The organism is uncultured Mediterranea sp. (assembly GCF_902493215.1).
GTDB lineage: Bacteria > Bacteroidota > Bacteroidia > Bacteroidales > Bacteroidaceae > Bacteroides.
Genome location: NZ_CABUOL010000001.1, coordinates 173,014 through 288,356, shown reverse-complemented (window position 1 = coordinate 288,356; position 115,343 = coordinate 173,014). Strand labels below are relative to the sequence as shown.

Below are 115,343 nucleotides of genomic sequence, written 5' to 3'. Positions count from 1 at the left end.
AGGGATGGGACAGAATAAGGTTTCTTGGCAAATTGTATTTTGTCATTTTTTGGATCAATCTGAGGCGTTCTCTCAGAAAGAAGCGTTCGTGACTCAGTGTCCGATAAATGGATTATTGTTTTAAAATGTGTTTGTATAGATTCATCAAATCTGATGCAATGTTTTCATCTGAGAATCGTTGTACATATTGAAGGCTTTCATTTTTCATTTGTTCAGCAATGGATTCAGAATACCATATTTCATTGATTTTCTTTGCCAATGCGCATTCATCATCCGGATCAACATAAGCAGACGACGGCCCTCCTGCTTCTTCCAGGCAGGAACCAGTGGCGGCAATGACAGGCAGGCCAGAATGGATGGCTTCAATAATCGGAATACCGAAACCCTCGAAACGTGATGGATATATAAAGAGTGAAGCCAATTGATAGAAACTTGGCAGTTCGTTGAAAGGTATCTGATGGAATATTTGTATTCGTTTCTCCAAATGATGTTGGTGGATGAATGTTTTCACTTCATCCGTATAGGCGGTATGTTTTCCAACGGCAACTAGTCGGATGTCATCGGGTAAATGGAGTAAAGCTTTGACGATGAGTAATAAGTTCTTTCGTTCTTCGATACTGCCTACGTTTAGGATAAATCTGTTGGGCAGGGAATATTTTTTTCTGACTGTTTCTTTCTCTTCTTTTGATACGGGCTTTTTGAATGAAGCGTCACATCCTTGATAAATGACGCTGATTTTACTTTCCTCAATGTTGAAATAATGTATGATATCTCTTTTGGTCGCTTCACTGATGGCTATAATGTGATTGCTGTTTTCACATGCCTTTCTGAATTTATAGGCATAAATTTTTCGGTCAATGTATGGATAAAATTTTGGATAGCGTAAGAATATGAGATCATGGATGGTCACAACGCTTTTGATTCCGCTTTTTGAAACGGATAAGGGCAATTCATTGCTGAGGCCATGAAAAATGGATAAACCATCAGCCCTGAATTCATGTGCCATGTTCCATGTGCGCCAAAGAGAGGGAAATTGTTTGTCAATTGATTGGGTTGGAAATTTGATGGATACATTAGGTCTCTGTAATAGCTTTTTGAGCTCATTGTTGGCTTTAGGCTTCGGAGCGTATAGCAGAAATTCATTTTTATTATCTTCAGATCTACTGAGGATATCTATTATAAAACGGCTATAGTTTCCTAAACCCGTATAGTTCTGTACTGCACGTTTCCCGTCAAAACCGATTTTCATTGTATATTAATTTGAGTCTGAAGCTTGTTATTGATTTAAGCATAAGTGTTTTATAGTTCAACATTCTGCTTGTTTTTAAATTACGCAAAGTTAGCATTTGTTTTATTAATACGGGAAATTGCCATAGACTTTTGCAATAAATTCTTATTTTTGCGAAATTAAACTTGTGACGATATGATGGATATTGCCTGTTGTATAGATTCCAATTATGCAAAATACTGTTATGTGATGCTGACGTCTTTGTTGGAGAACAATAAAGGCGAGCAGATATCTGTTCATGTATTGGGTAGCAAGTTGGATGTTGATTCTCGTTTTCTTCTTCAAACGCTTGTAGAGAAGCAGTACGAGCAACATATTTATTTTTATGAAATAGATTCTATGCTTCTTGATGTTTTCCCTGAAACGTTGTCCTATGTTTCTTTGGCAGCTTATTGCAAGTTATTTATTCCTGCCGTACTTCCATCTGCCATTACAAAGGTCTTGTATTTGGATTGTGACCTTATAGTCGTGGGTCTATTGGATGAATTGTGGAATAGAAATTTGGAAGGAAAGGCATTGGCGGCAGTAAAGGATGTGCATAAAGGCATTTTTGAGGATTGTGCCCGTTTGGGCATTGACAATGCCCGTTTTGATTATTTTAATAGTGGTGTTATGTTGCTCCATCTTGATTTTCTAAGACAATCGGATTTTGTCAACCGTGCATTGGATTTTGTAAAGAAGCATCCTTCTCTTCCTTATCATGATCAGGATGTTCTGAATGCTTTGTTGTATCAGGATGTTTTGTGGCTGCCTTATCGTTACAATTTGCATGATTGCCTTTTTCATCGGAAACGCTATTTGTCTAAGGAAGAAGAGAGTATATTATCGGATGAAATCTTGAAATATCGAGTCGTGGTCCATTTCTCTTCCCGTCGGAAGCCTTGGGGAACGCGAAGCCTTCATCCTTGGCGTAATTTGTATTTTACCTATCTTGACAAGACACCGTGGAGGGGGGAGCGTCCCACTTTGACTTGTAAAGAGTGGTGTTGGCGATTAAATAGAAGATTGTCTGGATACATGCATTGGGTAAACGGATATAGAATGTTTAAAAGTATAAAGATATGATTCCGAAAATAATTCATCTGTGTTGGTTCAGTAACGCCCCCTTTCCGGTCGAAATAAAGATTTGTTTGGACAGTTGGAAACGGGTATTACCCGATTATGAGGTGCGCCGCTGGACGTACGAAGATGCCAAAGCTATTGGTTGTCGTTTTATTGACGAAGCTTTGGAGGCACGCAAATGGGCTTTTGCTGCCGATGTGGTCCGTTTTTATGCCATCTACAAGGAAGGTGGTGTATATATGGATAGTGATATTTTGATGAAGAAACGCTTTGACCGGTTTATTCCTGAGCATGGTTTTGCCACCTTTCATGAACATATTGGTTCTAAAATGCAGTTGCAGGCAGCTTTCCTAATAGGTGAAAAGGGAAATGCCTATTGCAAATCAGTTTTCGACTATTATAACCAGCACTCTTTTCTGAAGTCGGACGGCACGTACGACCAAACGATTTCTCCGGTTGTGATGTTGGATATGGCTTATGCCAGAGGATATAAGCCTGAGGATACAGAGCAGCATTTGGATGACGATGTGGTGATTTATCCAGGATATTATGTTACCCCTTGTAAGAAGAATGTGGAAGTTCATCCCGATGCCATAGCTTTGCATACGATTTATGGTAGCTGGAGAAAGCGTAAATTCGGGCGGAAACTGGAGCTTTTTGTGAAACACCAGTTGCTTTGCATCAGATATTTCCTTTTTAAGCGTTAAGCTCCTTGTCCCATAGCTGAAGTGCTGCCAATACCGTGTCATCCATATCAGCATAGGTATATTGAGCCAGTCGGCCACCGAAAAGCACGTCGGATTGTTGCATGGCCAATTCTCTGTATCGTTGATAAAGGGCATTGTTCCGCTCGTCGTTTACCGGGTAATAGGGCTCTTTACCTATACTGAATGAGTCGGGATATTCATACGTGATGCAAGTGAACGGTTGAGTGTCGAACTCGAAATGCTTGTGCTCGATGAGGCGTGTGTAGGGAACCTCTCTTTCACAATAATTCACCACGGCATTACCTTGAAAATTGTCTGTGTCGTCCAGACGTTTGTGCTCGAATCGCAGGCTTCTGTATTCCAGATGCCCGTATTGGTAGTCGAAATACTCGTCAATGCACCCTGTATAGAGTGTTTTACGTGCTATACCGGCCAACTCGCTTTTATGTTCAAAGAAATTGCAGTTCGTTCGGACTTCCGTATGTCCCAGCAGTTTTTCAGTCAGTCGGTTGTAGCCTCCTATAGGAATGCCCTGATAAGGGTCGTTAAAGTAATTGTTGTCATAGGTAAAGCGGAAAGGGATACGCTTGATGATGAAAGCGGGCAGTTCGGTGGCGGCCCGTCCCCATTGCTTTTCGGTATAACCTTTGATAAAACGCTGATAGATGTCCTTGCCACATAATTTCAGGGCCTGTTCTTCCAAGTTGCGGGGCTCTTGGATATGGGCATATTCTCCTCGTTGTTGTTCAATCTTGGCTTGGGCTTCGGCAGGTGTGCGTACTCCCCAAAGCTGATGAAAGGTATTCATGTTGAAAGGCAAGTTGTACAGCTGACCTTCGAAGCAGGCGAGGGGTGAGTTGGTATAGCGGTTGAACTCCGTCAGGCGGTTGACGTATTCCCAGATCTTCCGTTTGTCAGTATGGAAAATGTGGGCACCATAAAGGTGTACATGGATGCCATCCACGTCTTTACAATGAATATTGCCTCCAGTGTGTGGGCGTTTGTCTATCACCAGACAACGTTTGCCTGCTTTTTGTGCTTCATGGGCAAATACGGAGCCGAACAGGCCGGTACCTACAATGAGATAATCGTAATGAGGAGTCATATCGTTGGAGAATGAATTACGGATTATTGGTTCTTAAGTTGTTGGATAGCAGTTGTCAAGGCCTCTCTGACGAAGTCACCGTTGGCCAGCTTCATGCCGATGCGGCAGGCGTTTTCCTTGAGTGTTCTGTATGTCTCTGGAGTAAGTGCTTGCAGGATGCCCTCAATATCTTCCAGCGAATTCACACAGAAGCCCGCCTGTTGTCGTTCGATGAATGGGGCCAGGGCAGCTTGTTTCCAGATAATGACCGGCATGCCGCAGCGCAGGTAGAACGATGTTTTGTGCGGATTGTTATAGCGAAGATATTCGCCGAAGTTGCCTGTACACGAATGGATGGAAGCACCGTCCCACACCAGTCCGAAGTGGCCTTGCGGATGGGCTATCAATTGGTCGGACGGAACGAATCCCTGATAGTGCAACCGTTCGCTGTTGGCTGCTTTGGTAGGTTCAAATCCGTTGCCAAAGAGTTTGAAGGCGTAAGAGTTGATGTATCTTCCCACGTCATACAGAAATTGGTTTTTACGAATGGCCAATGCACCGGCATAGACGATGTGGTAGGGCGGGAACGGCTCTTCGGCCTTCGGTACCGGATGAGGCGACAGATAGTCGAAGATACCGAGTTCGCCCACTTGGGCACGGCAACCGTTCTGGAGCAGAAAACTTTTCATGGAGGCATTGTGGGCAATGATATAATCGGCATGATTCAACCGGCGCATTTCTTTTTCTACGGTCAGCTTCTTGCGTCGGAAACTGCCCAAGTCGTGTATGATAACCACTACCTTGGCTTTTCTCCAATGTGCAGTCCTGCATACGAATGTGAAATATTTTTTCAGAGGATATTGCAGAACAAGAATGTCGCCTTTGTGCAGGCCGAACGGAGCTTTCAGTACTCCCAACAGGGTGAACAGAAAAGCCGGTATGGGATGGGTATAGTGGCTTTGTTTCAGCCCCACATTCTTGAATCCCATGGCGGCCATAATCTGTTCGATGTCGGTTTTGGCCTTGTTGCCGGCGCCGTTCAGGTCCTTGTAGTTACGTGACAGGTAGCAGTTCATGCGTTGTTCTCCTTTTGAGGTTGATGGATGATTGAATCTATTTTTTGGATGATGTTTTCTGCCTGGATGGTCGTCAGGCAGGCATAGTCGCCGCGGCGGCAGGGCTTGTTGCCGAAGACGGAGCAGGGGCGGCAGGGCAGGTTGGTCTGGACGGCGTTGTCAATGCTCTGGTGCCAGCCCATGAAGCCGGCATGAGGATGCGTGGCTCCCCATACAGAGACGACGGGGGTAGCGGTGAGCGAAGCCAGGTGCATGTTGGCCGAATCCATGGAGACCATCACTTGCAGGTGACTCATCAGTGCCAGTTCCTGATTCAGTTTCAGTTTACCTGCCAGCGAGGTGACGTTCGGGTAAGTGGTTGCCCATTGCTCCAGCTGGGGCGTTTCGGCCTTGCCGCCTCCGAAAAGGAAAACCCGGCAGTCAGTGCGTTCTGCCAGACGGGCAATGAGTGTCTCGGTGGTAGCGGCAGGCAATATCTTGCCCCGATGGGCAGCAAAGGGGGCGATACCTATCCACGACTTGTCGTCGGGCAGGTCGGTAATATCTTGGAAAAGAGCTGGATCGCCCTGCCCGTCGCCATAGATGGAGCGGAAGGTGGTGTGGACGGGCAATCCCAGTTGGCTGAATACGGCTTCGTAGCGGGCGAACGAGGTAGGGAGCGGTCGGCGGGCTGATGCTCCGTCCCGAACCAGGGCATGCTTCTCGCTCCGGCCTTTGTCGATGTGGGCCGTGCGGGCTCCCGACAGAGTGAAGAGGGTACGGATTACCTTGCCGCGGAGCACGTCGTGCAGATCGGCCACCGTGTCGTAGCCTTCGTGGCGGAGTTCGCGGAAGAGGCGTACCAATCCTCCCAAGCCCTTGTAGTTGTTCAGGTCGACACCCCGGAAACGGACGTTGGCGGGCATCCCTCCGAACAGGGGCTGTACGAAGGGGCGGCTCAACACCGTGATGTCCACTTGAGGATATTGGCGGGCAAGGCTGTCGATGACGGGCACCGTCATGGCCACGTCGCCGAAGGCCGAAAAGCGTATCACCAACAGCTTCATCACTTCTTGCCGTAGAGTACGGGGTTCAAGTCCGGGTCGTTGTACATCTTCATCTGCTTGTACACCTTCATGTACTTGCGCCCGGCCTCGATATCGGCCAGGAGCTGGTCGATGGCCGAGGAGAGGTCTTTCTGCTGCTCCAGCAGGACGGCCAGCTTGTCGGCGCACTGCTTGTGGTGCTCGGGTGTGGTGTCGGTGCGCTCCACTTCCTGGCGCATGTGGTAAATCTTCAGCGCGAGGATGGACAGGCGGTCGATGGCCCAGGCAGGACTCTCGGTGTTGATGGTGGCGTCGGGCAACACGCTGACTTCTTTATATTTGTCCAGAAAATAGCTGTCTATCAGTTCCACAAGGTCCGTGCGGTCCTGGTTGGACTTGTCGATGCGGCGCTTCAGCGTGAGGGCTTCGGCGGGGTCGATGTTCGGGTCGCGGATGATGTCCTCGAAGTGCCATTGCACGGTGTCTATCCAGTTCTTCAGATACAGGTAGTATTCGATGCTCTTCAACGGATAGGGGTTTCGGATGAGAGTATCCACGTTGTCGGTCTTGTGATAGTCGTCGATGGACTGCACGAAGATGGGGTTACAAAGTTCGGTAAAGCTCATAAAAAGTATTCTGTTTATAAATGAATGTTTCAGTCACTTCATACAAAGCTAGACAATCTTTTTGATACTTCCAAATAACTTCTTCTTAAAAAAATTGTGGATGTTTCTTTATCCCAAACTTTCAATTTTATCTTTTAATTTTTGAAGTATGAAGCTCCAGTCATAATGTGCCTTGACATAATCTGCGCCTTTTTCTCCCATTTTTGTGCGTAACTGTTCTGAAGAATCCAGTTTTTTTAGCTGTTTGACGAAACTTCGAGAACCATAGTATGGGACAGCTGCTTTTCCGCTTTTTCGACAATGTTCATAGAGTACATTACAAAATCCGTTGACTAGCATTGCTTTTTTCAGGCTCATGGCTTCAAGCAAAATTAGTGACAAACTTTCAAAGCGAGAAGGGTTTACAATAATCTTTGCATGTTGCATGATGGTAGTTTTTTCATTCTCAGTGACAAAACCTGTATATATGATATCGTCTTGGTTGATTTGCTCTGTGAACAAGCCTCCCACCAATACCAATTTTAGTCTGGAGTTGGGACATTCTTTCTTGAATAAGGAGAAATACTTGAATAAATTGTCTGTCTTACATGAGTCGACTCTGCCTACATAGAGCAGATATTCGTCTGGAATATTGTATTTTTCTTGTGTAATTTCCCAATCAGCAGGTTGTGCCATTTGAATACCGACACTGATAATACCATGTGGTGACATTTTAGGTCCGAATATTTTCTGTGCCAATCGTTCTTCTGCTTGCGTGTTGAAACCGATGTAGGCGGCGCGTGTAAACACTTCTGTGAGAATAGAGCGGAAGGAAATGCTGTGATTGTGCATGGTTGGAATCACAATTGTTTTCTTTGGAGCATAAAGAGTGGTATAATACATGTGTGGGTAGTCCAACGAAATGGGTATAAATACCTTGTACTCATTGGCATGTTCTCGAATGAAGTCAAATTCTGCAGATGAGTAGAATACATTACTGTTCATGAAGCCCAACTCGTATTTTTTGCGGTATGTCCACACTGGGAATATCGTAGCGAGAGGAGCCAATAACCGAAGTTTGTAAAGAGTTCGCCTTAGTTTGCGAGAACGTTTGGCTTTTTTATAAAACGAGTGTTCTTTTTCTTTATCAATAGGGTTGGTCCTGAATCTGCGTATCAAGACACCGTTCAGCATTTCTTCTCCTTCCGGATATTCGTCTCCTCCGGTCACATAATTCTTTACGCAGGTCGTGAGAACTTCTACCTGATAATCTTTCGTAAGGCGCTCGGCCAGCATTCTACAATGGAACTCTGCACCTCCATTTATTTCAGCTCCATATCTGACAACTACGAATGCTATTTTTTCCATACAATACAATTTAAAGATTTGAATAGGAATTAAGACAATATCGCTGTATACGGGGAGCGATTTTTCCCAATAAACTTTGTTTTTCCCATAGGGTAGCCTTAATATATAATTGGCAACGCCAAAATAAAGAGCGTTTGGCCTTGATAACCTCTGATTCGTTTAATAAACAGTATAATTGTTTATGTGGCAAACAATCTTTCAAGTCTGTAATTTCTTGAAGTATAAGTTCCAGCCTGTCTTTCAAACTGAACGGACATGATTCATTCATTTTTTGATAGTATTGTTGCAACCACTCAAAAAAATGTATACTGGCCTGAGTTCTTCTGACTCTGAGTTCTGTTTGTTTGCTGGCTGATAAGTTAGTCCCGCTGTCACGCCAAAAGACTCGGCCATTGGAGAAGGTACAGATCCCTTTATGATGGGCACATGCCACTACGGTGGCGTTATCCGAACGATAAGCTAAGTCGAAGTTAATGAACCCGCCTGCTTTTTTGAAATGTTCGGTTCGGAAAATGAATTCCGGCATGCGTGCATCAATTTGATAAGTATATAATTTTCGAAGAAAATCTTCAGATGATATCCATGAAGGAAATGGAGTACAGTGTTTGATGATTTTGTCTTCCGCATTTATCAGGTCGATATTAAAATGGTACACATCGCAATCTGTCCCTTTGTCTAATGTTTGATAAAAGGACGAAACACACAATGGGTTCATCAGATCATCATCGGAAAACATGCAAAAATAAGGCTCATTATTCATCATCTCTATACAACGTTCCCAATGATGTATTAAATTGGTATGCCCGAGATTGTTGTCGAAACGATGGTATACGATGTCCAATTGGTTGGAATATTGGTCGATAATGTCTTTTAGCGGATAAGGACTGTTGTCATCTCCAATATACAGAGTGAAACGTTGGTCAGTTTGCCGGCTGAGGGAGTTCAGGGTCTTGTCTAGATATTCTCCCTTATACGCGGGGATGATGATTGCCAGTGAGTTGTTCATATAGTCAAAGTTTGGGATAATTTCTGCAAAATTAGCATATTGTCGTGACTTTGCAAAATAATAGAATGCTCTTGATGCATTCAGTGGATAAGTATTTTTAAAAAATATGTATTATTTCGCAGTGTGGGCTATTTTCTCTATCTTTGCCTGCCGTAATATTTTAATCGCTGCAAGATGAAGGAATTCCTGCAATTAATGAGACGTTTTGTGTCTCCTTACAAGAAATATATCGGTTGGGCCATTGTTTTGAATGTCTTGTCTGCTATATTTAATGTGTTTTCGTTTACCTTGATTATTCCTATTTTGAATATATTGTTTAAAACGGGAGATGAGACGCAAGTGTTTCATTATATGGACTGGGGCAGTGCCGGTTTGAAAGATGTGGCAATAAACAATTTCTATTATTATGTGACCCAGTTGATAGACTATTACGGGCCTTCGATGACGTTACTTTTTCTGGGCCTTTTCCTGGCTTTTATGACCATGCTGAAAACAGCTTGTTATTTTGGATCGTCGGCCGTGATGATACCATTGAGGACGGGGGTCGTACGCGATATCCGGGTAATGGTTTATTCTAAGGTGATGTATTTGCCTCTCGGCTTCTTTTCTGAGGAGCGTAAGGGGGATATCATTGCACGTATGAGTGGGGATGTCGGTGAAATAGAGAATTCTGTAACCAGTTCTTTGGACATGTTGTTGAAGAATCCTATTTTGATTATACTTTATTTTTCGACACTGATTGTTACCAGTTGGCAGTTGACTTTATTCACGATATTGGTGTTGCCGGGAATGGCCTGGCTGATGGGGAAGGTTGGCAAGAAACTGAAGAGACAATCCTTGGAAGCGCAGTCCAAGTGGAGTGATACGATGGCTCAGTTGGAGGAAACGTTGGGCGGCTTGCGTATCATTAAGGCGTTCATTGCAGAAGATAAGATGGTGCGGCGTTTTAAGGAATGTAGCGATGAGTTGCGTGATGCTTCCAGTAAGGTGGCTATTCGTCAGTCGTTGGCTCATCCGATGAGTGAGTTCCTCGGTACGTTGCTTATCGTATTGGTACTTTGGTTCGGCGGATTGCTTATTTTGGGAGACAATTCTTCGATAGAGGCATCTGTCTTCATCTTTTATATGGTGATATTGTATAGCATCATTAATCCTTTGAAGGAGTTTGCCAAAGCGGGTTATAATATCCCGAAGGGTTTGGCATCAATGGAGCGCGTAGATAAAATTCTGAAAGCCGAGAACCCCATTAAGGAACCTGCCCAGCCCAAACCGCTGAAGGGACTGGAGCATCAGATAGAGTTCCGCGACATCAGCTTCAGCTACGACGGACGGCGCGAGGTGTTGAAGCACGTCAACCTGACCGTGCCCTGCGGACGGACCATCGCGCTGGTGGGGCAGTCGGGCTCGGGCAAGTCGACGCTGGTCGACCTCCTGCCGCGCTACCACGACGTACAGCAGGGCGAGATACTCATCGACGGCACCAACGTGAAGGACGTGCGCATCCGCGACCTGCGCTCGCTCATCGGCAACGTCAACCAGGAGGCTATCCTCTTCAACGACACCTTCTTCAACAACATCGCCTTCGGCGTGGAGGGGGCCACGATGGAGCAGGTCATCGCTGCGGCCAAGATTGCCAATGCCCACGACTTCATCATGGAGACGCCCGACGGCTACAACACCAACATCGGCGACCGCGGCGGCAAGCTCTCCGGCGGCCAGCGTCAGCGCATCAGCATCGCCCGCGCCATCCTGAAGAACCCGCCCATCCTCATCCTCGACGAGGCTACCTCGGCCCTCGACACGGAGAGCGAACGACTGGTGCAGGAGGCCCTGGAGCGCCTGATGAAGACGCGCACCACCATCGCCATTGCCCACCGCCTCTCCACCATCCGCAACGCCGACGAAATCTGCGTCCTCTACGAAGGCGAGATTGTGGAGCGTGGCCGCCACGAGGAGCTGCTCGCCCTGAACGGATACTACAAGCGGCTGAACGACATGCAGTCGCTGAGCTGACAAAACCATCTTTTTTGCCTATGATAACCGATTTCGACTACAATGAACTGCCCGCCTCCTACACCCTCTGTCTGCACGAGGGCTGTCCGCGGGCTGCACAGTGCCTGCGTTGTGCGCTGGGGCTTGGTGTGCCGGCCGAGCGTACGTTCATCCACATCCTGTCGCCTGCCGCCGCCCGTCGTCTGGCAGGAGACCAGTGTCCCCACTTCCGTCCCATCGTGAAGTATTCCTATGCGCGGGGCATCGAAAGCTTGCTGCGCCAGCTGCGTTCTTTCCCCTACGACGATGCCGTCTGGATAAAGGATAAAGTGTATAACTTTTTCGGTCGTTGGAAATACTATGAAATCAAGCATGGCGACCGCCTGGTGACGCCCGAAGAGCAGGCGGAGATTCGGAAATACTTCCTCAAGCGCGGCATTACCGCCGAACCTTCCTTCGACGAGCGGATTGAACAGTTTAGTTTTGTATAACGCTGATAATCAGTGTTGATTTTTTCAGGTGGCACTTCTGAAAAACCTGAAAAGTTTTCAGGTGACATTCAGTCGTTACCTGAAAGCCTTTCAGGTAGGGACTGAAGGGTCTTCAGGTAGGGACTGAAAGGTCTTCAGGTACGGACCTGAAAAAGCTTCAGGTCGCACCTGAAAAGATGGAAGGGTAGGAGGGGAGGGGCGGAAGAAGATTTTACTTGCTTAATTTGAGGAGTGTTTGTTGTGATTTATTAAATTGAAAAATCTGAAGAAGATAGAATATGTGGAAGAACACTAAAAGAATGCATTCTGTTTACATTGAGTGCCAATAAGACTTTCCCGTCAGATACCTCTGCCTATTTCCGCCCGAAGTCGGCCGGCACCTCGCCCCACTTCTCCGTCTCCCACTTCAGGATGGGCGTGGTGTAGGTATTCTCGCGCAGCCACTTCTCGGCCCGTTCGATGAGTTGGAACAGGGCCTCGGTGCGCGGTTCGCGGGGGAGCTTGGTCTTGCACCGCTTTTGCTTTACCCAGCTGATGGCGTTGCGGCTGTCGCTGTAGATGGGCATGTCGAATCCCTTCTGCTTCAGCAGGGCGAGGCCGTGGACGATGGCCAGAAATTCGCCGATGTTGTTCGTGCCATAGACGGGGCCGTAGTGGAACACCTGCTGGCGCGAGGCCACGTGCACGCCGCGGTACTCCATCTGCCCCGGGTTGCCGCTGCAAGCCGCATCCACGGCCAGGCTGTTCTCCACCACCTCGGGCGGCAGCGGACCGTCTGTCCGGGAGGGTTTCTGTATCTGCTCGGTGGAGGTTTTGGGGCTGATGTAGTCGTGGGGCGACGAGGCGAAGGCCCGCTCGGCCTCCTCCCGTGTGTCGAACGACTTGAACCGCGCGCCCTCATAGCCTTTGGTCTGCAGCTGGCAGTCCGTCCAGCTGTCATAGATGCCGGGAGCGACGCCGGCCCATACGACGTAGTATTTCTGTTTCTTTTTCATGCGGCAAAGGTACAAATATTTCCCGTTTCCGGCTCTGCACGTTGCAGAATTGCTTACCTTTGCCCGCAAATCACAGGCTGTTATTATGATACGCATCTTTTTGACCGGCTACATGGGTGCCGGAAAGACTACCCTTGGCAAGGCCTTCGCCCGGGAACTGGGGCTGACCTTCATCGACCTCGACTGGTACATCGAGGAGCGTTTCCACCGCACCGTCTCCGAGCTTTTCCGCGAGCGGGGCGAGAACGGCTTCCGCCAGCTGGAGCGCAACATGCTGCACGAGGCGGGCGAGTTCGAGGACGTCGTCATCTCCACCGGAGGCGGCACGCCGTGCTTCTTCGACAACATGGACTACATGAACCGCCAGGGGCAGACGGTGTTTCTCGATGTGCCCGTCGACGTGCTCTTCCGCCGCCTGCGTGTGGCCACCCAGCAACGGCCCATCCTGCGGGGCAAGACGGACGACGAGCTGCGTGTCTTCATCGGCAGTGCGCTGGAGGGCCGCATGCCCCACTATAGCCAGGCCCGTTACCGTTTCGACGGCAGCCGGCTGGAAGACCGTCATCAGATAGCGGAGTCGGTCGGTAGTCTGCGTCGCCTGTTGGAACTGTAAAATCTTTGTCATTCATGTGTATTTTCGGCCGTAAAGGCTGGTTTTACGGGATTTATATGTATTTTTGTCCACCAAATAGTTAAACCTAATTTAAACTGCTAAGTAACAGACAATGAGAAAATGGCGTATTGAAGATTCGGAAGAGCTGTACAACATCACGGGTTGGGGCACTTCCTACTTTGGTATCAACGAGAAAGGGCATGTAGTGGTAACCCCCCGCAAGGACGGTGTGGAAGTTGATCTGAAGGAACTGGTCGACGAGCTCCAGCTGCGCGACGTGACGGCTCCCATGCTGGTGCGCTTTCCCGACATACTGGACAACCGCATCGAGAAGGTGTCCTGCTGCTTCCAGAAGGCAGCCGAAGAGTATGGTTACAAGGGTGAGAACTTCATCATTTATCCCATCAAGGTGAACCAGATGCGTCCCGTCGTGGAAGAGATGATCAACCACGGGAAGAAGTTCAACCTCGGCCTGGAGGCAGGTTCGAAACCCGAACTGCATGCCGTCATTGCCGTCAATACCGACCCCGAGTCGCTCGTGGTGTGCAATGGCTACAAGGACGAGAGCTTCATCGAGCTGGCCCTGCTGGCCCAGAAGATGGGCAAGCGCATCTTCCTCGTCGTCGAGAAGCTGAACGAGCTGAACCTCATCGCCAAGATGGCCAAGCAGCTCAAGGTGCGCCCCAACATCGGTATCCGCATCAAGCTGGCCTCCAGCGGTAGCGGCAAGTGGGAAGAGAGCGGCGGCGACGCCAGCAAGTTCGGCCTGACGTCCAGCGAACTTCTTGAGGCTCTCGACTTCCTCGAGAAGAAGGACATGAAGGACTGCCTGAAGCTGATTCACTTCCACATCGGCAGCCAGATTACCAAGATACGCCGCATCAAGAACGCCCTGCGCGAGGCATCGCAGTTCTATGTGCAGCTCCATAAGATGGGCTTCAACATAGAGTTCGTTGATACGGGCGGCGGCATGGGCGTGGACTATGACGGTACCCGCTCCAGCAACAGCGAAAGCTCTGTGAACTACTCCATACAGGAATACGTGAACGACGTCGTGTCGACCTTCGTCGATGCGGCCGACAAGCACGGCTTCCAGCATCCCAACATCATCACTGAGACGGGCCGCAGCCTGACCGCCCATCACTCCGTCCTCATCTTTGAGGTGCTGGAGACGGCTTCCCTGCCGCAGATGGACGACGACTGGGAGCCGGGTGAGGATGCCCACGAGCTGGTGAAGGAGCTCTACGACATCTGGGACAACCTGAGCCAGCGCAGCATGCTCGAGCCCTGGCACGATGCCCAGCAGATACGCGAGGAGGCGCTCGACCTCTTCAGCCACGGCATCGTGGACTTGAACACCCGTGCTCAGATTGAGAAGCTCTATTGGAGCATCTGTCGCGAAATCAACTCCATCGCCAGCGGGCTGAAGCACTGCCCCGAGGAGTTCCGAAAGCTGAACAAGCTGCTGGCCGACAAGTACTTCTGCAACTTCTCGCTCTTCCAGTCGCTGCCCGACTCGTGGGCCATCGACCAGATGTTCCCCATCATGCCCATCCAGCGCCTGGACGAGAAACCCGACCGCGAGGCTACGCTTCAGGACATGACGTGCGATTCCGATGGCAAGATTGCCAACTTCGTCACTTCCCGTCCCGATGCTACCACCTTGCCTCTGCACTCCCTGCGCGACAAGGAACACTACTATGTGGCTGTTTTCCTTGTAGGTGCCTATCAGGAAATCTTGGGCGACATGCACAACCTCTTCGGTGATACGAATGCCGTGCACGTTTCTGTCAACTCCAAGGGTTACTCCATCGATCAGCTCATCGACGGTGAGACGGTGGCCGAGGTGCTCGACTATGTGCAATACAACCCCAAGAAGCTGGTACGCAAGCTCGAGACATGGGTGACCCAGTCCGTCAAGGAAGGCCGCATTTCGCTCGAGGAAGGCAAGGAGTTCCTGGCCAACTACCGTTCGGGTCTGTACGGATATACTTATTTGGAATAAAGTAATTTTCACCACAGAGGACACAGAGTGGCACAGAGGGAGAAGAAAACTCTGTGAAACTCTGTGGCCTCTGTGGTGAACTCATATATAAAGGAATATGAAAGAAAAACTCACACTCATCAAAGTAGGCGGCAAGATTGTAGAGGAGGAAGCGACCCTCCATCAATTGTTGGACGACTTTGCCGCCATTGAAGGCCGAAAGGTGCTGGTGCATGGTGGAGGCCGCTCGGCCACGAAGTTGGCCGAACGCCTGGGCATCGAGAGCCGCATGGTGAACGGCCGCCGCATCACCGATGCCGAGACGCTGAAGGTCGTGACGATGGTCTATGGCGGATTGGTGAACAAGAACATTGTGGCCGGTCTACAGGCCCGTGGCGTCAATGCACTGGGACTGACGGGAGCCGATATGGATGTCATCCGCTCCGTGAAACGCCCTGTGAAGGACATCGACTACGGTTTTGTGGGCGACGTGAAGCAAGTCAATGCCACGCTGCTGGGTGACCTGATTGCCAAAGGGGTGGTGCCCGTTATGGCTCCCCTGACTCACGACGGAGAAGGTCACATGCTCAACACCAATGCCGATACCATTGCGGGCGAAACGGCCAAGGCTTTGGCAACCCTGTTTGATGTTACACTGGTCTATTGCTTCGAAAAGAAAGGAGTGCTGCGCGACGAAAACGACGACGACAGCGTCATCCCCACTATCAATCCGGCCGAATTCAAGCAGCTGGTGGCCGAGGGCGTGATACAGGGTGGCATGATTCCCAAGCTGGAGAACTCTTTCGAGGCTTTGGAAGCTGGTGTATCCGAGGTCGTAATTACCTTGGCATCAGCCATAAACGGACAGGGAGGCACCCGTATCCGAAAATAATTTGAAAAAAAGTGGCTGTCTGCTGTAACTTTTATCCCGCTGAACCGTCAATTCATTAGAAGATGCAGAAAATCGACTTTCGTAACGACATTCTTCCGCTGAAGGACAAACTCTTTCGGCTTGCCCTGCGGATTACGTTCGACAGGGCAGAGGCAGAAGATATCGTGCAGGAGACGATGATACGCGTCTGGAACAAGCGCGACGAGTGGGACGGGCTGGAGTCAGTAGAAGCCTATTGCCTGACGGTAGCCCGTAATTTGGCCATCGACCGCAGTGAGAAGAAAGACTCGCAGACGGTAGAGCTGACCCCCGAGGCCGAACAGACGCCCGATGCATCGAGCCCTTACGACCGGCTGGTGAACAAGGAACGGTTGAAACTGGTGCACCGACTGGTCAGTGAACTTCCCGAAAAGCAGCGCCTGATTATGCAGCTGCGCGACGTGAAGGGCAAAAGTTACAAGGAAATAGCCGTTGCTCTGCACCTGACGGAAGAGCAGGTCAAGGTAAACCTGTTCAGGGCAAGGCAGAAAGTGAAACAGAAATTTATAGATATAGACAGTTATGGACTCTAACTATATAGAACAATTATTGGAACGTTACTGGCAGTGCGAGACTTCTCAGGAAGAAGAAGCACAGCTCCGTTCGTTCTTCAATAGTGAAGACGTGCCTGCGCACCTGCTCCGCTACAAGGATTTGTTCGTATATCAGGAGTTTCTGCAACAGGACGGTTTGGGCGAGGACTTCGACCAGAAGGTGTTGGCGCAGGTGGAAGTGCCTGTGGTCAAGGCTCGTCGTATGACGCTGATGTCGCGCTTCATGCCGTTGGTCAAGGCGGCTGCTGTGATTGCTCTGATGTTTTCATTGGGCAATGTCATGCAGCATTCTGTTTTCGACAATGGCGGTGCTGTCGTTTCGCCCGATACCATAGGAAAGCAGATGTCTGCACCGTCTGTAGCGCTTTCGGACAATCCTTCCGAAAGTCATGAGAAGCAGTTGATGGACAGCCTGACTCGTGGAAACAAGAAGACGGAGGCCGAAAAGAAATGAATTTTCATTGTTTTTAAATATACATTTTCATTTGCTTTAAAAAATAGTTAGTGTGCTTTATTAAAACGACTTGAGGCTGTGAAGTTTCAATTCTCTCAAAATCTTATAAAAACTAACTAAAATAAATGGGATGCCGCGTGATGCAGCGTCCCTTTATTTTTTTAGTAAGGCAAAGCCATAAAAAAAGAAGGCCCGATGAACGGACCTTCCCTTGTTAGAGAGTTTTGTCTGCCCACAGGCAGAAGTCAGAGAGAATTTGTCGGTTTAGTTGGTTGTTTTTATAACTTGTACAGTTTCTTTTTTTCTGGATAGTCCAGTTCCGGATCGCCTTTGTAGCCGATACTGCCACTACCGCTGACACGCGCTTTCAGATACTCTACAGCATGGCACTTGATGTCGCCCGATCCTGCTACACTGGCTGTTACACGCTGTACACTGAAGTTGTCGGCATAGAGGTCGCCCGATCCTGCCACACTATAATTGGCCTTGTCTGCACTGCCGCTGATTTTTACGGTACCCGATCCTGCTACGCTGGCATTGGCTGATGTAACCTGGACGTTTTCAATCTTCAGGTCACCCGATCCTGCTACGGAGATGTTCAGGTCGGTTGCTTTGAGCTGTTTGCACTCGATGTCGCCCGACCCCGCTACATTGGCTGTGAATCCTTGTGTGCATTGTATGTTGCTGGCTGTGATGTCACCCGAGCCTGCCACGTTCATCTTCAGCTGGTCGGTTTTCAGGCCGTTGGTGAAGTCGAAGTCGCCCGATCCGGCTACGCTGACTGCATTCAGGTCTTCCGATGTCACGCGGATTTCCAGCTTGTTGTAGGCTACCTTCACATTCTTTTTGAATCCCAGGTTCAGCTTTCCGTCTTTGACGTAGATGTCGAGCAGGTCGACAATGTTGTCCGATGTATAGATTTCCACTTTCGGCTTGCCCGCTTGTTGTGTGTAGGTGACGTCGAGGCTGCCGCCGACGGCTATCTGGTCGAAGTCGTTGACCTTGATCTGTTTGGTTACGTAGTTTTTGCTTGCTTTGACTTCCTTGCCGCCCAGCCAGCTGCAGCCTGTGTTGAAGTGGTGGGAATACGATTGTGCGCACGCGCTTAAAACGGTTGCCAGCAGGAAGATAGAGGTAAGTGTTGTAAACTTTTTCATATTCGTTGGTATTTTAAATGTTATTCTCTTGCTTTATCTATTAGACGAAAGCCGGGTGCCGAACGTTGCAACGGCTGGCGTCTTTTTTTGTTTTTATTTTCTGCTTGTGTAGATGCAAGAAGCGTACCAGAAATGTAAACGTCTGATTATGAGTAAAGATTGGAAAAGTGAATTGTTCATAATCGGACAGTGTGTTCGTTTTTGTGCACAAAAGTTTTGTAGTTTTGTGCGGAAGTTCGTTCATTTGCAGACGAAATCCAGCAGAAACAAGGATAATGGAAAGCAAACAACGATGCATGACGGGCCAGTCGGTTACCGATGCCGAACTGGGAACTGTCGCGGTGCGGGTCAATCCTCGTGCCCGCCGTCTGATATTTCGGGCGGTGGAGGGAGGTTTTGTAGCAACCGTCCCTTTGGGAGCGACGTGGGGAGATGTGGCGAAAGGATTGGAAACCTTGCGTCCCCGCCTGCGTGAAGCACAGGCACGTCGAAGCGAAAAGCTGATAGACTTGAACTATCGGATTGAGGCGGAGCACTTCAAACTGACGCTGGTAGAGAGGGATACCCGGCGGTTTCAGGCACGTTCGGAGCTGGGGGCGATGCAGATTCTCTGCCCAAGGGATACCGATTTTTCCAATCCCCAGCTTCAAGTCTGGCTGAAGAAGGTGATAGGCGAGGCCTTGCGGAAGAATGCCAAGCTGGTGTTGCCTCCCCGTCTGCATGCCTTGTCGAAGCGGCATGGCTTGCCTTTCCACGAGGTTAAGATAAACTCCAGCTCCGGCCGTTGGGGTAGTTGCTCCACGCGTAAGGACATCAACCTGTCCTATTACTTGCTGCTCCTGCCGCAACACCTCATCGACTATGTGCTGTTGCATGAACTGACACATACGCGTGTCATGAACCACAGTGCGGAATTCTGGGAGATGCTCGACCGCCTGACCGACGGCCGATGTGAGGCCTTGAGGCGGGAACTGAAGGAATTCTCCGCCTCTTTATAAGGTAAGGGGATTATTCTTGAGGCAGCTGCTTCACCCCGTCGCCTTCTTTCTCGAAACGATAAGTACCGCCTTTCTCGCTCAGTTCGAAGAGTGAAATTCGTTCGGTGGCATTGTCTACAATCATCAGGGCACTTTCTTCGTCGAAGCGTTTCACCTCGAGGTCGAAGGGCGTGCGGTCGATGGTCTTGTTCAGCAACAGGCTGTCGTTGATGTAGATGGATACGGAGTCGCCCTCAAAACCCTTGACCAGCGAGACGGTATAGTGTTCGGCATAGTGACGTTCTCCGTCCTTGCGCTGGAGGCGCATGCTCATGTAGGCGAAAAGGACAACCACGAAGATGACGGCAAAGGCCAGGATGCCGTTGCCTATCATGAATTGTTTGTTGGTGTTCAGGCGGTGGGTCATAGCAGTGTCTTTTCTTTTTTCTCGCGACAAATGTACCGATAATCTTCGAACTTTCGGCATGAAACAGCCATATTCTTGGATTGCGGCCGATTTTATTTGCATCGCCCGATAAATCTGTGTAAATTCGGCGGCTGAACCAAAGCAATGCTTTCCGCCAGAGAAAACACCGCTTTTCTCCTCGCAAAGCATTGCTTTCTGCCAAGGATTGCATAACGTACGAAATATCATGAAAAAGCATTGGATTCTGTCGCTGGCACTGGCGGCAAACGTATGGGTCGCTGAAGCCCAACAGGTGGCTCCGGCCATTCCCCGAGATGAAAAGATAGAGCGGCAGGTAGAAAGCCTGTTGCAGAAGATGACGCTCGACGAAAAGATCGGGCAGATGTGCGAACTCACCATCGATGTCCTGCAGGACCGTAGCGGCGGGCAGGGCGCGAAGGATTTCCGCCTGAGCGAGGCCAGGCTCGATTCGGTCTTCGGCAAGTACAAGGTGGGCTCCATCCTGAACGTGCCTCAGGGCAAGGCGCAACCTGTAGAGAAGTGGCAGGAAATCATCCGCCGCATTCAGGAGAAGTCGATGGAGGAGATCGGCATCCCCTGCATCTATGGCGTCGACCAGATACACGGCACCACCTATACACGGGGTGGCACCCTCTTTCCGCAAGGCATCAACATGGGTGCGGCCTTCAACCGCGAACTGACCCGCCGCGAGGCCGAAATCTCCGCCTACGAGACCAAGGCAGGCAGCATCCCCTGGACATACGCACCCGTCACCGACTTGGGGCGTGACGCACGCTGGCCCCGCATGTGGGAGAACTATGGCGAAGACTGCTACCTGAACGCCGAGATGGGACGCGAGTCGGTATTGGGTTTCCAAGGCGATGACCCCAACCACATCGGCCCCAACCACATTGCCGCCTGCATGAAGCACTACATGGGCTATGGCGTACCTGTGTCGGGCAAGGACCGTACGCCCTCGTCCATTACCGAACAGGACATGCGCGAGAAGCATTTTGCCCCCTATCTGGAAATGGTAAGGAACGGCGCCCTCTCCATCATGGTCAACTCGGCCATGAACAACGGCCTGCCCTTCCATGCCAACTACGAACTGCTGACCAAGTGGCTGAAGGAAGACCTCAACTGGGACGGCATGATTGTGACCGACTGGGCCGATATCAACAACCTTTATGCCCGCGACCACATAGCCAAAGACAAGAAAGAAGCCATCAAGCTGGCCATCAATGCCGGCATCGACATGTCGATGGATCCCTACAGCTGGGATTTCTGCATCCTGCTGAAGCAGCTGGTGCAGGAGGGCGAGGTGCCGATGAGCCGCATCGACGATGCCGTGCGCAGGGTGCTCCGCCTGAAGTACCGCCTCAATCTGTTCGAGAAACCCTATTATGACCTCAAGGACTACCCGCTCTTCGGCAGTGACGAACATGCCGCCGTGGCCCTGCATGCCGCCGAAGAGTCGCTGGTGCTGCTCAAGAACACAGACAACCTCCTGCCGCTGGCCAAGGGAAAGAAAATCCTGCTGACCGGTCCGAACGCCAACTCCATGCGCTGCCTTAACGGCGGTTGGTCGTACACTTGGCAGGGAAGCAATGCCGAGGACTGTTCAGAACCTTACAATACCATTCTCGAAGCTTTCATCAACAAGTTCGGTGCCGAAAATATCATTTACGAAGCCGGTGTGACCTATAACGAGAAGGGCAACTGGTGGGAAGAGAATACGCCCGAAATCGAGAAGGCCGTGACTGCCGCCGCCCAAGCCGACTATATCGTGGCCTGCATCGGCGAGAACTCCTATTGCGAGACGCCTGGCAATTTGAACGACCTCACCCTGTCTGCCAACCAACGCCGTCTGGTGCAGGCCCTGGCCGAGACGGGCAAGCCCCTTGTCCTGATACTGAACGAAGGCCGTCCGCGTATCATCGCCGACATTGAGCCACTCAGCAAAGCTGTTGTCAACATCATGCTGCCGGGTAACTATGGCGGCGATGCGCTGGCCAACCTGCTGGCAGGCGACGCCAACTTCAGCGGCAAGATGCCCTATACCTATCCCAAGTATCCTCATTCACTGGTGACCTACGACTACAAGCCGTGCGAACACATCGGCAAGCCGATGGAGGGCGCTTACAATTACGATGCGGCGGTCAACGTGCAATGGGCCTTCGGTTACGGACTCAGCTACACCACCTTTGCCTATAGCAACCTGCGGGTGGACAAGGAACACTTTACGGCCGACGACGTGCTCACCTTCACCGTCGATGTGAAGAATACAGGCCGTCGTGCGGGTAAGGAGAGCGTGCTGCTCTTCAGTAGCGACTTGGTAGCTTCGTTGACCCCCGACAACCGTCGCCTCCGCAATTTCGAGAAAGTCGAGCTCCAGCCGGGTGAAACCCACACCGTCACGCTGAAGCTGAAGGCTTCCGACCTGGCCTTTGTGGGCTATGATGGTCGTTGGGTACTCGAAGCGGGCGACTTCCGCATGCAGGCAGGTAATCAGGTGCTGGACATCACTTGCACAGAGACAAAGAAATGGGATACTCCGAATAAATGAACCGCCTTCAAAACGGCAGAAGAAAAATGAATCAGACACAGACAAACCGCATCGAAGTGGTCGACGCTCTGCGCGGCCTGGCCTTGTGTGCCATTGTGATTGTACATTGCTTTGAGCATTACAATCTGTATTACATTCCCGAGAGAGTTCCCCAGTGGCTGACGGCCTTGGACAAGGAAGTATGGAATACCACCTGGTTCTTGCTGGCGGGGAAGGCATTCTCTACCTTTTCCCTGCTTTTCGGCTTCAGTTTCTTCATCCAGCTCGACAATGCGGCCCGTCGGGGCATGCCTTTCAGGGGGCGGTTTGTCTGGCGCATGTTTCTGCTGCTGCTTTTCTCGCAGCTCCATTCCCTCTTCTACAACGGCGACATCCTGTTGCTCTATTCGGTAATGGGGCTTCTGCTGGTGGCTCTTTGCCGTCTGTCCAACCGTGTGGTACTGACGGTAGCCGTTATCATGATTCTTCAACCCTTGGAGTGGATTCGTCTGCTATGCGCTCTGTTGGATATCCCCTTCCTTGATTATGGAAACCATTGGCTGACCTATGCCAAGCTGGCCAAGCCTGTCATGGAGTCGGGTAATGTGTGGGAAGTCATCGCGTCGAACATCACTTACGGCCAGTTGTATGGTAATTTATGGCAGATAGAGAACGGCCGCATTTTCCAGATAGGCGGCTTGTTCCTCTTCGGCATGGTGGCCGGTCGGGAACAACTCTTCAGGAATACTCCGGCTTCCATACGCCGCTGGAAGTGGCTGGTGTTATGGGCTGCCGTGCTGTTTGTGCCTTTCCATATTGCGAGGAGTGCCTATCCGGCCTGGGTGGAGGGTTGCCCACGGCTGGCCATGCCGCTCGACATTGCCCTTCCTTCCATCAGTAACTTCCTGCTGATGGTGGTACTTGTCGGCCTATTCACCTTGGTTTGGTACGACCGTGGAGAAGGGTTCAAGTTTCAGCGTCTGTTCATTCCCTATGGCAGGATGAGCCTGACGAACTATATCCTTCAATCCATTATCGGTGTATCCCTGTTCTATGGTTTCGGTTTGGGATTGTATCGCTATACGGGTGCTACGGTCTGCCTGCTGATTGCTTTAGGTATCTTTACGCTTCAGCTCCTTTTCAGCCGCTGGTGGCTCGGACGTCACAGGCAGGGACCGTTGGAATGGGTATGGAAGAAGCTGACTTGGCTGGGGGCCCGCAGGGGTTGATAAAGACGGATGCCAAGCTCTCAGGGCGTTAAGTTATTTCTTCTTCCGCTTTTCTCTTTCCGTTCCCTGTGCCAGGGATGCCTTTTCACATTGCCGGAGAAATTTGTTCACATGCCATGTGAAAAGGTGTCTCTGGCACGGGGAATGGGGAAACCTGTTTTGTTTTGGAGAAAAGAATTGGGAGAAACTTCTTTTTGCCGATATGGAAAATTTGAAGGGGAAATATGATTGTACAATCGAAAAAGCTTGTATTTTTGTGAACTGATTCGGTGTTATACAAAAAATAAGTCATCTAATAATGAAACGCATCAACCTTTTGATAACCCTTATTGGGATTCTTTTCTTTCATACGGATTTGTATTCGTCTCCGGACTTTTATTTTTCCAATTTGAATCTGAAAGATGGCTTGTCACAGATTTCAGTTTTGGATATTCTCCAGGACTCCAAAGGCTATATGTGGTTTGCTACGCGCAATGGATTGAACCGTTATGACGGGAAAAATTTTGTAGTTTATAAAAATGACCCGAAGGACTCGTTGAGCTTGAGCAACAATCATATTTATTGTCTGGCAGAAGATTATAATCAGAATCTGTGGATTGGAACTTTTCACGGTTTGAATGTGTTGGATATGAAGACAAACAGAATGACACGCGTGGCCAACAGTCCGTATTGGGAACTTGAGGATATTGCAATCAATTGTCTGTTGGTCGATTCGCATGACCGTTTGTGGATAGGGACTGGACAAGGACTTTATATCTATGAGATACCAACAGGTAATTATCGTTCTTTTCAGCACATCGAAGAATTAAAGAATAAAGGTATTACTTCTATTTGCGAAACACACGACGGACAATTTTGGATAGGTACCTCTGGTGATGGGATATGGATCTGTAATCCGCAGTTACATGTGCAAAGGCATTTGACAGAGTCTTCACCCGATATTCGTTTGTCAGGAAACTCGGTCTCTGTAATTTATGAAGATGTGAAGGGTAATGTTTGGGTAGGCAGTAAGTATACAGGACTCTGCCGGATTAATTTACAACAAAATACAACTCACTTCTTTACGCAGTACAATAGTCCGCTGAACAGTAACAGTATCCGGCGGATTATAGAATATCAAGGACAGTTATTGATTGGAACTTTCGACGGATTGTACGTGTTGGATCTGAATACGGATGAGATTGTCCGACATTCGGATGTGTCGTTGAGACGTGGGTATTTAACGCATTTTTCCGTTTATGCCTTGTATGTGGACAAAAGTCAGACATTGTGGGTGGGAACCTACTCGGGTGGAGTAAACTGCTCCAGTGTTCTTAATGACAGATTTGTATTCCATGATCCCGCTTCTATCTTGAATACTTATTTAAGTGTATATGGCATTATGGCATGTGGAGCTGACGATGATGTGTATATTGCAACGGAGGGAGGAGGAATTCTTGTGTATGATTATAAGGATGGTTCGAAATATACTTATTATCCGATTGAAGGAAAAGCAGTTCAGAAATATAATCAGAATATGGTGAAATGCCCTTATTTGGAAGGGGATACTTTATGGTGTGGAACAGCTAAAGGAGCTATTTATCGGTTTGATCTAAAAAAGAAGCTTTATACGTTGGTTTATCGTCTGCCGGAAGAGACAGCAGCCATCTATTCAATATTGAGAGATAGGGCTGGGCGTATGTGGGTTGCCAATGCATCAGAAAAAGGATTGCTCTGTCGATGGCCGGATGGTAGGACACAGAAGGATTTCCAGACGGCTGATGGTCGGATTTTGCCGGCTTTCAGTGCTCGTTGTCTGTTTGAGTTGGCGCCGGATGTAATGCTGTTTGGTACCCGAAGTCATGGCTTGTTCAGGTATGACTTGTTGTCAAAGAAATATGAACATTATTATGCTGGTGGAAAGGGAAGTGCACATTTGTTGGACAATTATGTGACTTCTATCTTGAAAGATCAGCGTGGAAGAATCTGGATTGGCACATTTGGAGGCGGTATAGCCCTGTATGAGGATGGTAAAGGTATCATCAAATCGTATACAAAGGATCAGGGGGTGATTGATAACGAGGTTGCAGCTGTAGTTGAAGACAGAAAAGGTAATTTGTGGTTGTCTACTACCAGCGGAATTTCGTGTTTTAATCCTGAGGAGGAATCTTTTGTAAATTATCACTTGAATAATGGTATTGGAATAGAAGAATTTACACCTCATAGTGGTATTTTGTTGCCCAACGGTGAGATTGCCTTCGGAGGCAATAATGGTTTCATAACGTTCAATCCGGCAGAAATACAGCAAAATTCTTATGTACCTTCGTTGGTATTGAACAGTCTGACTATCAATAACCGGCTTATCAAGCCGCAGGATGAAACGGGTATTTTGAATGTTGTGTTGGATGATGTTGATAAAGTAAGTTTGGAGTATAACCAGAATAATTTGTCCATCGCTTACAGTGCCTTGAACTATGTGTTTTCGGACCAGAATCAGTATGCCACTTTTTTACATGGGTACGATAAGGAATGGCATTATATAGGTAATCGAACGGAAGCCTATTATACGAATCTCTCGCCTGGTACGTATGTGTTTGAGGTAAAGGCTGCCAATAACGACGGTGTGTGGCAGGAAAAAACCAGAAAGCTTGTGATTGAAATTCATCCGCCTCTGTGGAGAACCTGGTATGCCTATTCGTTTTATGTTGTTCTTGTGTTGACGGTTCTGGTCCTTATCATGTATTATGTCAGCAAGAAACAGAAGCTTGAGAGAGAACTGTACTATCAGCAACAATTGCAAAAGCAGCAGGATGAATTCCATGAAAACAAGATTCGTATGTTTACCAATTTCTCGCATGAATTGCGAACTCCGTTGACATTGGTCATTTCGCCATTGCAGGAACTGGTAGCAATGTCGGGATTGACGAGCGTTGTCCGTAACAAGTTGGATTTGGTTTATAGTAATGCCCAGCGTCTGTTGTTGTTGGTCAATCAGCTGTTGGATTTGAGAAAGAGTCAGGAAGGAAAGCTGGATTTGCACATATCCAAAAGCAATCTGATACCTTTCTTGGAAGAGATTCATTTGGCCTTCTCTCATTTGGCCATGAGGAAGTCCATTCATTTTGAGTTTGAGAAAGATGAGAGTTCTTTTTATGCCTGGTTCGATAAATCACTGGTTGAGAAGGTCGTTTTCAATCTTCTTTCCAATGCGATAAAGTTTACTCCCGATAATGGGCGCATCGTCTTGTCTTTGAAGAAATGTGGGTATCAAGAGATTCCGACAGAATTGCGGACAACATTACCGGCGGAAATACCGCAAGAGATGGAGTTTGCCCTCATTAGTGTTTCAGATAGTGGTTGTGGCATACCTGAGGAGGAATTGAAACACATATTCACTCCTTTCTATCAGGTAGAGGAGCAAGTGCCGGCAGAAGTAGGGACAGGCTTGGGGCTTAGTCTGGTACACACGATAGTCAAGTTACATCATGGTTGTATAACGGTCGATTCCAGCCCTTCAAAAGGTAGTGCGTTCACTGTATATATCCCTATTCTTTCTTCAGCCTATTCCGAGCAGGATATCGAAAGGGGCAGTTCGGTGGCGGATGAGGTGATTGTTTCTGGAGGAACGCATGAAAAGGTACCTGTCGGACGGAAATGGACGGTACTGCTGGTAGAAGACAATGCCGATGTACGTCAGTATGTGAAGGAATATCTGGAAGATTATTATTACATTGTGGAAGCAGATAATGGAGCAGATGCTTTGGAGTTGGCTTTACAGAAATATCCAGACTTGGTGTTGAGCGACATTATGATGCCTAAAATGGACGGTCTGGAGTTGTGCAGACGCATTAAGGATGATATTCAGCTGGAGCATATTCCGGTAGTTCTGATGACAGCCAAGTCGATGGTAGAACATATCAAAGAAGGTTTCTCGGTAGGGGCTGATGACTACATTGTGAAGCCTTTCAACATTGAAATTCTGGTAAGCCGATTGCAAAACATTCTTTTATCGCGAGAAAAATTGAAAAAACTGTATGGCAAAAAGTTTGCTCCTGATGCCATGGGTATTGAGATTGTATCGGGCGATGACCGCTTTACCCAAAAACTGTTTGAAGTCATTGAAAAGAATATCTCCAATCCTGATTTGAATATTGATTTGTTAAGCTCCGAGTTGGGGTTGAGCAGGTCTAATCTGTATCGGAAACTGAAGGCTGTCACAGAATTGTCTCCGACAGAACTGATACGTAACAAAAGATTGGAAATCGCGGCCAAACTTTTGTTGGAGTCATCTTATACGATATCGGAGGTCGCAGTATATGCTGGGTTCAACAGTCATGCCTATTTTACCAGTTGTTTCAAGAACTTCTATGGCTATTCGCCTACGGAATGGGTACAGATGAAAAAAGATCAGGCTTGATCCAAATGGATCTGTCAGTTCTATATTGGGACGATATTGATAAGTTTCTGAATAGAATTGATAGAACATTTTGTGGGATTCCTCTATCTTTGTTTCGACAATTGATAAACAAACATAGATATTGATATTCTATCCATGAGAACATTGATCAAGACTTTTTGTGCGGCCGTATGCATGTCCGCAAGTGTAATGACTTATGCAGTAAATGGGGCAGGGCTGAATGTATCCCAAGTATCCGAAACTAAAACTGAAAACGTATGGAGCCGGCAGGCCGTTGAGCAACTGGGGAAAAAAGTTGCCGACTGGCAAATAAAGGAGTTCCCCAATACCCGACATGGAGCAAAAGACCAGCGAGGTTGGGTAGCTGGTGCATGGTATATGGGCTTGTGTGACTGGGCAGAGCTTTCAGGTGACTCCACGTATTACAACTGGATGAAAAAAACTTTCTCGGGACAACGTTGGCAATTGGGCAATCGCATGTATCATGCGGATGACTTTTGTGTAGCCCAAACTTACATAGATTTGTACGAAAAGTTTAAGGATAAGAACATGTTGGAGCCTACGTTGGCTCGTACAGAGTGGTTGGTGGGTCATCCTTCCAATGGAAGTGTAGATTTCAGAGTCCCTCATTTGCGTCAGGAACGTTGGACGTGGTGTGATGCCTTGTTTATGGCTCCTGCGGTATACACTCGTCTTTATCGCTTGACGGGCAATCGGAAATATATGCATTTTATGGATGCAGAGTTTAAAGCTACTTACAATCATCTGTACGACAAGGAGGAGAAGATGTTCTATCGGGACAGCCGTTACTTTGACCAGCGTGAAGCAAATGGTAAGAAAGTTTTCTGGGGACGGGGAAATGGTTGGGTCATTGCCGGCCTTGCCGAGATACTGAAAACTTTGCCGGAGGCTGACACTGAATTCCGTCCCTTTTATGAAGCATTGTTCGTGGAGTTTGCTACCCGTTTGGCCGGACTTCAGGGAAAAGACGGCTATTGGCATGCCAGTCTGCTCGATCCGGACAGCTATCCGTCGCCCGAAACCAGTTCGACAGGCTTCATCGTTTACGGCCTGGCGTATGGCATCAATCGTGGATATCTGCCGGCAAAAGATTTCTTGCCTGTTGTCAAAAAAGGGTGGCAGGCATTGACTGACGCAGTGGATCCGGATGGGAAATTATGTTGGGTACAACCTATCGGAGCCGACCCCAAGAAAGTGACACGCGAGATGACAGAACTTTACGGACCGGGTGCTTTCCTGATGGCTGCGTGCGAGATTTATAAATTGTGTGAGTAATTGATTTCAGATAGTTGGTAAGTAGTGCGATTTCAAAAAGCATTGCTTTGCCCTGCCTAAACCATTGTTTTCTCCAGCACAAAAGGCTGTTTTGTGTTCGGCGAAAGAATGGGTTGGGCAGGGCATTCCTTTTTTTAGAGGAGGCAGGTGGGTTGAATTTGATAGGATTGGGGATATTATTGATAATGACTTTTGGGGATGGTTCCTATTTTTGTATCTGACAAGTGAAACTTATAAATGATGTGACGTAAAATTTAGTACCAATGAAGAAGTTTATCTTATTACTAGTTGTGCTTTGTGCTTGCATGCTGGGATTGAAGGCTGAAACTAAGGTAATCCCCGTTATCCAAGTAACCTCCGTTTGGGACATGGAGCATCTGGCCAAAGTGAAGAAACAGATACGGAAACCTTTTTATGCAGCGTCCTATGAGGCATTGCTTCAGGAAGCGGACGGCTGGTTGAAGCAGGAGCCGCTTTCGGTCATGATGAAGAAGCAGGTGCCGGCCAGTGGCGACAAGCACGACTATATGAGCATCGCGCGATATTATTGGCCCGACCCGTCGAAACCCAACGGACTTCCCTATATAAATAAAGATGGAGAGGTAAACCCTGAAATCTTCGATTACGACCGCTATCCCCTGGGGCAGATGGTGGACAGGGTCATAGCGTTGACATTAGCCTGGTATTTCAGTGGTGAAGAACGGTATGCGGCTGAAGCTACGAAACAGGTACGCGTCTGGTTCTTGGACAAGGCTACTTGTATGAATCCGAATCTGGAGTATTCGCAAGTGGTGATGGGGAAAGACAATAACAAGGGACGCAGTTCGGGACTTATCGATACTTACTCTTTTATCGAAATGCTGGAGGCGGTGACTCTGTTGGAGAAATCACGCTCGTTTACAGAGGCAGACAGCAAGGCACTGAAAGCGTGGTTTGAGCAATTGACCGAATGGATGCTGACAAGCCCGCAAGGCAAGAAGGAAGCCGCCAGTGCAAATAATCATAGTGTGTCGTACGATACGCAGATTATTACTTTTGCTCTCTATTCGGGCAACCGAAAGTTGGCTGAAGAGACAATCAAGGCTTTCCCTGAAAAACGTCTGTTCCGCCAGGTGGAGCCAGATGGCAGCCAGCCGCAGGAATTGCGTAGGACACTTGCTTTCCACTACTCCAGAGAGAACTTGACCCATGTCATCAATATCATGCTGATGGCGAAACGGGCTGGCTTGCCTATCGACCGACTGGAGTCGGCAGACGGAAGAAGTTTCTACAAAGCGATAGATTTCCTCACTCCATATGTTGAAAAAGGTCAGGAGGCATGGCCCTATCAACAGATTAGCGGGTGGGATGGGGAAGTACAGAGTTTCTGCAAGGATCTGTATCGCATTGCTTCTTGCCTGAATCCTGCGAAGAAGGAGGAATATCTGCGTCTTTTCCGCTCCCATCATGTATATCATCTGAAGGATCGTTTCAATCTGTTGTTTTTGGATGAAGACCTGCTAGCTGGATGTTCTCCTAAAGTAATATTGAAATTGGATGATTTGTCGGTGAAGAACCATATATGCAGTTGTGCATCTGTGATGGATGTATTGAAACGACGTGGAATATCGGCTTCGTTTGGTATCATTATGCAACGTTGCGACGCCACTCTTCAATCGTCCTTACGCCCTTACATGCAAGCCAAGGATGCGGAAGGGAACCGCCTTTTCGAGTTCTGGCATCATGGATACGATCACAAACGCCCTGAATTCGGAGGGGCCTCCTATGAACATCAGAAGCGCCATTTTGAACTGGCCGACTCTTTGGGCAAGGCGATGTTGGGCGTTGAACTGACCACCTTTGGCGCTCCTTTTAATCAGGTGGACAGTCTGACGGCACGGGTTATTCAGGAGAATGGTAATTATCGGTATGTGTTCTTTGCTAACGAACGCCTGTTTCAGGGTTCAGATGTTTGTCTCTTGAACAATCGGATCAATATGGAAGATGGTACCGGTAAGGTGGATTACAAGTATTTCCTGAAGAACTATAAGGCTGGAGGAGCGGTAGAGAAACCCTACATCGTTCTGCAGGGACATCCCAACCAATGGGACGAGCAAAGGATAAAGGAGTTTGTGCAGATTATAGAATTCCTGCAAAAAGAAGGTTGCGAGTTTGTGTTGCCTTCTCAGATGGATGTAATGACTAAGTTATAAATAGTTAGATGATAGGACTATGAATAAATACATTGGATGTTGGTTGGTATTGTTTTGCCTGATTTCAGTAGAATCTTTTGCCAAGATTCCTGTTTCTAAAGACAAGAAAATCAGGTTGGTTGAGAATTGGCAATTCCTGAAAGGGGACGTAGGCAACGTTTGGGAGTTGGTGCGCCCTGCGCGGAAAGGGCAGCCCGAAAGTCAACCGATATGGACACCGGTCACTCTTCCGCATTGTTTCAATGCAGAAGACGGGGTTGACCCTGATGTGAACTATTATCAGGGGCCGGGTTGGTACAAGACGCTGCTCGAAGTGAACAACCCTTATGCCGGCGGACGTGTGTTGCTGGAGTTCGAAGGAGCGGGGCAGAAGACTGAAGTATATGTCTATATGGAGAAAGTTGCCTCTCATGTAGGAGGTTACGACAGTTGGAATGTGGATATAACAGAAGCCGTCAACCGTTTCTTGGCTACCAAGGATGCGGAGCGTTTTAAGGGAAAGGTACCGTTGAGTATCCGTTGTGACAATTCTCGCGACGCGGAGATGATTCCTTCCGACTTGTCTGACTTCAATCTTTATGGAGGCCTTTACCGCTATGTCAATTTGGTATATACGCCTGCAGTTTCGGTCGGCTCGTTGCAGATTACTCCCGAAGTGCCTGCCTCCAAACGGGGAGTGCTGAACATTACAGGCCGTTTCTATAATCCGACGGATGTGAAAACGGCTTCTGTCTCTGTCGAAATCGAGAATCCTCAAGGCGAGGTCGTGGCTTCGCGTCAGATGGATTCGGTGGTGCCGTTGGGAGATTTCTATGTGGAGGATATCGAGATTCAGAAACCCGTCTGGTGGCATGTGGACGCTCCGAAGCTGTATACCTGTCGGGTGTCTGTTACGGCCGATGGACAGACATGGGTATCAACAGAGCGTTTCGGCTTCCGTACGTATGAGTTTCAGGAGAAAGGTCCGTTCTTCTTGAACGGCGAGAGACTTTTGTTGAGGGGAACCCACCGCCACGAAGACCATGCCGGCGTGGGAGCAGCAATGACCGAAGAGCAGATGGTAGAGGAGATGAAGATGATGAAGCAGATGGGTGTCAACTTTATTCGCCTGGGCCATTACCAGCAATCGGAAATCATTCTGAATCTTTGTGACGAACTGGGCATTCTGGTGTGGGAAGAAATTCCCTGGTGCAGAGGTGGTTTGGGAGGTGAAGCATATCAGGCACAGGCCAAACGGATGCTTACTCATATGATAGAGCAACACTACAACCACCCTTCTGTCATCATCTGGGGGCTGGGCAACGAGAATGATTGGCCCAATGATTTCCCTGAATTCGACAAGGCCAAGATTCGCGCTTTCATGAGCGAATTGCATAGTTTGGCCCATCGTTTGGATGCCAGCCGCCTGACGGCTATCCGCCGTTGTGCTTTCTGTAGCGACATTGTGGATGTCTATTCACCTTCTATCTGGCGGGGATGGTATGGCGGTGTGTTCACTGATTACAAGGAAACCTCGCGGACGGAAATGGAGAAGGTGAAGCGTTTCCTGCATGTGGAGTGGGGTGGAGACAGCCATGCCGGTCGTCACAACGAGGTAATCGATGCTGGTTGGGATACGGACAGCTATTTGAAAGCTTGGACAAAGAAGAAGAACGAGTGGAGTGAATCCTACATCGTACGCCTGATAGACTGGCATCTGAAGGAGCAGGAGACGATGCCGTGGCTGACGGGTACGGCCTATTGGCCTTTCAAGGACTTTTCCACACCTGTCCGTCCTGAGAACCCTGTCCCTTACGTCAATCAGAAGGGAGTGGTGGAGCGCGATTTTACGAAGAAGGAAGCCTACTACGTCTTCCAGTCTTATTGGGCAAAAGAACCGATGATTCATATCTATGGACACACGTGGCCCATCCGTTGGGGAGAGCCTGGCCAAGAGCAGGAAGTGCTGGTTTACTCCAATTGCGGAGAAGTGGAATTGTTCTTGAATGGAGTGAGCCAGGGTATCAGAAAAAGAAATTCGCAGGATTTCCCTGCCGCCGGCCTCCATTGGCACGTGAAATTTCAGAAAGGGAAGAACGTGCTGAAAGCCGTTTCGCTCGGCAAGGTCGCGGTGGAAGATGAGATTTGCTTTGAATATCAGACCGAAAAATGGGAGAAACCCACCCGCCTCGAAGTGAGTTCCTCGATGGTAACCGACGGAGTTGCAGAGGTTGAGGCTTATCTGGTGGACAAGAACGGCGTGAAATGCCTGGATGCAGACGACTTTGTTTACTTTGGTTTGACTGGCGACGGAGAGCTGATCCAGAATCAGGGCACTTCCATCGGTTCGCGTAAGGTACAGGCCCAGAATGGTCGGGTACGAATCCGTGTACGTCTGAATGGGGGCGTTTCTTGTGTGTCGGTCAAGGTAGAGGGAATACCTACAGCCTTTTTGCAGGTGAAACCCTGAGTCCGTGAGGTGGTATGCCGTCGGCATTCGGCTGGCCGCATACCACTTTGCTTTTTCTTTCTCGGAAAGAAAGCATTGTTTTTATGGGAACAAAACATTGCTTTATCGGGTGTAAAACATTGCTTCCTTTCACTCCAAACATTGCCTCTTTTTATCCGAAGCATTGTCGTTGCATGTGGAAAAGTTCTTGTTTGTATGATAATCCATTGAATATCTGTAAGATTATGAAAAATATAGCATTTGTCTATGGCCTGATTCTGTGGTTGATGTGCTTCCCTCAGATGCAGGCCCAGCTGAAGATGCCCGCAGGGTGGCAGTCTTCTTACGTGAAGATAACTTCTGAAGGGAAACTGGTTTATATCCCCGATGAAAAGGGAAATACAATTCCCGATTTCAGCCGGGTGGGATACCATCATGGAGACCGCTCCATCCCCCGACTGACAACGGTTACCAAAGTGCTCTCGCCTGCGGCCGATGGGGATAACAGGCGGCAGATTCAGGAAGCCATAGACGACGTGTCGCGCATGGCTCCTGATGCCGAAGGGCATCGTGGAACCATCTTGCTGAAACGGGGCGTATACCCTGTCCAAGGTACCATTCATATCCGTCAGAGTGGCATTATTCTGATAGGTGAGGGCGATCAGGTGAACGAAACAAGGCTTGTAGCCGTCGGTAGGGAAAAACATACGCTGATTCAAGTGTCGGGTGAGGGCAGGCCGGTTGAGGTAGAGGGCAGCCGCGTGCGTATTACAGATACTTTCGTGCCTGTAGGTGCCACGTCGTTTGAAGTGGATCGGTCGGAGGATTTCCAGCCGGGCGACCGAATCATCCTTTTTCGACCGGGTACCACGCAATGGATTCATGATTTGCAGATGGACCGTATTAAAGAAAGGCCGGGTACCCGCCAGTGGGGAGCAAAAGAATACGATTTGTCATACGAACGCCAGGTTGTGAAGGTAGAAGGCAAGAGGATATGGATTGACAATCCAGTTGTCATGCAGATGGATGCCCGATATGGTGGCGGAGCCATTTATAAATATCGGTTTGATGGTCGGATTCAGGAAGTAGGTATTATGAATCTGTGTCTCGAGTCGGAATTCGAAGATTATGAAGATGTGAATCATGGTTGGGTGGGTGTTCTGTTTGATAAGGTTGAGAATTGTTGGGCCGGTAATCTGACCTGCCGCTATTTTGGTTATGCGGCGGTGAGTTGCGGTGCTTTTGCCAAGAATGTGACCGTGACTGATTGCCGTTGTTTCTCGCCCAAGTCGGTCATTACTGGCGGATGGCGCTATTCGTTCAACAACAACGGGCAACAGAATCTCTTTATGAATTGCCAGGCAACGGAAGGCCGTCACGACTTTGTGACAGGTGCGCGTGTCTGTGGACCGAATGTTTTTTACAACTGTACGGCTTCTCAGACCTATGCCGATATCGGTCCCCATCATCGTTGGGCTTCAGGTACATTGTATGACAATATTATCACAGACGGAGAAATCAATGTTCAGGATCGTGGCAACTGGGGTTCGGGGCATGGTTGGGCTGGTGTGACTCAAGTTTTGTGGAATTGTCGTGTAAAGGCTGCTACGGTGCAGTCTCCATGGGTATCGGGTGACAATTATTGCTTCGGCTTGAAAGGAGAAAAGACAGAAGGCCGTTTAAGCGGAAGACCAGACGGCGTCTGGGAAGGACAGGGCGAGACGAATGTTTTTCCCCGTTCATTGTACGTGGCGCAGCTGATGGCGCGGCAAGGGGTGAATTTGGGTAGTTTGAAGAAATAGAAATATTACTTTGCATTATAAAGAACACGTTTTTAGTATGTTATACTCTATAACATAGTGTGTCTTATCAAAAATTTCATGGAATGAAACGTTTTTTATAGAGTATGATATAGAATTTAAAACCATTTTTTTATAAAATCTCTTTATTTGCAAAGGTAGCGCTAAGTATTCTTAGTCTATTGTTTAGGTATAATTTTGTTTTGTAACCTTTTTAAAATTGACTTGTTGTTTAACTTTAATGTTTTATATCATGAAAGACAAAGAAAGTGGTTAATAACTGATGTAGTTGTGAAAAACAATACATTTTGTAAAGAGAAAATTTTCTTAAAATCTAGTTGTGGAAAAATTTAAAAAGAGTGTAATGGAAGAATGTAGAACAAAAATTTTAAAGATTCCTTGCCTGCTTTTATTGATGTTAATGTTTGGACTAGGATTGCAGGCACAAGGATTGCAAGTAAAAGGGGTTATTTTGGATTCCAATGGGGAGAGTGTGATTGGAGCTTCTATTGTATTGAAGGGGAACACAGCGGTGGGAACGATTTCCGATATAGATGGGAATTTTACATTGTCTGTTCCAAACGAGAATGCGACATTGGTAGTGTCTTTTATTGGAATGAAATCGCAGGAAATTAAAGTGAACTCAAAGAAATTGATTCGTGTGATATTGGAGGATGATTCCCAGCAATTGGATGAGGTTATTGTTGTAGGTTATGGTCAGCAGAAGAAGGCTAGTGTCGTAGGTGCTATTACTCAGACTACTGGACAGGTGCTGGAACGTGCAGCAGGTATTACGGATATAGGCGCTGCTTTAACAGGTAATCTGCCGGGTGTTATTACGACTTCAGATAATGGTATGCCCGGTGGTGAGGAGCCTAAAATTACGATTCGTGGTGCCAGTTCATGGAATAATAGTGATCCTTTAGTCTTGGTTGATGGTGTAGAACGTCCTATGAGTAGTGTAGATATGGCTTCTGTTGAAACCTTGTCTGTGTTAAAAGATGCTTCTGCAACAGCTGTTTATGGTGTAAAAGGTGCTAATGGTGTAATTTTGATAACGACAAAACGAGGCGCAGAAGGCAAAGCTAAAATTAATGTATCTGCCAATGCTGTAATGAAGACGCCGTCTCGTCTTCCAAACAAACTGGACTCTTATGATGCTTACATGGCACGTAACATGATTATTGAGCATGAATTGAATCTGAATCCCGATTCATGGAATGATATTCGTCCACAATCGTTTATAGATAATTTCCGGAATCAAACGACTGTAGAGCAAAGGGAACGTTATCCGAACGTGGATTGGAAGGATGTACTTTTTAAAGACTTTGCTATGTCCTACAACGCAAATGTTAATATCAGTGGTGGTACAAAGTTTGTAAAATACTTTGCATCAATGGATTATGTGCATGAAGGGGACTTGTATCGTGAGTTTAAAACAGGACGTGGCTATGATAATGGTTTTGGTTATGATCGCATTAATATGCGTACCAATCTGGACTTTAACATAACTAAAACAACGGTCTTTAAAGTAAGTTTGGCAGGGTCAAGTGGACAAACTGAACGTCCTTATTATTACAGTAGTGCGACTAGTGGATCAGCAAGTAAACAAGCTGGAGCTTGGGCTGGTGTATATACTACGCCGCCGGACGTTTTTCTTCCTGTTTATAGTGACGGATCTTTAGGTTACTATCCATCTGACATTAATATGTATAATTCTGTGGATTTGATAGCTACAGGTGGAGCAGCTCAGCATACAACAACTCGAATCACTACGGATTTTGTGTTGGAACAAAAATTGGATTTTATTACTAAAGGATTGAGCTTTAGAGGAATGATAGCTTGGGATAATACGTTCCAGGAAAATGATAGAGGAATTAGTGAGCCTCAATCTAATAATGGATCCAACCAACGGAGAAAATATATAGATCCAGATACAGGAAATGTCACTTATCAATTCCCATTTGAAACTAATAATCAATTTGATATGTATCCTATTTGGGACTGGGTTGTTGAGAGTGGTTCTGTAAATAATGGCGCAACTCGGCGTAGCCTGAATTATCAGTTACAATTGAATTGGGCGCGCGATTTCGGGAAACATAGTGTGACAGCTATGGGGCTGTTTAGTCGTCAGGAGGTAGCTCAGGGTAGTGAGATTCCTCATTTCCGTGAAGATTGGGCTTTCCGTACAACCTATGATTGGGCTGGGCGGTATTTTATTGAATACAATGGTGCTTATAATGGTTCAGAGAAATTCAGCAAGGACAATCGTTTTGCCTTTTTTAACTCTGGCGCTATTGGTTGGATGATTAGTGAAGAACCATTTATGGCTTTTTTAAGAGAGAAGAAGATCTTGGATATGATGAAAATAAGGGTATCTTACGGTGAAATTGGTGATGATAATATTAGTGGCAGATGGCTTTTTCAAGATCAGTGGGCATATAATAGCAGTTGGCAGGCTTATATGGATCCAACAAAGAGAGGTGGTAAGAGCCCTTATAGCTGGTATAGGGAATCGGTTATAGGAAATGACGATGTTCATTGGGAAAAAGTAAGAAAACTAAATTTAGGTATTGATTATGCATTGTTGGATGGTTTGTTCGCTGGTAGTATTGAAGTGTTCCGTGATAAGCGTTCGGATATCTTGATTAATGGTTCTAGTCGAGCTGTCCCTTCCTATTTTGGAGCAACGCCAGCCACAATTAATAAGGGTAAAGTAAATACCAAAGGTTATGAGTTGGAATTACGTTTTAACAAGAAATTGGAGAATGGAATGCGTTTGTGGGCTAATATGAGCATGACACATGCCGAAAATAAGGTAATTGTAAAAGATGATATGCCTCTTTTACCGAGTTATCGTCAAGCTGCAGGTTATCCTATGGGGCAAGGACGTTATTATTTGGATGATGGATTTATTGGTTCATATGATGAATTATATGGAAGTCCTAAGCATGATTCTAATAATGAAAGTCGTATTCCAGGTGATTATTACATTATAGATTTCAATGGTGATGGAGTGATAAATCAGGATGATCAGGCACCGTATGGACATCCTACTACTCCACAAAATACTTATAATGCGACTATTGGCTTTGAATGGAAAGGCTTCAGTTGTTTTGCTCAATTTTATGGTGTGAACAATGTAAGTCGAGCTGTACAATTGAATTGTTTCAATAATCGTTATAATGTAGTGTTTGATACAGGTACTTGGTGGGCTGAGGCTGGAAACTCTGCAGATTTTGTAACTCCCCGTTGGTTGACTAAGCCGGTAGCTGCTTACAATGGGACCCAGTATGTATATGATGCTTCTTTTATACGTTTGAAAAACGTGGAAGTTTCTTATACATTTAAAAATAATTGGACCCGTCAGATTGGTGTTTCCAATTTACGACTTTTCATTAGCGGTAATAATTTATGGATGTGGTCACGTATGCCTGATGATCGTGAAGGTAATTTCACGGGCGCAAGTACTAGTTCTGGAGCTTATCCTATCATGAAACGTGTAAATTTGGGCGTGAAATTTTCATTATAATTTAAAATGTAAGTATGGAAATAAAAAGATTATTTGCTAGATCATTATATGTGTTTTCGTTCGCCTGTTCTTCCATTGTTTTCAGTGGGTGTACGGCATATTTGGACAGGGAGGTAGATGCTATAGTCTCAAGTGATGACGCTTTTAAGAATTTCTTCAATTTCCAAGGATATATTGAAGAAATGTATAATGCTATACCTGATAAGCAGAAAGCAGGAGGAGGTACTGCAGATCATAATTTCGGTGAAGATGAGATTCAAAATGTCAGTTGGGGTGATAGTAAAATTACGAATCAATTTGATTTGGGTAATTTCCGGCAGTGGTTGAATGATAATCAAACTTGGCTTTATAACTCAAAATCGGATCCGACACGACTTGACGGACATAATAAGGTACGTTTGCAGGCCTTGTGGCAAAATGCTTGGTATTGTATACGTAAGGCAAACCTAGGGTTGGAGAATCTGGACAAGTTGGTGGATGCAACTCAAGAAGAACGGGATTTGATTGAAGGTCAATTATATTTCTTTCGTGCTTGGTGGCATGAAGAAATGATACAATGGGTAGGTGGTTTACCCTATGTCGATAGAACATTTGGTCCTTCTGAAGAATTGAAATTGCCTCGCTTGTCGTATCAAGAGTGTGCAGATCGATGCGCTGCTGATTTTCGTCGTGCAGCCGATTTGTTGCCAATAAATTGGGATGATACAGAGGTTGGGAAAAATACTTTGGGGAAAAATGACCTTCGTATAAATAAGATTATGGCTTTGGGTTATCTCGGTAGGGTTTATTTGTGGGCTGCTAGCCCTTTGATGGAACATGGAGCCCAACTGGGGGGAACAAAAACTTACGATTATAATAAGGATTATGCTAAAAAAGCAGCTGAAGCATTTGGAGAATTGTTGACTTTGGTAGAAAGTGGCCAAACTCAGTATGCACTTGCAGAATTTAAATATGATAATATTTATGATCATGAGAAATCTAAGTCTGCGGCAAATTGTTATACGGATGTATTTTATACTCTTAAGCAGAATTGGAAAATGCCAGGTACTACCGAAGCCATTTTTAGAGGATTGTTGAGTTCAAATAATACAAGTTTATGGGGATTTGTAACTCAATATGGTCCTAAAATGAATGGTTTAGGTGTCAGAGGTAATAACATAAAAATGCCTACTGCTAATTATGTGAATTATTATGGTATGGCTAATGGGCTTCCATTGGATGATCCTAATTCTGGTTTTGATAAAGAACATCCTTTCAAGGGACGCGATCCTCGTTTTTATCATGATTTTATGTTTGATGGTTTCAAATACTTAAATAAGAATTTGACGAAGGATAATCCGGATTATGATTTCACATATTGTACATTGAGTACAAATGGAAAGATGAGGGATGTTGTGTTAGGAAGTCGTACCGGCTATTTTATTCATAAATTAGTTCCTCATACAGCAAATAAACATGATTTGGCTTATACGGATGCTCAAGCATTCCAAACGCATGCTTCTTATATGCGTTTGGCTGATATTTATCTAATGTATGCAGAAGCAGGTGCTGCTATCAGTGGGGCTTCTTATAAAGCTAGTAATTTTAGTAAAACAGCTGAAGAGGTAATTAATGTTATTCGAGATCGTTGTGGAGCGGGACATGTTGCTGCATCTTACGTAAGCGATCCGCATAAATTCATGGATGAAGTTCGTCGTGAAAGAGCTGTAGAATTATCATTCGAAGGTTTTCGTTTTAACGATTTACAGCGATGGTTACTTTTGACAGAGTATCCTTATAATATTAAAACATCTCAAGAATTTGATCGTTTAGAGGATGATGATTTCTTTGAAAATAATGATCCTCGTAATGCTCGTGTGGCCAATTGGAGGGAAGAAGTAATTCTTAAACGTGTATATGGAGTAAAGCATTACTGGCTTCCTCTTCCTAATGATGATGTGTATTTGTATCCGGAATTCCCACAAAATCCTGGCTGGTAATGTATTAACTATAAAAGTGAACAGAAATGAAACATATACATAAAAAACTTCTTTCATTATCTTTGTTGTTGGTATCTGCATGGAATCCAATAGGAGCTCAAAGTGACAATGAGTTGATAGGAGATTCGTTGGTGATTCCTGATAATAAAGAAATGCAAATTGCTTATCGTAAAATAGCATCTAAAGATCGATTGGGAGGTGTATCGGTTGTTAATGTAGAAGATTTGATGGAGAAGAATTATTATACTGGTACATTGGACAATATGCAGGCATTTGTAGGTGGTTGGCATAATAGTCTTCTTTGGGGCTTAAATGACTATTTGGCTTTGGTTGATGGTGCACCACGTGATTTGAGTTCTGTGAAGCCTGATGAAATCGAAAGCATTACTTTTTTAAAGGGGGCTCAGGCCGTGGTACTTTATGGTAGCCGTGCTGCCGAAGGTGCTATTCTTGTAACAACCAAGCGTGGTAAGATTTCTTCATTGAAGATTGATGTACGTGCTAATACGGGTTGGAATGTAGCTAAAGCTTATCCAGAATATTTAGGTTCTGCTGAATATATGACGCTTTATAATGAGGCTCTTCAGAATGATGGATTGGAACCGAAGTATGGTGCTAATGAGATCTATTATTCGAGTACGGGAATAAATCCTTATCGTTATCCGAATGTTGATTTCTATTCGTCGGATTATATCCGAAAGGCTTATAACCGGTCGGATGTTACTGCAGAGCTTACGGCTGGAAGTGAACGTGCTCGTTTCTATGCGAACATTAGTTATTTTAATAATGGTAGTCAAATGAATTTTGGCCAAGGTAAATATAATCGGAATGATCGGTTTAGCGTGCGTGGCAATGTTGATGTGAATATCAATGAGTTTGTTTCGGCTTATGTTAATTCTAACGTTTCTTTTGCTAATTCAAAAGGTACTGTCGGAGGAAATTATTGGGAGTTGGCATCTACATTCCGCCCTAACCGTATATCTCCTTTGATTCCGCTTAGTATGATTGATCCTAATGCTACAGCCATATGGGATTTGTTAAAGACTTCCAATAATATTATTGATGGAAAATATTTCTTGGCAGGAACCCAGCAGGATTTGACAAATGTATTTGCCGATTATTATGCTGCTGGTAAGAGTAGTTCTACGAAACGTAATCTCCAATTTGATGCAGGTGTAAATATTGATTTAGGAAAAGTGCTAAATGGTTTATCATTTCATACACAATTCTCGATGGATTATGCCACTTCCTATAATACGAAGTATGATCGAAAATATGCAACCTTTATTCCCACTTGGGGAAACTACAATGGACAGGATATGATTATTGGTCTAGAAAAGAGTGCTACTAATGATGAAAATTCTGGGAAACAGAATATTAGTGGTAGCGTTTCTGACCGAACGGTATCTTTTAATGCACATTTTGATTATAATCGAGTGTTTAATAGAAGTCATCAACTGGATGCAATGTTATTAGTCAGCGGTTTTCAACAGACATTCTCTGGGGAATATCACCGAACTTGTAATGCAAATCTTGGCATACAAACTTCGTATAATTACCAACATAAATATTATGCAGAGTTCGGTGGCTCTTTGATTCATTCAGCCCGTTTGGCAGAGGGACATCGTAATGCTTTTTCTCCATCATTGACTATTGGATGGAATTTAGCTGAAGAAGATTTCTTGAAAGGTTCTGTTGTAGATGAGTTGATGATTAGTGCAAGTGGTAGCATTCTGAATACGGATATAGGAATTGACTATTACATGTATAAAGGTGGTTATAATTTAGCTGGATCTAGTTGGGGATGGTATGATGGTGGTAGCATGAAATTGAGTTATGCTTTACGAGGAAGTAATGAAGATCTGACATTTATTAAACGAAAGGAATTCTCTACAAATGTCCGGACTTCTTTGTGGAATCGCACATTGACAGCTGATGCTTCTTTCTTTATTAATTCTCTTGAAGGAAGTATTATACAGTCCTCCAATTTATTCCCAAGTTATTTTGATTATTCGGATGAGCAAAATATTCTTCCTTATATTAATTATAATAATGATCGTAGAATGGGATTTGACTTCTCGTTAAATTATAAGACTCGTTTGGGTGAGGTGGATTTCTCAGCAGGTATCAATGGTACTTATTATGTGACGAAAGCAACTCGTAGAGACGATAGTAATTATGAATATACTTATCAATATCGCCAAGGTAAAGAGCTAAGTACTATCTGGGGATATGAATGCTTAGGCTTCTTTAATACAGAGGATGAGATAGCTTCTGCTCCTTCTCAGACAACTTTAGGTGGAGGAGTCCCTAAACCTGGTGATTTGAGATATAAAGACCAGAATAATGATAATGTGATTGATTCAAAAGACCAAGTAGCTTTGGGACAATCTAATTCACCCTTCACAATGGGACTTAATCTGACTGCTAAGTATAAGAACTTTACATTATTTGTGTTGGGGACTGGATATATAGGAGGTCAATTTCTTAAAAATAATCAAGATTATTATTGGATATCTGGTGAAGATAAATATTCAAAAGTAGTACGTGGACGTTGGACACCCGAAACGGCAGCTACAGCCACATATCCACGTCTAACTACAGGAAATGGAAATAATAATTTTACGAGTTCAACGTTTTGGTTATGTAATAAGAGTCGTTTTGATATAGCCAAAATTCAGTTGACATATGATCTTCCTAAGAAAATGCTGCGTGGAAAGAAAATTAATGCTCTTTCTGCTTATGTGAGTGGAGCAAACTTATTGACTATTTCGAAGGAACGGGAACATTTTGAAACTAATATAGGTTCAGCGCCTCAAACTCGTTTTTATAATTTGGGTATAAAAGCAACTTTCTAAATCAAAAATTACAAGAAATATGAAAAGTAAACTGATAATATTGCTGTTTTGTATCCCTTTGCTAAGTTCGTGCGATGACATGTTTGAACCAGCTTTGGAAAATATATATGATGAAAACATGATGCATAGCCAGCCAACTTTTGCGCAGGGAATTTTGGGGCAAGCTTATGCTTTATTGCCATATACTACTGCTCCGCAGAGTGATTTAGCAACTGACGATGCTGTTTCAAACGATATTAATAATAGTTATCTTAAAATGGCAACAGGAAGTTGGGCTTCTAATAGCGACCCTTTATCCCGATGGAAAAAACATTATTATGCAATACAAAATATAAACTTGGTCTTAAAGCATATTGACCAAATTACTTGGGCAGAAGATGAATCTGCCAATAAAATGTTTTATATGCATTATAAAGGAGAGTGTTATGCCATGCGTGCATTGCATACTTTTTTCTTGCTTCAAACTCATGCCGGAAAAACTAGCAGCGGAGAACTATTAGGAGTACCTTTACATTTAGAAGCAGAAGATGCTAGCTCAGATTTTAATAAACCACGAGATAGCTATCAGAAATGCGTAGAACAGGTATTGGCTGATATGAATCAAGCAATGGAGTTACTGCCTCTAGACTTTGGAGATGTATCTTCTGTTAATGAAATTCCTGAGAAATATATTCAGGAAGGTGCTAATGTTGAAAGCTATAATCGTGCTTTTGGCCAACATATGAAGGGGAGAATTAGTAATCGTATAATTGAAGCTATTCGGACTCAACTTTTATTGATGGCCGCTAGTCCTGCATTTAGTGAGGGGTCTGGAATTACGTGGGAAAATGTAGCCGATAATGCAGCTATAGTACTCGATCGTATTGGAGGTGTTTCTGGTATGGATATGGATGGGTGGACTTGGTACACAAATGTAAATGAGATTGCTAACTTGTCTGCAGGTGATAATCCACAAGAAATTCTATGGCGCGGTCGTATCTCGGATAATAATACTCGTGAAGCAGATAATTATCCTCCTTCAATTTATGGAAAAGGAAGAGTAAATCCGACCCAAAACTTGGTAGATGCTTTCCCGATGGCAAATGGGTACCCTATAGATGATCCTCGTGGATTTTTTGACTCCACTCAGCCGTATGAAAATCGTGATCCTCGATTGAAAACCTATGTATTGGTGAATGGTGAAACACAAGGGGTGAAGAATAGTGTTATTATAACGGGTGTTTACGGAGATAATTTAGACCGTTTGAATGGAGAGAATGGAAAGTCTACTCGTACAGGGTACTATTTGCGTAAGCAGTTACGTTCAGATATTAATCTTACTCCCAATTCAACAAGTACGCAAAAGCACTATACTGCATTTATTCGTTATACGGAAATATTCTTAGCATATGCAGAGGCTGCCAATGAGGCTTGGGGACCTTTAGGTAAGGGAGCACATAATTATTCTGCTTATGATGTAATAAAGGCGATTCGTTCACGAGCTGGTATAGGTGTGATGAATGGTGATCCTTATTTGGAAGAAGCCAAAAATAATAAGGATAAAATGCGTGAATTGATTCGTAATGAACGTCGTTTGGAACTTTGTTTTGAAAATTTCCGTTTTTGGGATTTACGTCGTTGGAAGGTTGGACTTGAGGAACTTAATGAAACTGCAGAGGGGGTTGAAATTCAGAAGGTAGAAGGAGCAGGCTCGTTAGTTTATTTGCCTTTTGATGCAGAAGAACGTAGATATAAAGACTATATGTATTATGGTCCTATTCCATATAGTGAAACTCAGAAATATAATAGTTTGGAACAGAATGCAGGTTGGTAAATTAATCCATTAAATTTAGATTAGATATGAAAATGCTTAAGAATCTATTGATATTGTTGACAGGCGGAGTGTGCCTGACCTTATTTTCATGTAAAAATTGGGACATCGATTTTCCTGATTATGAAGGTGGAGTTTCTGTCTACTTCCCTTATCAATATCCTGTACGTACTATTGTACTAGGTGAGGATAATTATGACACAAGTTTGGATAATCAGCATAAATGTAAAATTTATGCTACGATGGGTGGAGCCTATGAAGGGCGTGATATTAAATTGGATATCGCTGTAGATAATACATTGTGTGATAATTTATTTTTCGAAGATGGTTCTAGTGTACTTCCGATGCCAGAGAATTATTACTCGTTAGCAGATAATAAAATCTATTTTAATGGTGAACATCAGGGAGGTGTAGAAGTTCAGTTGACTGATGCTTTTTTTGCAGATCCGGCTGCGCTAAAGAACACATACGTAATACCTGTTGTTATTAAGAATCAGACAGGTGCAGATCGTATATTGTCAGGTGTACCTCTCATTGAGGGTGATACTCCTGTACGTACTAATTCTTCATATTGGGACGTAAAGCCGATGGATTATGTTCTTTATTGTGTGAAATATATTAATCCCTATCATGCGTATTATTTACGTAGAGGCATTGATAAGATAACAGAAAATGGTAAGACAACAACAGTCGTTCGTCATCAGCCTAATGTGGAGAAGGATGAAATTTGTTCGACTACGACTCAAACTTTGAATTCAGTGATTTTCCCGGTTACAGTTAAGCACGTTGATGAAGCCGGAACTCCCACAGATTTAACTTGTAATCTATTGCTGACATTTAATGAAAAAGGAGAATGTGCCATAACATCTGCTAGTAGTCAATATACGGCTACAGGGTCTGGTAAATATTTAAAAGATTCTGAAAAACTTGCATGGGGGAATAAAGATCGAGATGGTCTCTATTTGGATTATCAGATTGATTTTAAAGTTAAGCAAGTTGCTACTAAAGATACTTTGGTTTGGCAGAGAAGGGGAGTTGTTCCAGAAGAATTTACACCGAAATATGTAGAATAACTAATTCAAAGATTGAAACATGAAGAGTTATAAAGCTTTATTATATGTGGTTTCTGTATTAGGTATATCTGCCTCTTGTGCAGAAAACAATTGGGCGGATTTTGAGGTGGAAAAACCAGAAGATATTATAAAATATGAATATCTAAATGAATATTCTACTTTAAGATCTTATGTAGATGATGCTTCTCTTGTTAGTGTAGGAGCTGCAGTAAATACTTCAGATATTATTAAAGAGGAAATACTTTATGGTTTGGTAGGTTCGAACTTTAATGAGTTATATCCTCTTAGCGGTATGTGGCATGGAGATTGTGTTCAGAATGATGGGAGTATGAATTTTCAGTCGATGAAGAATTTTTTTGAAAGTGCCCAAAAGGTAAATATGACTGTTTTTGGACATGCTATTTGTAGTTCTGAGAATCAAAATGTGACTTATTTGAATACTTTACTTGCTGATAAGCCATTGCCTGATGAGCAAACAATTCAGACTCGTTCTTCCGCTATGAAAAAAGAATATCTGGTGAAGACTGATTTTGAGAATGGATTGACCATAGAAGGAGGGAATTGGAGCGCTTGGGGAGATGCGATAAAGAATCATGGTAATTTCTGGAAAGTTGTTGACGGTGAAGGCTATAATGGGACTAAAGGATATAAGATTATAGTTGGCAGCGGTTATGCTGCTACGAAAGGTCAAACGGTTGTGCAATTCTCGCCAGAAATTCCTGCCGTAGAAAATACAACTTATTATTTGAACCTGAAAGTAAAGGCCAGCAGAAATTGTACAATATCGTCGGAATTTAGAGAAAATGGAAGTTCTAGTGCAATTGGAAAATTTACTCCAAATATTGATGTTTCTACAGAATGGAAAGAAGTTACAGTTTCTTGCCCAAGCGTATCAGGTAATATTTATCGTTTTTATTTGAATGTGGGTGAGGTTGATGGTACAATTTGGTTTGATGATATTTCTGTGTATTATGAGATAGCAGGTGGTATTCCTCAGACTCCTGAAGAAAAGAAGGATACTTTAATCTGGGCTATGGATCAATGGATTGGTGGCTTAATGGAAGTTTCAAAAGATATAGTGCCTAACTGGAATGTAATAGATAAACCCTTGGCCTCGGTTGATATGGATGGTGATGGTTACTATGATTTACAGTCGGTTAGTAATGGAAATGACTCTGATTTTTATTGGGGAGATTATTTAGGAGCGGATTATCCAAGGATAATTGTAGAATTGGCACGTCGGTATGGTCCTGAAAATTTAAATCTGTATATAAATGAAACGGATCTGATTGCAGATTCTGATAGATTGAAAAGTCTGATACATTGGATTAATCAATGGGAAAGTGATAATAAAACGATTATAGACGGTATTTCAACAACGATGCATTTGACATATATGATTGATGAAGCTGCTCAAAAGGTTCAGGAAGAACATATAAAAAACGCTTTTGCACAGTTGGCAGCAACTGGTAAGTTGATTCGTATATCAGCTCTTGATATGAATATCGTAGATGTGGCTGGTATAGAAGTTCCTGCATCGAATCGTACGTTGGAACAAGAGAAAAAGATGTCAGATTTTTACACCTTTGTGTTGTCTACTTATGCAGAACAAGTTCCTGCAAAGCAGTGGGGAGGAATTGTGAAAGAGAAGATTGTTGATGATGAGAGAGGATTATGGTCTAAAGATTATATGCGTAAACCTGTTTATGCAGGTTTTGCGGAAGGTTTACGCAGCTTTTCAAAGTCTAATTGATTTGTAACTAAAAAGAAGAATGTACCATATTGGCTACTTGCTGTAGGTACATTCTTCTTTTATTTTTAACATTTAAATGAGGTTACTGATATGCGGTGTGTTCGAATAAAATATTCTAGTTTTTTGCTGTGTCTTGTATTGCTCTTTATTCCTATTATATTTTCGTTTTGTTCGGATGATGTAGAGAATAATGTTTCATTACAGTTAGGGGAAACAACATTATTCTTTGGACCGGAGGGTGGAGAACAAAGTGTGAATGTAACTTCAGCTGGAGATTGGGAAGTCAAAGTGACTGCTGGGTCAGATTGGTGTACTTGTGTATCTGATCGTTCTATGCTTATCATAAAAGTTGCTGCTAATAATACCGGCGAGAAGCGTATTGCTACGGTTCTAGTTTCCAGTGGTAGTCAAAAGAGCGAACTGAGAATAGAACAGGAGAGTGTTGTTCCTGAATTGGAGCTACGGCCAAGTTCACTGCAGTTTACAGCGGAGGGGGGTATTCAGGAAATTAACATTGATTGTAATGTTGAGTGGAAAGCAGAGGTGGTAACATCTATGACAAACTGGGTAAAATTTGATGTGAAAGAAGGTACAGATGATGTTCTTGTTGTAACGGTAGATGCCAATTCTATAACTCGTCAACGGGTGGCAATGATTCGTATTACGGCAGCAGGACTTAAAGAAGATATAACTGTTATTCAGGATTTCATGACTTCTTCTATTGTTTATCCACAAGTCGAGACTAGTTTTGATTTGGTCTTACTGGAAGATGAATTCGGTACAACCTTACCTGACTTTAGCCATGTTGGGTATATGGGAAGTGAAGTCCCAATACCAGAGGGTGTACCTGTGAAAATAACCTTGACGTCTCCTGGAGAAAGCGAGGATGCTACAGCTCTGATACAAAAGGCTATTGATGAATTGTCGGCTATGCCATTAAATGGAGATTTCAGGGGAGCTATATTGTTGAAAAGTGGTATTTATCGTATCCAGCATGAGTTGTATATACAAAATAGTGGAATCGTATTACGTGGTGAGGGAAATGATGAAAATGGTACTAAATTAATCGCAGCAGGTGTGAAGGATGGAGACGAACATCATAGACTGATTAATATTAAAGGAAGTGGACAGCTTAATCCTTCTGCTCCTGCGGCATATAATATAAAAGATGATTATGTACCTGTTGGTCGTTTCTGGGTAACTGTTAACAATGTAATGGATTTCCATGAAGGAGATCATGTGACTATATTCCGTCCTGGGACAGATAACTGGATTCATGATTTACGGATGGATCAAATATATGCACCTGGGGACAATAGTGGATCTAATTGGACTGCCAAGGGATATAACTTGGATTATGAGCGTATTATTATACGAATAATAGGTGATACACTCCATTTTGATAACCCGATTCTAATGGCTATGGAAAAGAAATATGGTGGAGGCGCTGTTTATAAATCAGAAATACAAGGTCGCTTAAGTCATTGTGGAATAGAAAATATGCAGATAGTTAGTGAATTCGATGAAACTAAGAAGGATAAAACTGGATATTTTAATGATGAGGATCATAGTTGGACTGCAGTAGATATAACTAAGACGGAGCATAGTTGGATTCGTAATGTCACCTCTCGTTATTTTGCCTATGGACTGGCTGAAATTAGAGATAAATCTCTTTTTGTTACAATTGAAAATTGTAAGTGTTTGGATGGTGTCGCAAAACGTGAAGGTGGCAGACTTTATTCTTTCTTGATATCAGACGCTTCAGCATGTTTAGTTCGGAATTGTGAAACGTCTCATGGACGTCATGATTGTGTTACAGGTTCTAAAGGTGTTGGTCCCAACGTATTTGCTAATATAAAAATAAGAAATGCCCATGCTGATACAGGACCTCATCAGCGTTGGAATGTAGGAACGTTATATGATAATATAGATAGTGATGGAGATATACTAGTACAGGATCGTGGAAATTGGGGAACTGGCCATGGTTGGGCAGGAGCCAATCAGTATTTATGGAATTGTATAGCTAAAAGAATTTGTGTTCAAAGTCCATGGGTTTCAGCCAAAAATTATAGTATTGGAACTAAAGGCACTAAGAATACAGGGACACATAATAATACAGATAGGCCAGATGGTGTTTGGGTAGAACAAGGAAAAACAGTTTTGCCACAGTCTTTGTTTGAGGCGCAGCTGGAATTGCGTATTAGAAGCGGACGATTGTATCATTCAAAATAAGTATAATATAGCTGATAAAGATGCATAGATTCAAATTGTCTTTTATTATTCTGATCAGTCCATTCTCTTATATTATGGGTGGCGATTATCCTCATATTCTTGTACACGATGATGATAAGTCTGTTGTGCTTGATAAAATAGAGAAGGAACAATGGGCTCATTCGATTTTCGAGGAGGTCCAAAAACGTTTGGCTGTGTACGTAGAGCGGCATAAAACAGATCCGAACTGGATTCTGGACCGCTATCTTATGAATAGGGTACCAGGAAAACGTTATACTCATTTTGTATCTGATCGTGAGGGAACGAGGTTGGTGGAGTATAAAGGGGATGCACCTGTTCCTACGATTCGTGTGGCTTCGCATAAGCGTACTCCCATTACGCCGGAAGGAAAGCCTTATGTGGCTCCTAAGATCGAAGATGTTGTTCCTCAAGATACTTCCATGAACATGAACTTGTTGAATCCTTCTACAAAACAGTTTGAAATGGTGGATCCGCAACAGTATGTGTCTAAAATAAATGGGGAAATAAATGAATTGGCCTACGAGGCAGCAGTTCTTTATTGGCTTACTGGGGATGAGTCTTACGCTAGATTTGCAGCTGATATTTTGAATCAATGGGTGAATGCTGCTGTTTGGCAATATCCGATTGAGGGACCGGGAAGAGTCGGTTATCTGAATATTCAGACATTAGGTGATGAGAACTCCAAGCCTTTGATTCTGGCGTATGATTTCTTGCACCCTTATTTGTTGGAAAAGGAATACTCTTTGAAGAATTATGATACGGTATTCGAACGCATTGCTTGGACTTTGTCTTTCCGTGGATTTGCTACGAATAACTGGTTCGCGGCAGAAAGTTCTACATTGGTGGCTGCGGCTTTGTCTTTGTCTGATAAGTCCAAACGTGATTATTATCTGGGATTCTATCTGAAAAATGATACAGTTTCAAATGGATGTGGACAGTTATCTTTGCCTTCAGCTGCAAAAATCTGGTTTACCCCCGATGGCCATTGGAAAGAGCCTGGCGGGTATCATAATTATCCTGTATCCAAATTAATGGAGGCGGCAATGATGTTGGAAAATAATGGCTATGAGGTGTTTAAAGAATATCCAGTGTTGTTGCAGGCGGCTTATGTGATGTTGAAATATTCTTTCCCGGATATGACGGCTTCTGCTTTTGGAGATACAGGACGTCCGATGCAAAGTATGGGATGTCTTGAAATTGCGATTAAGATGGCACAAAAATATTCACTGCCAGTATTGCCAGATTTGATAGGTGCTGCCTGTTTGTTTGAGTCCCGCGTTGGGTATGATCGTTCTAAAGTAGGAATAACGGGATTGCTCTGTTATCTTCCTCAATTACCTCAAGGTGTTTCTTTATCGGATAGTTTATGGAGGCGTTCAGAAAAACTGGATTTTGCCTCTTGTTATCTGCAACGTAATGGAATGGATGTTAAAAACGGTCTGATGTTTGTTGTACAGGGTGCTTCTTATAATCATAATCACTCCAATGGTATGAGTATGGAGTTGTACGGCAAAGGTACGGTTATGGGGATTGATCCAGGTAACGGACCTACGTATGAGCATCCTTTACATGTAAATTATTATACGCAATGGGGAGCACACAATACGGTTGTTGCTGGGGGAACTTCGTATTCTCTTAAACCGTTTTTGGGATCTGGAGGTAAAAAGGATATTGGCGAAATAGAATTATTGTCTATGGAACCAGAAGTAGGTTGTAAAGCTTTGTCAGATCAGATTTCATATACATATACACAATATTTCGAAGGTTTTACTAAAACTAATCAGAACCGCTTGATGTCTATTTTTCGTGTAGATAACGAACATGGCTTTTATGTGGATATTTACCGTTCTGACCATTCTGTTTGCAATGATTATCTTTATCATAATATCGGAGAACAGGTTGAACTATCTGATTTTTCAGGGAATATGATTAAAATGTCTTCTGTGGACTCTTATCCTACTATTGGCAAGGATTATCCTGGCTTCCGCTATTTTACTTCTGTGCGTACGTCAGGGATGTTTGAGGAAGGTGTACATGCAGTATTCTCTGTAGAACATCTACCTGCTGGCTCGGGATATATGCATATGTGGATGCCTGCTACTTCTGGGGTAAGTTATTTTACGGCATTGGGATTGGAGGCGAAAACTGCTATGTCTTCTTATCGGACGAAGAAAGTTCCATTGGTTTCGATTCGGATGGAAGGGCCGGCAGAGAAAGAACCGTTTATGGTAGTGTATGAACCGACTTCTGTAAAAGAGGGAGGTATCATCCATTCGGTTGAACGTTTACCCATTTCATCTGTCTCGGCGGCTACAGCCCTTAAAGTGAAAGATAAAGAAGGAGGAGTCTATATCTTTGGCAATTCCAATAAAGGTAAAGCTGAAATAAAGGGTGGCCAGACTTTTATGGGAGATTTAGCTGTGTTTGCCGAGACCAAGGAGAAGAACATTCTTTATTTGGGAAATGGGGAGTGTGTGGAGAACAATGACTTTCTTGTAACATGTGAGAAGGGGATGAAAGGAGATGTTACACTAGAATATTCTGATGAAAGATTATTGATACGGTCTAATGTTCCAATTGTTGTTAAGATAAAAAACGAACGGATTAGAGGGAGGTTGAATCTGAAAAAGGAGATTGTATATAATCAGGCTGCTGATGAAATTTTTGAATAGAACTTCTTATATTCCTATGAAAGCTAAACTTTTTATTTGTTTTTTGCTGGTTGCATTTTGGAGCATAGGACATTTATGGGCAACTGATGATGTGGAAGTATTACGTCGCTTGTTTGTCAAGCAGGCTCTGTCTTCACGTGTAGATGCTGAAAGAGTCAAACAGGTCATGAATACCCTGACCTCTGACGGTATTTGGCCAGGAATTGATTATACAGATGTCTCCCGTACTGGTTTCCGCCATACCATCCATCTGGACAATCTGCTGCTGATGGCACGTGCCTACAGGCAGACGGATTCGCCTTTTCGGGGAGATAAGCGGTTGCGCGAGAAGTTCGATCTGGCCTTGAAGTACTGGCTGGCACACGATTTCCGTTGCGAGAACTGGTGGCACAACGAGATCGGTACGCCCAACTTCTTCATTTCCCTGCTGCTGGTGATGGATGAAAGCTTGACGGACGAGCAGAAGAAAGGTATGCTTCTTATAGCCCGGCGGGCCAACCTGAACGCTTGGGGAGCCAGACCCAGTGGCGACCGTATCAAGATTGCCGGCATGCAGGCCAAGACGGCTTTGTTCTGTCGGGACGAGGCAGAACTGAAAATGGTGCTGATAGTGATTGAAGGTGAAATCAAACTGGTGGCACCGACGGAAAGAGGGATACAGGCCGATTATAGCTTTCATCATCGTGTAGACCGTGTCAACAATACGTTGTCATACGGATTGGGCTACGTGGATGCTTTTGCAGAGTGGGCCTCCAGTGTATATGGCACCAGGTACGCCTTTTCGGAAAAGGCCGTCAGACTGGCGGTCGATTATTATCTGGATGGTATCTGCAAGCAGATGGTGTGTGGTCGGATAGAAGATCCGGGCATTCAAAACAGGGATATTACGCGAAAACATGGCAGACTGGTTTTCTCGTCTGTCACCCCCTCACGACTGATGAAAGTTACCACCTACAGACATGGAGAACTGGAAAATGTGGTTAAGGCCAGAGAAGGGAAGAAGTATACGCCCGCTTCGTTTGCCAAGTTCTTCTGGCAGAGTGAACACTTTGTATTCCAACGTCCTCATTTCTATACGTCGGTACGCATGTTTTCTTCCCGAAACAGAAACATGGAGGAACCTTATAACGGTGAAGGATTGAAGAACCATTTCAGAGGGGACGGTACTAACTACCTGTCCTTGGATGGGGAAGAATATGTAAATTTGGCCCCTGTCTACGACTGGTCATGCATTCCTGGTGCTACAACCGTCCGCCTGGCCGAGATGCCCTCCGAGAAGGAGATACAGAAAAAGGGGGAAATGGATTTTGTAGGCGGTGTGACGGATGGCTTGTACGGAGCTGTGGCTTTCGACTTCTCCAGTCCTCATAATCCGTTGTATGCCAGAAAAAGCTGGTTCTTCTTTGACGACATGTATGTTTGCTTGGGAGCGGGCATCAAATCGGAGGCCGAATTCCCGATTGTGACAACCGTGAACCAGTGCCGCCTGTCAGGCGAGGTGATGGTCGGAGCATCGGATGGGAGGAATGTATTGACTTCAGGCCGTTTTTCTTCTGATTGTCTTCGTTGGGTCTGGCATGATTGTGTGGGCTATGTTTTCCCCTTCGCACAGCATGTTGAAGTGCAGAATGGACAGGTACAAGGAGCTTGGGCCAACGTGAACCGACAAACCAGTTCGTCCAAGGCAATCGTCACGGACTCTGTTTTCAAATTACTGGTCAACCATGGAAAGTATCCGCGTGGAGAGGAATATGCTTACTATGTGGTTCCGAATGTCGATAGGGAAAGTCTTTCGCGTTATGTGAAAAACGCTCCTGTGCGGATTTTGTCGAACACCCGTCAAATGCAGGCGGTGGAGCGTCGGGACGGCAAACTCCTTTATGCCGTGTGCTATGAAGCCGGTCGGTTGGATTGTGGAAAAGGGAATTCGATTGAAATGAATACGCCCGGCCTGTATATGGTGCACTTTGATATGCGGGGAAAAATACGTTCGTTGGCGGTGTCCGACCCTACTCGCAAGCTGCCGTCCATGCGGTTGTCTGTAAAAGGACATTGCTTTCCTGTTGATAAAGCATTGCTTTCATCTTGCGAATACAATGCTTTGTCTGATGTAACCGAGATGGTAGTCCAGATGCCTCAAGCCGAATACGCAGGGAGGAGTGTTGTTATTGAATTCGAAGCAAAGAAGTAATAAATATAAAGAATCGGAAAGTCCGTTATGAACAAAAGATTTTTATTGTTGCTACTATCTGTCGTTTGTGCAGGGTGGGTGTCGGCTCAGGAATCCTACCGATATCTGAGCCTGGATATGAAACGGATGGAGGAAGTACGTGCTACGGAGGCCGGCCGGAGTGAAAGGGACGGTTGGATAAAACGGGCCGATGAACAGCTGAAGAAAGGACCTTATTCGGTTACCTATAAGAAAGCTCTTCCGCCCAGTGGCGATAAGCATGATTATATCAGTATGGGCCCTTATTGGTGGCCTAATCCGAAGACGGCCGACGGCTTGCCTTATGTCCGCAGGGATGGAGAACGCAATCCGGAAAGGAACAAGTATTCGGATGCCAGCCAATTGTCGAAAGTGATAGACGGCGTCTTTACTTTGGGAAATGCCTATTATTACACGAATGACGAACGGTATGCAAAGAAAGCATTTGGGTTGGTAGACACTTTTTTTGTGAATCCGGCTACCCGCATGAATCCCAATTTGAAATACGGGCAATTTATTCCGGGCATCTGTGAAGGGCGGGGCATCGGAATCATTGAGACACGATTTATGGGCCGTTTGCTCGAAGGGATTACTTTGATGCACGGAGCTGAAAGCTGGGACAAACATGTGTATGAGGGGCTGAAGCAATGGGTTGGGGAATACCTGAACTGGTTGCAGACCCATCCGTATGGGATCGATGAAAGCAAGGCACACAACAATCATGGAACTTATTATGATACCCAGTGCGTGGCTATGCATCTGTTCTTGGGGCAGGTGGACGAGGCAAAGCGTCTGATTGTGGAGTCAACGCAGAAACGTCTGCAGAAGCAGGTAGCTAAAGATGGAAGCCAACCGCACGAACTGGAAAGGACGAACTCTTGGGGGTATGCGACGATGAACCTGCAAGGCTTTATCCTTACGGCGAAGATGGGAGAAAAAATAGGCGTGGATTTATGGCATTATACGCACGACGGACAGATGTATCTGAAGTCGATGATCGACTGGTTTGTCCCTTTCCTGAAAAAAGAAAAGGTATGGACGTGGAAGCAAATAAGCAAGGCAAAAGTCGACGCGATGGAGGATGTCTTGCGGACGGCGGCGCTTGTGTATGGCGACCGGTCTTATTCTGAACTGGCCGATAATCTGCAGCCTATTCATGAACATATCCAGTAGATAAAGAAGGAGGACTGAGTAAAAAGAATGTGTGGTTCAATAGTATAAAAACAATATAATAGGTATGTGTTGTAAAAAGATAAGTATCATTGCTGCTTTACTGGTTGTTTGTTCTCTGTTGGGTTGTAATCATGCTTCTTGGGCGGACAGCGGAACAGGGGATTTGCTGAAAATCAAGGAAAATTTCAAGAAAGTCTACATCACAGGTTCGCCCTTGGCAGACGGACTTCAAAAGGGACTGGAGGCCAATCCGCCGGGTTTTGGCGTATCGGACAGAGTGGTGATGGAACTTCAGCAGCGGGTTCCTTTCAGTAAGGCTTTCATTGAAGAGCTGCTTGCCAAGCAAAATGAGGAGGGGGCCTGGACGGATATCAATTACGCCGACAAGACCCGTTCGGGTTGGGAGCCCCGTCTGCATCCTGAACGCATTTTGGGCCTGGTGAAAGCCTGTCAGGATGAAAACAGTGAGTATTATCAGGCGGAAAAGGTGATTCGGGCCGTACACGCTGCTTTGGGATTCTGGTTCAAGGAAAAGCTGAAATGCCCGAACTGGTACTACAATCAGATTGGTGTGCCGCGTACGCTGGGTGTAGCCTTCATTTTGTTTGAAGAACATCTGACGGCCGATGAAAGGAAGCAGGCCGTCGAACTGATGAAAGATTCGCGGTTTGGCATGACGGGGCAGAACAAGGTATGGCTGGCCGGCAATGTGATGATGCGGGCTTTGCTCGAGAATGACCAGGCTCTGGTTCAACAGGCGCGGGATACCATTGTGTCGGAAATCCGTACAGGGCAGAAGGAAGGCATCAAGGACGACTGGAGCTTCCATCAGCATGGCCCCCAGCAACAGTTCGGCAACTATGGCCTGGCCTATATCAGCAGCATGAGCCTTTTCTCCGGCCTGTTTGCTGGAACCTCGATGGCTTTTTCGGATGAACAGTTGGGCATCATCGGCTCGTTGCTCGACAAGGGCTATCAGTGGGTGATCTGGAAAGGCAATATGGACGTCAGCGCTTTAGGGCGTCAGCTGTTCCGGTCGGCACCCGAGCATAAGGCTTTGGGAGCAGCTTTTGCCGCCGTAGAGTTGGGAGGCGGGAAAAACCGTTTCTGCAATGAAGTGGCCGAGAGGATGACGCGTAACTGCTTCAGCCCGAAGAAGAATACGCTGGTGGGGCACAAGCACTTCTGGCAGTCCGACTATACCCTCATGAGGCAACCCTCCTGGATGGCTTCCCTGAAAATGGCTTCTACGCGCGTACTGGGCACAGAGAGCATGAATGGAGACAATAAGAAAGGATATTATCTGGCAGACGGCGCCCTGTTCGTCTATGGTAGCGGGCGGGAGTATCTGAATATCTTCCCCGTGTGGGATTGGAGAAAAGTGCCGGGTGTCACGACGTATGCGAGCGATGCTGCCGTACCTGTGTTGAAGAAGTCATACTATCCCGGCAACGGGTCGGACTTTGTCGGAGGCATTTCGGACGGAAAGCAGGGACTGAGTGTGATGGAGTTGAAGCGTGACGGGCTGACCGTCCGTAAGTATTGCCTGTTTACTCCCGAAGCGCTGGTCGTTTTGGGAAGTGGCATACAGTCGGACAGCCTGTTGCCGGTGACCACCTCGATAGAGCAGTGCTGGGCCGCGGATGAGGCCGAGGTATGGACCGATGGCGCATGGAAGAAATTGCCCACCCGTCAGACGTTTGCTGGGAAAGGCCTCCGCCTGCTCCATGGCCAAAAGGGATACATCATACCGGAGGGACAATGCGTGGCCGAGGTGGAAGAAAGGAGCGGCCGTTGGAACGACATCATGCAGATTTATAGGGAGCAGACAGAAGAAGGGAAAGTGTTCAGCCTTTATAGGAATCATGGCACTCGTCCGAGCGGAGCTTCCTATCAGTATTACATCCTGCCCCAGGCCGACCGGAAGGCGGTGGAGCGTTTCTCTACAGACGACTTCAAGGTAATGGTCAATACGGAGAAAATGCAGGTGGTGCACGTGGCCAAGGAAGACGCCTGGTGGATTGCAGCGTGGGAGAAAGGAACGTTCACTTTGGAAGCCTCCCTTCGGGTAGATGTCCTCACTCCGGGACTTTATTGCATCAAGCGGCAGGGCGATTCGTACCGGATACTCTGTGGCGACCCTACACAACAACGCGATTCATTGGTGCTGGAAATCAACGGCGTGAAGAAAACCATTCAGTTGCCCCAGGGAAAGGACAGGGGGACGACGGTCGCTTGTAAACTCTGAGCGTCTGTTCTCGATGGTTCGCATGAATGAGGATATATCAAAATAGCATCACTTCATTTTGACATATCCTCATTTATTTTTACATAAAAGGAGGAAGTCGCGAACTGTTCCGTCCGATGAAACGAACTTCTCCTGAGGATGCCATTTTTCAGGTAGGACCTGAAGACCTTTCAGTCCCTACCTGAAGACCTTTCAGGTTCTGCCTGAATAAAACCTGAAAACTTTTCAGGTAAAATGAAAACTACACCTGAAAAAAATGAGTACTGTTTATCAGTGATTTACGAGGCCTGCTCATCTCGGCAAGCCTTCTTTCAGGAAGGACGGATGTCGGAAGGGGTGGTTTGTTCTTGGACGTAGTGTTTTTGTCGATTTTTACTTGGTTTTCGATTTTTATTTATTATTACATTCTGCGGCCTGTATGAGATTGCTCTGCCATTGCAGGTAAGTCGGCCTGCCCTCTGTCTGTTATTTTTCTCGAAGAGACTGGAAGACGTTTCGGAGCAAGCCTTCGGTCTTGCATGAGACAGCTTTCGGAGGGCTTTCTGTAAAAAGCATCGGCTTCCATGGCCGATTTTTCCCATATTTTTCTCCGTAATATTTTGTACTCGAAGAGATTATTTATATCTTTGCCGTCGGAAACGGATGAAAGGTGGAGGGGCAGTCAAGCTCCTCTTTTTTATTCTTATACGGTTTAATCTGGTATGATAGAGAAAAAAACGATTTGTGAACTTGTAGAAGAGTGGCTGAAGGACAAAGACTATTTCCTGGTCGAAGTTACAGTAAGCCCTGATGACAAGATTGTGGTGGAGATAGACCACAAGGACGGTGTTTGGATTGAAGATTGTGTGGACCTGAGCCGCTTCATTGAGTCGCGCTTGAACCGCGATGCCGAAGACTTCGAGCTGGAAGTGGGTTCGGCCGGTATCGGGCAGCCCTTCAAGGTGCTGCAGCAGTACATCAACCACATTGGCGAAGAAGTGGAGGTGCTGACCAACGACGGACGCAAGCTGAGCGGCGTGCTGAAGGAAGCCGACGAACGGCATTTTATCGTTACCGTTCAGAAGAAGGTGAAGGAAGAGGGGATGAAACGCCCGAAGATGGTGGACGAGGACCTCGACTTTACGTACGAAGAAATAAAATATACTAAATACTTAATCAGCTTTAAATAAGATTATGGCCAAGAAAGAAGAAACAGTCAGCATGGTTGACACATTCTCGGAATTTAAGGAACTGAAGAATATAGACAGAACCACGATGGTGAGCGTGCTCGAGGAATCGTTCCGCAGTGTGATTGCGAAGATGTTCGGTACCGACGAAAACTATGACGTCATCGTGAACCCTGACAAAGGCGACTTTGAGATATGGCGTAACCGGGAGGTTGTGGCCGACGAGGACCTGACCAATCCCAACCTTCAGATACCTCTGAGCGAGGCTCAGAAAATCGACGCTTCGTATGAAGTGGGCGAAGAGGTGACCGATGAGGTGAACTTCGCCAAGTTCGGCCGGAGAGCCATTCTGAATCTGCGCCAGACGCTGGCTTCCAAAATATTGGAGCTGGAGAAGGACAGCCTTTACAATAAATACATCGACAAGGTAGGAACGGTGGTCAATGCCGAAGTCTATCAGATCTGGAAGAAGGAGATACTTCTGCTGGACGATGAGGGCAACGAGCTGCTGCTGCCCAAGACCGAGCAGATTCCCAGCGACTTCTACCGCAAGGGCGAGACGGCACGCGCCGTGGTGGCCCGTGTGGACAACAAGAACAACAATCCCAAGATTATCCTGAGCCGTACGTCGCCCGTGTTCCTGCAGCGTCTGTTCGAGATGGAGGTGCCCGAAATCAACGACGGTCTCATCACCATCCGCAAGATTGCCCGCATCCCCGGCGAGCGTGCTAAGATTGCTGTCGAAAGTTATGACGACCGCATCGATCCCGTAGGAGCTTGCGTGGGCGTGAAGGGAAGCCGTATTCATGGCATCGTGCGCGAGCTGCGCAACGAAAACATCGACGTCATCAACTATACGTCGAACATCCAGCTCTTCATCCAGCGTGCCTTGAGCCCGGCCAAGATCTCGTCCATCCGCCTGAACGAGGAGGAACACAAGGCCGAAGTCTTCCTGAAACCCGAAGAGGTGTCCCTGGCCATCGGTAAGGGAGGTTTGAACATCAAGCTGGCCAGTATGCTGACCGAATATACCATCGACGTCTTCCGCGAGATTGACGGAACGGTAGAGGACGAAGACATCTACCTTGACGAGTTCCGCGACGAGATTGAAGGATGGGTCATTGATGCCATCAAGGGTATCGGCATCGATACGGCAAAAGCCGTGTTGAACGCTCCGCGCGAAATGCTGATCGAAAAGGCCGACTTGGAAGAAGAAACGGTAGACGAGGTGCTGCGCATACTGAAACAGGAGTTTGAAAAAGAGTAAGGAAAGTGCTGATGGTTGGATGTGCCAATGTGTGCTGCTGAAGCCGGTTGAGGCACATTGAGGAGGAAACCAAGAATGTATGCAACTTGTAAGCACACTGGCACATTGGCACATTAAATCATTAAAAGTAATATATGACGATAAGGTTAAATAAAGTAACAAGAGATTTGAATGTAGGGATTACGACGGCTGTCGAATTCCTGCAGAAGAAGGGTTTTGTAGTAGAAGCAAACCCCAATACCAAGATTACCGACGAACAGTTCGAACTGTTGAAAAAAGAGTTCAGTACGGACAAGGATTTGAAAATCAAGTCTGAGAAGTTCCTGCAGGAACGCCAGACCAAGGAACGCAAAGCCTCGGTGGCTATCGAGGGTTATGAAACACAGGATGAAACCAAACCGAAAGTAGAAGAAATAAAGACGGTGGTTCCCGAAGACGTACGTCCGAAATTCAAGCAGGTGGGAAAAATCGATTTGGACAATCTCGGCAAGAAAACAGTGGTCGAGAAAGAACCGGAAAAAACCGTGGAACAGCCTGCTGTACAACCGGAGACTGTAGCGCCTGTGGAAGAAACGAAACCTCAGGCCGTACCGGAACCGGCCGTAGTGGCAGAGCCGGCTGTAGCAGAGGCTCCTGTGCATGCGGTGGAAGAACCTGTACGGGAAATGGCAGATGACGTTGCAGAAAACATCCCGGCAAAAGAGCCGGAGAAGGCGTCGGAGGAAGTGGCTGTTGTGGCTGAAGAACCGCAGCAGGAGGCAGATGAAAAGCCTGCCGAGGAAGCCAAGAAGGAACCCGAAGAGGAAATCTTCAAACTGCGTAAGCCGGAATTTGTCTCGAAAATCAATGTCATCGGGCAGATTGACCTGGCGGCGTTGAACCAGTCTACGCGTCCCAAAAAGAAATCGAAAGAGGAAAAGCGGAAGGAACGCGAGGAAAAGGAAAAACAGCGTCTGGACCAGAAACGGCAGATGAAAGAAGCCATCATGAAAGAGATACGTCGCGAAGACAGCAAGATGAAGGACGATCTGGATGGCGAAGGAGGCGGCAAGAAGAAACGCAACCGCATCAATAAAGAAAAGGTAGACATCAACAACGCTTCCAACTATCAGAAGGGTGGCGACCGTGCAAAAGGTAACAATGCTGGTGCCCAGCAGGGGAGCGGCAAGAAGAATAAGGACCGCTTCAAGAAACCTGTCATCAAGCAGGAGGTGAGCGAGGAAGACGTAGCCAAGCAGGTGAAGGAAACCTTGGCCCGCCTCACGTCGAAAGGCAAGAGCAAGGGAGCCAAATACCGCAAGGAGAAGCGTGAACAGGCTGCCGACCGTATGCACGAACTTGAAAGTCAGGAAATGGCTGAAAGCAAAATCCTGAAGCTGACAGAGTTCGTGACGGCCAATGAGCTGGCCAGCATGATGGATGTACCTGTTACGCAGGTCATCGGTACTTGTATGAGCATCGGTATCATGGTGTCTATCAACCAGCGCCTGGATGCGGAGACCATCAATTTGGTGGCCGAAGAGTTTGGTTTCAAGACAGAATATGTCAGTGCGGAAGTGGCTCAGGCCATTGTAGAGGAAGAAGATGCCGAAGAAGATCTGGAACCCCGTGCGCCGATTGTTACGGTGATGGGACACGTAGACCACGGTAAGACTTCGTTGCTCGACTACATCCGCAAGGCCAATGTAATTGCCGGTGAGGCGGGAGGTATTACCCAGCACATCGGTGCCTACCATGTGACGCTGGAAGACGGTCGTAAGATTACGTTCCTCGATACGCCGGGTCACGAAGCGTTTACCGCCATGCGTGCCCGTGGAGCCAAGGTGACGGATATCGCCATCATCATTGTGGCTGCCGACGATAACGTCATGCCGCAGACCAAAGAAGCCATCAACCATGCCATGGCAGCCGGTGTCCCCATCGTGTTTGCCATCAACAAGATAGACAAGCCTACAGCTAACCCCGACAAAATCAAGGAAGAATTGGCCAACATGAACTTCCTGGTAGAGGAATGGGGAGGAAAATACCAGTCGCAGGATATCTCGGCCAAGAAAGGTATCGGTGTACCCGAACTGATGGAAAAGGTATTGCTGGAGGCCGAAATGCTGGAACTGAAAGCCAACCCCAACCGCAAGGCAACGGGATCCATCATCGAGTCGTCTCTCGACAAAGGCCGTGGCTATGTGGCTACCGTCCTTGTGTCCAACGGTACGCTGAAAGTTGGTGATATCGTTTTGGCCGGTACCAATTATGGTAAGGTGAAGGCGATGTTCAACGAACGTAACCAGCGCATGACACAGGCTGGCCCCTCTGAACCGGCCCTTATCCTGGGTTTGAACGGTGCACCTGCCGCCGGTGACACATTCCATGTAATCGAAACCGAACAGGAGGCCCGCGAGATTGCCAACAAGCGTGAACAGTTGCAGCGCGAGCAGGGCTTGCGTACACAGAAGATGCTTACGCTCGACGAAGTGGGCCGCCGTCTGGCATTGGGCGACTTCCACGAACTGAATGTCATTGTGAAAGGCGACGTGGACGGTTCGGTAGAGGCTTTGAGCGACTCGCTGATCAAGTTGTCTACAGAACAGATTCAGGTCAATGTCATCCACAAGGGTGTAGGTCAGATTTCGGAGTCGGATGTATCGTTGGCTGCTGCATCGGACGCCATCATCGTCGGTTTCCAGGTTCGTCCTTCAGGATCGGCCGCCAAGCTGGCTGAGCAGGAGGGAGTGGACATCCGCAAGTATTCCGTTATCTATGACGCCATCGAGGAAGTGAAGTCTGCAATGGAGGGTATGCTTGCTCCTACATTGAAGGAACAGGTTACCGCTACCATCGAAGTGCGTGAAGTCTTCAATATCAGTAAGGTCGGCGTGGTGGCCGGTGCAATGGTGAAGACCGGAAAGGTAAAACGTACCGACAAGGCTCGTCTGATCCGCGACGGTATCGTGGTATTTACCGGCAATATCAATGCACTGAAGCGCTTCAAGGATGATGTGAAGGAAGTCGGTACCAACTTTGAATGTGGTATCAGTCTGACAGGCTGCAACGACATCAAGGTAGGTGACGTCATCGAAACTTACGAAGAAGTGGAAGTGAAGCAGACGCTTTGATTCTGAACAATAGCTTTTTCAGCCGCAGGCAACGCGGATGACACGGATTTGTCAGGGTGCACGGGATAGCGTGTCGCCGGGCCGTAAGAATGGTGAAATCTGCGTTGTCGGTGTTGTCTGCGGCTCTATTATTATAGAATAGGAGGTGTATGTATGACCACATTAGATATCATTATACTCGTTGTTTTGGGAGCTGGGGCCATAGTGGGCTTCAGTAAGGGTTTTCTCAAGCAGCTGGCCAGTCTGTTGGGACTGGTTGCGGGCTTGCTGATAGCCAAAGCGCTGTATGCTACGGTGGCCGAACGGGTCTTTCTGCCGCTGACCGATTCGCTGACGGTGGCTCAAGGTATTGCCTTTGTCGTCATCTGGCTGGCCGTTCCGTTGGCTTTCCTGCTGTTGGCTTCGTTGCTGACCAAGGCGATGGAGGCTGTTTCCCTCGGTTGGGTCAACCGCCTGTTGGGGGCTGCATTGGGCGCGTTAAAGGCAGCCTTGCTGGTGAGTCTGCTTGTCTGTGTGGTTGAATACATTGATACGGACAACACGATTCTGAAGAAAACAAAAAAGCAGGAGTCGGTGTTATATTATCCGATGGAGAAGTTTGCGGGACTCTTTCTGCCCGCGGCTAGGGAAGTGGCCTCCGAACTGCTCTGACCAATGAATGATGAACTTGAATATAGATGCTATATGCAACAAGAAGAACCAAATAAATACGTCAAGGAACTCACGCAGGAGAAGTACAAATATGGCTTCACCACCGACGTGCATACCGACGTCATCGAGAAGGGGCTGAACGAGGATGTGATCCGTCTCATCTCTGAAAAGAAGGGAGAACCCGACTGGATGCTGGAGTTCCGCCTGAAGGCTTACCGCCACTGGCTGACGTTGGAGATGCCTACGTGGGCACATCTCCGCATTCCCGAGATAGACTACCAGAGCATATCCTACTATGCCGATCCTACCAAAAAGAAGGAAGGGCCTAAGAGTATGGATGAGGTAGATCCCGAACTGATCAAGACTTTCAATAAGTTGGGCATTCCTCTGGAGGAGCAGATGGCGCTGAGCGGTATGGCTGTGGACGCTGTGATGGACTCTGTTTCTGTGAAAACCACCTTCAAGGAAACACTGATGGAGAAAGGCATCATCTTCTGTTCGATGAGCGAGGCCATACGCGAACATCCCGACCTGGTACAGAAGTACCTGGGCTCTGTGGTGCCTTACCGCGACAATTTCTTTGCCGCACTCAACTCAGCTGTCTTCTCCGACGGGTCGTTTGTGTATATTCCCAAGGGGGTAAGATGCCCGATGGAGCTGTCTACCTACTTCCGTATCAATGCACAGGGTACGGGGCAGTTTGAACGGACTCTGATTGTAGCCGATGACGATGCCTACGTTTCCTACCTGGAAGGCTGTACCGCTCCGATGCGTGATGAGAACCAATTACATGCCGCCATCGTGGAAATCGTGGTGCACGACCGGGCCGAAGTGAAGTACAGTACCGTGCAGAACTGGTATCCGGGCGATGTTGAGGGCAAGGGAGGTGTATACAACTTCGTCACCAAGCGTGGCATCTGCAAGGGTGTGGACAGCAAATTGTCGTGGACGCAGGTGGAGACGGGTAGTGCCATCACGTGGAAATACCCTTCGTGCATACTGGCGGGCGACAACTCCGTGGCTGAGTTCTATAGCGTAGCTGTAACCAACAACTACCAGCAGGCCGACACGGGTACCAAGATGATTCACATCGGCAAGAATACTCGTTCGACGATTGTGAGCAAGGGAATATCGGCCGGGCGGAGTGAAAACTCCTATCGTGGGCTGGTTCGTGTAAGCCCCAAGGCCGACAATGCCCGCAATTACAGCCAGTGCGACTCGCTTCTGCTGGGCGACAAATGCGGTGCCCATACCTTCCCCTATATGGATATTCACAACGAAACGGCGGTCGTTGAACACGAAGCCACGACGAGCAAGATCAGTGAAGACCAGATTTTCTACTGCAACCAGCGCGGCATTTCGAGCGAAGACGCCGTGGGGTTGATTGTGAACGGTTACGCCAAGGAGGTACTCAACAAGCTGCCGATGGAGTTTGCCGTCGAGGCACAGAAGCTGCTGAGCATCTCTTTGGAGGGAAGCGTGGGATAAATGAAGAACGAACAATGAAGAATTAGGATTTTAAACGGAGTGGGGAAGTCGGAATGGAGAAGTGATTCTTCATCCTTCATTCTTCATTCTTAATTACATAAATTATGCTAGAGATAAAAGACCTGCATGCCAGCATCAATGGCAAAGAGATATTGAAAGGCATCAATCTCACCATCCGCGACGGTGAGGTGCACGCCCTCATGGGTCAGAACGGTGCCGGAAAGAGTACGCTGAGCAATGTCCTTGTGGGCCATCCCGCCTACGAAGTGACATACGGCTCCATCACCTTCAACGGCAAGGACCTGCTGACCCTCTCGCCCGAAGACCGTGCACACGAGGGAATCTTCCTGTCTTTCCAGACACCGGTCGAGATTCCGGGGGTATCGATGGTGAACTTTATGCGTACGGCAGTCAACGAACAGCGCAAGTACCGCCACCTTCCTGCCCTGTCGGCATCGGAGTTTCTGAAGCTGATGCGTGAGAAAAGGGCCGTCGTAGAGCTGGACAGCAAGCTGGCCAACCGCTCCGTAAACGAGGGTTTCAGCGGGGGAGAGAAGAAGCGGAACGAGATTTTCCAGATGGCGATGCTCGAACCTACCTTCGCCATCCTCGACGAAACGGACTCCGGACTCGATGTGGATGCCCTGCGCATCGTGGCCGAAGGCTTCAACAAGCTGCGCACGAAGCAGACCTCGGCCATGGTCATCACCCACTACCAACGCCTGCTGGACTACCTGAAACCCGACGTGGTGCACGTCTTGCTGGGAGGCCGAATCGTCAAGACCGGCGGCCCCGAGCTGGCAACGGAGATAGAAAACCGCGGCTTCGACTGGATAAAGAAAGAGCAAGTAAATGAAGAATGAGGAATGAAGAATGAAGAATTGTTCTCCCGTCTCTGTGTGAAAGGTGGCAATTCTTCGTGCTTCATGCGTCATTCATAATTCTTTATTGAGATGATGAAACCTGAGCAACAATACATAGACCTGTTCTCGCAGTGCGAAGCCATGGTATGCCAGCACAGCTGCGAGGTGATGAATGCCCCGCGCGCTGCGGCCTTCGCCCACTTCGAACGCCTGGGATTCCCCACCCGCAAGGACGAGAAATACAAGTATACCGACGTCAGCAAGCTCTTTGAACCCGACTATGGGCTCAACTTGAAGCAGCTCGACATCCCCGTCAATCCCTATGATGTGTTCAAGTGCGACGTGCCTAACATGAGCACCTCGCTCTACTTTGTGGTGAACGATGCCTTCTATAGCAAGGCACTGCCCAAGTCGCACCTGCCCGAAGGCGTGCTGTTCGGCAGCCTCCGACAGCTGGCAACGGAACATCCCGAACTGGTGAAGAAGTATTACGCCCGCCTGGCCGATGCGTCGAAAGACGGAGTGACCGCCCTCAACACCGCCCTGGCCGAGGACGGCGTGCTGCTCTACGTGCCCCGAAACGTCGTGGTAGAGCGTCCCATACAGCTGGTTAACATCCTCCGAAGCGACGTCAATCTGATGGTGAACCGCCGTGTGCTCATCGTTTTGGAGGAGGGAGCACAGGCACGGCTCCTGGTGTGTGACCACGCAATGGATGCCGTAAACTTCCTCGCCACCCAGGTTGTGGAGGTCTTTGTGGGCCGCAATGCCGTGTTCGACCTCTATGAACTGGAGGAAACGCATACGAGCACCGTCCGCATCAGCAGCCTGTACGTCCGGCAGGAGGCAGGCAGTAACGTCCTTCTGAACGGGATGACGCTGACCAACGGCACCACCCGAAACACCGTTCAGGTAACCCTGGCCGGCGAAAATGCCGAGATTAACCTCTGCGGAATGGCCGTTGCCGACAAGAACCAGCACGTGGACAACCACACAAGCATCGACCATGCCGTGCCCCGATGCACGTCCAATGAACTGTTCAAGTACGTCCTCGACGACCAGGCCACAGGCGCCTTTGCCGGCTTAGTCCTGGTGAGACCGGGGGCCCAACATACCTCTTCGCAGCAGACCAACCGCAACCTTTGCGCCACCCGAGACGCCCGGATGTACACACAGCCGCAGCTTGAAATCTATGCCGACGACGTGAAGTGCAGCCACGGAGCCACCGTAGGCCAGCTGGACGACGCGGCTTTGTTTTACATGCAGCAGCGCGGCATCCCCCTGAAAGAAGCCCGCATGCTGCTGATGTTCGCCTTCTTGGGCGAAGTAATCGATACCATCCGCCTCGATGCACTGCGGGATCGCCTGCATCTGCTGGTGGAAAAGCGCTTCCGAGGCGAGCTGAACAAGTGCCAGGGATGCGCCATTTGTAATGGATAATGGAGAATTGATAATTGAAAATGGCAGAACAACAAACCCTTGTCCCTTATGAGGTGGACCGCATAAGGGACGACTTTCCTATCCTCAGCCGCACCGTGTACGGCAAACCCCTCGTATATCTGGACAACGGAGCCACGACACAGAAGCCCCGCGCGGTCGTAGAAGCCATCACGGAAGAGTACTACAGCGTCAACGCAAACGTGCACCGTGGCGTCCATTTCCTGTCCCAAAGGGCCACGGAACTGCACGAAGCAAGCCGCGAAACCGTACGCCGCTTCATCAACGCCCGCTCGACCAGCGAGATTGTCTTCACCCGCGGCACCACCGAAAGCATCAACCTGCTGGCCTACAGCTACGGAGAAGCCTGCCTCAAGGCCGGCGACGAGGTCCTGCTTTCCACCATGGAACACCACAGCAACATCGTCCCTTGGCAGCTTTTGCAGGCGAGGAAGGGCATCGTGCTCAAGGTGATTCCCATGAACGACCGCGGCGAACTGCTCCTCGATGCCTACCGCGAGCTCTTCACCGAGCGTACCCGACTGGTCTGCGTGGCGCACGTAAGCAACGTGCTGGGCACCGTCAATCCCGTCAAAGACATGATTCGCACGGCGCACAGCCACGGCGTACCCGTGCTGGTGGACGGCGCTCAGAGCATCCCCCACATGCCCGTTGATGTGCAAGACCTCGATGCAGACTTCTATGTCTTCTCGGGTCATAAGGTCTATGGGCCGACCGGAGTGGGCGTTCTCTACGGCAAAGAGGACTGGCTGGACAGGCTTCCGCCCTACCAAGGCGGCGGGGAGATGATACAGCACGTCAGCTTCGAGCGAACGACCTTCAACGAATTGCCCTTCAAATTCGAGGCCGGAACGCCCGACTACATCGGCACAACCGCCCTGGCGCGTGCCCTGGACTACGTCACCGCCCTGGGCATGGACCGCATTGCCGCCCACGAACACGACCTCACCACCTACGCCATGGAGCGCCTCAGGCAGGTGCCCGGCATGCGCATCTTCGGAGAAGCGGCCGAGAAAGGCAGCGTCATCTCCTTCCTCGTGGGCGACATTCATCACTTCGACATGGGAACATTGCTCGACCGCCTGGGGATTGCGGTGCGCACCGGCCACCACTGTGCCCAGCCTCTGATGCAACGATTGGGCATCGAAGGCACCGTCCGAGCCTCCTTCGGCCTGTACAACACGCGGCAGGAAGTCGACGCGCTGGTGGACGGAGTCGTGAGGGTGAGCCGCATGTTCTGACTTTTTTCCGAAAAAAAACGGGGCCGGATGCAACTTTCCGGCCCTTTTTTTCGACTGATACATACAGATAACTTTTAAAACAAATGCACTATGTTACTGACAACCACATCCATGATTGACGGCGGAAAGATAACCCGCTATTACGGCATCGTATCGGGAGAGACGATAATAGGTGCCAATGTGTTCCGTGATTTCTTTGCCGGAATACGCGACATCGTAGGAGGACGCAGCAGTTCCTACGAGGAAGTGCTGCGCGAAGCCAAGGAGACTGCCCTGCGCGAGATGGAGGAACAGGCCCGTGCCCTGGGCGCAAACGCCGTCATCGGCGTGGACCTTGACTACGAAACCGTAGGCGGAAGCGGCTCCATGCTCATGGTTACGGCCGCCGGAACGGCGGTCACCGTCGAGTAAAAAGCAGGGGCAGCCTACGTTTTACAGAGCGTGGCTGCCCCTTTTTATGGCCTGTAAGGTTAAAATAAGTTATAAGAAATGGCTGTTTTGTTCAGATGCTTGTCTGAATTAAAATATAAGACTATATTGTGCGCGTTCTATTATTTACTAACTTAAAAACTATTATTATGGGAAGTAAAATCTATTTTTTATTAGCAAGTGTACTGATAATGCTGTGTACTAACTCTTGTTCTAATCATGATGTAGCTGATGAAACAGCCGAAGTATCTCAAATCCTATGTTTAAAAAGTAGTGTTAGTCCTTCAAAAATGCAAGCGATAATAGACACTATTGGAAGAAAATTTTCTTTGACTAAAAGTGATGGCTCTATCGATTTTAGTGAAGAAGAGGCAGAGGCTCTGTTGGAGCCTTTGGTTATTGACGGTAAGAATTTACAGGCTTCATTTTTGGAACAAATGTATTTGTCAAAGACAAAATTTGCCAATGATGACTTTTTATTAGTAGAAAATATGCCGGATGACCAATTGGCGCTCTTTTCATTTATTGTATATGCTGCGAATGGACAGCATATTGTAACAAAGGTTTCGAGCGATAAAATCTGGGAGTGTTTGGGAGCTGTTTCCGGCTTAAGTGTAATAAAGGATTTGAGTGTAACCGGGTTGGTAAATGCAAAAACTGTATTGCAGGTTGTAAAGGCATTGGGATCAAGATATTTAGGTTATCTTGGAGTGGCTACTACAATATACTCTGCAATCAAATGTTTATCATAAGAAACCTATGGACGAGAAACTTGAAAATATAAGTATCCTGAATGTAGTCAGTTACATTCTGTTTGTATTCGCCGACTTAATTGAGAAGCCTGTCATGCTTCACATCGCAGCGGCAGGCATTTTCATCTCCTTTCTATCGAGCCTTTGGTTGCTGATAAGCGCGCGCAGGATGAAGAATGATAAGGAAAAAAGCCGGGTGGTGCGGTGCATAAACTCGATAGTCTTCTGCGTTTTCTTTCTGTTGTACTATATTGTAAAGGTTTAGAAGGCAGGTTTCACAGATAGAAGGGGGAAATATTTTCCCCCTTTTTTCTTGCTTTTTCCGAAAATTGTACGTATTTTACACGCGTCTAAAGCCGTGCGGGGCTGCCGCGCGGACCGACGTTGAATGAACCTGATTATTAACCTTTAAATTCTTTACGTTATGGGATACTTCAAACCTCAGTTGATGAAAAGAAATGAACGCTACTACCCCGTAGCCATCCTCACCGACCGTCCGATGGAGATAGACGAGATTGCCGAACAGATTTCCGAGGCCTGCACCGTCTCGAAAGCCGACGTCGTGGCCGTACTGGCCGCGCTGCCCAGCGTCATGGCCCGCGGCATGGATGCGGGGCGAAGCGTGCATCTGCAGGACATAGGCCGCTTCCGCTACACCATTGCCGCCAAGAAAGGCGGGCAGGCCACGGCGAAAGAGGTCAGCGCAAACGATGTGGACCACACCCGTGTGCACTTTACACCCGAGGGCTCGAGGCGGCAGGCAGGGGTCGTGACCCGTGCCCTTTCCGAGTCGGCACACTGGGTACGCTGGAACGGTACCGACGAAGGCTCCTCCACCGAGGGGGGCGGAACCGGTGAAGGCGGCGACGAAGGGCAGGACCCCAGCCCGCTTTAGTGACACCCTGCCGCGGCCTGTACATGCCGGCATCGGCGGGAAAATCTACCGCCACGGTGGCTTCGCAGCCAAAGCCACCGTGGTATTTTTTTTGAACACGTTGGAAAAAGCCGTCCAAAAGCCGTACTTTTGCCTACCAAAAGTATACCTTTTGCCTACCAAAAGTACGGCTTTTGGTCACCAAAAGTACGGCTTTTGGTCTACCCCCTCCAGGAGTACTTCTGACGGGGGTACGGCTTTCCTGAAAAAAGTTTACTATTTTAAGAAGTTAAGAAGTTAGAGAAGTTATCACTCCGCTCCGCTTCGTTGGAAGTTAGAGCCGAATGTCTTGCTGATGGATGCAGCCGTTTCGATGCACGGCACGTATCAGAAACATAAGGAAAAGCATTTGGCTTTAACTTCTTAACTTCCCGCGAAGCGATAACTTCTTTAACTTCTAAAAAAATAAACCTATTCTCTAACCTCAAAAAACTCGATTATGGATACATTGCTTTTCTGGCTTGTTCCGGCCTCTTCCGTGCTGGCACTGGCCTTTGCCTGGTACTTTCACCGGCAGATGATGCGTCAGAGTGAGGGCACTCCTCAGATGAAGAAGATAGCCGCGGCCGTGCGCCGGGGCGCCATGTCCTACCTGCGGCAGCAGTACAAGGTCGTGGGTTGGGTCTTCCTCGGGCTGGTCATCCTCTTCTCCGTCATGGCCTACGGCTTCGGCGTGCAGAATCCTTGGGTGCCAGTAGCCTTCCTTACGGGCGGTTTCTTCTCCGGCCTTTCGGGCTTTCTCGGCATGAAGACCGCCACACAAGCCTCGGCGCGTACGGCCAATGCCGCACGGCAATCGCTGAACGGAGGCTTGCGCATCGCCTTCCGCAGCGGGGCGGTGATGGGGCTGGTCGTAGTGGGGCTGGGCCTGCTCGACATCTCTTTCTGGTATCTGTTGCTGAATGCGGTCGTACCCGCCGATGCTTTGACACCCACTCACAAGCTCTGCATCATCACAACCACCATGCTTACGTTCGGCATGGGTGCCAGTACACAGGCGCTTTTCGCCCGTGTGGGCGGCGGTATCTATACGAAGGCGGCCGACGTGGGCGCCGACCTTGTGGGCAAAGTCGAGGCGGGCATCCCCGAAGACGACCCGCGTAACCCCGCCACCATCGCCGACAATGTGGGCGACAACGTGGGAGACGTGGCCGGAATGGGTGCCGACCTGTACGAAAGCTACTGCGGCTCCATCCTCGCTACAGCCGCCTTGGGCGCGGCAGCCTTTATACACAGCGGCGACACGCTGATGCAGTACAAGGCCGTCATCGCGCCGATGCTCATCGCCGCCGTGGGCATTCTGCTCTCCGTCCTCGGCATCTTCGCGGTGCGAACCCGTGAGAATGCCACCATGAAAGACCTGCTCGGAGCGCTGTCTTTCGGCACCAACCTCAGCTCTGTGCTCATCGTTTTGGCCACCTTTCTTATTATGTGGATGCTGCAGTTGGACAACTGGATGTGGATTTCGTGCTCCGTCGTGGTGGGTCTGCTCGTGGGCATCGTCATTGGAAGGTCCACGGAATACTACACTTCCCAATCCTATAAGCCCACCCGCCGCCTGAGCGAAAGCGGGCAAACGGGGCCTGCAACGGTCATCATCTCCGGCATCGGGCTGGGCATGCTCTCTACCGCTGTGCCCGTTGTCGCCGTGGTGGTGGGCATCATAGCCTCCTATCTGTTTGCCTCGGGCTTCGATTTCAACAACGTGGGCCTCGGCCTCTACGGCATCGGCATCGCCGCCGTGGGCATGCTCTCCACGCTGGGCATCACGCTTGCTACGGATGCGTACGGCCCGATAGCCGACAACGCCGGGGGCAATGCCGAGATGTCAGGCCTCGGAAGTGACGTCCGCCGCCGCACGGATGCCCTCGATTCGCTGGGCAACACCACGGCTGCCACGGGCAAAGGCTTTGCCATCGGCTCGGCAGCGCTCACGGGTTTGGCCCTCTTGGCGTCGTACGTTGAGGAAATCCGCATCGGACTGACTCGTCTGGGCACTACGGAAATCTGGGTAGGAGACCGTGCCGTGCCGCTGCAAGACGCTACCTTCTTCGACTTCATGCACCACTACGATGTCACCTTAATGAACCCCAAAGTACTGTCAGGTATGTTCATAGGCTCCATGATGGCCTTCCTTTTCTGCGGCTTGACGATGAACGCCGTGGGCCGTGCAGCCGCGAAGATGGTGGACGAAGTGCGCCGTCAGTTCCGCGAAATCAAGGGCATCCTCACGGGAGAGGCCGAACCGGACTATGCACGCTGTGTGGCCATCTCCACCAAAGGCGCGCAGCGGGAGATGGTCGTCCCGTCGCTCATCGCCATCATTGCCCCCATCGTGACGGGCCTTGTCTTCGGAGTTCCCGGTGTTTTGGGCCTGCTTATCGGGGGCCTGAGCAGTGGGTTTGTGCTGGCTATCTTTATGGCAAACGCCGGCGGGGCCTGGGACAATGCCAAGAAATACGTCGAGGAAGGTAACTTCGGCGGCAAGGGAAGCCCGGTCCACAAGGCGACGGTGGTGGGCGACACGGTGGGCGACCCGTTTAAAGACACGTCGGGCCCCAGCCTGAACATCCTCATCAAGCTGATGTCGATGGTAGCCATTGTCATGGCGGGGCTTACGGTGGCGTGGAGTCTCTTCTGATGGAAGCTGCTTGAAAGGGCACCACAGATTACACGGATTTACACAGATTATTCTTTTTTCCCGTGCGGGAAGATAATTAAAAGGGCACCACAGATTACACGGATTTACACAGATTATTTATTTTTTCCGTGCGGGGAGATAATAAAAAAGGCACCACAGATTACATGGATTTACACAGATTATTCATATATCCCGTGCGGGAAATTCCTTAAAAAATCTGTGTAAATCTGCGTAATCCGTGGTGCCCTCTTTTCAGCCCCCTGCTTTCAGGGGCATCTGTCTGCGGTTTCTCAGTACACAAGTACGACGACAGGGTTGTCTTCCTCGCCAATCTTGAGCAGCGGAGCCAGTGCGGAGTTTTCCTTGGCCTCGGGGTTCTCGTCGAGAAAGTCCACGACATCGGACGCTTCAACCAGTTGCGCATACTCGCCTTGTGCGCTGCAAGCACTCGGTCGGAAGGGGAGGAAGTGGTTCACATCGTCGGTCAGACCCTTCTCTTCGTCGCACATGCGGGTCGTGCCGGCCTGCTTGTCGTAGACGCCGTTCACGGCTTTCCTCAGATCTTCGGCGCACTGGAAGAAGATGTTGCGCGGCGTTTCGAGCATCAAAACGGGCAGCATCGTGCCCTTTGCCTCGTCGTCGCTCCAGCGTGCCTTCGGCTCCAACCGCCGTTCGCCCGTGCCGAAGACATAGGCCGGCGTCAGTTCTCCTGCTGCCGAAACGTTGTAGACGGTGTCGTTGAAGGTGTCCTTGAAGCGCAGTTCTCCGTCGTAGTTCCACAAGGTAGTGGGCGAGGCGATGCTGTAAGACGACGTTCCGTCCCCGAATCGGGTGTATAAAGCCTGCGCAATGCCCAGGCGCAAGACACTGATGGAGGCGATGTCTTCCATCTTCATCGGCGGCAATGCGGGTAGCGGACTTACTATGCTGTCCCTCAACTGGCCTGCCTCCATGAAGAGTCCCAGCATGCGTTTGTGGGTGTTTTGTTGGGCGATGTTGTTATAGTAGCCCACGACCAGAGTGTCCACAAAGCCGTAGCTGTCCGGCATGGCAGGCGGGGTAGGGATGACGGCCTTCCCCTGATAGGTACCCCCGAGGTCGTACTTTTGCAGTGCATTGGGCCAGCGTACAAAGTACATAAGGCCGTTGCGCTCATTGTAATAGGGGCGTCCGGCGTGTATGGAATAACCCTTGGGGTCCTCTCCCGCGTGGCCTATAGCGTTGAGGAAGCGCCCCGTTTCCTTGTCAAAGCTGTAGACATCCGTCCCCGACTGTACCAGTATCTGTCCCTTCAGGACCATGATTTGCGGGTTTCTCCCTATGAGGCAGCTGTCGTTTGTCTCCAGCGGCACATAGCGTATCCGCGTTCCCAGGTCGGAAATCTTCAACTCGGTTTGCTGTGCGGCGGCACCCGCCACATCGATTACGGTCAGTGTCCCGCCGGCTTTCTCGGCGGCGGGACGGCAGGCAGCCAGCATGCAGGCTGCGGCTGCTGCGTACATCCATTTGCTGTTCATAACGGTATAATGATGGGTTAATCTTGTTTTCCCTTCAGGGTAATCTTGACAATGACCGGATTGTCGTCGGGGTTCAGGCGGCTTATCCTTTCGGCAAGCTCCTCAGAAGCAGGCTTGCGGTCGGGGTTAAGCAGTATTTCAGCACTGACTGTCTGGTAAATATGCGTGCTGTCCACATGGCGGAAGACAGACGAAAGGCGGATGTTGTTGTAGTCGTCCACCGGCATAAAGCCCAGATTCTCTACCTTTCCGGTCTGCTTGTCCAGTAGGGCCATCCCAATGACTTGATGGGCATAGTTGAAGAAGACATATCGGTCCGTCTCATAAACCTTGCTGAAAACCTTGGTCAGTTTGTCTGCTTTGAGTGCCTTTATTGCGGTTTCATCTTTAATGGGTACACGGAATGAGGGCCTGTAGGCGTTTTCAGGGAACTCAATCCGGTAGCGGGGCCGCACGTTTCCGTCGGGACAGACGGTAAAGACTTCGCCGGAAAGGTCTTCGGTCAGCAGGAGCGTATCCCGGTAAAAGGAGAAGTTGGAGTCCAACGTGGGTATTTCCATATAGATCGGATCGTAGGTAAAGGGCAGCTGGCAGTTCCATTCCTTGCCGTCTTCCGTCGTGGCAAGGCGGTACTCGGTAGGATAGGTTGCCTCCTGAAAGCGCTTGTTGGGGAAACATCCTATATAATAATGTATATGTTTGCCCTGCCGGGCCAGGCAATTGAACCAGAAGGGAACTTCATATCGGGTCTTGAATTGCCCGTCAGCAGTATAGACACAGACCCTGCGCGACCGTGAGTCGTTGATGTAGACATCACCGTTTGCCGGGTCAATGTCAAATGTCTTGCAGGATGTATACTCTTGGGGACCTTCGCCTTGCCGGCCTATTCGGTGGAGAAAACGACCGTCGGCACCGAAGCAGAAGAGGGTTTCATTCTTCCTGTCATAGAAGTAAAAGCGGCCTTTCCATACGACCATATTCTCTATATAGCCTATCAGAACGCTGTCTGAAGTCTCCAGCGGGATGTATTCCACCCGCGTGGCGATGCGCGAAACGGGCATTTGCTGCTTCATCTCCTCTGCCTTCGGGACAAACTGGATGGTGTGGAACGTGGTATCGTTCAAGGCTGTCTTTTCGGTTTTGGCCCCTCCCTTGCACCCCGACAGCAGCAGGCAGGCAAGCAACGGCCATACTAATTGTTTCATTTGATCAGATTTTAACCCACACAAAGGAACGGAAAATTCTGTAGAAAACAAACGGCCGGCGTGTATTTGTGTTGTTTTTCAGGACAAGGAAAGGCGGTGCCCTGCTGCGGGATGTGCTGTTTCCGCGCTTCTGACACCCTGCTCCTTTGCTTTTTTTATGCTGTTCCCATCCCTCTGTCATGCTGTTCCTGCTCCCTTTCTATGCTGGTCCCGCCCCTCTGTCATCCTGAACGAAGTGAAGGATCTCCCTGCACAAGCCTGTGTTTCCGGCATTCTTCGCTCCGCTCAGAATGACAGGAAGTGGGGATGATTCGTGGTTTCGCCGCCTAAAAAAGGCACCACGGATTACTCAGATTTACACAGATTATTCATTTTCCTCGTGAGGGGGAATGATTAAAAAGGCACCACAGATTACACAGATTAGCACAGATTATTCCTTTATCCCGTGCGGGAGATTCCTTTAAAAATCTGTGTAAATCTGCGTAATCTGTGGTGCCCTCTTTTCAAATCTCTGCTTTCAGGGGCATCTGCATATCGTTTTTTAATCGGTGAGTCTGTCGGCAGGCAACGCTTTCCCGCCGCCCAGGCCTTACAGCGAGCAGAACAGCGTGACGAGGAACGGCACGCTGAAGTCCGTCACAAACCCGTGGAAGATGGACAGAACGGCGAATTCCTGCCCCGAAACCCGCGTGATGACGGGCAGGGTAGTATCGGCTGTGGTGGCCCCTCCGGCGGATATCGGTGCCAAAGGTCCGAACCATCGGGCCAGCAAAGGGGCAGTGAGCAGGGTCAGAAGTTCACGGCTGATGTTGGCCAGCAGCGCGACGGTGCCCAGCTCCGCCCCGCGGTATTCGGTGATGAAGATGCTCGAAAGCGAGTAGTAACCGAAGCCCGAACCCACCGCAAGGCAGTCCGAAAGGCTGCGGTGCGTCAGTATCAGGCTCACCAAAGCCGTGCCCACCAGCGTACCGGCGATGGTCATTGCAGGCAGAAAGACAAGGCGCGGGTTCAGCGAACGGAAGTTTTTCAGCGTCTCGGGGTCGTTTCCCACCCCCATTCCTACGCAAGTCATCAGCGCACAGAGCGCGTAGAAACTCACACGCGTCCCCACGTGTCCCGGCACCAGTCCCGCGAGGCTGCTCACTACGCCAAGTGCGAAGAACCCCACAATGACGAGGCTTCCCCGCAAAGCCCGTAGCATGCTCCCGTCACCGGCAGGGGCGGTTCCCCCCGTCGTCCGGCCTTTCCGCCCGCGTGCCAGTGCCTTCCACAGCAGCAGGGCCGCCGTGACGCTGCCCAGTGTGCCGCCCAGTGTCATCACTGCCGCCTCCATTCCCAGGGTGTGCAGACTGTTTATGATGGCCTCGTTGCCGCCCACTTCCACGCCAAGCAAGTATAGCAGCGCCCAGATGAGCACGGTGATAGCCGGCTGGATCATGGCCAGACGCTTCCTTCGCAATACATATCCCGCCAGCATTCCCGCCAGCATGAGTCCGATAACTGTGAACATTCTTTCTGATTGTTGGATGAAAAACAGCCGCAAAGATAGGGAAAAGTTGCGGAAAGAGAAACGCTCTTTTCCGCATCTTCACCGTTCCTTGCGGCTGTCTGTAGGGGAGAGGCGGGGCTTACTCGCCGCCTGTGGTGGCCTTGTGCAGCACAATCCGGTCGATGGCAATGCCGCTATGCCCCTGCAGGTCGAAGAGGATGCCCAGCGAAACTTCGGTTTCGCGGGTCAGAATGAACGGCAAACGACGCTCCGAAAGCGGGGCCGATGCGAGGGCAGTGTCGGCTTCCGGCAGGTCGGGCAAGCCTTTTCCGCCGGCAACAAGCAGGCGCGAACTGCCTGCCGAGAAGCCTTGGTAGGGGATGACTTCCAGTTCGTACTTGCCTGCGGGCAGCTTTACGGTGCAGTAAAGCTTGTGGTTGGCGAGCCTTGGGGCAAATCCGTCCCACGAAGTGTATACGCACAAGGCATTCTCTTTGTTACGGTCTACATACAGGCCTGTGCTTATGCTGTCCGTCTCGAGCGCGTTTTCCACCTGCCAGCCCGTGCTTTGGTAGTCGAAAGCCTGGAAACGGAGGCTGTCTTTGTGGTTGACGCTGCGTCCGTCTGTCGCAAATGGCCGGCGCGAAGGAGGCAGTACCTTCTCCGAAATGTCCTCGAAAGGTGTTTCGAAATTCAGACAGAATACACCGGCAGAGTACCCCCAGGCATCACCGTCGGGACCGAAGGAGGTGCGTTTTCCGGTGTGGTTGTGGGAGGTCAGGTCGCGTACATCGCCCCCGTTCTGGTTGAATGAGTAGTAAAGAACCAGCTTGTCTGCCCGCTCTGCCCTTGCCACGTCATCGATGGGAGCATTGCAATACTGCTGCATGAGGCTGTCTTTCAGGTCCTTTTTCCAGATACGGAACTCGTCAATGGTGGCGTTCATGGGCGTTTCTTCCCCGCCGAGACGTACATGGGAGAATGCGGGAACCTGTGCCGCCCTGCCTTTTTTGTCTTTCAGCTGCACCGTCTTGCAGGTCTCTCCATCGCGCATGAACCGCACTTGCCCGTTGCCGAAGGCCACCGCATAGTGGTGCCATTGGCCGGAAATGACGAACCCGTTGTCCGAGCGGGCCGGGAGGCTGTCTATGTAAACCGTCATGCGTCCGTGCTTGTCGGCGGCAATCTGCCAGGTGGAAGCTTCATGCCCGATGCCTGCCAGCCGGGCTTTTGCCCCCGGATTCATCCACCAGTCTATCGTCATCTCCCGGGTTGGTCCCTGCCAGAGTGCGCTTTGTGTGGTGACTGCAGCCGACGGGTTGGAGAAGTTCAGCCCGTTTTTGCTGTCTGCATTGCATACTGTCAGTACCCCTTTCCGGCAGAGAGTACTTTGCCCTTCCTCGTTCGAAGCGGTCAGTGTAATATCGTAAACACCGGGTACGTCCATCTTCAGACGGGCCTTTGCCCCTCGGGCAAAGGTCGTGAAACGCCGGCTGTCCAGCTGCCAGTTCCACTGGGTGGGCATATAGCGGCTGCGGTCTGCCAAGTCAACTGTCTCCCCTTTCCGGACAATCATCGGCGTGACGTCGAAAGCAACGTCGGGAGCTACATTCTTTACATGGATGGAACGGGCCGCTTGTGCCGACTCTCCAGTCCATGGATTGCTGACTTTCAGGCTGACGGTATAGTCACCGCTTGTTTCATAAGTGGCGGCTGCATTCTGTGTAGTCACCTGCGGATTGTCACTTCGTTCCAGACTCCATTCATAACGGTATCCGGCTATGGGGTGGAGAGGCTGGAAGCTGATGCGTTCTCCTGCCAGGATTTCATTGCGTATGGGCTGGAATCCGGCATCGGGAACCGGTGCGGGGAGCACGTTTACTTTGCGGACTGCTTTTACTTTTTCACCGGTTGTGGTCAGTCCGGTCAGGGTGATTTTCTGCTTGCCGGGCTTTGGAAACAGCAGGGTAGGTACCTTTACCGGAAGCTTCTTCACCCCTGCACCTGGTACATCCCAGCAGATTGTCTGTATGTCGGGCGAGCATTGGGGAAGAACGCGGAAGGATTCTCCTGCACGGATATCCGAATCAGGCAGTTCGAAACTTAGGAATGTATCTTCTGTAGGGATATGCAGGCTGTCGGGTAGTTCGTCCAATGTTTCATATTGCCCGTAGTTTGCTATGGGTGCATGGCAGTGCCCTGCAAAGTCTCGCCACATCCGCTGGCGTCCTTTCCCGATGGTTTCTCCCCGGTAATAGGCGGCAAGCGGACGCGGTATGCCGGCCGGTTCGAAGCTGGCGTACATGAATTCTTTGATTTGTTCGGGTGTACGTGCTTCTTTCCAGATACGAACTTCGGCCAGTTCACCGTCGAGAGCTCCGTCCTGATGTGTACCGAAGGGGAATTGTTTGAAGCCTCCTATACCTTTCCGACCGTTGCTTATCAGGGTATCTGCGGGTACTCCGTTGATATAGGCCGTCAGTGTATCTTGTGCAATGACAAAGGCGAAGTGTTGCCATTGGTCGGTTTTTATCAGTCCTTTGTGGGTATCCATACGGTTCTCACCGTCCCATCCTGCACTGAGTGAACCGTCGTCGTTGGCATGAATGAGGAAGCTTCCCCAGCCGGGACCGATACTTTGGTTCCAGTTTCTCCAGCTATAAGGCTTCAGCCAATATTCGATGGTGGCATGCATACAGTTCTCTTCAAAGATGTCTGGAATCGTGAATCCGCATTCTTTCAACAACAGACTGTGCGGCTGATACGGGCGTTCGAAGGAAGAACGTACGGATGGAGTTCGCGCAGAGACAACCGACAGTGTGTCCTGGAAGCTGTAGAGAGCGGCTATCGAATAGTCCGCGTTCTTGTTCCGGATAGGGAAACGTGTTTGTACGGCGGGCAGTGTATCTGCCGGAACTTCGTTTTCAAACAGGATATAGCCTTTGATTGGGTAGTGTGAACGTTGGGGCGTGTTCCACGCCAATATACCTTGTGTGGCTGTCTCGTCCGGGAGATAATGCAGGTTGGCGGGTGCAAACAGTGGTTCGCCTTGTACGACGGAAGCGACAAAAGTCATTTCTTCCTGTCCGTCGATATCTCGTCCGGCAGGTCCGGTAAGCGGGGTTTCGATGCCTTTGCGGTCGAATTCGTAGTCGATGACCGAGCAGGCATATATTTTCCCATTTCCGATGCTCCCCTTTTTCCGCTCAATGCAGAAGAAATATTTCAGGGGGCGTCGTGTGTCAAAAACCGAAGAAAGGTCCGTTAAGTCGTAACCGAATTCCATCGGCTCGGCATGTAACTTACCGTCAGCCCATTTCCCCAGCATGGGTGTGGCAGCTTCCGTTCCATTCTTCTCTTTGTCTGACCGTCCGTCTCCTGCAAACTTGAAATGTTCGAGTTCGATACGGACATCCGGCTGTGTGGCATTCAAATCAGACGAAATACCTACAGTCAATTTCAATTCGCTCCGGTGCGAATAGGCCATACGTATTTTCAATGTGCGGAGCGGGCGATAATTCTTGCGTACATGGTAGAATTCAGGTTTCCATGCGCCTCCTTCTTGTTGGCGGACAGGAAATCCGTATTTATATGGACAATAGATGAATCCGTTGTTGGCCCATCCGTCACCCCATGAATTAACGATAATCCATGCGCCGCATTCATCTTTGTCTTTTTCACCATAGACTTTGTTGCTGTCTAGGTCGAACACGATACGGTCGTCGTAACCTACAATGGTTAGGGCATGGTCTACACCGTCTCCCCAGCGGGTTACGTATTTCTTTCCCACAACACCGGCTGTTTGATTCTTTCCATCCGGGTCATTCTCTATTGGGGCTTGTTTACAGGCACTGGCCACGCCTATTCCACAGATACCGCCGGCATAGAAGTCGGAATCTCCTTGGTGATTCCAAAGCCAGTTCTTAATGAATTCTCTTCCTTTTTCCGTATCTACGCCCAAAGGAGAAAATGAGTTACAGGAGATACGGTTGAACATGGCAGAGTACCATTTGTCGTAACCCTGCATCCATCCAAAATCGGGGTTGGCACAATCTTGGTTACCGAACAGTTTGGAATAAGTCGTGCCACCATAGACGATGGAATTGGGTACTCCGTTAGCAATTGCCATACCTTCTTTTCCGGAATGGCTGTTGGTCAACAGCCACGTGAAGTGAGTGGGATAGATATTCTCGGGGAGTGATGCGTCGGTACCGCGGAATGCGTTGATTTCGTGAGTGAACATGTATCCGATACGTGAAGCAGATCCGCATGACCCGCCATCTTGGTTGAAAACTTGAGGGAAGTAGGGCGTTTCGGCATTGTTGATATGGTCCGGCCGCACGGACAAGGTATCCTTGGACTCGGCAAGGACAGGTAGAAAACTGCTTCCTGCAAGAACGCCGGCAATTAGCAGCAATCTTTTCGTCTTTTTCATGAAATCTTGATTGTTAGATTGTTGTTTATGTTTATTGGCTGACAAATATAGACTTCTTCGGATAATATCGCAAATCTGATCTGTCAATAAAGTGAAAAAGGAATGTATTTTGTGGGATTATTGCGTACCTTTGTACACAGAACGTATTAGAGATATTGAGATGTTATTACCTTATTTAAATCCCCACCTCATCGAAGCCGGATGCGACGAAGCAGGCCGCGGTTGCCTGGCCGGAGCCGTATATGCCGCTTCCGTCATTCTGCCCCAGGATTTCCGTAACGACCTGCTCAACGACTCCAAACAGCTGACCGAACGCCAGCGTTATGCCTTGCGCGAGGTCATCGAACGCGAGGCTTTGGCCTGGGCCGTCGGTGTCGTCACTCCGCAGGAGATTGATGAAATCAACATCCTCAACGCCTCTTTCCTGGCCATGCACCGTGCCGTCGCCCAGCTGAAGATACGTCCCCAGCACCTGCTCATCGACGGCAACCGCTTCAAACCCTATCCCGACATCCCTCATACCACGGTGGTAAAGGGTGACGGCAAGTACCTCTCCATCGCCGCAGCATCGATTTTGGCCAAGACCTACCGCGACGACTACATGAACCGTCTGCACGAAGAGTTTCCTTACTACGGCTGGAACCACAACAAAGGCTATCCTACCAAGAAGCACCGTGCCGCTATTGTCGCCCGTGGTACCACGCCCTACCACCGTTTGTCGTTCAATTTATTGGGTGACGGTCAGCTTTCTTTGGACTTCAAGTGAGCGTCTAGAACCATTTTATTTTTCTGAACCAAACAAACGTGCCTGCCGAGATGGCTGCCGAGAGGAGCACGATGAGCAGGAATGCATGAGGAAAACTTTCCAGATGGATGTCCACGTTCATGCCATAGAAGCTGGCGATGACGGTGGGAATCATCAGTGTGATGCTGAGGCTCGTCATGCGTTTCATGATGTCGTTCACGTTGTTCGAGATGATAGAGGCGAAGGCATCCATCGTGCCGGTGAGGATGTCGCTGTAGATGTTCACCGTGTTGTAGGCCTGGCGCAGTTCGATGACGGCGTCGTCCAGCAGCTCCATGTCCAGCATGCCGGTGTTCTGGAAGATGTTCTTCAGGCGGCCTATCAGTACCTCGTTGCCGCGGATGGAGGTGTCGAAGTAAACAAGCGTTTTCTGAAGCTTCATCAGGCGTAGCAGGTCTTCGTTGCGGATGCTCTTTTCCAGTTCCTTTTCGGCGTTGGCCACCTCGTTGTTGATCTGCTTCAGGTACTTCAGGAACCAGACAGCCGAGGAGTAGATGAGGCGCAGAATCAGTTCCAGCTTGTTGTTCACGCAGATGTTCTTGCGGCGCGTATGCTGGATGAAGTCCGGCAACAGTTCTGTCTGGTGATAGCAGACGGAGACAATGATGTCGTTGTTGGTGATGATGCCGATGGGCACCGTGATGAAGGGTATCTGCGGGTTGCTGCTCTGCATGGGGATACGCAGGATGGTGAGCAGCCAGTTGCCTTCGGTTTCGGTACGCGGCCGTTCGTCGGCGTCGGCAATGTCTTCGAGGAAAGATTCGGGAACATTCAGTTCGCGGGTGAGGAACTGGAAATCGTCGTGGTCGGGGCATTCTACGTTTACCCAGCAATTGGGCGCCCACAGAGGTTTCTCAACGAAACCGTTTTCGCTGTAGAGATACTTTCTCATCGGTTAAGGCCTCCTTTCTTAGGTTGCGTACGGAGGCTGGCGATGCAGAAAGTCTCCGTCCGCGGTTAGGGATTCATACTGTTGTTACACGTTCGTGGATTGGAATCGTCCATATCTGTTGTTCTCAATTTTATTTTTGCGGGGCAAAGATAGAAAATCGGAGGCATTTGCGGTGCCTCCGATTCTGTTTTTTAGGTTTTGTTTCGATTTTCACGATGTTGCCATCTGTGGAGACGGCTTATTGTTTGTTTTCAAAACGTCGTTTCAGGAAGCCGGCCAGGTTATAGGCGTCTACCTTTTCGGTAGAGATACTGCCGTCTTTCTCCACCACTACGTAATGCGGAATGCCGTTGAACTGGAAGAGCTGGCGCATGTACTTGTATTCCGTGTCCGTCAGGCGGTAGCAGGCTTCGCCTTTCAGGTGCTTCTCCACATAGTCTGTATAGGATTTCTCGGGCGATTCGTTTTCGCTGGTGATGTAGACAAACTGGAACTCGGGATGGTTGCGATATTGCTTGCGCAGGTCGGCCGTGGCTTGTATGCCTCCCCGACACGGACCGCAGGTGGTGGCCCAGAAGTCGACAAACAAAACCTTGCCCGCATGAGGAGCGATGATGCGGCGGAAGATGTCGGTCGCTTTTCCCTCGGGCAGCTGATAGGTCGCAGGTCGGGTTTCGGGGCACAATTCTTCCAGCAGGTTTCGGGCCGTAGCTCGAAGGTAGGGATGGGTAAGGGTCTTCTCTGTCCGGCTGAGGAAGGTTTCGGCATCCTGTCGTCGCTTCAATGCATTGGACAGTATATAGCGCAGGTGACGTACAAAGGCTGCCTGCCAGAACAAGGGCGAAGGCCTGGTGTATAGGTTGTTGGCGATGCTGTCCTTTATCTCATAGAGCTTTAGTTCAAGTTGCAGTGGCTTTTGGTCGTTGGGCAGAGCCTGAAAGGCTGGGTCGTTTTGTATTTCTACTTGTTTACTGATAGATAAGGAAAGAGGCTCCATGAATTCAAAGCGGTTGATGAAGGTGCTTATGGACAGATCTGCGAATGCCGACGGATCGTCCAAAGGCATCTCTTTCAGGAAGTGGTAATACGAAGCGTCGGGCTGCACCTTCAGTGCCTGGTTGGTGCTGTCTTGCTGGGCATAGAAACCACGCATCATTTGGAAATCGAGGAAGTACTCTCCTTTTTGGAGGTTCATGTGATTGCGTATCAGCGACACGGCTTTCTGCGAGGGGGCATAGAGGCGGCAGAGCGAGTCGGCCTGCTGCTTCCATTGGTCTGCAATGGGATTCAATTCTTCCTGGAACTGGGCTGGTGTCAGTGTCTTTTGCGCCTTGCTCAGTTTGTCGTACGGATATTCGAAAGAACTATTCAGTGTAGTGACGAGGTACGACAGGTCGGCTCTTCTGCCCATATGGGCCGTATGGGGGAGCGGGTAACTGTGGTCGCGCGCCCGACTTTTAGCCAATATATCTTCCCAATTAAGGTAGAGAGTGACAGTATCTTTAGGTTCAGCATAGAAGGGTATCCAATTGTCGTTAAATACAATGCTTTGCCAAATAGGATGCTGTACGAGAAACTTGCATTGGAAACTTCCGTCAGGGCGGATGGGAACTACTGTTGGATAATCTTGGTTTGTGATTTCGTCTTCCAGATACAGGATGCCGCTGTCGAAGCCCAGCCGCGGGTCGTAGCCGTCCAGATAGCCTTGCAGGCAGACGCTGTCGTTGCGGAAGAAGTCGTCGCCATAGCCGTTGTCGGCTTCCACGGCAGGTGTGTCGGGGCGGGTGCGGACATAGCGTTGCGTTTCGCCGCCGTCAAGGGCAATGAGGCAGGAACCGTCCTTGCGGGGTGTCAGCTGCAGCGTTACGGAAGAACCGTCGGCGCGGCTTTGTGCAGCCAGTATCAGCCGTTTGCCTTTCTTGCGGCATTTCTTCAGGTCGTACAGGCGGTTGTTTGCGATGACAAGGAAGTCGTAGATGCCATACGCCCATCGGCCTTGTGTGTCGTCGGTAAACCAGTTTCCTTCCACCGAATTCAAGGGTTGCTTATCCTTGGGAGCGGGGACGAGCGAGATGTCATAAGTATTACCTTCCGTATCATTCGGAGCGATGAGGTGGATGGTCTGTACATCCGACGGCAGCGGCTCGAACAGTAGTACGAAATCCATTTCACCCGAGTCGGGCATGTAGGTTTCCTTTTTCAGCTCGATGCCTTCGGCGCCCGTTTGTGCATAGTGTTTACCGGTGGCGGCATCTTCCAGATAGCTGTCGCCGTTCTCCATAATCCACCAGTGCGGGCGGAAGATGGCGTGGATATAGACTTTGGTACACTCGGGCGTCCGTTCGATGCGGGTGATGTTGTGGATGCTGCCGTTGCGGGCCTTGAATGTGGGGTTCTCGATGGTTTGTGCCGTCAGCAGGAGTCCCGACAAAAGGAACAGAAGGCCGCAAAAGATTTTTTTCATTGAGTTCATAATGGTATCAGTATTGATTGTATGTACTTGATTTTCGTACAAAGGTAAAAAAAAGGAAGATAGTTGCAACGGATTTATGCCGAAAAATGATGCGGAAGCTGATATTTCTCTGGTTCTTCGGGCAGGGTATCGACCGCCGCGTCGGATGCCACGAAGCGAAACTCACTGGGAATAGCTGCATAAGATACTATCTCATGCTGCACAAGATGGCATCTCATGCTGTACAAGATGGCATCTCGTGTTGCTCAAGATGGCATCTTGTGCATGACATCCTTTTACCTTAGCGGCACTGGGATAGGAGAAGTGGGGTGAAAGGAGGCTTTATTCCGTTCGCATGATGGGTGCGGACAGAAAAAAACTGTATCTTTGCAGGCAGAGCAAACTTAAACAAACCATGAAACAAAACAGGAAATTCATTTTGGCATTAGGCTTGTGCCTGATGTTGCTGCTGCCCTCTCTGCGGGCACAAATCCGTTGGACGGCGGTAGAGCCGGGTGTGTGGAAAGGAGTGGTAGGCACTCCGGAGTCGTATTCCTTGCTGGACGTAGCGGGCTGCAAACCCTTGGAGGAGGGATTTACCCGCCTGCCGGAAGTAACCCTTCCACCGCTGGCCGACCAGATAACAGCCACTTTGCAGGACGGCAAGACCTACATCAGTGTTCCCCTGCAACGGAAGGAACAATTGTATGGCTTCGGGCTGAACTTCAAGACGGTGCACCAGCGCGGGCGCATCATGAATCTGCATGTAGATCATTATGACGGTCGGGATGACGGCCGTACCCATGCGCCGGTTCCCTTCTATGTGTCGAGTCTCGGCTATGGAGTGTTGGTCAACTCGGCCCGCTACCTCACCGTGTATGCCGGCAGCGGCTCGCGCAAGGACAGCCCCGACGCGCCCGTGGCCAAGGACCGCAATACGGACAAGACGTGGAGTGCCAATCCCTATTCGGACGCCGTGTCGATTCTGGTTCCGGCTCCGGGGGTTGAGATTTATCTGTTTGCCGGTCCCGAACCGATGGACGTGGTACGCCGTTACAACCTGTTCTGCGGAGGAGGCACGTTGCCTCCGCGCTGGGGGCTGGGCTTCACGCACCGCACTCCCTCGCTCTATACGGCCGAGCAGGTGAAGCAGGAAGCCGGCGAGTTTGAACGCCGCGGATATCCGCTCGACTTCATCGGCCTGGAGCCCGGCTGGCAGAGCAAGTCCTATCCGTGTACGTTCGAGTGGGACCAGCACCGCTTCCCCCAACCGAAGGCTTTTGTGGACGAGATGAAGGAGCGCGGCATCCGCATCAACCTGTGGACCAATCCCTATGTTTCGCCCGAGTCGGACATCTATAAACAGATGTATCCGCTGAGCGGTTCGCACACGGTGTGGTGTGGTATTGTGCCCGACCTGGCTCACGAGAAGGGCCGCCGGCTCTGGATGGACAAGTTGGACAAGGAACATGTGAGCATCGGTGTGAGCGGCTACAAGGTGGACGAGGTGGACGGTTACGACCGTTGGCTGTGGCCCGACGTGGCTACCTTCCCCAGCGGTGTGTCGGCCGAGCAGATGCGGCAAACCTACGGCCTGTGGGTGCAGCGCACGACGACCGACCTGTACCGCCAACGCAACCAGCGCACCTATGGACTGGTACGTGCTTCCAATGCCGGTGCCAGCGCCTATCCCTACGTCATCTACAACGACTACTACAGCCATCCCGACTTTATTACGGCCCTCATCAATTCGGGTTTCTGCGGCGTGCTTTGGACCCCCGAGGTACGTGGCTCCAAGACTGCCGAGGAGTGGCTGCGCCGCTTCCAGACGGTAGTCTTCTCGCCGATGGCCATGCTCAACGCCTGGGCCAGCGGTACGAAGCCCTGGTCGTTCCCCGAGGTGGCCGAACAGGTGAAAGAATACGCTCTGCTGCGTATGCGCATGATGCCCTACTGGTACACGGAGTTTGCCCGCTATCATTTCGACGGCATCCCTCCTTTCCGGGCCATGAACCTGGAGCCGGGTTTCATTCCTACTGAGGCAGAAAGTCAAGAACAGCGGAATGCCGACCTGGAAACCAATCCCTATCTGGAGGCTGTGTCAAGGGAAATCAAGGACCAGTACATGGCGGGCGAATACCTGCTGGTAGCTCCGCTGTTTGCGGGCCAGACCCAACGTACGGTAGTGCTGCCGAAGGGCAACTGGTACGACTTCTACACGGGCGAGTACGTAGGCAACGGGCAGACCATTACCGTTTCGCCGGGCTTGGACCGTATCCCTGTGTTTGTGAAGGACGGGGCCATCATTCCCCTGATGGAGCCGGTACTGCATACGCCTGCTGCCGGGCAGAAGATGAACCTCGAAATTCGTCACTACGGGAAGGCCGACGGCCAGTATCGTCTGTACGACGACGACGGCGAGACCTACGATTACGAGCGGGGCGAATACGCGTGGCGCGACATCCGCGTGACCCGCGACCGCAAGGGACGGCTGAAAGGCCATATCTCCAAAGCGGAGAAAGGTAAGCCCGACAACGTGGGTACGGTGACCTGGCGCTTCATGACGCAGGAGTGAAGCAGGCTTCTTTGCCAACTTAACATAGATTAATCCCTCAGATACGCATCTTTTTTTGTAACTTTGCGGACGGAATTCATAGGCACCACAGATTACACAGATTCTCACAGATTCCCTTTGCTTTTAATCTGTGTCAATCTGCGTAATCTGTGGTGCCCCGATAAAACAGCATTGATTCAAACTTTAAATACTTTAAGCATTATGGCAAAGAAAGCTCTTTTAATGATTCTCGATGGTTGGGGTTGTGGCGACCATCAGAAGGACGACGTGATCTTCAATACTCCCACGCCTTACTGGGACAGTCTGCTGGCCAACTATCCGCACTCACAGCTCCAGGCGAGCGGCGAGAACGTAGGTTTGCCCGACGGTCAGATGGGTAATTCTGAAGTAGGTCACCTGAACATCGGTGCCGGACGCATCGTTTATCAGGACCTCGTGAAGATCAACCGCGCCTGCGCCGACGGCAGCATCCTGCAGAACAAGGAGATTGTAAACGCTTTCTCTTATGCGAAGGAGAATGGCAAGAACATCCACTTCATGGGTCTGACTTCGAACGGCGGCGTTCACTCTTCGTTCGACCACCTGTTCAAGCTCTGCGACATCGCCAAGGAATACGGCCTGCAGGACACGACGTTCATCCACTGCTTCATGGACGGACGCGACACCGACCCGAAGAGCGGTAAAGGCTTCATCGAGCAGCTGACCGCCCACTGCGCACAGTCGGCCGGCCGCATCGCCAGCATCGTGGGCCGCTTCTATGCCATGGACCGCGACAAGCGCTGGGAGCGTGTGAAGGAAGCTTACGACCTGCTCGTCAACGGACAGGGTCGCGTGGCTACCGATATGGTACAGGCCATGCAGGAATCTTACGACGAAGGTGTGACCGATGAGTTCATCAAGCCTATCGTAAATGGCGCTTTCGACGGCACCATCAAGGAAGGCGATGTAGTGATCTTCTTCAACTACCGCAACGACCGTGCCAAGGAACTGACCATCGTTCTGACCCAGCAGGATATGCCGGAGCAGGGCATGCACACCATCCCCGGCCTGCAATACTACTGCATGACGCCGTACGACGCTTCGTTCACAGGCGTGCACATCCTCTTCGACAAGGAGAACGTACAGAACACGCTGGGCGAATACTTGGCCAACAACGGCAAGACGCAGCTCCACATCGCCGAGACGGAGAAATACGCACACGTAACCTTCTTCTTCAACGGTGGCCGCGAAACTCCGTATGCCAACGAAGACCGCATCCTCGTTCCTTCTCCGAAAGTTGCTACGTACGACCTGAAGCCTGAGATGAGCGCCTACGAAGTGAAGGACAAGCTGGTTGAGGCTATCGGCACCCAGAAGTACGACTTCATCGTGGTGAACTATGCCAACGGCGACATGGTGGGCCACACGGGTATCTACGAGGCTATCGAGAAAGCTGTTGTAGCCATCGACAACTGCGTGAAGGATACTGTTGAGGCTGCCAAGGCCAACGGTTACGAGGTAATCATCATCGCCGACCACGGTAATGCCGACCACGCTCTGAACGCCGACGGTACACCCAACACCGCTCACTCGCTGAACCCCGTGCCCTTCGTTTACGTAACGGACAACAAGGATGCCAAGGTAGAGAATGGTGTGCTGGCCGACGTAGCTCCGTCCATCCTCCACATCCTCGGCATGCCTCAGCCTGCTGAGATGACCGGTAAGGATCTGATTAAGTAATGATTCGGAAGATTGCAAATGAATAGAGGGCAGGCAGAAGGTGCTGATATAAAAGATTCCTTCTGTCTGCCCTTATATTTTTAAGGAATGTCTTCCTTCACGAGGGGCACTGTTTACTCCGTTTGTACTGTCAGTTTAAAGCCTTTGTACTGTCAGTTTACTCCGTTTAAACTACCAGTTTAGTACGTTTAAATTGTCAGTTTATCAGCATTAAACTGGGAGTTTATTTTTCTCAAACTGAAATAAACTGATATATAGTTGATTCATAACGGTTTATGTTGACGCCCGATTGTGAAGGAAGTCTTTGATAAAAGAACGGTAATTTATGATACAGATAGACGATGTAGTGGTAAGTCTCGACGTGTTGCGTGAGAAGTTTCTGTGCGACCTGTCTGCCTGCAAGGGTGAGTGTTGCATCGAGGGAGATGCCGGAGCGCCGGTAGAGCTGGACGAGGTGGAGAAGCTCGAAGAAGTGCTCCCCGTGATATGGGACGACCTCAGTCCCGAAGCGCAGGCCGTCATCGACCGCCAGGGGGTGGTGTACACCGACTGCGAAGGCGACCTGGTGACGTCCATTGTCAACAACAAGGATTGCGTCTTTACCTGCTACGATGACAAGGGGTGCTGCTATTGTGCCATCGAGAAAGCCTTCCGTGAAGGCAAAACCGACTTCTATAAGCCCGTTTCCTGCCACCTCTATCCCATCCGCGTGGGCGACTACGGCCCCTATAAGGCGGTGAACTACCACCGTTGGGATGTCTGCAAGGCCGCCGTCCTGCTGGGGCGCAAGGAGAATGTGCCTGTCTATAAGTTCCTGCGCGAACCGCTCATCCGCAAGTTCGGCGAGGCGTGGTACAAGGAACTGGAGATTGCGGCGGAGGAGCTGGAGAAACAGGGGATGTTGTAACTGGTAGAACAAGGAGATGATGGAGCGTTGTTGGTGCTTGTGTCTGTTGGTCCTCTGCCTGTTCATGGTTTCGTGTGAGCAGGATAAGGGTTGTCCGGAAGAGGAACCGGAATTGGAGTTGGCTCCGATTATGAATTTGTTGAAAAATGGTACCTGTGAAGAATGGACAGGAAGAAACTTGGCTGTCGGGAGGAAAGACTACCTGTCGGGATGGTCCTTGAAAGAACATTATGGCAGTGTAAGTCAAGAAAGTGAGATTGTGTATGAAGGAACATCATCTGCCCGTCTGTCCTCACCCGAAGCAGGCATTACGGCAAGTATCAGTCAGAAAGTCGAAGTCTCTCCCGGGCATACGCTCCGTATCCGTTTTCACTACTATATAGAAGAGGCCTGTACAGGAACCAAGCCGCGTATGTACTGCTATTTCCGTGAGGGTGGCTCGGATAATATCCCAAACGATGTACTGGCAACATTTTACGATGATGCTACATGGGGCATCATAAGGGGAGGCGGTTACGGTTTGTCTTCTTTCCCGTTGGAGTACGGCGAATGGCAATTGTTTGATTATACGATACAGGTGCCTGCCATTGCTCATTATTTTGTATTTGAAATACACAGTTATGCGGGCACGACGATGTATATTGACGACTGTTGGGTGGTAGATATCAATATGTATAACCAATGAAATACGAATGATGGATAGTCTGGTTGTCTGGCTCTTCGCAGCCTTTTTTGTTCTTCTGGGCTTGCTTGTACGCAAGTATCCCAAGCTGATAGCCGGGTATAATACGATGTCGCCCGAACGGCAGAAACTGGTTGATGTCAAGGGACTGACGGTTTTCATGTGCCGGGCGTTTTGTATCATCGGGCTGCTTGTTGTCCTTGTTTATTACCTGCTGTTGTGGGGCGGGATGGCCGAAATGGTGGCTAGGATGGTCAGCATTATCGCAGTGCCCGTTGTGGGTTCGGTGGTGATGGTAGCCGGTGCCCAGCGTTATGACCACGGACATTGATTCGGAATAAAGTCTTGAACCTGATTTTCAGCGAGTTCGTATTCCTCGGTCTGTTTCTTATAAGAGGAAAGGCTTTCCCTCACCGAGGGAAGGCCTTTCCCTTTTAAAGGGAAACCCTTTCCCCCGGTGAGGGAAAAGTTTTCCCCGGCTTTGGGAAAGCCTGGGAACCGGTCGGTTGGCCCGAATATCCGGCCAACATTTGTCTTTTAAGGCTGGGCGTCTATGTACATTTCCTCCAAGTTCAGCGTCACGCGGCGGAACCGTTCCAGCAGTCCCAAACCGATGATGACGTCTATATCGCCGACGCCGAACATTTCGCCCACAGGCTGGCCCGTGCGCAGGTCGAGCCCCGTACTGACATGTACATTCTCAATCGTCGCTTCACCTCGCCCGATGCGGTAGGTGAGGTGGGGGATGCGGTAGGTCTTCTGCCTGCTGACGCCGCCAATGCCGGCCATGCGGAGCGAGTCGGGTTGGCCTTGTGCCTCCACCTGGGTGCGGTGGGCGGCATACCAACGGGCGGTCAGGTCGCTGCCATACGAGCCCGTGTCGAGGTGCATGTACATCGGGTGCCCCTCGTCGTCGCGGCTCTCCACACGCAGACCCTCGCTGTCCGTGCGTAGCAGGTTGCTGCTGTTCAGCGGATTGGGTGTCGGCGTGGCGGGTATCAGCAGTTCGCGGTGTTCAAAATCAAACTGCACCTCTTTCATGCTCAGCATAATGGGGAGGCCAATGACGGGCTGGAGCATCCCTCCGACGCTGTCGGCTTCGGCATCGCCCGTGCGTGTATCGACAATCAGAAAGGGAACATTCTGCCACGCCATCGGGCCGATGCGCAGCGTGTCAGCCAGGGCAATGCGTCCCTGCTGCCTGCCGATGCCCTGCATGTCGATGGTGATTTCGGTCTGTCGCAGGCCACACGCTTCGGCCTGGCGGCTGCTGATGATGTTCATGCCGGCACCCGTGTCGAACACGACCGGTTCGTTTGTACCGTTGATGCGTGCATCCAGCATCAGGAAGTGCCCCTGCTTCTTGTATCCCTGGTGCATGTCGTCGTTGAACGTGAAGGGGAGGTGGTATTCGCCTGCCGGATGAAGCGGGCGGCAGAGGGGCGACTCGCGGGCATACATGGTGTAGAGGTCGGCCGCCTTGAGGATGGAGGCCGTGGTGGCGGTGTCCACGCCCTGTGCCTGCAACTGCTGGGCCAGGCTCTGCATCAGTGCGGCCGCTTCTTCGTATCGGCCGCAGCGCGTCAGGTTGGTGGCCATCAGTGCTGCCATGTGCACGGAGTTCTGTCCGCCTATTTCTGCCTGATGTTCGTTCAGCACAGTGCCGATGGCGGTGCAGGCCGAGTCGGGACGGTTGAAATAGTGGGCCGTCATGGCCGTTCCCATCCAGTAGAGCAGGGGGCTGACGGAGTCGCGGGGTGTTACCTCCATCGTGCGTTTCAGTTCGAACCAGTTGCTTTCGTTGATAAGGGTGCCGATGTGCGTGTCGGCGGTTTGTGCGAGGGCCGTCTGCGCGGTGGCGAGGCAGACGGCCAGTAATAACTTCTTCATACTATTTTCGTTTGATATTCTCAGGCAAAGATGCTGATTCTGCGACAGCATACCAAGCGAATAGTCTTATTTAGTCTTAACTTGTCGGGAAAGAATAGCGGAGCGTGGAAAATAAAAAGTCCCGGCCGCAGGGTTTTCCTGCTCTGCCGGGACTGCCTCGTTGTAAGATGTGAGGTTGGCTAATTAATGATGGTTAGATAAATTGTGATTACGACAGACCGTGGGTACTAACCATCTTGACTACTCACGGCCGTCGGTTTCCTTTATGCGTCGATGTTGGCATAGGTGGCGTTCTTCTCGATGAATTCGCGGCGCGGACCTACATCTTCGCCCATCAGCATGGAGAAGATATAGTCGGCTTCGGCCGCATTCTCGATGTTCACCTGCTTCAACATACGGTTTTCGGGGTTCATGGTCGTCTCCCACAGCTGTTCGGGGTTCATTTCACCCAAACCTTTGTAGCGCTGGGTGTGGATAGCATTTTCCGAACCGCCGCCGTAGGTGTCGATGAAACGCTGGCGCTGTTGGTCGGTCCAGCAGTATTCCTTCACCTTGCCCTTGGTACAGAGGTAGAGCGGGGGAGTGGCGATGTAGAGATAACCTTGCTCGATGACCTGAGGGAAGTAGCGGAAGAAGAGTGTCATGATCAGTGTGTCGATGTGCGAACCATCGACATCGGCATCGGTCATGATGATAACCTTCTTGTAGCGCAGCTTGTCGATGTTGGCTTCCTTGCTGTCTTCACCGTTGAGGCCGAAGCGGATACCCAGTGCCTGGATGATGTTGTTCACCTCGTCGCTTTCGAAAGCTTTGTGCCACATGGCTTTCTCTACGTTCAGAATCTTACCGCGCAGGGGCAGGATGGCCTGGAAGGTACGGTTACGGCCTTGCTTGGCCGAGCCGCCTGCCGAGTCACCCTCGACGAGGAACAATTCGCATTCTTCGGGGTCCTTGCTGGAGCAGTCGGCCAGTTTGCCGGGCATGCCTCCGCCGCCCATGGGCGACTTGCGCTGTACGGATTCGCGGGCTTTGCGGGCAGCTACGCGGGCGGTGGCGGCCAGTATCACTTTGTCTACAATCAGTTTGGCTTCTTTCGGATGTTCCTCCAGATAGTAGGTCAGGGCTTCGCCCACGGCTTGGTTCACGGCGCCGCTCACTTCGCTGTTGCCCAGCTTCGTCTTGGTCTGGCCTTCAAACTGAGGTTCGGCTACCTTGACGGAGATGACGGCGATGAGGCCCTCACGGAAGTCTTCTCCCGAGATTTCGACCTTGGCCTTCTCCAGCTGTTTGGCGCAGGTGTCTTCGCCGTATTTCTTCAGTACACGGGTCAGGGCGGAGCGGAATCCGGCTTCGTGCGTACCGCCTTCCTTCGTGTTGATGTTGTTCACGTAGGAGTGGAGATTTTCGCGATAGCCCGTGTTATACATGATGGCGCACTCGATGGGTACGCCTGCCTTTTCGGTATTCAGGTAGATGACGTCGTCGAAGAGCGGCGTATTGTTGCTGTTCAGGTAGCGGACGAATTCCTTTACGCCTTCTACCGAGTGGAAGGTCTCCTTTACGAATTCTCCGTCTTCTTCCTTTTGCCGGCGGTCGGTCAGTGTGATGCGGATACCGGCGTTCAGATAAGCCAATTCGCGCAGGCGGGCCTGCAGGGTGCTGTATTTATATTCGGTGGTCGTAAAGATACTTCCGTCCGGCCAGAAAGTTTGCTTGGTACCGGTAAAACCGGGGTCGCAAGTACCTACTTCCTTGACGGCATAGAGCGGTTTGCCGCATTCATATTCCTGCTGGTAGATTTTCCCGTTGCGGAATACCTGCGTCGTCATGTGGGTAGACAGGGCGTTGACGCACGATACACCTACGCCGTGCAGACCGCCCGACACCTTATAGGAACCTTTGTCGAACTTACCTCCGGCATGGAGCACGGTCATTACAACTTCCAGCGCCGATTTCTTTTCCTTGGCGTGGAAGTCTACGGGGATACCGCGGCCGTTATCTTGTACGGTAATGGAATTGTCTTCGTTGATGGTTACTTCGATGTGGTCACAATAGCCTGCCATCGCTTCGTCGATGGAGTTGTCCACCACTTCATAGACCAGGTGGTGCAAGCCGTTTTCGCTGATGTCGCCGATGTACATGGCGGGGCGTTTTCTCACCGCTTCCAGTCCTTCCAGCACTTGGATGTTGCTGGCCGAATAATTGTTTTCACCGTTTATTTTTTCTTCTTCAGTCATAAAATTATCCTTAATATAATAACTGAGCAAAAATAGTGAAAATCTTTGGATTATATTCTTTCGGCGGAGAGTTTTTTATTCCTTTTACGGCTTTTTCAATAGCGTTTCCGGCTTTGGGGTATGTAAACAAGAAAGGCTGAATCCTTTTGGAATTCAGCCTTTTATATTGCTTTGTGTGTATTCTCTTAAGCAAGCTTGTTGATGTGCAAAGCTAACTTAGACTTCAAGTTGTTAGCTTTGTTCTTGTGGATAACATTGGTCTTTGCCAATTTGTCCAACAGCTTAACCAATCCCGGATACATGGCTGTAGCTTCAGTCTTATCCTTGGTAGCGCGAAGCTTACGAACAGCATTTCTCATGGTCTTGCCATAATATCTGTTGTGAAGTCTTCTTGTCTCTTCTTGTCTGATTCTTTTCAGTGATGATTTGTGATTTGCCATCTCGACTAATCTTTTTTAATTCGTTTATCTTTTTAATTGTAGCCCGTGGGGGAATCGAACCCCCCTTTCAAGAATGAAAATCTTGCGTCCTAACCGATAGACGAACGGGCCGGCCTTAGATAAGCGTTTCCGCTTTTTGCAACCGTGTTTCCTTTCGTTTGCGGATGCAAAGGTAGAAACTATTTTTGAATTGGCAAAATGTTCTTGAAAAATTTTTGGTGTATTTCTTCCGATTTTCTCGCCGTTTTGGCTTTTATATATTGATAATCAGTATATTGTGTGGTGTGATATTTTTGCTAGAAAGAATGCATTTTTTTGTGGCTGCATCAGTTCCCATGCTTAGTTATGCTCTTTTTTTGTAGATTTGTAGCTGGATTTTTATTTGGAAATGGAAGCGTATGTTACAGAAAACACAGGGTATCGTGCTTCGCACGGTGAAATATAAGGATGCGTCGTGGATTGCCGATGTCTATACGGATGTGGCGGGGCGTGTGTCTTTTCTGGTGTCGGTGCCTCGTTCGCGCAAAGCATCGGTCAAGGCAGTCTTGTTTCAGCCTTTGGCTTTGGTGGAGCTGGAAGCCGATTTCAGAACCAATGCATCTATATATAAGATAAAGGAAGCCAAATCGTGGCATCCGTTCACGACTTTGCCCTACGACCCTTATAAATCGGCCATCGCTCTTTTCCTTTCCGAGTTCCTGTGTCGGGCGATACGTGCCGAGGTCGACAATCGGGCTCTCTTTGCCTATCTGCAACATTCCATCGTGTGGTTGGACGAATGTCGTACAGGTTTCGCTAATTTTCATTTGGTATTCCTCATGAGGCTTTCCCGCTTTTTGGGGCTTTATCCCAATCTGGAGGGATATTCGTCGGGTTGTTATTTCGACCTGCTGAATGCCTGTTTCACAACTCTTCGCCCCGTCGGCCATTCGCATTACATTGGCCCGGCCGAAGCGGCCCGACTGACGACGCTGATGCGGATGAACTATGATACGATGCATCTTTTTGCCATGAGCCGTGTCGAGCGCATGCGTTGCCTGTCTGTCATCGAGCAGTATTATCGCCTGCATCTGCCCGATTTTCCAGAGCTGAAATCGCTGGAGGTTCTCAAGGAGCTTTTCGACTGATGGAAACAGTCTTGTCTTGTCATACTTATTATTTTACTAACAAAACAAAATATTGAGCTCGTCTCTATGTTTTTCTCGGTGTAGAATACTATCTTTGTTATCATCTACTTACTTAAATAAATAATGCCATGTATAGAATGATTTTGAACGAGACATCCTATTTCGGTGCGGGATGTCGGGCGAATATCGCCGTAGAAGCAGCCCGAAGAGGTTTCAAGAAGGCTTTCTTTGTGACAGACAAGGATCTGATCCGCTTCCATGTGGCCGACAAGGTAATCGAAGTGTTCGAGAAAAACAATATCCCTTACGAGCTTTTCAGTGATGTGAAGGCCAATCCTACCATTGCCAACGTGCAGCATGGCGTAGAGGCCTTCAAGGCATCGGGAGCCGATTTCATCGTGGCCTTGGGCGGAGGTTCTTCCATTGATACGGCCAAAGGCATCGGCATCGTGGTGAACAATCCGGAGTTTGCCGACGTGAAGTCGCTGGAAGGTGTGGCCGATACCCGCAAGAAGGCAGTTCCTACGTTCGCTTTGCCTACGACGGCTGGTACGGCCGCCGAGGTGACCATCAATTATGTCATCATCGACGAAGACGCAAAGAAGAAGATGGTGTGCGTGGACCCCAACGACATCCCGTCGGTGGCCATTGTAGACCCTGAACTGATGTACTCCATGCCGAAAGGGCTGACGGCCGCAACGGGTATGGACGCGTTGACTCATGCCATCGAAAGCTACATCACGCCAGGTGCCTGGGTGATGTCGGACATGTTTGAACTGAAAGCTATCGAAATGATTGCGGCCCACCTGAAAGCCGCCGTGGATAATGGAAACGATACCGTGGCACGCGAAGCCATGTCGCAGGCGCAGTATATTGCCGGCATGGGATTCAGCAATGTAGGTCTGGGTATTGTCCACTCCATGGCCCATCCTTTGGGAGCTCACTATGACACTCCCCATGGCGTGGCCAATGCCTTGCTGCTGCCTTATGTCATGGAGTATAATGCCGAGTCGCCTGCCGCTCCCAAGTACATGCAGATAGCCAAGGCGATGGGTGTGAATACCGAAGGCATGACCGAAGCGGAAGGTGTACGTGCGGCGGTCGATGCTGTCCGCCAGCTCTCCTTGAGCATCGGCATTCCTCAGAAGTTGCACGAGATTGGAGTGCGCGAGGAAGACTTGCACCAGCTGGCCATCGATGCCTTCAACGATGTATGTACGGGTGGCAATCCACGCCCCACGTCGGTTGAAGATATCGAAGCGCTCTATCGCAAGGCATTCTGACGAAAGCCGCCGTTGGAAATAAACTCATAAGAAAGCGGGCGGATACGGATGCGGAGGAGATGGATTCCTCTTTTTCCGTATTCGCCCGCTTTTTTTATGGGTCGGCAGATGCTGTTGACTATTCAGCTACCTGCAAGGCTTCGCCCGCCGCCGAGTGGGCAGCCATCTCGGGGGCGTAGGCACATTGGACGGTGGCAAGCCCCGGCTGGTAAGTACCTGCCTGCGATACGCGGCAGCTGTACTCCAATACATAGGTGCCTTTGCCCAGATGGTCGAAGAAGAAACGCGTCGAAGCATCCTTCGTCTCAGCATAATAGCCGAATCCTCCCGTCCAGCGGTAGCCAGAGAGCGTGGCGGTCGGCTCGAGGCAGGCGGCACGACTGTCCTTCAGCTGGACATAATCCATGGCGCGGTCGAGGCGGAGCACAAGGCGGATGACCAGCTTGTCGCCTACGCGGAGGCCGCCTTCCTTTTCCAGCGGATGGAGTTCCGAACGGCCAAAGGCTGTTTTACGCTCGACAAAGCATTGCTTTTCGATGGACAAACCAGTGCTTTGTGCTCGGACATCGGCCACGGGCGAAAGATACTGGGCATAGACGGCTCCCCAAGCCATACCTTCGTCGTGCTTTTCCACTTCGAGGGTGCGGGCTTTGAGGGCGGTGCTACCTTCTTCGTAAGTTTCCTTGATGTATCCCAAGCCTTGCAACGGACGGGCAGAAGTGTCGGTGGTGCGGAGTCGTTCGCGACCCAAGGTGAGGGTGACGTCGCCACGGTCGGCCAGCCAGTTGCGGCCGTTGCACAAGAGGGCGTAGATGGCGTCTGCCGAAGCGACGGGCGTATTCCATTGGGTGGTCTGCTTCTGCTTCAGCAACCAGCGCTTCATCTCTTCGATGACAGATGCGTTGCCTTCGAAGCGCGACAGGGCTTCCATGGCGGCCACGTGGGTGGTGACGGGCATCATGCCCCAGCTATAGTAACCGTCGTTGAAGGCGAAGTGGGCTCCCATCGTCTTTTCCTGCACGAGGTGCTCTTTGAGCGAGGCTTCGAAAGCTTGGGTATCGGCCTTGCGACCTGCGGCTTGCAGGATGACGGCAGCTTGCGCCTTGCGTTGTATGGAGGCCGTGGTCAGCTGGCGGGGCAGAAGCGAGAGGAAGTAGTTGTGTACCTCCTTGTCTGCCTGCTTCATCGCGTCGGCATCCAAGGCCAGCAGATAGAGGTAGTCGAAAGCGTCAGGCGAAAGGGCGGTTATCTGCGTGCCCTTGCGCTCGGCTTCGCGCAGGCGTTTGTACTCCTTGAGGGCTTCCTGATGCAGGTAGGCAAAAGCACATTGCTTCATCGCCGAGGCATCGGCGTCGAGCGGGCTTCCTGTCAGCAGGGGCAGGCGCACAAGCAGGGTGGCGATGTAGGTGGTGATGTCGCGACTGCTGCCCATGCCTTTGTACCAGCTCCAGGCGCCGTCTTCGCCTTGCAATTCCTTCAGGCGGGTAAGGGCCGAGAGGGTGAGGTTGCGTTGGCGGTTGGCGTCGAACAGCTGTACGAGGCGTTGCATGCGCTCCGTGTCCGAAGTGGCTTCGGCCAGCCAGGGCGTTTCACTCAACAACATATTTTTCAAATCCTCATTTTGCTCCAGACGGCTGAGGAAAGTTTCCTTGCTCTGCCCGCTGGCTTGCCAAGCCTCGATGACTTCGCGGATGCGCGGTTGCGACTGGGCGATGGCGGCGGCCAAGGTGTTGGCATAATAGGCTACGGCCCACGAGATGGCATTCTCGCCGTCGGGTTGCGTCAAGGAAGGCAGGGCCTGTATGGCCATCCAGGCAGGGTTGCCCGTCACCTCGACGGTCAGGCACCGTTGGGTGGCGGTGGAGTTGTTGTGATTGAACAACGTATCGAGGCGGAGTGTGCAGGCGTCGTTGCCCTTCAGGTCGAAGGTCAAGGTTTCCGTCACATACTCCTGATTGCTGAGCACGGGGAGGACATGCTGCTCGCCGTCGCTGAAGTTGCCTCCATCGGCCGTGAGGCGTACGCCCAGCAGGGGATAGCGGTCGTCCACATCGAAGGCGAAGTCGACGGCGGCGTTGCGGCCGGCTTCCGCTTCAAACTTTTCGCGGCGGGTCAGGATGACTTTTTCGGTTGTGGGGTCGAACAATTGTAATGTCACACGCCCTTTTATCGTGCCCTCGGTCAGGTTGCTCACCGTGGCGGCCACCTGTGCCTGGTCGCCCATGCGGAAGAAGCGCGGCAGGTTGGGGCGCAGCATGAATTCCTTGGCGCTGACAACCGATGCTTCGAGCAGGCCTGTCTGCATGTCCTTCGTGTGGGTATAGCCGCGGAAATTCCATCGGGTCAGGCTTTGCGGCAGGGTGAAGGCCACCACCACTTCGCCCCGTTCGTTGGTGCGGAGTTGGGGATAGAAGAAGGCCGTCTCGGCAAAGTTGGTGCGGAGGTCGGCATCGGGTTGGAGGGTTTCGGCTGTATTCACCACTTCTTCTTCAAACAAGACACCGTCGGCCGTAGGAGGTGCGTAGGAGACTTCCACGGCAAGGCCAGCTTCTTCCTTCGTGTTGAAGATGGCGTTGGAGGCAGACTTCTGCAAGACGGTTCCTCTTACCAAGGTGGGCGTCCGACTGGAGCCGTATCCTACGACGAGGGCATCATCGCGTATCTCCATGGCTTGGGGTACCAACCACGGCGAACAGAAGCGGTCGAACGACCAGCCGGGTACCTTCCAGTCGGGTATCGTGAAATAGGGCGACAGGTAGAGGCGGCCGACCGCATTCAGACGTACATTGCGCCAGTCGAGTTGCGGAGCGAAGAAGACGCCCCACGACTGACGGTTGGGATAAAGCTTGTCGAGCGAAGCGTCGTACATCAACGCCAGCATCTCGGCCGAGGCGGGCAGGCCTTCGGGCGTAGTCACCACAAGACGCCATTCTTCCTCTTGACCGGGGCGCAGGCGGTCGCGGAAGACTTCCCACTTCATCTGCAAGGTGCGGTTGGGCTGGGCACGCTTCAAGAAAGCGGTTTGGCTATACAGCTCGCCTTCCTTCAGGGTGTTGAACAGGAGCGTAACGCTTTCGTCGTAACTGTCCAGGTAAGGCATCTCGACGCACATCAGGGTGTCAGAGAGTTGCAACAGGCGGCTCTCCACGCGCTTGCCACCTGTAAAGACATCCATCCATACCCAAGCGTCCTTGAACGAAGTACCCAGACAGAAGGAGGCCTTTTCACCAGCAGCCACCTCCATCTTCCGTTCGTGGAAGAAGAGAGGAGCGTGGACAGGCAGACGACGGTCTTCTTTCGAGAAAAGAATGAACGAGGCGGTGCTCTCCACCCGATGCCCCAACGAGTCGGTAGCCCATGCCGTCAGGCGATAACGGCCTGAAGGTACATTCTGCCACATGGCTGAAGGGTTCTTCTTGCCGGTAAGGCATCGGCCGTTCAGAGTGGGTTGGGCATTTTTGGCCACCAGTTCGCCTTTCTCTGTTTCGGGGTCGATGCGCCAGTCGGCGGTCAGTGTGAGGGGTGACATTTGGGGATTGGAGGCATGAATCATCCATTGAAGCGTGTCTTCCTTGCACACTTGCACGGGGATGGATGGGTTTAGGTTGAATGCCTGCGAACCGGCCGAAAGAGTATAGGAAGCCGTTTGTGTTTCGCCCGCCTCGTCGGTTACGGTTGCTTCCACTTCGAAGCTATAACCTTGTCTGACTTGCCAGGGCTGAAGAGCCTTTTCCATTTCGCCTTCCAACCGGATGTCGATGGCAAATCGGCCTTGCGCGTCAAGACGCACTGTGTCGGCCTTCAGCATTTTGTCTGTATTCAGATAGCCACGCAGGCGGTTGTAGCGCTTCACGCTCCAGGCCAGCGGCATTTCCTGAACAGAAGCCCCGCTGAAAGCCTTCACTTCGCCACGAAGTGTTACCGTCTCGCCCAGACAATAGGGAACGGTGACAGGCTGGAAGGTGATTTCGAACGTCGGTCGCTTGTATTCTTCCACCTGGAAGCGGGCGGCACCCGATATATGCTTTTCCTGAACACGTACCATAAACTGGCCGTTCAGGCAAGCGGAAGGCAGAGCAAAGTCGGCGGTAAAGGAGCCGAACTCGTTGGTTTGCACACGTCGGGTGGCTATCTGTTTGAGGTTGGCATCGAGCAGCTCCAGGTTTACCCATTCGCCCTCTGCCACTTGAGCACTGTTTTTTCCTTTATTATAGACAACCCCTTTCAGGTAAACGGTCTGACCAGGGCGATAGATGCTTCGGTCGGTGAGGAGTGAAAGCTCGTAGTGATGATTGGCTGAGGGTTGAGACGAACGGTTCAGGTACAAATCTGTAGTAGGCAATGCCGTATCTGCTTCTTTGCTGAGAGTGTAGCAGGTGTTATAGTCATACTTCTCAAGCGTCACAAGGGCTTTCCCCTGTTCGTCGGTCACGACTTCCTTCAGCAGGCGGCGGCTCTCTTCGTTTCTGGACGAATAGAAGCAGACGCGGACACCCGCTTCGGCATGCCCGCTTCGGCCGTCGAGTGTAGTCACTTCCATTTGCCCGCCACCCAGGTCAAGCGTCAGAGCCCGCAGGCGGCTTACGGGCAGGAAGCAGCGGCTGGTACGTCCGTTTTTGCCTTGAGGAACGATTTCTACGACATAGACACCGGCCGTTTGGGGAATGGGCAGCGCCAACGTTGTGTCGCTGGGCAGGTAAGGCAGGTCTGCTTCGGTCTTATCCGCATGGGGTATCGGCGTCAAGGTATGTTTCTGGGAATAGACACGGCGCGGTGACAGGCGGCGGAATTCCTTTGCATTGTTGCAATCAGTCTGATAAGGGTATGCCTTCAGGTTGGTGGCATAAAGATTAAGGATGACGGGAGCATCCATTGTGCGGTAATGTACCTGTAGTGCCAGAGTATCACCCGGGTAACCGATTCGTTCTCCGGACAGGGATATCTGCGGCCGCAGGAGCTCGGCACGGAGTTGCTTCACCTGCCCGATGCGGTCGTAGGAGGCATAGCGGCGGATGGCTTCATCGCACAGACGGATGGCTTCGCCCACACTGTGCCCTTCACCGCCGCGGCTCATCCATTGTGCCTTGCGCAGATAGACTTCGGCGCACAAGGGGCGGTCGGCATAACGGGCCATCAGGTCATCGAGCGCCTGCAGGTAGGCGGTGTCATCCTGCGTGGAGTGTCTGTTGCCATTCTTCCACTCCCAATAATCGAGCGTTGCCAGCAGGCAGGCATCCGCTCCGTCGGAGCGGTCGGCATAGGTTTGTATGGTTTGCTGATAAAGGCTTTCGGTGCGTGCTTCTATCAATGAGTCTGCACCGGCGCCCGACATGGATTGCAGGGCGTTGATGGCTCTCCGTACAAGCAGGTGATAGAGGTCGTGGCTGTAGTAAGCACTCTGTTCGCCCTGCTCCACAAAAGGCCGGTAGGTGTCTGTCGAGGTTCGGGTGAGCAAAGTCACTTGGCGGGTTGAGGCTGTGGCGTGTGTTTCCACCTTTTCCACAAACTGGCGGGGTGTCCATTCGCGGATGTCGGCCGGTTGGTCGTCCGTAACCAGGTCCGTCCGTGCGGCAATGGTGTAGCGCCGGCTTTGCCAATAATCCGCATATTCGCTTGCCAGTAACGAATGCAGGATGGCGCGGTCCGTTTCATCGGTTTCGGTTGTTACCCATCGTTCCATTTCGTTCAGGCGTGCATAGAGGCTGTCGGGCGTCAGGCGCTCCTGAAAGGCGGCCCGGCAGAGGTAGGCTTTCAGCAATTGTGGCGAGTTTTTTTCGTCCAAGGCTTTCCGGCAGATATCTTCGGTCAGCTTCACAACGGTTTGCGGCAGACTTTTCTGCTGTGCCTGCTCTACCTGTTTCCACAATTTCTCATACGTTTGTGCCTGCATGTTGTTCCATCCTGACAGGAAGAAACAGAGGGCAAGCATCCACCCTGTATAAAACATTCGTTTCATAGTCGTTTGGCTTTTAGCGTTTTTACTCTATACTCTATTAGAACAAAGTAAGCGATTAAAGTTTAAATAACCATATTATTTAACTGAAAATAGTGTAAAACGGAATTGAAAAAGGCATGTTGGCAGAATGAAAACAGCGCATGTGTTCCCGCAGAACTGGCGGATAGAAAAAGTTTCAAAGGTTGTCGCGGCAACGAAACTTTTGGTTTCAAACCTGCTTCATTTTTTGAAACCATCGGTTTCATTGAACGAAACCACTGGTTTCATTGAATGAAACTACCGGTTTCATAGCATGAAACTGTTTTGAGGCCTTGAGGGAAGAGAAGACCGGAATGGGAGATAGTTGGGAGTTGCAACAAAAAACGGAGGCATATTCTGCATATACCTCCGTTTCATTTTATTTGCTTTAAATCAATGCATGTGCTTTATTGTCTTTCTTAACTTTATTATCTTTCACTTCCATATCCCAGGGAGCGCATTTCGCTTTCGCCCATAATGGCCAAAGCATTTATCAGATATGCAAACAATTTTTTCATAATTCATTCCCTTTCTTTTTTTGTGTTACCTGAAAACATTGATTTAATTTCTACCACTTGACAAATGGGGATTTATGAATGCTTAGAGCATTACATAACCCCAGATGTTCTTGTCGGCTTTACCGACGTTCTTGAAGATTTTCTTTAACATTTTCATTTTTGTGTCCTCCTAAAACAATCTTGTTATCCTATTGAAAACTTACCGAAATCTTATTGATTTCATGTTTTACAACACAAAAGTAGTGCCTTTTTAGATATCGTCAAGTGTTGGATGGAAGAAAAACATGTTGTATAACATATTTCTTGATTTGGGTCAATTCTTCCGAAGTTTGTACATGACAAAACTGCGTAAAAGGACTGTCAAACCGTCATTCCCGTTCGTCTGCAGACAGATTGGCAGAAAAAGAAAGAGCCATACCCGCAGGTACAGCTCTTGTCTCTTGTCACATTGGCCGAATCTTGTTACTTGGTCGGCGTCTTTTCCAGTGTAGCTACCAGGAAGTCATAGAATTTGGCTACCGTGGGGATGTAGGCACGCTCGTCAGGCGAGTGGGGCGAGCGCAAAGTCGGCCCGAAGGAAATCATGTCGAGGTTCTTGTAGGTAGCGCCGATGATGCCGCATTCCAATCCTGCATGGATTACCTTTACTGCCGGTTCGGTACCGAACTGTTCTTTGTATGACTGCTTCATGGCCTGAAGAATGGGTGAATTGACATTGGGCTGCCAGCCGGAGTATGCTCCGCTGAATTCAACTTTCATGCCTGCCATAGAGAAGCAGGCGGCGAGGCTGTCGGCCAGGAAGTCTTTCATGGTGTCGCAAGAGCTTCGGGCCAGAATACGTACTTCTGCCTTTCCGCCGGCGATGATGACAATAGCCAGGTTGGAAGAAGTCTCTACCGTATCGGGGACGGTCGGTATCATGCGCATGACGCCATCCTGACAAGCCATCAGTACGTTGATCATATTGTCCTGGATTTCTTCAGGAACCACGGCTGCCGGCATCTCAGTATCTTCTATCTTCAGGCTGACGTTGCTTTCGATAGTGGTATATTCGGCATTGATTTGCGCTTCGTATTCTTGGATATATTCATCCAGTCCGTCCATATCTTCAGGGTTGAACAGCAATACGGCATGGGCTTCACGGGGAATGGCGTTGCGCATGTTTCCGCCTTCAAAGCTGGCCAGTTGGCAGTCGAATTCTACCAGCAGGTCGTGTACCACGCGTGCCAGCAGTTTGTTGGCATTGCCGCGTCCCTGGTTGATTTCCAGACCTGAGTGTCCGCCACGCAACCCCTTCAACGTCAGTTCGCGTGCCACGAAGCCTTCGGCAGGCGCTTCTTCCTTATATTCCAGCATGGCGGTAATGTCGATGCCACCTGCGCAACCGATATAAAGTTCGCCTTCGTCTTCAGAGTCGAGGTTGAGGAGTATGTCACCTTTCAAGGTACCTTCCTTGAGGCCGAAAGCGCCATACATGCCTGTCTCTTCGTCCTTGGTGATCAGTACTTCCAGAGGCCCGTGCTTCAAGTCCTTGGCTTCGAGTACGGCCATGGCGGCAGCTACGCCCAGTCCGTTGTCGGCACCCAGTGTGGTACCTTTGGCTTTTACCCAGTCACCGTCTACGTATGTTTCGATGGGGTCTTTGGTGAAATCGTGTACGGTATCGTTGTTCTTTTGGGGCACCATGTCCATATGGGCCTGCAGGATAACTCCTTTACGGTTTTCCATGCCGGGAGTGGCCGGCTTGCGGATGATGACATTGCCGACTTCGTCAACAAATGATTCCAGTCCTAATTGTTTGCCAAAGTTCACCAGGAATTCGGTAACCTGTTCTACATGTCCCGACGGACGGGGTATCTGGGTCAGTGAATGGAAATGCTTCCACACGTTTTGTGGAGCAAGCTGTAAGATTGTACTCATAATAAAAGAATTTAGTTTTCACAAAGATAGTGGAAACTGCGTGAAGTACAAAACGAAAAGGTGGTTTTTGACGTTGAGGAGTGTGTCTGTTCTCATGAAAAAAGTGTGACTGGTCGGGAAGGGGAATCCCTTTCTTGACCAGTCACACTTTTTAATAGAATTATTCCGGTTAGGAAATTATCCCAGCAGTTCCTTGACTTTTGCAGAGATGGCACGTCCTTCGGCCAATCCGGCCAACTTCTTGCTGGCTACTCCCATTACCTTACCCATATCCTTGCCGCTGGTGGCACCCACTTCGGCGATGATTTCCTTCAGGGCTGCTTCCAGTTCTTCGGGGCTCATCTGTTTGGGCAGGTAGGTCTCCATCACTTTTACCTGTGCCAGTTCGCCGTCGGCCAGGTCCTGGCGTCCCTGCTGTACATAGATTTCAGCAGCATCCTTACCTTGTTTCACCAGCTTCTGAATGATTTTCAGGGCTGCATCGTCGGTCAGGGTATCGTTGGCTCCGGGAGCGGTCTTGGCTTCGAGGAACACTTTCTTGATATTTCTCAATGTATCGAGGGCCACTTTGTCTTTGGCCTTCATGGCTGTTTTAATGTCTTCACTGACTTTGTCAAATAAATCCATAATGAATGTATGTTGTTGGTTAATAATCTGATTTTATACAAAACTGATGATACCGCCGTCTTCCGCTCCTCCGGCTTCTTGCGTAGCCTGCAGACTTTGTTCCTCTGCTTTAGCCTTGATGGCGTTCAGTGTAGTCTTGTCGCGCAGGTAGGTCGGCGAATTCTCGACCATGGCCACGACCTCAGCGTTGTCCAGATCTTCGGGGCTGAAGATGTAAATGTGCCGACGGCGGGTGCGTTGCGTACGGTTGTTGGCATCCTTGCCGTAATAGGTTTCGCGGCGTGTACGGCGTTGTTCTTCCTCTTCCTCCAGTTCGGCCAGACGCTGCTGTTCTTCGGCACTGCGCTGGCTCAGGCGGGCATCCATCTCCTGCATGTGGATATCCTGGATGCCGAAACCGGTAGCGAGGAGTGTGATTTTTACCCGCTCGCCCAATTCCTTGTCTTCCACCATGCCGAACTTGGTTTCGAAGTCCCGGTTGAAGCGGTTCATGAAGTCCTTGATTTCGTCCATTTCGCTCATCATCAGCTCGTGGTCGGGGCTGTAGGAGATGTTGAGAAGCACCTTCTTCGAGTTGAAGATGTCGTTGTTGTTGAGCAGCGGCGAGTGCTGGGCGTTCTTGATAGCTTCACTCACACGGTTTTCTCCTTCGCCGTAGCCGGTACTCATGATGGCCACACCGCCATCTTTCATTACGGTCTTCACATCGTTGAAGTCGAGGTTGATGATGCCTCGCATGGTGATGATTTCCGCAATACTCTTGGCGGCGATGAGCAGTGTGTCGTTGGCCTTGGCAAAGGCACTGGTCACGGAGAGGTCGGGATAGATTTCGCCGAGGCGTTCGTTGTTGATGACGAGCAGGGCATCGACGTGGCGGCTGATTTCTTCCACACCGTCCAGGGCCTGGTCGATTTTCTTGTCACCTTCCCAGCGGAAGGGGATGGTGACAATGCCCACGGTCAGGATGTCCATTTCCTTGGCGATACGGGCAATGGTAGGTGCGGCTCCGGTACCTGTACCTCCACCCATACCGGCGGTGATGAATACCATCTTGGTTCCGTCGTTCAACATATCTTTCACTTCCTCGATGCTTTCTTCGGTGGCTTCCTTTGCCTTGTTCGGACGGTTGCCGGCTCCCAGTCCTTCGTGCCCCAACTGGAGTTTCACAGGGACGGGTGATTCTTCGAGGGCCTTACGGTCGGTGTTACACACCACGAACGCTACATCGTGAATACCTTCACGATACATGTGGTTGACAGCGTTACCGCCTCCACCGCCTACACCGATGACTTTGATGATTTTCGGAGAGTCGGTAGCGAAACCGAAATCTTTGATTATATCGTCCATATTATCTTGCTTTTTTAGTGATTACATTTTGTCATCGTCGAACAGTTCGCCCGAGAGGTCGTCCAACGTCTTCCTCCACCAGCTTGACTTTTTCTTCTTGTTCTCTTCCTTCTTCCGCCGTTGTTCCTCTTCCTTCTTTCTCTTCTTTTCTTCCTCTTCACGTTTGCGGCGGTTTTCTTCTTCCTGGGCTTTCAGGTCTTCGTCATCTTTGAACATGTCCACGGGTTTGGTCGTTTCGGGCTGCACTGGCTTGGGCTCTTCTTGCAGGCAGCAGTTCTCTTTGCCGGCTATGAGCAGGGCCAGAAGGGTGTTTTGCGTACCGTCCTTTTTGATTTGCTCGTTGTAACCGCGGATGGTTTCCTGTACGAAGGTTGCTGTCCTGATTTTCTTCAGTTTGCTTACCTGTAGCATAGCTCCTTCCAGGTTTCTCAGTTGCGAGGCACCTCCTGTAAGAACGAGCCCGCCCAGCAGCCGGTCTTCGTATCCCGAGAGTTGGAGTTGGTTCCATACGTTGGCCACAATCTCTTCCGTTCGTGCACCGATGATTTCGTTCAGTTCGCCCAACAGAATGGTGCGGCCGTCTTCAGTGGTGCAGGCGGCAGGTGCTTCGGCTTCTTCGTCTTCCTTATAGAGAGCGTCGCCGTATTGCAGTTTCAGTTTCTCGGCCTCCTCGTCTTCCATCTGCAGGGTGGCTATGTCACGGGTAATGTTGTTACCGCCCAGCGGGAGTACGCTGAGGTAGCGCAGGATGTTGTTCTTGTAGACCATGACGGTCGTGGTGTCTGCCCCGAAGTCGATGAGGGCGCATCCGGAGCGGAGTTCATTTTCGGTCAAGACGGCCTGTGCCAGCGTGGTAGGAGCAATGAGCAGGTCGGCTATTTCGACTTTAGCCTGTTCGAAGCTCAGCTCCAGGTTTTTCTTGAGTGAGGTATGGGCCATGATGTTGAGAAACTGGCCGGTAATGAATTTGCCGGTGACACCTACGGGCTCGGCGTACAGATTGTTGTCTATCTTGTATTCCTGCGGTGCCACGTCCAGTATGTTCATGTCCACGATGGGGCAGTTCAGGTTTTCGTCGCAGAGGCTGTCGATGAGTTCCTGCGAGATGACTTCTTCTTCAGGCGTGCGGCTGACGATATTCTTGACCGTACGCAAGGATTGTCCGCCGATGCCTACGTATACTTTGGCAATGGAGCTTTTCAGCTGGTCTTCCAGCTTGTTGATGATGGACGTCAGCGCCTGTGCGGCCTTGCCGATGTTGTAGATGGCTCCTTTACGGATGAAGGAGGCTGCTTCTTCGGTGGTGTAGGCCAGTACCTGGATGCTGCCGTCGCTGTTCCTTCGGCCGGCGATGCCGGAGATTTTGGAGGAACTGAGCTCGATGGCGGCGATGAAATCTGTTGTTGCCATATTTCTTTATCGTTTTGTTAAAATCGTTTCTTGTTGTTCTGATAAATGGTTCATTCCCTTTTGGTGCAGATGACCTGGTTGTCAAATTCCACATTGATGTGTGAATATTTGTTCCATCCCACGGTGTTGAGGGCTTTCCGGTAGAATTCCTTCAGACGTTCCAGCTTGCGGTCGTAGTCTTTCAGCCGTCCGAGGTAGATGAGGTGGTCGCCTACGCGGGGCACCAGTTCCACGTTCTTGTCCGAAAGGACGTAGATTTGCTCAATCTGTGCGTCCCAGAAAGGATTCTGCTGCAAAAATACACCAAACTTATATAATTCCTTCACGGCGAACGGTTTTTCTATGTATCCGGTGGCTAGCGGGACGTGGGCCACGCATTTGGCGTCGGGTGGCATCACGGTCCCTTTATTGTCGAGGTAGTAGTTCTCGCCCCGGTTGCTCATCACCCGCAGGATGGGGATGCGCTGGCTGACTTCGACGCAGACTTTGTGGCTGGGGGTCTTGTAGCACTCCACACGGTCGATGAGCGGGTGGCCTGATAGGGCTTCTTCCAGTTCGCGGGTGCGTATCTCGTCCATCTTCCGGCCGATGGGGTCGAGCTTCTGCTTGCGGAGGATGGAGAGCACTTCCTTTTGGGTGATGAAGCCTGCATACACCGTGTCTTTGATGACCAGCTCGACGTCGGCACAGGTGGCGTCGGCCGGCTTCCGGTTGAAGGCGGTGACGGCCACTGCCAGATAGACGACAATCAGCAGCAGCATGGTGGCAAGTAGTATTTTTTTTATCATAATCTTTCGTTGGTGTTTCGGATGAAGGTGATATTACCGTTAGTACGCCGTCGATACTACCGTTAGTACGTCGGTCATATTACCGTTAATACGTCAGTCGTATTACCTCTAATACGCCGGCCGTATTACCGTTTCTCCAGCAGGCGGGTTATTTCGGGGACATAGTTGTCCAGGTCGCCCGCACCTAGTACAATCAGCACCTCGATGGGCTTGTTCTCCAGCAGGTTGAGCACGTCTTCCTTCCTGCATAGGCATTTTTCGATGCCGGGGCGCAGATGGTCGTAGATGAGTCGGCTGCTGACGCCGGGGATAGGTTGCTCACGGGCCGGATAGATGTCGGTCAGTATCACTTCGTCGAGCAGCGAGAGGCTGTCGGCAAACTCTTGGTAGAAGTCCCGCGTGCGGGTGTACAGGTGGGGCTGGAAGATGGCGGTAATCTTCCGGTCGCTGTACAGCTCGCGAACGGACTTCACGCTCTGTGCAATCTCGGCCGGATGGTGGGCGTAGTCGCTGAGGAAGACAATACGGTCGGTCTTCAGCTTGAAGTCGAAGCGGCGGTCCACCCCACGGAAGCTGTCCATGCCCCGTCTGATTTCCTCGTCCGTGACTCCGTTCAGATGGGCCAGCGCCATGGCTGCCACACCGTTCTCGATGTTGATACTGACGGGTACGCCCAGTCGGATGTCGTTGATGCGCGTGTCGGGTGCCACGAAGTCGATGACGATTTCGCCGCCGCCGATGCGGATGTTTTCGGCATGGAAATCGCCGCTCTCGCGGTTGTAGGTGTAGATTCTCACGCCCGGCTGCACGTCGGGTTGCAAGGCCAGGTCTTCGTGGACAATCAGCGCACCGCCCGGTTGGATGAGCGTAGTGTAGTGGCGGAAACTTTCCAGATAGGCTTCCCGCGTACCGTATATATCCAAATGGTCAGGGTCGGTGGCGGTGATGACACTCATGTAGGGCGAGAGCCAGTGGAAGGAGCGGTCGAACTCGTCGGCTTCGATAACCGTGTAGGGGCTGTCCTGCGAGAGCAGCAGGTTTGTCCCGTAGTTCTTCGAGATACCTCCTAGGAAGGCGGTGCATCCCACGGCCGACTGGTGCAGCAGGTGGGCAGCCATCGTGCTGGTCGTGGTCTTACCATGCGTACCGGCCACGCAGAGAGCCTTGCTACTGCGGGTGATGATGCCCAGCACTTGGGCTCGCTTGTGTATCTCAAAGCCGTTGGTACGGAAATAGTTCAGCTCGGCATGTTTTTGGGGAATGGCGGGAGTATAGACCACCAGTGTGGTGCCCGGCTCCTTGCACCAGTCCGGTATCAGGTTGACATCCTCTTCGTAATGGATGACTGCACCTTCTTCGATGAGGCGGGCAGTCAGCTCGCTTGGTGTCCGGTCGTATCCTGCCACGCGTTTGCCTTTGGACAGGAAGTAGCGTATCAGGGCACTCATGCCGATGCCTCCAGCACCGACGAAATAAACGGATTGTATGGTTTCTATATTCATGTTCTTCTTATTTTTTGTCGATCAGTTTCAGTACTTCCTGGGCAATGATGCGAGCCGAGTCGGGCAAGGCCAACTTCCCGATGTTTATGCTTAGCTGTTTCAGCAATTCATCGTCGGCTATGGTTTTGAGGGCCGTATCGAGCAGTTTCTCCCCAGCCTCCATGTCTTTAACGTAAAGTGCTGCATCTTTGTTGACCAATGCCAATGCATTCTTTGTCTGATGGTCTTCGGCCACATTGGGTGAGGGAACGAGGATGACCGGTTTGCCCAGCAGGCAGAATTCGGAAATGGAACCGGCTCCTGCGCGCGAGATGACCAGATCGGCCAATGTATAGGCGCTGTTCATCTGTTTGATGAA

Annotated in this window: 78 protein-coding genes, 1 tRNA gene and 1 pseudogene (2 of these 80 only partly in view); 50 read left to right on the top strand and 30 right to left on the bottom strand. The window is 49.4% G+C overall.

Translation table 11 applies throughout. The features are described 5' to 3' along the window. Positions 1 to 92 carry the end of a glycosyltransferase gene (locus RDO88_RS01065; RefSeq protein WP_307757633.1) on the top strand. It extends 658 nt beyond the left edge of the window, so only the last 92 of its 750 coding nucleotides appear in the window; the start codon falls outside the window, past its left edge; the stop codon is at positions 90 to 92. A gap of 20 nt (positions 93 to 112) precedes the next feature. On the opposite strand, the gene RDO88_RS01060 is transcribed toward RDO88_RS01065, so the two are convergent. Continuing rightward, entirely contained in the window at positions 113 to 1,249 is a 1,137-nt protein-coding gene (locus RDO88_RS01060; protein WP_307757586.1) for a glycosyltransferase, read from the bottom strand. 174 nt (positions 1,250 to 1,423) lie between these two features. On the opposite strand from RDO88_RS01060, the gene RDO88_RS01055 reads away from it, so the two are divergent. Further along, a complete protein-coding gene (locus RDO88_RS01055) occupies positions 1,424 to 2,353 on the top strand; it encodes a glycosyltransferase (RefSeq protein ID WP_307757585.1) in 930 nt (309 codons plus the stop codon). Next, positions 2,350 to 3,057, top strand: a complete 708-nt coding sequence (locus RDO88_RS01050) for a glycosyltransferase (protein WP_307757584.1) — start codon at positions 2,350 to 2,352, stop codon at positions 3,055 to 3,057. Before RDO88_RS01055 ends, RDO88_RS01050 begins: the two co-directional genes overlap by 4 nt. Here the strand turns inward: RDO88_RS01050 and glf are convergent. From glf to RDO88_RS01020, 6 genes are all read right to left on the bottom strand, one after another. Further along, positions 3,047 to 4,162 (bottom strand): UDP-galactopyranose mutase, encoded by a 1,116-nt coding sequence (gene glf / locus RDO88_RS01045; protein WP_307757583.1) that lies wholly within the window; start codon positions 4,160 to 4,162, stop codon positions 3,047 to 3,049. The genes RDO88_RS01050 and glf overlap by 11 nt on opposite strands. A gap of 23 nt (positions 4,163 to 4,185) precedes the next feature. Continuing rightward, the gene (locus tag RDO88_RS01040) at positions 4,186 to 5,217 is read right to left on the bottom strand and encodes a galactofuranosyltransferase (protein ID WP_307757582.1); all 1,032 of its coding nucleotides are present in this window, start codon (positions 5,215 to 5,217) and stop codon (positions 4,186 to 4,188) included. Then, positions 5,214 to 6,266: a glycosyltransferase family 9 protein gene (locus tag RDO88_RS01035; RefSeq protein ID WP_307757581.1), complete on the bottom strand. Its 1,053-nt coding sequence runs from the start codon at positions 6,264 to 6,266 to the stop codon at positions 5,214 to 5,216. Before RDO88_RS01035 ends, RDO88_RS01040 begins: the two co-directional genes overlap by 4 nt. Next, positions 6,263 to 6,868: a DUF4254 domain-containing protein gene (locus RDO88_RS01030; RefSeq protein WP_307757580.1), complete on the bottom strand. Its 606-nt coding sequence runs from the start codon at positions 6,866 to 6,868 to the stop codon at positions 6,263 to 6,265. Before RDO88_RS01030 ends, RDO88_RS01035 begins: the two co-directional genes overlap by 4 nt. 108 nt (positions 6,869 to 6,976) lie before the next feature. Further along, complete coding sequence (locus RDO88_RS01025; protein WP_307757579.1) at positions 6,977 to 8,215, bottom strand: glycosyltransferase; 1,239 nt, start codon at positions 8,213 to 8,215, stop codon at positions 6,977 to 6,979. A gap of 10 nt (positions 8,216 to 8,225) precedes the next feature. Next, on the bottom strand, positions 8,226 to 9,221 hold the full coding sequence (locus tag RDO88_RS01020) for a glycosyltransferase (RefSeq protein WP_307757578.1): 996 nt from the start codon (positions 9,219 to 9,221) through the stop codon (positions 8,226 to 8,228). A 174-nt stretch (positions 9,222 to 9,395) separates the two neighbouring features. Between RDO88_RS01020 and RDO88_RS01015 the strand changes: the two genes are divergently transcribed. Further along, a complete protein-coding gene (locus RDO88_RS01015; RefSeq protein ID WP_307757577.1) occupies positions 9,396 to 11,234 on the top strand; it encodes an ABC transporter transmembrane domain-containing protein in 1,839 nt (612 codons plus the stop codon). 20 nt (positions 11,235 to 11,254) lie between these two features. Next, positions 11,255 to 11,704 (top strand): DUF6078 family protein, encoded by a 450-nt coding sequence (locus tag RDO88_RS01010; protein ID WP_307757576.1) that lies wholly within the window; start codon positions 11,255 to 11,257, stop codon positions 11,702 to 11,704. Between the two features lie 353 nt (positions 11,705 to 12,057). Here the strand turns inward: RDO88_RS01010 and RDO88_RS01005 are convergent, their stop codons facing one another. After that, positions 12,058 to 12,699: a viroplasmin family protein gene (locus RDO88_RS01005; RefSeq protein WP_307757575.1), complete on the bottom strand. Its 642-nt coding sequence runs from the start codon at positions 12,697 to 12,699 to the stop codon at positions 12,058 to 12,060. 85 nt (positions 12,700 to 12,784) lie between these two features. Here RDO88_RS01005 and RDO88_RS01000 point away from each other — a divergent pair, with 85 nt between their 5' ends. The 5 genes from RDO88_RS01000 (at position 12,785) to RDO88_RS00980 (ending at position 17,235) form a co-directional block, all read left to right on the top strand. Then, complete coding sequence (locus RDO88_RS01000) at positions 12,785 to 13,312, top strand: shikimate kinase (protein ID WP_307757574.1); 528 nt, start codon at positions 12,785 to 12,787, stop codon at positions 13,310 to 13,312. Positions 13,313 to 13,424: 112 nt separating this feature from the next. After that, a complete protein-coding gene (gene speA, locus RDO88_RS00995; protein WP_307757573.1) occupies positions 13,425 to 15,317 on the top strand; it encodes a biosynthetic arginine decarboxylase in 1,893 nt (630 codons plus the stop codon). Between the two features lie 97 nt (positions 15,318 to 15,414). Continuing rightward, the gene (gene argB / locus RDO88_RS00990; RefSeq protein ID WP_307757572.1) at positions 15,415 to 16,188 is read left to right on the top strand and encodes an acetylglutamate kinase; all 774 of its coding nucleotides are present in this window, start codon (positions 15,415 to 15,417) and stop codon (positions 16,186 to 16,188) included. A 62-nt stretch (positions 16,189 to 16,250) separates the two neighbouring features. After that, complete coding sequence (locus tag RDO88_RS00985) at positions 16,251 to 16,760, top strand: sigma-70 family RNA polymerase sigma factor (RefSeq protein WP_307757571.1); 510 nt, start codon at positions 16,251 to 16,253, stop codon at positions 16,758 to 16,760. After that, entirely contained in the window at positions 16,750 to 17,235 is a 486-nt protein-coding gene (locus RDO88_RS00980; RefSeq protein WP_307757570.1) for a hypothetical protein, read from the top strand. Before RDO88_RS00985 ends, RDO88_RS00980 begins: the two co-directional genes overlap by 11 nt. Before the next feature lie 278 nt (positions 17,236 to 17,513). Here RDO88_RS00980 and RDO88_RS00975 read toward each other — a convergent pair whose 3' ends face one another. After that, positions 17,514 to 18,392, bottom strand: a complete 879-nt coding sequence (locus RDO88_RS00975) for a GIN domain-containing protein (RefSeq protein WP_307757569.1) — start codon at positions 18,390 to 18,392, stop codon at positions 17,514 to 17,516. 275 nt (positions 18,393 to 18,667) lie between these two features. Between RDO88_RS00975 and RDO88_RS00970 the strand changes: the two genes are divergently transcribed. Then, a complete protein-coding gene (locus tag RDO88_RS00970; protein WP_307757568.1) occupies positions 18,668 to 19,390 on the top strand; it encodes a YgjP-like metallopeptidase domain-containing protein in 723 nt (240 codons plus the stop codon). A gap of 10 nt (positions 19,391 to 19,400) precedes the next feature. Here the strand turns inward: RDO88_RS00970 and RDO88_RS00965 are convergent, their stop codons facing one another. After that, a complete protein-coding gene (locus tag RDO88_RS00965; protein WP_307757567.1) occupies positions 19,401 to 19,796 on the bottom strand; it encodes a hypothetical protein in 396 nt (131 codons plus the stop codon). Between the two features lie 226 nt (positions 19,797 to 20,022). Here RDO88_RS00965 and RDO88_RS00960 point away from each other — a divergent pair, with 226 nt between their 5' ends. The 30 genes from RDO88_RS00960 to RDO88_RS00815 all read left to right on the top strand — a co-directional run bounded on the left by RDO88_RS00960 (position 20,023) and on the right by RDO88_RS00815 (position 75,244). Next, positions 20,023 to 22,362, top strand: coding sequence for a glycoside hydrolase family 3 N-terminal domain-containing protein (locus RDO88_RS00960; RefSeq protein ID WP_307757566.1), 2,340 nt, complete (start codon positions 20,023 to 20,025; stop codon positions 22,360 to 22,362). Between the two features lie 26 nt (positions 22,363 to 22,388). After that, positions 22,389 to 23,570 (top strand): DUF418 domain-containing protein, encoded by a 1,182-nt coding sequence (locus RDO88_RS00955; RefSeq protein ID WP_307757565.1) that lies wholly within the window; start codon positions 22,389 to 22,391, stop codon positions 23,568 to 23,570. A gap of 298 nt (positions 23,571 to 23,868) precedes the next feature. Further along, the gene (locus RDO88_RS00950) at positions 23,869 to 27,966 is read left to right on the top strand and encodes a two-component regulator propeller domain-containing protein (RefSeq protein ID WP_307757564.1); all 4,098 of its coding nucleotides are present in this window, start codon (positions 23,869 to 23,871) and stop codon (positions 27,964 to 27,966) included. A gap of 189 nt (positions 27,967 to 28,155) precedes the next feature. Next, positions 28,156 to 29,262: a glycoside hydrolase family 105 protein gene (locus RDO88_RS00945; protein ID WP_374043880.1), complete on the top strand. Its 1,107-nt coding sequence runs from the start codon at positions 28,156 to 28,158 to the stop codon at positions 29,260 to 29,262. A gap of 263 nt (positions 29,263 to 29,525) precedes the next feature. Next, on the top strand, positions 29,526 to 31,454 hold the full coding sequence (locus RDO88_RS00940; RefSeq protein WP_307757562.1) for an alginate lyase family protein: 1,929 nt from the start codon (positions 29,526 to 29,528) through the stop codon (positions 31,452 to 31,454). A gap of 19 nt (positions 31,455 to 31,473) precedes the next feature. Next, positions 31,474 to 33,903: a glycoside hydrolase family 2 TIM barrel-domain containing protein gene (locus RDO88_RS00935; protein WP_307757561.1), complete on the top strand. Its 2,430-nt coding sequence runs from the start codon at positions 31,474 to 31,476 to the stop codon at positions 33,901 to 33,903. A gap of 266 nt (positions 33,904 to 34,169) precedes the next feature. Beyond that, positions 34,170 to 35,684: a hypothetical protein gene (locus tag RDO88_RS00930; protein ID WP_374043879.1), complete on the top strand. Its 1,515-nt coding sequence runs from the start codon at positions 34,170 to 34,172 to the stop codon at positions 35,682 to 35,684. Between the two features lie 361 nt (positions 35,685 to 36,045). Then, complete coding sequence (locus RDO88_RS00925; protein WP_307757632.1) at positions 36,046 to 39,213, top strand: SusC/RagA family TonB-linked outer membrane protein; 3,168 nt, start codon at positions 36,046 to 36,048, stop codon at positions 39,211 to 39,213. Between the two features lie 14 nt (positions 39,214 to 39,227). Further along, positions 39,228 to 41,192, top strand: a complete 1,965-nt coding sequence (locus tag RDO88_RS00920; protein WP_307757559.1) for a RagB/SusD family nutrient uptake outer membrane protein — start codon at positions 39,228 to 39,230, stop codon at positions 41,190 to 41,192. A gap of 26 nt (positions 41,193 to 41,218) precedes the next feature. Continuing rightward, on the top strand, positions 41,219 to 44,050 hold the full coding sequence (locus tag RDO88_RS00915; protein WP_307757558.1) for a SusC/RagA family TonB-linked outer membrane protein: 2,832 nt from the start codon (positions 41,219 to 41,221) through the stop codon (positions 44,048 to 44,050). Positions 44,051 to 44,069: 19 nt separating this feature from the next. Next, a complete protein-coding gene (locus RDO88_RS00910; protein WP_307757557.1) occupies positions 44,070 to 45,863 on the top strand; it encodes a RagB/SusD family nutrient uptake outer membrane protein in 1,794 nt (597 codons plus the stop codon). Between the two features lie 26 nt (positions 45,864 to 45,889). Next, positions 45,890 to 46,933 (top strand): DUF5627 domain-containing protein, encoded by a 1,044-nt coding sequence (locus RDO88_RS00905; RefSeq protein WP_307757556.1) that lies wholly within the window; start codon positions 45,890 to 45,892, stop codon positions 46,931 to 46,933. A 19-nt stretch (positions 46,934 to 46,952) separates the two neighbouring features. Continuing rightward, positions 46,953 to 48,686: an endo-1,4-beta-xylanase gene (locus tag RDO88_RS00900; RefSeq protein WP_307757555.1), complete on the top strand. Its 1,734-nt coding sequence runs from the start codon at positions 46,953 to 46,955 to the stop codon at positions 48,684 to 48,686. 123 nt (positions 48,687 to 48,809) lie between these two features. Beyond that, the gene (locus tag RDO88_RS00895) at positions 48,810 to 50,918 is read left to right on the top strand and encodes a BACON domain-containing protein (protein WP_307757554.1); all 2,109 of its coding nucleotides are present in this window, start codon (positions 48,810 to 48,812) and stop codon (positions 50,916 to 50,918) included. A gap of 20 nt (positions 50,919 to 50,938) precedes the next feature. Next, positions 50,939 to 53,611: a hypothetical protein gene (locus RDO88_RS00890; RefSeq protein ID WP_307757553.1), complete on the top strand. Its 2,673-nt coding sequence runs from the start codon at positions 50,939 to 50,941 to the stop codon at positions 53,609 to 53,611. Between the two features lie 91 nt (positions 53,612 to 53,702). Beyond that, positions 53,703 to 55,802 carry a polysaccharide lyase family 8 super-sandwich domain-containing protein gene (locus tag RDO88_RS00885; RefSeq protein ID WP_307757552.1) on the top strand — a complete coding sequence of 700 codons (2,100 nt, stop codon included), beginning with the start codon at positions 53,703 to 53,705 and terminating at the stop codon, positions 55,800 to 55,802. 27 nt (positions 55,803 to 55,829) lie between these two features. Then, on the top strand, positions 55,830 to 56,993 hold the full coding sequence (locus tag RDO88_RS00880) for an alginate lyase family protein (RefSeq protein ID WP_307757551.1): 1,164 nt from the start codon (positions 55,830 to 55,832) through the stop codon (positions 56,991 to 56,993). Positions 56,994 to 57,057: 64 nt separating this feature from the next. Then, on the top strand, positions 57,058 to 59,241 hold the full coding sequence (locus RDO88_RS00875; RefSeq protein ID WP_307757550.1) for a polysaccharide lyase family 8 super-sandwich domain-containing protein: 2,184 nt from the start codon (positions 57,058 to 57,060) through the stop codon (positions 59,239 to 59,241). A gap of 701 nt (positions 59,242 to 59,942) precedes the next feature. After that, entirely contained in the window at positions 59,943 to 60,410 is a 468-nt protein-coding gene (gene rimP, locus RDO88_RS00870; RefSeq protein ID WP_307757549.1) for a ribosome assembly cofactor RimP, read from the top strand. A gap of 4 nt (positions 60,411 to 60,414) precedes the next feature. Continuing rightward, on the top strand, positions 60,415 to 61,674 hold the full coding sequence (nusA, locus tag RDO88_RS00865) for a transcription termination factor NusA (protein WP_307757548.1): 1,260 nt from the start codon (positions 60,415 to 60,417) through the stop codon (positions 61,672 to 61,674). Positions 61,675 to 61,808: 134 nt separating this feature from the next. Continuing rightward, on the top strand, positions 61,809 to 64,787 hold the full coding sequence (gene infB / locus RDO88_RS00860) for a translation initiation factor IF-2 (protein WP_307757547.1): 2,979 nt from the start codon (positions 61,809 to 61,811) through the stop codon (positions 64,785 to 64,787). Positions 64,788 to 64,940: 153 nt separating this feature from the next. Further along, positions 64,941 to 65,438, top strand: a complete 498-nt coding sequence (locus tag RDO88_RS00855; RefSeq protein ID WP_307757546.1) for a CvpA family protein — start codon at positions 64,941 to 64,943, stop codon at positions 65,436 to 65,438. A gap of 33 nt (positions 65,439 to 65,471) precedes the next feature. Next, positions 65,472 to 66,926, top strand: a complete 1,455-nt coding sequence (gene sufB / locus RDO88_RS00850; RefSeq protein WP_307757545.1) for a Fe-S cluster assembly protein SufB — start codon at positions 65,472 to 65,474, stop codon at positions 66,924 to 66,926. Positions 66,927 to 67,030: 104 nt separating this feature from the next. Continuing rightward, positions 67,031 to 67,789, top strand: a complete 759-nt coding sequence (gene sufC, locus RDO88_RS00845) for a Fe-S cluster assembly ATPase SufC (protein ID WP_307757544.1) — start codon at positions 67,031 to 67,033, stop codon at positions 67,787 to 67,789. Positions 67,790 to 67,882: 93 nt separating this feature from the next. Continuing rightward, positions 67,883 to 69,229: a Fe-S cluster assembly protein SufD gene (gene sufD / locus RDO88_RS00840; protein ID WP_307757631.1), complete on the top strand. Its 1,347-nt coding sequence runs from the start codon at positions 67,883 to 67,885 to the stop codon at positions 69,227 to 69,229. Between the two features lie 20 nt (positions 69,230 to 69,249). After that, positions 69,250 to 70,488 (top strand): SufS family cysteine desulfurase, encoded by a 1,239-nt coding sequence (locus RDO88_RS00835; RefSeq protein ID WP_307757543.1) that lies wholly within the window; start codon positions 69,250 to 69,252, stop codon positions 70,486 to 70,488. Positions 70,489 to 70,578: 90 nt separating this feature from the next. After that, a complete protein-coding gene (locus RDO88_RS00830; RefSeq protein ID WP_072546617.1) occupies positions 70,579 to 70,899 on the top strand; it encodes a heavy metal-binding domain-containing protein in 321 nt (106 codons plus the stop codon). Between the two features lie 167 nt (positions 70,900 to 71,066). Next, positions 71,067 to 71,669: a hypothetical protein gene (locus tag RDO88_RS00825; protein ID WP_307757542.1), complete on the top strand. Its 603-nt coding sequence runs from the start codon at positions 71,067 to 71,069 to the stop codon at positions 71,667 to 71,669. Between the two features lie 424 nt (positions 71,670 to 72,093). Beyond that, a complete protein-coding gene (locus RDO88_RS00820) occupies positions 72,094 to 72,564 on the top strand; it encodes an HU family DNA-binding protein (protein ID WP_307757541.1) in 471 nt (156 codons plus the stop codon). A gap of 478 nt (positions 72,565 to 73,042) precedes the next feature. Beyond that, on the top strand, positions 73,043 to 75,244 hold the full coding sequence (locus RDO88_RS00815) for a sodium-translocating pyrophosphatase (protein ID WP_307757540.1): 2,202 nt from the start codon (positions 73,043 to 73,045) through the stop codon (positions 75,242 to 75,244). A 290-nt stretch (positions 75,245 to 75,534) separates the two neighbouring features. Here the strand turns inward: RDO88_RS00815 and RDO88_RS00810 are convergent, their stop codons facing one another. The 5 genes and pseudogenes from RDO88_RS00810 to RDO88_RS00790 form a co-directional block, all read right to left on the bottom strand. Next, positions 75,535 to 76,761 carry a DUF4934 domain-containing protein gene (locus tag RDO88_RS00810; protein WP_307757539.1) on the bottom strand — a complete coding sequence of 409 codons (1,227 nt, stop codon included), beginning with the start codon at positions 76,759 to 76,761 and terminating at the stop codon, positions 75,535 to 75,537. Between the two features lie 17 nt (positions 76,762 to 76,778). Next, entirely contained in the window at positions 76,779 to 77,966 is a 1,188-nt protein-coding gene (locus tag RDO88_RS00805; RefSeq protein WP_307757538.1) for a 6-bladed beta-propeller, read from the bottom strand. Between the two features lie 589 nt (positions 77,967 to 78,555). Continuing rightward, entirely contained in the window at positions 78,556 to 79,155 is a 600-nt protein-coding gene (locus RDO88_RS00800; protein ID WP_307757630.1) for a LysO family transporter, read from the bottom strand. An 81-nt stretch (positions 79,156 to 79,236) separates the two neighbouring features. Beyond that, positions 79,237 to 79,455, bottom strand: a pseudogene (locus tag RDO88_RS00795) (LysO family transporter); the annotation flags it as partial. A 139-nt stretch (positions 79,456 to 79,594) separates the two neighbouring features. Beyond that, a complete protein-coding gene (locus tag RDO88_RS00790) occupies positions 79,595 to 83,890 on the bottom strand; it encodes a LamG-like jellyroll fold domain-containing protein (RefSeq protein WP_307757537.1) in 4,296 nt (1,431 codons plus the stop codon). A 160-nt stretch (positions 83,891 to 84,050) separates the two neighbouring features. On the opposite strand from RDO88_RS00790, the gene RDO88_RS00785 reads away from it, so the two are divergent. Beyond that, the gene (locus tag RDO88_RS00785) at positions 84,051 to 84,656 is read left to right on the top strand and encodes a ribonuclease HII (RefSeq protein WP_307757536.1); all 606 of its coding nucleotides are present in this window, start codon (positions 84,051 to 84,053) and stop codon (positions 84,654 to 84,656) included. A 4-nt stretch (positions 84,657 to 84,660) separates the two neighbouring features. Here RDO88_RS00785 and RDO88_RS00780 read toward each other — a convergent pair whose 3' ends face one another. The 3 genes from RDO88_RS00780 to RDO88_RS00770 form a co-directional block, all read right to left on the bottom strand. Beyond that, positions 84,661 to 85,587 (bottom strand): CorA family divalent cation transporter, encoded by a 927-nt coding sequence (locus RDO88_RS00780; protein ID WP_307757535.1) that lies wholly within the window; start codon positions 85,585 to 85,587, stop codon positions 84,661 to 84,663. A gap of 238 nt (positions 85,588 to 85,825) precedes the next feature. Next, complete coding sequence (locus tag RDO88_RS00775; protein WP_307757534.1) at positions 85,826 to 88,051, bottom strand: thioredoxin-like domain-containing protein; 2,226 nt, start codon at positions 88,049 to 88,051, stop codon at positions 85,826 to 85,828. 83 nt (positions 88,052 to 88,134) lie between these two features. Further along, a complete protein-coding gene (locus RDO88_RS00770) occupies positions 88,135 to 88,278 on the bottom strand; it encodes a hypothetical protein (protein WP_307757533.1) in 144 nt (47 codons plus the stop codon). A gap of 221 nt (positions 88,279 to 88,499) precedes the next feature. On the opposite strand from RDO88_RS00770, the gene RDO88_RS00765 reads away from it, so the two are divergent. The 5 genes from RDO88_RS00765 (at position 88,500) to RDO88_RS00745 (ending at position 94,253) form a co-directional block, all read left to right on the top strand. After that, positions 88,500 to 90,614: a TIM-barrel domain-containing protein gene (locus RDO88_RS00765; RefSeq protein ID WP_374043878.1), complete on the top strand. Its 2,115-nt coding sequence runs from the start codon at positions 88,500 to 88,502 to the stop codon at positions 90,612 to 90,614. A 201-nt stretch (positions 90,615 to 90,815) separates the two neighbouring features. After that, complete coding sequence (gene gpmI, locus RDO88_RS00760; RefSeq protein ID WP_307757531.1) at positions 90,816 to 92,333, top strand: 2,3-bisphosphoglycerate-independent phosphoglycerate mutase; 1,518 nt, start codon at positions 90,816 to 90,818, stop codon at positions 92,331 to 92,333. A 325-nt stretch (positions 92,334 to 92,658) separates the two neighbouring features. Then, positions 92,659 to 93,240, top strand: a complete 582-nt coding sequence (locus RDO88_RS00755) for a DUF3109 family protein (protein WP_307757530.1) — start codon at positions 92,659 to 92,661, stop codon at positions 93,238 to 93,240. Positions 93,241 to 93,256: 16 nt separating this feature from the next. Further along, complete coding sequence (locus RDO88_RS00750) at positions 93,257 to 93,925, top strand: hypothetical protein (protein WP_307757529.1); 669 nt, start codon at positions 93,257 to 93,259, stop codon at positions 93,923 to 93,925. Between the two features lie 7 nt (positions 93,926 to 93,932). Then, positions 93,933 to 94,253 (top strand): DUF3784 domain-containing protein, encoded by a 321-nt coding sequence (locus RDO88_RS00745; protein ID WP_307757528.1) that lies wholly within the window; start codon positions 93,933 to 93,935, stop codon positions 94,251 to 94,253. A 206-nt stretch (positions 94,254 to 94,459) separates the two neighbouring features. Here the strand turns inward: RDO88_RS00745 and RDO88_RS00740 are convergent, their stop codons facing one another. The 4 genes from RDO88_RS00740 to RDO88_RS00725 all read right to left on the bottom strand — a co-directional run bounded on the left by RDO88_RS00740 (position 94,460) and on the right by RDO88_RS00725 (position 98,600). Next, on the bottom strand, positions 94,460 to 95,812 hold the full coding sequence (locus tag RDO88_RS00740) for an aspartyl protease family protein (RefSeq protein WP_307757527.1): 1,353 nt from the start codon (positions 95,810 to 95,812) through the stop codon (positions 94,460 to 94,462). A gap of 263 nt (positions 95,813 to 96,075) precedes the next feature. Then, positions 96,076 to 98,049 (bottom strand): DNA topoisomerase (ATP-hydrolyzing) subunit B, encoded by a 1,974-nt coding sequence (gene gyrB, locus RDO88_RS00735; protein ID WP_307757526.1) that lies wholly within the window; start codon positions 98,047 to 98,049, stop codon positions 96,076 to 96,078. A gap of 185 nt (positions 98,050 to 98,234) precedes the next feature. Beyond that, complete coding sequence (gene rpsT / locus RDO88_RS00730; protein WP_307757525.1) at positions 98,235 to 98,489, bottom strand: 30S ribosomal protein S20; 255 nt, start codon at positions 98,487 to 98,489, stop codon at positions 98,235 to 98,237. Between the two features lie 39 nt (positions 98,490 to 98,528). After that, positions 98,529 to 98,600 (bottom strand) — tRNA-Glu (locus RDO88_RS00725). A gap of 287 nt (positions 98,601 to 98,887) precedes the next feature. Between RDO88_RS00725 and recO the strand changes: the two genes are divergently transcribed. Together recO and fucO are read left to right on the top strand one after the other, a co-directional pair. Further along, entirely contained in the window at positions 98,888 to 99,616 is a 729-nt protein-coding gene (gene recO, locus RDO88_RS00720) for a DNA repair protein RecO (protein WP_307757524.1), read from the top strand. Positions 99,617 to 99,744: 128 nt separating this feature from the next. After that, positions 99,745 to 100,899, top strand: a complete 1,155-nt coding sequence (fucO, locus tag RDO88_RS00715) for a lactaldehyde reductase (protein ID WP_307757523.1) — start codon at positions 99,745 to 99,747, stop codon at positions 100,897 to 100,899. A 118-nt stretch (positions 100,900 to 101,017) separates the two neighbouring features. Here the strand turns inward: fucO and RDO88_RS00710 are convergent, their stop codons facing one another. Continuing rightward, positions 101,018 to 106,855 carry an alpha-2-macroglobulin family protein gene (locus tag RDO88_RS00710; protein WP_307757522.1) on the bottom strand — a complete coding sequence of 1,946 codons (5,838 nt, stop codon included), beginning with the start codon at positions 106,853 to 106,855 and terminating at the stop codon, positions 101,018 to 101,020. 127 nt (positions 106,856 to 106,982) lie between these two features. Between RDO88_RS00710 and RDO88_RS00705 the strand changes: the two genes are divergently transcribed. After that, positions 106,983 to 107,129 carry a hypothetical protein gene (locus tag RDO88_RS00705; protein WP_307757521.1) on the top strand — a complete coding sequence of 49 codons (147 nt, stop codon included), beginning with the start codon at positions 106,983 to 106,985 and terminating at the stop codon, positions 107,127 to 107,129. 724 nt (positions 107,130 to 107,853) lie between these two features. Here the strand turns inward: RDO88_RS00705 and RDO88_RS00700 are convergent. From RDO88_RS00700 to murG, 7 genes are all read right to left on the bottom strand, one after another. Beyond that, positions 107,854 to 109,311 carry a beta-Ala-His dipeptidase gene (locus RDO88_RS00700; protein WP_307757520.1) on the bottom strand — a complete coding sequence of 486 codons (1,458 nt, stop codon included), beginning with the start codon at positions 109,309 to 109,311 and terminating at the stop codon, positions 107,854 to 107,856. A 177-nt stretch (positions 109,312 to 109,488) separates the two neighbouring features. Beyond that, the gene (locus tag RDO88_RS00695) at positions 109,489 to 109,938 is read right to left on the bottom strand and encodes a GatB/YqeY domain-containing protein (protein ID WP_307757519.1); all 450 of its coding nucleotides are present in this window, start codon (positions 109,936 to 109,938) and stop codon (positions 109,489 to 109,491) included. 33 nt (positions 109,939 to 109,971) lie between these two features. Continuing rightward, on the bottom strand, positions 109,972 to 111,285 hold the full coding sequence (ftsZ, locus tag RDO88_RS00690) for a cell division protein FtsZ (protein ID WP_307757518.1): 1,314 nt from the start codon (positions 111,283 to 111,285) through the stop codon (positions 109,972 to 109,974). A 21-nt stretch (positions 111,286 to 111,306) separates the two neighbouring features. Further along, positions 111,307 to 112,695 carry a cell division protein FtsA gene (gene ftsA, locus RDO88_RS00685; RefSeq protein WP_307757517.1) on the bottom strand — a complete coding sequence of 463 codons (1,389 nt, stop codon included), beginning with the start codon at positions 112,693 to 112,695 and terminating at the stop codon, positions 111,307 to 111,309. A gap of 50 nt (positions 112,696 to 112,745) precedes the next feature. Beyond that, positions 112,746 to 113,483, bottom strand: a complete 738-nt coding sequence (locus tag RDO88_RS00680; RefSeq protein WP_307757516.1) for a cell division protein FtsQ/DivIB — start codon at positions 113,481 to 113,483, stop codon at positions 112,746 to 112,748. 125 nt (positions 113,484 to 113,608) lie between these two features. Next, positions 113,609 to 114,985, bottom strand: a complete 1,377-nt coding sequence (gene murC / locus RDO88_RS00675; RefSeq protein ID WP_307757515.1) for a UDP-N-acetylmuramate--L-alanine ligase — start codon at positions 114,983 to 114,985, stop codon at positions 113,609 to 113,611. Positions 114,986 to 114,992: 7 nt separating this feature from the next. Next, on the bottom strand, positions 114,993 to 115,343 hold the 3' end of the coding sequence (murG, locus tag RDO88_RS00670) for an undecaprenyldiphospho-muramoylpentapeptide beta-N-acetylglucosaminyltransferase (RefSeq protein ID WP_307757514.1). The gene runs 813 nt beyond the window's last position; 351 of the gene's 1,164 nt are visible here — the last part of the coding sequence; the start codon falls outside the window, past its right edge; the stop codon is at positions 114,993 to 114,995.

Coding starts and splice junctions, on each gene's coding strand:
- RDO88_RS01060 (WP_307757586.1), bottom strand. CDS start 1,249: ATGAAAATCGGTTTTGACGGGAAACGTGCAGTACAGAACTATACGGGT.
- RDO88_RS01055 (WP_307757585.1), top strand. CDS start 1,424: ATGATGGATATTGCCTGTTGTATAGATTCCAATTATGCAAAATACTGT.
- RDO88_RS01050 (WP_307757584.1), top strand. CDS start 2,350: ATGATTCCGAAAATAATTCATCTGTGTTGGTTCAGTAACGCCCCCTTT.
- glf (WP_307757583.1), bottom strand. CDS start 4,162: ATGACTCCTCATTACGATTATCTCATTGTAGGTACCGGCCTGTTCGGC.
- RDO88_RS01040 (WP_307757582.1), bottom strand. CDS start 5,217: ATGAACTGCTACCTGTCACGTAACTACAAGGACCTGAACGGCGCCGGC.
- RDO88_RS01030 (WP_307757580.1), bottom strand. CDS start 6,868: ATGAGCTTTACCGAACTTTGTAACCCCATCTTCGTGCAGTCCATCGAC.
- RDO88_RS01025 (WP_307757579.1), bottom strand. CDS start 8,215: ATGGAAAAAATAGCATTCGTAGTTGTCAGATATGGAGCTGAAATAAAT.
- RDO88_RS01020 (WP_307757578.1), bottom strand. CDS start 9,221: ATGAACAACTCACTGGCAATCATCATCCCCGCGTATAAGGGAGAATAT.
- RDO88_RS01015 (WP_307757577.1), top strand. CDS start 9,396: ATGAAGGAATTCCTGCAATTAATGAGACGTTTTGTGTCTCCTTACAAG.
- RDO88_RS01010 (WP_307757576.1), top strand. CDS start 11,255: ATGATAACCGATTTCGACTACAATGAACTGCCCGCCTCCTACACCCTC.
- RDO88_RS01005 (WP_307757575.1), bottom strand. CDS start 12,699: ATGAAAAAGAAACAGAAATACTACGTCGTATGGGCCGGCGTCGCTCCC.
- RDO88_RS01000 (WP_307757574.1), top strand. CDS start 12,785: ATGATACGCATCTTTTTGACCGGCTACATGGGTGCCGGAAAGACTACC.
- speA (WP_307757573.1), top strand. CDS start 13,425: ATGAGAAAATGGCGTATTGAAGATTCGGAAGAGCTGTACAACATCACG.
- argB (WP_307757572.1), top strand. CDS start 15,415: ATGAAAGAAAAACTCACACTCATCAAAGTAGGCGGCAAGATTGTAGAG.
- RDO88_RS00985 (WP_307757571.1), top strand. CDS start 16,251: ATGCAGAAAATCGACTTTCGTAACGACATTCTTCCGCTGAAGGACAAA.
- RDO88_RS00980 (WP_307757570.1), top strand. CDS start 16,750: ATGGACTCTAACTATATAGAACAATTATTGGAACGTTACTGGCAGTGC.
- RDO88_RS00975 (WP_307757569.1), bottom strand. CDS start 18,392: ATGAAAAAGTTTACAACACTTACCTCTATCTTCCTGCTGGCAACCGTT.
- RDO88_RS00970 (WP_307757568.1), top strand. CDS start 18,668: ATGGAAAGCAAACAACGATGCATGACGGGCCAGTCGGTTACCGATGCC.
- RDO88_RS00965 (WP_307757567.1), bottom strand. CDS start 19,796: ATGACCCACCGCCTGAACACCAACAAACAATTCATGATAGGCAACGGC.
- RDO88_RS00960 (WP_307757566.1), top strand. CDS start 20,023: ATGAAAAAGCATTGGATTCTGTCGCTGGCACTGGCGGCAAACGTATGG.
- RDO88_RS00955 (WP_307757565.1), top strand. CDS start 22,389: ATGAATCAGACACAGACAAACCGCATCGAAGTGGTCGACGCTCTGCGC.
- RDO88_RS00950 (WP_307757564.1), top strand. CDS start 23,869: ATGAAACGCATCAACCTTTTGATAACCCTTATTGGGATTCTTTTCTTT.
- RDO88_RS00945 (WP_374043880.1), top strand. CDS start 28,156: ATGACTTATGCAGTAAATGGGGCAGGGCTGAATGTATCCCAAGTATCC.
- RDO88_RS00940 (WP_307757562.1), top strand. CDS start 29,526: ATGAAGAAGTTTATCTTATTACTAGTTGTGCTTTGTGCTTGCATGCTG.
- RDO88_RS00935 (WP_307757561.1), top strand. CDS start 31,474: ATGAATAAATACATTGGATGTTGGTTGGTATTGTTTTGCCTGATTTCA.
- RDO88_RS00930 (WP_374043879.1), top strand. CDS start 34,170: ATGTGCTTCCCTCAGATGCAGGCCCAGCTGAAGATGCCCGCAGGGTGG.
- RDO88_RS00925 (WP_307757632.1), top strand. CDS start 36,046: ATGGAAGAATGTAGAACAAAAATTTTAAAGATTCCTTGCCTGCTTTTA.
- RDO88_RS00920 (WP_307757559.1), top strand. CDS start 39,228: ATGGAAATAAAAAGATTATTTGCTAGATCATTATATGTGTTTTCGTTC.
- RDO88_RS00915 (WP_307757558.1), top strand. CDS start 41,219: ATGAAACATATACATAAAAAACTTCTTTCATTATCTTTGTTGTTGGTA.
- RDO88_RS00910 (WP_307757557.1), top strand. CDS start 44,070: ATGAAAAGTAAACTGATAATATTGCTGTTTTGTATCCCTTTGCTAAGT.
- RDO88_RS00905 (WP_307757556.1), top strand. CDS start 45,890: ATGAAAATGCTTAAGAATCTATTGATATTGTTGACAGGCGGAGTGTGC.
- RDO88_RS00900 (WP_307757555.1), top strand. CDS start 46,953: ATGAAGAGTTATAAAGCTTTATTATATGTGGTTTCTGTATTAGGTATA.
- RDO88_RS00890 (WP_307757553.1), top strand. CDS start 50,939: ATGCATAGATTCAAATTGTCTTTTATTATTCTGATCAGTCCATTCTCT.
- RDO88_RS00880 (WP_307757551.1), top strand. CDS start 55,830: ATGAACAAAAGATTTTTATTGTTGCTACTATCTGTCGTTTGTGCAGGG.
- RDO88_RS00875 (WP_307757550.1), top strand. CDS start 57,058: ATGTGTTGTAAAAAGATAAGTATCATTGCTGCTTTACTGGTTGTTTGT.
- rimP (WP_307757549.1), top strand. CDS start 59,943: ATGATAGAGAAAAAAACGATTTGTGAACTTGTAGAAGAGTGGCTGAAG.
- nusA (WP_307757548.1), top strand. CDS start 60,415: ATGGCCAAGAAAGAAGAAACAGTCAGCATGGTTGACACATTCTCGGAA.
- infB (WP_307757547.1), top strand. CDS start 61,809: ATGACGATAAGGTTAAATAAAGTAACAAGAGATTTGAATGTAGGGATT.
- RDO88_RS00855 (WP_307757546.1), top strand. CDS start 64,941: ATGACCACATTAGATATCATTATACTCGTTGTTTTGGGAGCTGGGGCC.
- sufB (WP_307757545.1), top strand. CDS start 65,472: ATGCAACAAGAAGAACCAAATAAATACGTCAAGGAACTCACGCAGGAG.
- sufC (WP_307757544.1), top strand. CDS start 67,031: ATGCTAGAGATAAAAGACCTGCATGCCAGCATCAATGGCAAAGAGATA.
- sufD (WP_307757631.1), top strand. CDS start 67,883: ATGAAACCTGAGCAACAATACATAGACCTGTTCTCGCAGTGCGAAGCC.
- RDO88_RS00835 (WP_307757543.1), top strand. CDS start 69,250: ATGGCAGAACAACAAACCCTTGTCCCTTATGAGGTGGACCGCATAAGG.
- RDO88_RS00830 (WP_072546617.1), top strand. CDS start 70,579: ATGTTACTGACAACCACATCCATGATTGACGGCGGAAAGATAACCCGC.
- RDO88_RS00825 (WP_307757542.1), top strand. CDS start 71,067: ATGGGAAGTAAAATCTATTTTTTATTAGCAAGTGTACTGATAATGCTG.
- RDO88_RS00820 (WP_307757541.1), top strand. CDS start 72,094: ATGGGATACTTCAAACCTCAGTTGATGAAAAGAAATGAACGCTACTAC.
- RDO88_RS00815 (WP_307757540.1), top strand. CDS start 73,043: ATGGATACATTGCTTTTCTGGCTTGTTCCGGCCTCTTCCGTGCTGGCA.
- RDO88_RS00810 (WP_307757539.1), bottom strand. CDS start 76,761: ATGAACAGCAAATGGATGTACGCAGCAGCCGCAGCCTGCATGCTGGCT.
- RDO88_RS00805 (WP_307757538.1), bottom strand. CDS start 77,966: ATGAAACAATTAGTATGGCCGTTGCTTGCCTGCCTGCTGCTGTCGGGG.
- RDO88_RS00790 (WP_307757537.1), bottom strand. CDS start 83,890: ATGAAAAAGACGAAAAGATTGCTGCTAATTGCCGGCGTTCTTGCAGGA.
- RDO88_RS00785 (WP_307757536.1), top strand. CDS start 84,051: ATGTTATTACCTTATTTAAATCCCCACCTCATCGAAGCCGGATGCGAC.
- RDO88_RS00780 (WP_307757535.1), bottom strand. CDS start 85,587: ATGAGAAAGTATCTCTACAGCGAAAACGGTTTCGTTGAGAAACCTCTG.
- RDO88_RS00775 (WP_307757534.1), bottom strand. CDS start 88,051: ATGAAAAAAATCTTTTGCGGCCTTCTGTTCCTTTTGTCGGGACTCCTG.
- RDO88_RS00770 (WP_307757533.1), bottom strand. CDS start 88,278: ATGAGATGCCATCTTGTGCAGCATGAGATAGTATCTTATGCAGCTATT.
- RDO88_RS00765 (WP_374043878.1), top strand. CDS start 88,500: ATGTTGCTGCTGCCCTCTCTGCGGGCACAAATCCGTTGGACGGCGGTA.
- gpmI (WP_307757531.1), top strand. CDS start 90,816: ATGGCAAAGAAAGCTCTTTTAATGATTCTCGATGGTTGGGGTTGTGGC.
- RDO88_RS00755 (WP_307757530.1), top strand. CDS start 92,659: ATGATACAGATAGACGATGTAGTGGTAAGTCTCGACGTGTTGCGTGAG.
- RDO88_RS00750 (WP_307757529.1), top strand. CDS start 93,257: ATGATGGAGCGTTGTTGGTGCTTGTGTCTGTTGGTCCTCTGCCTGTTC.
- RDO88_RS00745 (WP_307757528.1), top strand. CDS start 93,933: ATGATGGATAGTCTGGTTGTCTGGCTCTTCGCAGCCTTTTTTGTTCTT.
- RDO88_RS00740 (WP_307757527.1), bottom strand. CDS start 95,812: ATGAAGAAGTTATTACTGGCCGTCTGCCTCGCCACCGCGCAGACGGCC.
- gyrB (WP_307757526.1), bottom strand. CDS start 98,049: ATGACTGAAGAAGAAAAAATAAACGGTGAAAACAATTATTCGGCCAGC.
- rpsT (WP_307757525.1), bottom strand. CDS start 98,489: ATGGCAAATCACAAATCATCACTGAAAAGAATCAGACAAGAAGAGACA.
- recO (WP_307757524.1), top strand. CDS start 98,888: ATGTTACAGAAAACACAGGGTATCGTGCTTCGCACGGTGAAATATAAG.
- fucO (WP_307757523.1), top strand. CDS start 99,745: ATGTATAGAATGATTTTGAACGAGACATCCTATTTCGGTGCGGGATGT.
- RDO88_RS00710 (WP_307757522.1), bottom strand. CDS start 106,855: ATGAAACGAATGTTTTATACAGGGTGGATGCTTGCCCTCTGTTTCTTC.
- RDO88_RS00705 (WP_307757521.1), top strand. CDS start 106,983: ATGAAAACAGCGCATGTGTTCCCGCAGAACTGGCGGATAGAAAAAGTT.
- RDO88_RS00700 (WP_307757520.1), bottom strand. CDS start 109,311: ATGAGTACAATCTTACAGCTTGCTCCACAAAACGTGTGGAAGCATTTC.
- RDO88_RS00695 (WP_307757519.1), bottom strand. CDS start 109,938: ATGGATTTATTTGACAAAGTCAGTGAAGACATTAAAACAGCCATGAAG.
- ftsZ (WP_307757518.1), bottom strand. CDS start 111,285: ATGGACGATATAATCAAAGATTTCGGTTTCGCTACCGACTCTCCGAAA.
- ftsA (WP_307757517.1), bottom strand. CDS start 112,695: ATGGCAACAACAGATTTCATCGCCGCCATCGAGCTCAGTTCCTCCAAA.
- RDO88_RS00680 (WP_307757516.1), bottom strand. CDS start 113,483: ATGATAAAAAAAATACTACTTGCCACCATGCTGCTGCTGATTGTCGTC.
- murC (WP_307757515.1), bottom strand. CDS start 114,985: ATGAATATAGAAACCATACAATCCGTTTATTTCGTCGGTGCTGGAGGC.